Below are 91,201 nucleotides of genomic sequence, written 5' to 3' on the forward strand. Positions count from 1 at the left end.
CGTCAGCCATCCTCGTAGAGGCGCTGTCCGGCCAGCAGCGCGTCGTCCAGGCGGCCGTTCTCGGCAAAGATCGACAGGCCCTCCGGCGGCTCGACCCCCGCCACCAGCCGGGGGCAGGTTTGCACCGCGCCGATGACCATCGTCACGGGGATGACGCCCGCCCAGACCGGCAGGGCGAAATCCGCCTCGTCGTCGCCCACGCCCTTGGCGCGCACCTTGGCGGCGGCCTCCTCGATCTCCATGGCGATGATCACCGTGGCCTTGGCCTCCTGCTGCGTGATCGGGCGCAGAAGCGCGCTGCGTCCGGGATAGAAGCGGTCCACCACGTCGCGCATCGCCTCGATCTTCTCGTCGGCATCCTCGACGAGGCGGGCCGTGCCGAAGCACATGGCGGAGCGGTAGTTGGCCGAATGGTTGAAGCCGGAGCGGGCGAGCACGAGGCCATCGAGATGGGCGACCGTCAGGCAGGCCGGCGTGCCGGCCTTCAGGTGGCGCAGCATGCGGCTTGCCGACGAGCCGTGCCAGTAGAGCGTGTCCTGCCTGCGCCAGAACAGCGTGGGCGTGGCATAGGGCTGGCCGTCGATGACATAGGCGACGTGACAGAGCATCGCCGCATCGAGAACGGCATGCACGGCGGCGCGGTCATAGCTGGCGCGCTCATGCATGCGCTTGACGCGGTTGCGCGGGGTGACGGGATAGGCGGCGGTATCGGCGGTCATGCGGGCTTGCCTTTCGAAAACGATGCCGCCATGGTGCGCCATGGCATTGGATCGAAAAAGCACCAATTCAGAGCGAAAAAAGAAGACCAATTCGCCCGACTGGTCGGCGCTCGTTCCCGTGCTGCCGGCCGCCGGCAAGCGCACGCCCGCGCTCTACCGCGAACTGCGCCGGCTGATCGAGGCCGGCACCCTGCCCGCCGGCGGCAAGCTGCCGACCTCGCGCGATCTCGCCGCCCGTCTGGGCATTGCGCGCGGCAGCGTGGTCGCGGCCTTCGAGATGCTGATCGCCGAGGGCTACGCGGTCGCCCGTCCCGGCGCCGGCACCTTCGTCGCCGACCGGGTGCCGACGGTCCGGCAGGCCGCCGCGCCCGCGACGATGGAGGGTGCCGCGGTGCGGATGCCGCTGCCCGGCACGCTCGGCGTCGCCATGGCGGATGCCCGCACGCTCTCGCTCTTCCGCACCCTGCTCAACCGCCACCTCGCCCGCCCGGGACCGGAGCACTTCCACTACGGCGATCCGCGCGGCGGCGAAGCGTTGCGACAGGCGCTCGCGGCCTATCTGCGGCAGGCGCGCGGGGTTCGCTGCACGGCGCAGTCCATCCTCATCACCTCGGGCACGCAGCAGGGCCTCGACCTCGTGGCGCGCGCACTGTTTTCGCCGGGCGAGCGGGTGATGATCGAGGACCCGTGTTATCCCAGCGCCCGGGCCGTCTTTTCCGGCAACGGGCTTGCCGTATCGGGCCTGCCGGTCGATGGCGAGGGGGCGGATATCGCCCGGGCCGTGCCGGAGGCCCGCGCCGTCTATGTCACGCCGTCGCACCAGTTTCCGCTCGGCGTGACGATGACGATGCGCCGGAGGCTCGCGCTGATCGACTGGGCGCGGGACACCGGCGGCTGGATCATCGAGGACGATTACGACAGCGAGTTCCGCTATGCCGGCCCGCCGCTCGCCGCCATGCAGGGCATGGATGACAGCGGCCGCGTGATCTATCTCGGCACCTTCTCCAAGGTGCTGTTTCCCGGATTGCGCCTCGGCTATGCCGTCCTTCCCGAACCGCTTGTCGACCGGATCGTCGCGCTCAGGACACGCAGCGATCGCAGCCCGCCGACGCTGGCCGAGGCGGCGCTGACCGACCTCATCCGCGAGGGCCACTTCGCCGCCCATCTGCGCCGCGCCCGGCGGCAGGCGCAGGCGGCGCGCGATGGTTTGCTGGAAGGGCTTCGCACGGCACCCGGCCTTGCCGTCGCCGTGCCGGACCAGGGCCTGCACCTTGTCGCGGGCCTGCCGGACGATGTGCCCGATATGGTGGCGGTCGAAATGGCGCGTAAGGCGGGGCTCGGTGTGCGGGCGCTCTCGGCCATGGCGGTCACGCAGCCGCCGCGGCAGGGCCTGGTGATCGGCTTTTCCGGCTTCGCGCCGGAGGTGCTGCGCGACGCGGCCTTGCGGTTTGCGGCAGCGCTTGGCCCCCTTTAGGCGACGCGGCGGCGGTCGGCGGCGCGCACCGTCGCCACCCAGGCACGCGCCAGCGCCAGGCCCGTGGCATCGGCGCTCGGCCCGCTTTCGGCGGCCAGTTCCGTGCGCCTTGCATACCAGTCCGGCGCCATGCCGGCGATGAGATCCGGGAAGGTGGCGACCCATTCGTCGACCACCGCGCGGCTCGCCTCGAAATGGAACTGCGTGCCGTAGACCGCCCTGCCGAGCCGGAAGGCCTGGTTCGCCACGGCGTCGCTTCCGGCAAGGCGCGCGGCACCCTCGGGCAGCGTGAAGGTATCGCTGTGCCATTCGAAGATCGGGAAGGCGGACGCGGCGGCTGACAGCACCGGGTCGGCCGCGCCTTCCGCGGTCAGCGACACCGTGCACCAGCCGAATTCCGGCGCCGTGCCGATCAGGTTGTCGCCGCCATAGGCGCGGGCCAGAAGCTGGCTGCCGAGGCACACGCCCAGGACCGATTTGTCGGCATCGCCGAAGCGGCGCATCAGGGCGGCAAGCGCGGGCAGGTAGGCATGGCTCTCGTCGTCGAGCGCATTCTGCGGACCGCCCATCACGACGATGGCGTCATGGGCGGTGTCATCGGCGGGGATGGCGTCGCCTGCATGGGGGCGGCAGATGTCGATCTCGGCGCCCGCTTCTTCAAGCGCGACGCCGATCTGCCCGAGCAAAGTCACCTTGTCGTTTTCCACCACCAGAACCCGCATGCGATACTCCCGCCTTCGATAGGAGACGACACAACCATGCTCCGCGGGTTCGTTCAAGACCGGCCGGCAGAAAGAGATCGGAGCCGGCGGGCCGGCTCAGGGATAGATGACGCCCTTGCGCAGGATGACATTCGCATAGAGCCGCGGCTCGCCGGTCTGCACCAGCGTATGGGCGGCACGCACGCGATTGTAGAAATCGGCGCCGACGAGCGGCACGACGGTGCGCTGCGGCTCGTGGCGGGCGCAGCAGTCGATGATCTCGCTGTGCACCGGCTCCAGCCGGTCGCGTTCCTGCCGGTAGGTCGAGCGGAAGATCGCCTCCTCGACGAAATCGTCGATGGGCATGACGGACAGGATGGCGTTGAGCACCGGCACCAGCGGCAGGCCGTCGAGGCGGATGAGCCGGCGGGCATGCTCGACGCCGGGATAGTTGCCGTCGACGATGGCGATTTCGTCGCCGTGGCCCATGGCACGCAGCGTCGACAGCAGCTCCGGGCTCAGGATGGGATCGATATTCTTCAGCATTCAGCCAAGCTCCTTGAAGAGAACGTTCTGGTCGGGAAGGTAACGGGAAAACAGCGGCAGGCTCGCCCCGCCGATCGAGCGGGCATGGCTGCCGACGGCACCCTCCACGATCTCGGGCATGGTGACGCCCTGCAGGTCGAGCCGCGCGACGGCGGCCTTGGTGGCGTCGACGACGCGCGCGCGCACCCAGTCGGGAAAACCGCCGTCGATGATGACGGCGGCAAAGTCGATGACGGAGGCCGAGGCGATGACGGCCTGGGCGAGTGCCGCCGCCACATCGTCGATCCACAGCTGCAGGGGCGCGCCGAAATCCACCCAACCGTCGGGCGAATACCAGAGCGGCATGGGGTCGATGCCGGCTTCGCGCAGCAGGTTTTCCAGCCGGTAGATGGAGGCGATCTTGAGCAGCTGCACGGTCTCGCCATCGCGGCCCTGCACGGGCAGCGGGCCGACGGCGCCCGCCGTTCCGGTGCGGCCGGTAAACAGCGCGGAGTTCAGCACCACGCCGCCGCCGATGAAGGAGCCGATGAAGAGATAGAGGAAATCGGGATAGTGCGGGCCGCGGCCGAAGACCAGCTCGGCGGCGCAGGCGCTGGTGGCGTCGTTCTGCAAGGTGACGGGATAGGGCACGCGCCCGGCGATCTCGGCCTCGAGATCGACGCCGCGCCACTGGTCCATCTCGGCCTGCGGGGCGCCCACCTCGCTTGCCCAGCTCCACAGCTCGAAGGGCGCGGCGACGCCGAAGCCGGCGATGCGGGCGCGCTCCTGCGGGCTCATCAACGCCTGAAGCTCGGCCAGCCCCTCCTCCACGAAGGACAGCAGCGGCCCGGGCATGGGATAGGGAAAGGTGCAGCGCACCTGCCGGCGAATGCCGCCGACGAAATCCATCAGCACGATATCGGCGCTGCGCCGGCCGATCTTCATGCCAAGCGAATAGACCGCCTCCGGGTTGAGCCGCATCGGCACGGAGGGCTGGCCGACCTTGCCGCGCAGGGGTTCGCCGCGGATCAGCAGGCCTTCGGCCTCCAGCGCGCGCATGATGACCGTCACCGTCTGGGCGGACAGGCCGCTGCGCCGCGCGATCTCGGCCTTGGAGAGGCTGCCGTGCCGGCGCACCAGCGACATGACGAGGCGCTCGTTATAGGCGCGCACGCGCACTTGGTTCGCTCCCCCGCTGGGATCGAGGATATCGGCCGGCGCGGCCATCGCCGACGCGGCATCTTTGATCATCGTGTCCTCCCGTGCCGGCCCTGGCGCAAGACGCCCGTTCCGGTCCTCTTATCGGCTGGCGCTCCGCTCTTCCACCGGAAACGTTACAGCCGGGGCCGTCGCCCACCGTTGAGCGGAGCATGCCACATCGGATTAATAATTCAATTCGATTTATTTATTGACAGGCATTTCTTTTGGTGTTCTCTTGACCGTCGGAAGCCGGTCGGACAGCAGGAACCCTGTCCACCCGCGACCGGATGGCCCCGGGAGAGGGGCGCATCCCGTTTTGTCCTTGGGAGGATTACATGAAGACATCCATCATTTCCGCCGCTCTCGGCGCGCTGGCGCTTGGCGTGGCCTTTTCCACGCCGGCCGCTGCGGCAGACACCACCGCCTGCCTGATCACCAAGACCGACACCAATCCCTTCTTCGTCAAGATGAAGGAAGGCGCGACCGCCAAGGCCGCCGAGCTCGGCGTGACGCTGAAGTCCTATGCCGGCAAGATCGACGGCGATTCCGAAAGCCAGGTCGCCGCCATCGAGACCTGCATCGCCGATGGCGCCAAGGGCATCCTGATCGCCGCCTCCGACACCAAGGGCATCGTTCCCTCCGTGCAGAAGGCGCGCGACGCCGGCCTGCTCGTCATCGCGCTCGACACCCCGCTCGAGCCGCTCGACAGCGCCGACATGACGTTTGCCACCGACAACCTGCTGGCCGGCGAACTCATCGGCAAGTGGGCCGCCGCCACGCTCGGCGACGGCGCCAAGGATGCCAAGATCGCCTTCCTGAACCTCACGCCGTCGCAGCCGTCGGTCGACGTCCTGCGCAACCAGGGCTTCATGAAGGGCTTCGGCATCGACGTGAAGGACATCAACAAGATCGGCGACGAGGACGATCCGCGCATCGTCGGCAACGACGTGACGAACGGCAACGAGGAAGGCGGCCGGACCGCCATGGAAAACCTTCTCCAGAAGGATCCGACCATCAATGTCGTGCACACGATCAACGAGCCGGCCGCTGCCGGCGCCTATGAAGCGCTGAAGGCCGTCGGCCGCGAGAAGGACGTGCTCATCGTTTCCGTCGACGGCGGTTGCCCGGGCGTGCAGAACGTCGCCGACGGCGTGATCGGCGCCACCTCGCAGCAATATCCGCTGATGATGGCGGCGCTTGGCGTCGAGGCCATCAAGAAGTTCGCCGATACCGGCGAGAAGCCGAAGGCCACCGAAGGCAAGGACTTCTTCGACACGGGCGTGACGCTCGTCACCGACAAGCCGGCCGCCGGGATCGATTCGATCGATACCAAGGCCGGCAAGGAAAAGTGCTGGGGCTGATGCCTCATGCCGGCCCGGTCTGACCGGGCCGGCCATCCGCCATGGCGGACCGGGTGAACGCACCCTTGTTTTGACAATCGCTAAAAGACGTGGGCACCATCGTCCCCTGCAAGCGGCCGCGCTTTATGATGCGGCTGGCGCAGGAGACCGCCCGAAGAAGGCGGCCGGTGCACACGAGCATCTCGACCGATTGTTCACGCACCCAATGTATCCGGCACTGCCGCGACGGTCGGCATCGGAAGGGGAGGAAAAGGATCATGAGTGAGACAACGACGGCGACGCAACCCGTTCAGGGGTCGCAGCCTTCGCAGGAATTCGAGAAGGTGCTGTCCGGCAGCGCAACGCAGGTCGCGTCCTTCGATACGAACGACAAGACGGCCGTGCAGAAATTCCAGCACTTCCTGCACGGCAATCCCTCTGCCGTGCCGCTGATCGTGCTGGTGCTTTCGGTTGCCGTCTTCGGCATCGTTCTCGGCGGCAAGTTCTTCTCCGCCTTCACGCTGACGCTCATCCTCCAGCAGGTGGCGATCGTCGGCATCGTCGGCGCGGCGCAGACGCTGGTGATCCTGACCGCGGGCATCGACCTTTCGGTCGGCGCGATCATGGTGCTCTCCTCCGTCGTGATGGGGCAGTTCACCTTCCGCTACGGCCTGCCGCCCTCGGTGGCGGTGCTGTGCGGCCTCGCCTGTGGTGCGCTGTGCGGCTATATCAACGGCCTGCTCGTCGCACGCATGAAACTGCCGCCCTTCATCGTGACGCTCGGCATGTGGCAGATCATCCTCGCCTCCAACTTCCTCTATTCCGCCAACGAGACGATCCGCTCGCAGGACCTCGCCGCGCAGGCGCCGCTGCTGCAGTTCTTCGGCAACAATATCCGCCTCGGCGGCGCGGTCTTCACCTACGGCGTCATCGCCATGGTGCTGCTCGTGGCGCTGTTGTGGTACGTGCTGAACCAGACGGCCTGGGGCCGCCATGTCTATGCCGTGGGCGACGACCCGGATGCGGCGGAACTGGCCGGCGTCAACGTCAAGCGCATGCTCGTCTCCGTCTATACGCTGTCCGGCCTCATCTGTGCGCTTGCAGGCTGGGCCCTCATCGGCCGCATCGGCTCGGTCTCGCCGACCGCCGGCCAGTTCGCCAATATCGAATCGATCACCGCCGTGGTGATCGGCGGGCTCTCGCTCTTCGGCGGACGCGGCTCCATCCTCGGCATGATCTTCGGCGCGCTGATCGTCGGCGTGTTCTCGCTCGGCCTTCGCCTGATCGGCACGGACCCGCAATGGACCTATCTCCTGATCGGCGTCCTCATCATCTCGGCAGTGGCAATCGACCAGTGGATCAGAAAGGTAGCAGGCTGATGGCTCTCGAACCCATTCTCACCGCACGCGGTCTCGTCAAACGCTACGGCCGCGTCACCGCCCTCGACCATGCCGATTTCGACCTCTATCCCGGCGAGATCCTCGCCGTGATCGGCGACAACGGCGCGGGCAAGTCCTCGATGATCAAGGCGATCTCCGGCGCCATCTCCCCCGACGAGGGCGAGATCCGGCTGGAGGGAAAGCCCATCAGCTTCCGCTCGCCGATCGAGGCCCAGAAGGCCGGGATCGAGACCGTCTACCAGAACCTCGCGCTCTCGCCGGCGCTGTCGATTGCCGACAACATGTTCCTCGGCCGCGAGATCCGCAAACCCGGCGTCATGGGCAGCGTGTTCCGCAAGCTCGACCGCGGCGCGATGGAGAAATTCGCCCGCGACAAGCTCTCGGAACTCGGCCTGATGACGATCCAGAACATCAACCAGGCGGTGGAGACGCTGTCGGGCGGCCAGCGCCAGGGCGTGGCTGTGGCGCGTGCCGCAGCCTTCGGCTCGAAGGTCATCATCCTCGACGAACCGACGGCCGCACTCGGCGTCAAGGAAAGCCGGCGCGTGCTGGAACTCATCCTCGACGTGCGCCGGCGCGGCATTCCCATCGTGCTCATCTCGCACAACATGCCGCATGTCTTCGAGGTGGCGGACCGCATCCATATCCATCGGCTCGGCCGGCGATTGACCGTCATCAATCCGAAGGATTACACCATGTCCGACGCCGTCGCCTTCATGACGGGCGCCAAGGTGCCGACGGAGGCCATTGCGGCATGATATCGCCTGCCACGATCGTGGATGCCATCCAGCGGCGCGCGGGAGACGCGCGCCGCTTTCTCGTCGGGCTGGCGGGTCCGCCGGCGGCCGGCAAGTCGACGCTCGCCGAGGCGCTGAGGGCGGGGCTTCTCGCGCGCGGCGAAAGCGCCGAAATCCTGCCCATGGACGGCTTCCACCTGGATAACGGCATCCTGGCCGAACGGGGCCTGCTGCCGCGCAAGGGCATTGCCGAGACCTTCGACGGCCGCGGTTTCATCGATATCGTGCATGCGCTGAAGCGCGCCGAGGACGAGGTTCTTGTGCCGGTCTTCGACCGCTCGCGCGAGCTTGCCGTCAATGCCGCGCGCGCCATTCCGAAAGACACCCGTTTCATTCTGGCCGAGGGCAACTACCTGCTGTTCAAGGATGCGCCCTGGGACCGGCTCGACGGCGTCTTCGACTTCACGATCTTCGTCGGCCCGCCCTATGCCGTGCTGGAAGAACGCCTGCGCCGCCGCTGGATGAGCTATGACCTGCCCGAAGACCAGATCGGCTGGAAGCTCTACGGCAACGACCTGCCGAACGGAAAGCGCATCCTCGAACACTCCCGCCCCGCCGACCTGCATATCGACCTGTTCTGAGGAATTGTCGTCCGACCCGTCGAGTGCTATCGCAACGCCAAAGACGGGAGAGACGCCGATGACCACTGAACTCACCATCCGCCGGCCGGACGACTGGCACCTGCATCTGCGCGACGGCGCCATGCTGGAGGGCGTGATCGGCGACACCAGCCGCCACTTCGCCCGCGCGATCATCATGCCGAACCTCGTGCCGCCCGTCGTCACGACCGCCGATGCGGCCGCCTATCGCGACCGCATTCTGGCAGCCCTTCCCAAGGGCGACCGGTTCGAGCCGCTGATGACGCTCTACCTCACCGAGCACACCGACCCCGACGACGTGGAAGAAGGCTTCAGGAGCGGCCTGATCCGTGCGGTCAAACTCTACCCCGCCGGCGCCACCACCAATTCCCATGGCGGCGTGCGCGACATGGACAAGGCGATGCCCGTGCTGGAGCGCATGGCCAGGATCGGGCTGACGCTCTGCGTGCACGGCGAGGTCACGACGCCCGAGGTCGATATCTTCGACCGCGAGGCGGTCTTCATCGAAACGGTGCTCGATCCGCTGCGCAACCGCCTGCCGGACCTGCGCGTGACGATGGAACACGTCACCACGAAGAACGGCATCGACTACATCAAGGCCGCCAGGGCCAACCTCGCCGGCTCGATCACCACGCATCACCTGATCATCAACCGCAACGCCATCCTGGTCGGCGGGATCAAGCCGCATTATTACTGCCTGCCCGTCGCCAAGCGCGAGGAGCATCGCCTCGCATTGCGCGCTGCCGCGACCTCCGGCGACAGGCGCTTCTTCCTCGGCACCGATTCGGCGCCGCATGTCGATCCGCTGAAGGAATGCGCCTGCGGCTGCGCCGGCATCTACACCTCGATCAACACGATGAGCTGCCTCGCCCATGTCTTCGAAGAGGACGGCGCGCTCGACACGCTGGAGGCCTTCGCCTCGCTGAACGGCCCGGCCTGGTACGGCCTGCCGGCAAACGCGGAGACGATCCGCCTCGTCAGGCGCCCGGAGCCGGTCGCCTTCCCGGCGAAGATCGAGACGGGCGCGGGACCGGTGACGGTGTTCGACCCGATGTTCCCGCTCTACTGGGACGTGGCGTGATCTTTCGCCTTAAATGAAGGGCGCCTCAGATGAAAGGGCGCGGCCCGCGCTGCAACCCTTCCCAGCCGGCAAGCGCCTGAAGCCCGTCGGCATCGAGGATCTCGCAGCCCCGGTCATGCCAGCGCATCAGCTGGCGGTCTGACAGCTTGCGCAACGTCTTGTTGGTGTGGACGAGCGACAGGCCCAGCGTATCGGCGACATGCTGCTGCGTGATGGGAATGACCAGCCGCCCGCCGTTCAGCCCGGCGGTATGGGCGCGTCGCTGGATGAAGGAGAGCAGGTAAGCGGTGCGCTCCAGCGCCGTGCGCCGGCCGATCGACAGCAGATGCTCGTCGAGAATGCGCTCCTCCAGCGCGGCGATCCAGGTCAGGTCGTAGCCGAGCGAGGGATGACGCTCGAAGAGGCGTTCCAGCTTGGCGCGCTCGAAGACGCAGAGCGTGACCGGTGTCAGCGCCTCGACCGAATGGTCCATCTCGCCCATGAGGCTGCCCTGCAGGCCGACCAGATCGCCCGGCATGACATAGTTCATGATCTGGCGGCGGCCGTCCGGCAGGAGCTTGTAGCGAAAGGCCCAGCCCGACAGCACGGTAAAGAGATGGGCGCTGTGCATGCCCTCGACGAGGATGGTCGAGCTGCGGTCGACCGACAGTTCGCCGGTCTTGAACTGTGCGACGAAATCCAGTTCTCGGGGCGTGAAATCGCGGAAGGTCTCGAGCCCGCGGAGGGGACAGTGCTGGCATGGCGTTTGCCACCGGGTTTGCTGCCTGGCCGTGGTTCCGCTCGCCATATTGCCCCCTTTATCGACCGGACTGGCCTTCGAAACGGGGCAGGCGCGAACTTGTTCCATCGCACCGGCACTATGTCTTTTTTAAATGACACATCGGTGCCGCCGCCCCACATTCCGCCTCCCAAACCGCCCCTCCCGGCGGATTCGCATGGACGAGGAGTATCGCGCCATGGACCAGTCGTTCCCCCATATCGTGATCGCCGAGCACGAGTTTCTCATCGCCCTGGACGCCGAATATCTCATCCGCTCGGCCATCGATTGTCGCACCACGCTCGTTCGGCCCGAGCAGCTCGGCCAGTGGAACACATCAGCACTTGCGGATGTGGATCTGTGCCTGATCGACGTTCCGCTCGACATGTCCGGCATCGCGCCGGCGATCCAGCGGCTTGTCGACGCCGGTGTTCCGCTGCTTCTGACGACGGTGAGCGAGGCGCACCAGAGGGGGGTCGCCGGCTTCGAGACGCTGCCCGTCGCCACCAAGCCCTTCGAGGCCGACACGCTGCTGGCCATGGTCAAGGCGCAGCTGCACCGGGGGGCTCAGCCGGCCGAGGACGTCGATCAGAACTGACGGCCGAGCTTGGCGTCCACCGAGTGGCTGTTGGACCCGCGGACCGCGAAGAAGAGGAAGATCAGCGTCCAGAGGATGGACTTCTCCGCACCCATCAGGCCCTCGGCCTTTACCACGCCATGGAAGTAGACGGTCACGGCCAGCACGATCATGGAGGCGAACGCCGCCGGGCGCGTGAAGAGGCCGATGGCAACCAGGATGCCGCCGAAGAATTCGGTGGCGGCCAGCAGCGGCGACCAGAAGACGCCCGGATAGAAGCCCAGGCTTTCCACCATGCCGACGGCGCCGAAGGGGTTCATGATCTTGCCGTAGCCGTGCGTGACGAGCAGCAGGCCGGCGGCGACGCGCAGGATCGTCTCGGCGCTTTCATGCAGTGCGGCATAAAGGCCGCCAAGCTTGGGGATGATGAGACGCGGGCGGGCGGTTGAAACGTCGGTCATGCGGGGCTCCGTTGGACATGTTGCAGTGCACGTCCTCTCGACCATGAAGTCGGCTGCGACAAGATGTCCGTCGACAAAACATGATGAATTCGGTTGACATTTCCGTGAGGGCCGCAAGCGCCATCGCCTTGGCGCCGGCATGCCTGTTATAGCTTGCCGACATTGCAAAGGAGGCAGCCATGTCCGACGCGAAGCCGCGTGTTTCCATTCTCTACTGCACCCAGTGCAACTGGCTGCTGCGCGCCGGCTGGATGGCGCAGGAGCTGCTGTCGACCTTCTCCGATTCGCTCGGCGAAGTGGCGCTCATTCCCGGCACGGGCGGCCATTTCGAAATCCGCGTGAACGAGACCGTGGTCTGGGAGCGCAAGCGCGACGGCGGCTTTCCCGGGCCGAAGGAACTGAAGCAGCGGGTCCGCGACATCATCGAGCCCGAGCGCGATCTCGGCCATACCGACCGGGTATCGGCTCCCGACGCCTGAAACGAAAACGGCGGGCCTGAAGCCCGCCGCCAATCGTTCGCCCGGCCGCCTTAACGGTAGGGCGAATAGCAGACCCGGTAGATGCCGTTACCAGCATGGTAGCGGTTGGTATAGGGGTCATAGGTGCGGTAGCGGTTCATGCACCAGCGCACATGCGCATTACGTCCGCCGCCGTAATAACGCGGGCGCTCGTAGCGCGGGCGATAGTAGCGGCGCTCGTAGCCGTAATGCGGGCGATAATGATGACGGCGATGCCAGCGCCGCTCGCAACCGTAGCCGACGCAGTACTGCGCCTGCGTGACGTCGTTTGCGGTCTGGAGCTTGAGCGCGGGCACGGCAAGCGGAGCGGCCTGGGCCGTTCCAAGCGGAGCGATTGCCGAGGCGAGACCCATCGCGCAACCGAAAATGATATTTCGAATCTTCGACATGTTGATCCTCACTATCCTTGCGGGATATTTCCCTGTCACGTCCCTGCCTAGCATTACGGCCACGCATTTTGTTTTATTCGTGATCGCGCGGGCATGACGAGATGTATCGCAGCCATCGCGATCCGCAAGTGGAGGGGTAAGCAATGAGCCTGAAATTCGGCACCAGTGGACTGCGCGGACTTTCCGTCGATCTGGAGGGTCCCGCGACAGCGCTTTATGCCACCGCCTTTGCCCGCCACCTCCTGGGATCCGGAATCGCCGAACCGGGCGACGAAATCCTCGTCGGGCGGGATTTCCGGGCCTCCAGCCCCGCGATCTCGGCCATCGCCATCGCGGCACTGCGCAAGGCGGGGCTTGCGCCCTACGACTGCGGCACGCTGCCGACGCCGGCACTCGCCCTCCTCGGCCTCAAGCGCGGCGCGGCGAGCCTCATGGTGACGGGCTCGCACATTCCCGCCGACCGCAACGGCATCAAGTTCTACCGGCCGGACGGCGAGATCGACAAGGCGGACGAAGCCGCGATCAACGCCGCCGCCGAGGCGCTGCGGGCCGAAGGCGCGATCGTCGATGCAGCGCAGGAGGCAGCGCCGGACGCACATGACGCCGCCATGGCGCTCTACGGCGCGCGCAACCGCGCGCTCCTGCCCGAGGGCAGCCTTTCGGGCCTCAGGATCGGCGTCTACCAACATTCCACGGTGGCGCGCGACCTCTTCGTTTCGGTGCTGGCGCATCATGGCGCCGATGTCGTGGCGCTCGGGCGCTCCGAGACCTTCATTCCCGTGGATACCGAAGCGGTGTCGACCGACACCATCGCCCTTTTGCGGGGCTGGGCGGCGCAGCACGACCTCGACGCCATCGTCTCCGCCGATGGCGACGGCGACCGGCCGCTTATCACCGACGAGACGGGAACGCCGTTGCGCGGCGATCTCGTCGGCCTGATCGCCAGCCGCTTTCTCGGCGCGACGGTCGTGGCCACGCCGGTCACCTCCAACTCCGGCATCGAGGCCGCAACCGGCGGGCGCGTGCTGCGCACCCGCGTCGGCTCGCCCTTCGTCATTGCCGCGATGAACGAGGCAGTGGCGGCGGGCGAAACCGCCGTCGTCGGTTTCGAGGCCAACGGCGGCACGCTGACCGCGACGCCGTTTACCGTGAACGGCCGCACGCTGACGCCGCTGCCGACCCGCGACAGCCTGATGCCGGTGCTGGCCGTGCTGGCGCTGGCGAAGAGCCGCCGCCAGCCGCTCTCGGCCGTTGCGGCCGGCTTTTTGCTTCCCGCGGCGGCCAGCGACCGGCTGGAAAACTTCCCCGTGGAAACCAGTGCGGCCCTGATGACGACACTGCGCAGCGGTGGCGAGGCGCTTGCGGCCTTCCTCGCCCCGATCGGCGTGCCCGCCGGCGTCAGCGATATCGACGGGCTGCGGGTGACGCTCGCGGACGCAAGCATCATCCACCTGCGCCCGTCCGGCAATGCGCCGGAAATGCGCTGCTATGTGGAAGCCCGCGACGACGCGGCCGCCGCCCGGCTGCTTCAGGCGGGTCTGACGCGCATCCGCGACTGGGCCGCGGCCCGCTAGAGGCCGGCACGGCACATGAAAACAGGCTTTTCGCCAAGCTGTTGCGAAAACTTCAAAAAGCCTGTTGACACCGAAGGGCGGTCCTTCTACATCGCTCTCCGTCGCCCAGATGGCGGAATTGGTAGACGCGCCAGCTTCAGGTGCTGGTACTCGAAAGGGTGTGGAGGTTCGAGTCCTCTTCTGGGCACCAATCCCCTGTTTCAGTTGCCTTGACGGCAATCGGAAACATCGAAAAGGCCCCTGCTTCGCGGGGGCCTTTTGCTTTTGCGGCAAGCGCTGCCGGCGGGCTTGCGGACACTTTGGCGCACTCGTTTCCAGCCATGCAGAATCTTGCCATTGCCGGCTTGCATCGCCGCCTCGTTAGGCACATAAGCCTATAAAATAATCATATGCCTTTTAAAGATCAGGATCATCGTGGCCAAACCCCATGACGATGCCCATAAGTCGGGCATTCTGTCCAAAATCCGGCTTTTTTCTCCGATTCTGGCCGGCGCCACGCTGAAGGAAAGGCTGATCGGCTGCCTCGGCGCGCTTCTGGGCATCTGCGTGACCGGCCTCGTCTGCGGCATGGCGATGGGCAACGGCCCGCACCTGCCCTTGATCGTCGCGCCCATCGGCGCATCCGCCGTGCTGCTTTTTGCCGTGCCCGCCAGCCCGCTCGCCCAGCCCTGGCCGATTGTCGGCGGCAACACGATCTCCGCCTTCGCGGGCGTTGCCATCGCCTCGCTCGTTTCCGATCCCGCGCTCGCCATCGGGCTTGCGGTCGCCCTTGCCATCCTTGTCATGTCGCTGACGCGCTCGCTGCATCCACCGGGTGGTGCGGCCGCGCTGACGGCCGTCATCGGGGGCGCGGCGGTCACCCGCGCCGGCTTCTGGTTTCCGCTCGTTCCGATCGCGCTCAATTCGCTGATCCTCGTTCTCATCGGCATGGCGTTCCATCGGCTGGCGGGGCGGCAATATCCGCACCGGCCGGCCGCCACGCCGGTCAACACGCATGGAACGGCAGACCCGCCCGCGGCTTTGCGGGCCGGCTTCACGGCCGACGATATCGACGCGGCCATCGCGCGCCTCGACGAGACGCTCGATGTCAGCCGCGCGGATATCGACGCGCTGCTGCGCGAGGTGGAACGGCAGGCGCTGGCGCGGCGCCACGGCGAATTGACCGTCGATGACATCATGTCGCGCGACGTGGTGACGGTGCATGCCGACGCCACGCCGGATGAAGCGCGGCGCAAGCTTCTCGACCACGATATCCGCACCCTGCCTGTGCTCGACGGCGAAAGCCGCCTTGCCGGCACCGTCGGCCTTCGCGAACTGGCGACGGCTGTGCCCGGGGCGGCGCTTCCCGTGACCGCGGCCGCGACCGCGCGTTCCTCCGACCCGGCGGTTGGCCTCCTGCCGCGCCTGACGGACGGCACGATCCACGCGGTGGTCGTCATCGACGATGCGGAGCGTGTCATCGGCATCGTTTCCCAGACCGATCTTCTCGCCACCCTGGCCAGAAGCCTCTCCCACACCGCACGCACCGGCCTGATGGCCGGCCACGGACAGGGTATCTGACCATGCCCGAGCGATGTCACCGGGGCCTGTCCTGACGGACCGGCCCCGCCAAGAACTGCGAATATGAAACGAAGGAGCGTCGCGATGCCGACCGTCGATGAAAAGCTTGAACCGATCCTCGCCCAGGTTCTACAGCGCAACCCGGCCGAACCGGAATTCCACCAGGCGGCGCGCGAAGTGCTGGAGAGCCTGGGGCTCGTCGTGACGAAGCATCCGGACTACCTGAAGGACGCGCTGATCGAGCGCATCTGCGAGCCGGAGCGCCAGATCATCTTTCGCGTGCCGTGGGTGGACGACAAGGGACAGGTGCACATCAACCGCGGCTTCCGCGTGCAGTTCAACTCGGCGCTCGGTCCCTACAAGGGCGGCCTGCGCTTCCACCCCTCCGTCAATCTCGGCATCATCAAGTTCCTCGGCTTCGAGCAGATCTTCAAGAACGCGCTGACGGGCCTGCCGATCGGCGGCGGCAAGGGCGGCTCGGACTTCGACCCGAAGGGGCGCTCGGAAGGCGAGATCATGCGCTTCTGCCAGTCCTTCATGACGGAACTGCACCGCCATCTCGGCGAGCACACGGACGTGCCGGCCGGAGACATCGGCGTGAGCGGCCGCGAGATCGGCTGGATGTTCGGCCAGTACAAGCGCCTCACCAACCGCTTCGAGGCCGGCGTCTTCACCGGCAAGGGCCTGAGCTATGGCGGCTCGCTGGTGCGCAAGGAGGCGACCGGCTACGGCGCGGTCTATTTCACCCGCGCCATGCTCGAAAGCCGCGGCACGGATTTCGAGCGCAAGAAGGTCACGGTCTCCGGCTCCGGCAATGTCGCCGTCTACGCCATGGAACAGGCGATCAAGTATGGCGCGACCGTCGTCGCCTGCTCCGACAGCAGCGGCTATGTGCATGACGCCGAGGGCATAGATCTCGATCTCGTCAAGGACATCAAGGAAGTGCGCCGCGAGCGCATGTCGGACTATGTGCGGGTGAAGAAATCGGCGCATTTCATTCCGACCGGCAAGGGTTCGATCTGGGACGTGACCTGCGACGTGGCGCTGCCCTGCGCCACGCAGAACGAGCTGACCGGCAAGGACGCCAAGACGCTGATCGCCAACGGCGTCATCGCGGTTGCGGAAGGCGCCAACATGCCGTCCACGCCGGAAGCCGTGCGCGCCTTCCAGGAATCGGGCGTGCTGTTCGGCCCCGGCAAGGCGGCCAATGCCGGCGGCGTCGCCACGTCGGCGCTCGAAATGCAGCAGAATGCCAGCCGCGACAGCTGGAGCTTCGAGCAGGCCCGCGAGCGCCTTGGCCAGATCATGCAGGGTATTCACGACCGCTGCGCCGAGACGGCGGACGAATATGGCGCCAAGGGCAACTACGTGCTCGGCGCCAATATCGCGGGCTTCATCCGCGTGGCGGAAGCCATGCGCGCGCAGGGCGTGATCTGATCGCTTCGCCTTTCAGGCAGCCGACGGCCCGGGACCTTCTCCCGGGCCGTTTTCGTTGGCGGGAACGAAACTGCGGTCTTCCAGCCCGCCCGAGACGAGGCGGAAGGCCGGCCTTTGCTCCGGCGCGGCGTCATCCGCCGACGGCTGGAAATGCACGCGATCCAGCACGAGCCAGTCGCGCCGGCCCTCTGGCCGGGCAAAGGCGATGCTTTCACCTTCGCGAAGCCCCAGCAAAGCAAGGCCGTAAAAGGTGGTGATCGGCAGGAAGGCGCCACCGGGCACATAGGTGCCGGGAAGGCAGAGCGTGCGCGTATCGGTGAGCCCGCTTGCGCAGTGGAAGGTCACGCGCGCATCGATCATCGCAAGGCCGGGGGGCACGGTGCCACATTCCGGCAGGCGGGCGCCAGCAAGCTTGCGATCGAGCAGCGCCTGCCATTCCCGTGTCAGCGGCGGGCGGCCGCGCGCCATCTTTTCCAGCACATAGGCGTCGCGCGCCACTAGCATTCCCGGTTCGCGTTTCATCGTGTTCTCCATCCGCCCGGAAGGCGGGTTCCAGATATCCATGGTGGAGAGCCCCCTGGCCGCGCACGGCACAGGGGGTCACGATCCTGCGACGAGGCAGCCTCCGATGCGGCCGGATACGGGAAAAGTCAGGAATTTCATGGCGTTCTGCGCGATCCTAAGACGCGTGGGCGTCCGGCACGCCGTCATGCACGGCGATGACCGAGAGGCGGCGCGGTTTACCGTCCCGCGCGGCCCATTCGATGGCATGGCCGGCCGACATGCCGATGAGCGCGGCGCCGACCGATGTCAGCACGGAGATGCGCTTGCGGGCGATATCGGCATCCTTGGGAAAGACAAGCTCGGCCGTCTGCGGCGGCTCGTCGTCGATCCGGAATTCGACGACGGAGCCCATGCGCACGATGCCGGGCGCCATGCGCGCATCGTCGATGACCCTTGCGCGGTCGAGCTCGGTCGCCAGCTGCTCGGCCGAATGCGGATCGCGCTCGGCCAGCATGTCGGCGAGATTGGACAGGCGCGCATGTTCGGAACGCGCGATGGTGATGGCGGGCAGGCGGGTGCCCTTGGTCTTTGCGGTCATGGAAACCTCACGACACGGTGCTTCGCGGCCCAGCGGGCACACGGAAATCTGAAAAAGGGGATGATGTCGCGCTTTATCGGTGCGGTGTCTGCAAATTCACAGAACCGCAATGCCCCGCGGCCGGGGCGCGACGCGACCGAGCCGAGGGGCTAGTGTCCTGCGAGAGGAAACAACCGTTTCAGGAACCGGGCAATGGAAGGCGTCGTCATCATGTCCATATGATGGGGTGAGCAGGGGCGCAAAGTCAAGTCGAAGGCGGCAGAGGTGGTTGTCGCCAACCGGATCCGAAGCCGCCAGGGCCGAATTCGTTTGCTGAAGGGGCGAAAGCGCGCAATCCTCGCCCGATGGCGTTCTCGCAAAGGGATGAAGCATGGATAACGATGACAAGCCCGCTTCCCTCGCCTCGCCGGCCTGTTTCCTGCACGAGGTCGACCCGGCCTATGCCGGCCTGCCCGACCCCGCCGCGCCGCGTGACTGGCCGCAGGTCAACCGCTGGCGCAAGGCCGAGCGGGACCGGCTGCTCGCCGCGCGTCTTGCCGTGCCGGCCGAGACACGGGCGGCGTTCGGGGCCTCGATCGCCGAACAGGTGCTGGCGGAGATCGGTGCGGCCGCGGGGCTCGTGGTCAGCGGCTACTGGCCGTTTCGCGGCGAACCGGACCTGCGCCCGCTCCTGCAAAACCTCGCCGGCTCGGGCGCGCGAACCGCGCTGCCGGTGGTGATCGCCAAGGGCCAGCCGCTGGAATTTCATGTCTGGCGGCCGGGCGATCCGCTTGAGCGGGGCGTGTGGAACATCCCGATCCCCGCCGCGCATGCGCCCGTCATTCCCGATATCGTGCTCGCGCCCGTCGTCGGCTATGATCCGGCCTGCTACCGGCTGGGCTATGGCGGCGGCTTCTTCGACCGCACGCTCGCCGCCCTGCCGCGCAGGCCGCGCGTCATCGGCGTCGGCTACAGCGGCGCGCGGTGCGCGACGATCCATCCACAGCCGCACGACATTGCGATGGACGTGATCGTGACGGAAAACGGGATCGTGCGGCCCTATGCCTCCACCACCCGCGCCTTGACGTAGAGCGCGCGCCCGGCAAACCAGCCGTTGACGGCCGCGCCCAGGCCCAGCAGCACGAAGAGCGCGGCGCTCCAGGCAAAGCTGCCCGTCCAGCCGCGAATGAGGCCGACGACGAGCGGGCCGATGGCCGCAAGCAGATAGCCGACGCATTGCGCCATGCCGGAGAGATGCGCGGCGACGATGGGTTCGGGCGAGCGCAGAACGATGACGGTGAGCGCCACCGCGATCAGCCCGCCCTGCCCGACGCCCTGCAGCGCCGCCCAGAACCAGACGGACCACAGCGGCGCGAAAAGCAGGCCGATCAGCGCGATGACGGCGACGGCACACAGCGCGACATTGATCAGCCGCTGGTCGCGTCCGCGCACCGCAAGATGCGGCGCGACGAGGCAGGCGACGGCCTGCACCATGACGGAGACCGAGACGACGGCACCGGCCGTCACGCCATCGAGGCCGCGTTCGCGCAGGATCGGCACCAGCCAGCCGAAGACGCAATAGGCGAGTGCGGATTGCAGGCCCATGAACAGCGTGACGTGCCAGGCGAGACGATCACGCCACAGGCCTTCGACACGCACGGCCGCGCGGCGGGCCTGGCCGCGGCTCATCACCACCTGCGGCAGCCAGAGCAGGCTGACGACGAGGGCCGGCAGCGCCCAGACCGCCAGCGCGGCGGGAAGCGAGCCGCCGAGCACGTGTTCGATCGGCAGTGTCAGCCCGGCGGCGCCGGCCGCACCGGCGCACATGGTCATGGTGTAGAGGCCCGTCATCAGCGCGGCCTTGTCGGGAAAATCGCGCTTGACCAGGCCGGGCAGCAGCACATTGCCGACCGCGATGCAGGCGCCGGCAAGTGCGGTGCCGAGGAAGAGCAGCGGAATGGAGGAGAGGCCGCGCATGGCCGTGCCGAGCGCCAGCAGCACGACCACGCCCAGCAGCGTGCGCTCCGTGCCGATGCGTTGCGCAAGACGCGGCGCCAGCGGCGAGAAGAGGCCGAGGCAGACGACGGGCAGCGTCGTCAGCAGGCTGGCCCCGGTGGCCGACAGGCCGAGCACCTCGCGGATTTCCGGCAGGAGCGCCGACGCGCTGGAAAACAGCGGCCGCAGGTTGAAGGCGATGAGCATGAGGCTCAGGCCGAGCAGGAAGCGCGCCAGCCCGCTTTTCGGCCGGTGCGCCACCGGCGACGGCACGCCGCCTTCTTCGGCTTCCATGCGCTCGATGGAACCGGGATCGGGGCGCGCGGTCATGACAGCAGCAGCCGGTCGAGGGCGGAAAGGACGGGCGCCGTGAGCGCGCGCACGGCGGCATCCGCCGCATCAGGGCTGCCGGTCGCAATGGCATCGATGATGGCCGCGTGGGCCGCCGCATCAGGCTCCGGCAGGTCGGCGCCGAGCGTCGCCGCGATGGTCTCGGCAATCAGCGTGGCGAAGAAATCGTACATGCCGATCAGCACGCTATTGCGCGAGGCCGCGACGACGGCGCGATGGAAGGCGAGGTCGCGTGCGATGAAGTCGGCGCCACCAGAGGGGCCGCGGGCGGCCAGCAGCACCCGCAGCTTTGCGATATCGGCGGCATCGTGCCTGATCGCGGCGAGGCGAGCCGCCTCCGTATCGAGCGCAAGCCGCGTCTCGAACTGGTCACGCAGGCCGGCGCGCCGCGCCATGACCAGCGGGCCCGCGGCATCGGCGACGGACAGGACATAGGTGCCCGAGCCCTGCCGCGTTTCGAGATAGCCTTGCGAGACCAGAACACGCACCGCCTCGCGCACCGTGCCGCGGCTGACGGACAGCATGGCGCACAACGTCGCCTCGTTGGGAAGCTTTTCGCCCACCGCCCAGCGACGGGAGAGGATTTCGGCGCGGATCGCCTGCACGGCGGTCTCCGCGAGGGACGTCTTGCTGATCGTCTGCATCGTCAACTCATAAAATCATCAGATGACTTGTAGTAGAGGGTTTCGGCGATCATGCCAAGTGGCTTTGGTGTCGGGCACGTTTATGCACGCGGCACTCTTCAGCGGCATATTGGGAACCATCGCGATACGGACCGCGCCGCCCAGCAACTGAGTAGGATAACCGGCAGGGAAATCTCTCTCTTCCCTGCGTGGCAAGCGACGAACGATCGCTCTTATTGCATGCGACCAGCGGTGACGCCTCCGTGTCGGTCGACGGCGCGCGGCTTCGTGCACCCCGGCGATTGATGGCACCCTCCAGGCGCTGTATTTGTCTTGTCGACAACAGGATATCCCCGATGAGCGACACCCTCTCCGAACGCAAGCGCGGCTCCGGCGCCAGGATGGTCTATGACCTCCTGCGCGACGAGATTCTCGACCTGAAGCTCGCGCCGGGCAGCCCGATCGACGAGGTGCAGCTTGCCGAGCGCTTCGGCATGTCGCGCACGCCGATCCGCGAGGCGCTGGTGCGGCTTTCCGGCGAGGGGCTGATCGAGACGCTGCCGAACCGCTCGACCATGGTATCGGCCATCGACTTCCTGAATCTCAGCCCGCTCTTCGACGCGCTGGTGCTGATGTACCGCGTGACGACGCGGCTGGCCGCGCAGAACCACCGCGCCGAGGACCTTCCGGCCCTTCACCGCCTGCATGCCGAATACGCGGCCACTGTGGCCGCGCGCGACACGTCAGCGATGATCGCCACCAACGCCGCTTTCCACGCCGCCATCGCGGAGGCGGGCCGCAACCCCTATTTCACCGGCCTGTTCAGCCGCCTGCTCGATGAGTCCCGGCGCATGCTGCACCTCTATTACCGTTCCTACGAGGAGAAGTTCCCGCAACGCTTCGTCGACGAGCACGCCGACATCATCGCCGCCATCGAAGCGCGCGACCTCGACGCGGCCGACCGGCTGGGCAAGACCCATGCGGAGGCGATCGTCGCGCAGGTGCAGGCGCTGTTCAGCCGCAACGACAGGCTCGATATCCCGCTTTAAACACGCCCGAATCTTTTCTGTCGACAAATAGAATACAAACTGATATATCACGCTGCAGAACGATGATCGGCGGCGCGGACGCTGCCGACATTCCCAAAGCCCCAGAGGAGACCGACATGAAGGCGCAGATTTTTTCCGGCGTGATCCCCGCCCTGATGACGCCCTGCAAGGACGACCGCACGCCGGATTTCGACGCGCTGGTGCGCAAGGGCAAGGAGCTGATCGGCAAGGGCATGTCGGCCGTGGTCTATTGCGGCTCGATGGGTGACTGGCCGCTGCTCACCGACGCGCAGCGCATGGAAGGCGTGGAGCGGCTGGTGAAGGCCGGCATTCCCGTCATCGTCGGCACGGGCGCCGTCAACACCGCCTCGGCCGTGGCGCATGCCGCCCATGCGCAGAAGGTCGGCGCACAGGGCCTGATGGTCATTCCCCGCGTGCTGTCGCGCGGTTCCGTCATCGCCGCGCAGAAGAACCACTTCAAGGCCATCCTGAGTGCCGCGCCGGATCTGCCGGCTGTCATCTACAACAGCCCGTATTACGGCTTCGCCACCCGCGCCGACCTGTTCTTCGCCCTGCGCGAGGAGCACAAGAACCTCGTCGGCTTCAAGGAATTCGGCGGCGCGGCCGACATGCGCTATGCGGCCGAGACGATCACCAGCCGCGACGACGACGTGTCGCTGATGATCGGCGTCGATACCTGCGTGTTCCACGGCTTCGTCAATTGCGGCGCCGTCGGCGCGATCACCGGTATCGGCTGCGTGCTGCCCAAGGAAGTGCTGCATCTGTGCAGCCTCGCCCAGGGTGCGGCCAAGGGCGACCCGGACGCGCGCCAGCGTGCGCTGGAGCTGGAATCGGCGCTTGCCGTGCTCTCCTCCTTCGACGAAGGCCCCGACCTCGTGCTCTATTTCAAGCACATGATGGTGTTGAAGGGCGACGCCGAATACACGCTGCACTTCAACGAGACCGACGCGCTCTCGGAAAGCCAGCGCGGCTATGTCGAAAGCCAGCTGAAACTGTTCGACACCTGGTATGCCGCCTGGAGCCAGCTGCCGGGCGCCGTGCAGAGCTACAAGGTCTGAGACGCAAACCGCATGACCGAAAAGCCCTCCGCGTGGAGGGCTTTTTTGTTGGCAATCTCACCCTGGGGCGTTCCGTTATCCTTCGCCGGCTAACGAAATTGCGGTTTCATCACGCGACGGCGTCCAGTCCCTTGTCCAGCAGACGGTCGAGCTGTTCGATTTCGGCGGCGGTGAGCTTGATGCCATCGGTTTCGGAGACCTTCCGGGCGGCGAAACGGCGTTGCGACGGCAGGCGGGCGCCGCCGCCGACAATGGCTTCGAAGAGCTGTTCGGCGCGGGCGAAGGGATCGCCGGGCCGGCCCTTGGCGAAGGCTTCCGGCGACATGGCGATGATGAGCTCGCCGTGGAAGGGCGCGAGCGTCGTCGTGCCGAGATAATCGAGCACTTCCGGGCTGGTGAGATCGCCGATCATGATGGCGCCGAGAAGCTCGATCATCGTGCCGATGGCCGAACCCTTGTGGCCGCCGAAGGGCAGCATGGCGCCGGCGAGCGCGGCTTCGGGATCGGTCGTCGGATTGCCGTCGGCATCGATCGCCCAGCCTTCGGGCAGCTTTTTGCCGGCACGCCGGTGCAGCTCGATCTCACCGCGGGCAGCCACCGATGTCGCGAAGTCGAAGACATAGGGCGCGGCTTCCTTGCGCGGCCAGCCGAAGGCGAAGGGATTGGTGCCGAGCAGCGGCCTGGTGCCGCCCGTCGGCGCGACGGTGGCATAGCTCGGGCACATGACGAGCGCGGCAAGCCCCGCCTTCGTCACGGCCTCGACCTCGGGCCAGAGTGCCGAGAAATGCGTGCAGTCGTTGATGACAAGTGCTGCGATGCCGAGCGCGCGGGTGCGCTCGGCAAGCACCGGCAGGCCCAGTTCGAAGGCGGTGTTGGCGAAGCCGCCGTCGGCATTGACCTTCACGATGGCCGACCCCTCGTTGGCATCGAGGACCGGCACGGCATCCGGCTTGACCTTGCCGGCCTTGACGGTGCGCAGCGCGCCTTCGATGCGGTAGATGCCGTGCGACTTGCAGGCATCCCGTTCGCCGGCCACGATGACACGGGAAAGCGCCCCCGCCTGCCGCTCGTTGAGGCCCGCGCGGCGGAAGATGGCTTCCACGCGGGCATGCAGGGCGGCGATCGTCAGGTGGGTGTCTTGTGTCATCATCATCTCTTCAAGGCTGGCTATTACGACGGGTAAGCGATTGAACATTTGTGCCCACAGCGTATAGAACCCCCCGACAAGTTCAATTCGCCCCGCGCGGTTTTGCGACGGCTATCCCCTTCCCGTGAGAAAGGTACCCAAAATGGCTTTCACTCCCAACGGCAAACACCTCGTGGCCGGACAATGGCTCGACGGCAACGGCACCTTCGCCTCCACACCGGCGCATGGCCCCTCCTACGATTTCGCCGTGGGCACGGTCGAGCTGGTGAACCGCGCCGCCGAGGCCGCCGAAGAGGCGTTCCTCAGCTACGGCTATTCCTCGCGCGCCACGCGCGCCGCCTTCCTGCGCGCCATCGCCGACGAGATCGAGGCGCGCGCGGATGCCATCACCGAGATCGGCACGCAGGAAACCGGCCTGCCGGTGGCGCGCCTGCAGGGTGAACGCGGCCGCACGACCGGCCAGCTGCGGCTCTTTGCCGATCATATCGAGAAGGGCGATTATCTCGACCGCCGCTTCGACGCCGCCCTGCCCGATCGCCAGCCGGCGCCGCGTCCCGAAATCCGCCTGATCCAGCGGCCGATCGGCCCGGTGGCGGTGTTCGGCGCCTCGAACTTCCCGCTCGCCTTCTCCACCGCCGGCGGCGACACCGCGGCCGCGCTGGCCGCCGGTTGCCCCGTCGTGGTCAAGGGTCATTCGGCCCATCCCGGCACCGGCGAGATCGTCGCGGAGGCCGTGCTGGCCGCCATCCGGAAGACCGGCGTTCATCCGGGCGTCTTCTCGCTGATCCAGGGCGGCAACCGCCAGGTCGGCGAGGCCGTGGTACAGCACCCGCTCATCAAGGCCGTCGGCTTCACCGGCTCGCTTGCCGGCGGCCGCGCGCTGTTCAACCTGTGCGCCGCCCGCCCCGAGCCGATCCCCTTCTTCGGCGAGCTCGGCTCCGTCAACCCGATGTTCCTGCTGCCCGAAGCGCTCAAGGCGCGGGCGGAAGGGCTCGGCCAGGGCTGGGCGGGCTCGCTCACCATGGGTGCGGGCCAGTTCTGCACCAATCCGGGCATCGCCGTCGTCACCGACGGCCCCGATGCCGACCGCTTCACCGCCGCCGCCGTTGAGGCCCTTTCGAAAGTCGGCGCGCAGACCATGCTGACGGACGGCATCGCCAAGGCCTATCACGACGGCCAGGCGCGTTTCGAAAGCCGCAACACGGTGAAGCCGCTGCTGACCACCGAATCCACCGGCCGTGAGGCGCTGCCGAACCTGTTCGAAATCTCCGGCGACCATTTCCTGGCCGACCACGCGCTCTCCGAAGAGGTGTTCGGCCCGCTCGGTCTCGTCGTGCGCGTCGGCTCGGTCGACGAGATGGAGACGCTGGCGCGCAAGTTCGAGGGCCAGCTGACGGCGACCATCCATATGGATGCCGGCGATCTCGACGATGCCAGGCGCCTGCGCCCGATCTTGGAGCGCAAGGCCGGCCGCGTGCTGGTCAACGGCTTCCCGACCGGCGTCGAGGTGGTGGATTCCATGGTGCATGGCGGGCCTTATCCGGCGTCGACCAATTTCGGCGCGACCAGCGTCGGCACGATGTCGATCCGCCGCTTCCTGCGGCCGGTCTCCTACCAGAACATGCCCGAAGGCCTGCTGCCGGAAGATTTCGCCGACTAACGGAATGACGACAGGACGCACGGGCCGCTCGCGGCCCGTGCGTCCCGGCCGGTCAGTCGCGGCCGAAGACGTCGCGGGTGTAGACCTTGCCGGCGACATCACCGAGATCGTCGGCGTGGCGGTTGGCAATGATGATATCGGCGCGCTGCTTGAAGGCCTCCAGGTCACGCACGATCTCGTGGCGGAAGACCGTTTCGCCTGGAAAATCCGGCTCATAGACGATCACGGGAATGCCGCGCGCCGTGAGGCGCTGCATGATGCCCTGGACCGAGGATTCGCGGAAATTGTCCGATCCCGTCTTCATCGCCAGCCGGTAGACGCCGACCACACCAGGGTCGCGGGCGGCGATGTCGTCGGCAAGGAAATCCTTGCGTGTCGCATTGGCATCCACGATGGCGCGGATCAGGTTCTGCGGCACATTGCTGAAGTTGGAGAGCAGCTGGCGCGTATCCTTGGGCAGGCAGTAACCGCCATAGCCGAAGGAGGGATTGTTGTAGTGCTGGCCGATGCGCGGATCGAGCCCGACGCCCTCGATGATCGCGCGCGTATCGATGCCATGCGTCATGGCATAGGAATCGAGTTCGTTGAAATAGGCGACGCGCATGGCGAGATAGGTGTTGGCGAAAAGCTTGATCGCCTCGGCCTCGCCCGGGCCGGTAAACAGCACCGGGACATCGTCCCGCACGGCGCCCTGCCGTAGCAGCCCGGCAAACTGGTGCGCCTCCGGCGTATCCGCGCCCACGACGATGCGCGAGGGATGCAGGTTGTCGTAGAGCGCCCTGCCCTCGCGCAGGAATTCCGGTGAAAACAGGATTTTCTCATCGCCACGGGCCGCGCGCAGCCACTGTGTATAGCCGACGGGAATGGTCGACTTGATGACGATGGTGGCCTGCGTGTTCACCTGCCTGACATCCTCGATGACGGCCTCGACGCTCGTCGTATCGAAGTAATTATAGTCGGGGTCGTAATTGGTGGGCGTTGCGACGACGACGAAATCCGCCTCCGCAAACGCCTCCGTCTTGTCCGTGGTGGCGCGCAGGTGGAGCGGCTTCGTCCGCAGGTAATCCTCGATCTCGGCGTCCGCCACCGGCGAGATGCCGGCATTCACGCTGTCGACCCGCTCGCCGGTGATGTCATAGGCGACCACGCCGTTGTGCTGCGCCAGCAGCACGGCGTTGGAAAGACCGACATAACCGATGCCGGCGACCGCAATATTGACCATGGGCTATCCCGTCGGCGCGACCGTTGAGCAAGCGGGCCACCGGAAAGGCGGCGCGGCTGCCATGGGCGGGATATAGACGGCGATGATTACAGCCAGATGGCAGATCGCATCGGCACGATGGATCAAAATCGCGTCCTGCGCATTTCCTTCCCATCACGATCCTAAAAGGGAGAGAAAAATGGACTGGAATCGCGTCGAAGGTAACTGGAAGCAGGTCAAGGGCAAGATCAAGGAACAGTGGGGCAAGCTCACGGACGACGATCTCGACGTCATCGACGGCAAGCGCGACCAGCTGGAAGGCAAGATCCAGGAGCGTTACGGCTACGCCAAGGATCAGACCAAGAAGGACATTGACGACTGGTACGGCCGCCAGACCTGGTAATCCCGTTCCGATCATGTTCAGCACATTTGACCGCTCACCCAAGGGGTGAGCGGTTTTTTGCCGTCGGCGGAGCGGACATCGTTTTGTCCGACACCACCCGCCCTAGGGGGCGAGTGGCTGATGCGTACGCGTCTCAGTCGAGCAGTTCGGCGGGCACCTTGCCGCCGTTGTCGGCGAGCGCCTTCAAGAGCGCCTTGTGGAGCCACATGTTCATCGCAGCCGAGTCGCCCTTGTCGCCGGTGTAGCCGAGTTCGTCGGCGAGCTCCTTGCGCTCGGCGAGGCTCGCGTCCATGCCGAGCGCCTTCATCAGATCGACGATCGAGCGGCGCCAATCCAGCTTCTGGCCATTCTTGGCGACCGCATCATCGAGAATGGCGGCCACGTCGACATTGCCCGCCTGGACCGATTGCGGCGTGGCCGCGGGCGTACCCCCGAGCGTGCCGGTGGCGTCGTCCTTCAAAGAAGGCGTGGCCGAAACATCCGCGGTCGCCGGCGCCACGCCGGCGCCCCCGATCGTCGTCGTCGATGCGGTTTCGACTGCGGCCGGCTGTGCTGCCTTGCCGAAAAGCTTTTCCTTGATGGAGCTGAAAATTCCCATGGCGGTTCCTTCCGTCTTCGACCTCCTCATGAGGCGTTTGAAAGAAGTATAGCGGTCACCCATCCGCGACAAGGCGTCAGGTCGCAGGCGATGGATTTCATGGTTGGTTTGCGATCAATCCGCTTTTGAGCGATCATCGGCAGAAAGCAGGCGATGCGTCTGTGCGGAGAACAAATGAACGTTTCATCGCCTTATGCCGTGATCCATCGTGCGCTCGGGACGCCCGCTCCTTGAAGCATCTTCAACTGCCATCAGAACGCCGGGTCGAGCAAACCCTGTATCGCTTCGATCGCAATCCTCCCGATGCCGGTCGCTGCCTCTCGCACCTCTACGAGATTTTCTCCCGATACCGTCCCAACTGGGGCTGGTGCCGCCAATGTTTTACGCCCGAGGAGGAGGCGCGAACGCGAGATGCGGGCGATCCGCGTCGCGCCACCCTCGAAAGCTTCGCGCAGATCTACTTCGAACATCCGAACTGCTCCGGTGGCCGCGACACGTTCCTGCATTGGCTGCCCCGCGGGCTGGAATTGACATTCCTGAACTTTGAGAATGATTATTTTCCGATGGAAGGCGCCATGCGGCTGGGGCTCTGGCGCTGGCCGAAGGAGGAACAGGATGGCCTGCGCGCCCTGTTCTGCAGCGTCGCGTCGAACTGGTTTGATGGCGGCGATCCCGCGCCGTTCGAACGTGTGATGCGCAAATCGAACCGGGACATGGACAGCTATATTTCCGCACGCATCGTCGAAGCGCTCCTGATGCTCAGGGTCGACCCCTTCGATCTGTTTTCCTGGTTGGCACGAGCGAACTCGACCCGGGCGCGGGCCGTCCTGGTCGATCTCACGATCCATGAGCATCTCGTTGATGAGGCCGCCTACTACGTTCTGGACGATGCCACCGACGAACCCTTGCTGCGCAACGGTATCGGCGCCTTGGACCGGCTCGCACTGGACGCTCTTCGGCGGATCGTGACCGACGGCCGGCTGATGCGCCTGTGGGCTTGGGCCGACCGGGAAGATCGGGCCTTGGCCCGCAGGATCGAGGATACGGAACCGTTGCGGATGCAACGTGCCTTTCGCTTGACGGCGACGGAACGCCAGAGGGATCGCGCCATCGTCCGGGCCGCCCTCGCCTGAACGACCGCGCCCATCCCGCCGGACTTGGAGAGGCGCACACGACGCGGCTTGCTTTCGCACCCGGTCAGCGGGGGCGGCTACGATCGCAGTAAAGAGGGCTATGGACGGAAAATGGCGGACAGAGAGGGATTCGAACCCTCGATAGAGTTTCCCCTATACACGCGTTCCAGGCGTGCGCCTTCAACCACTCGGCCACCTGTCCGTCCGCTCGTCGCCGACGGTCAGTCCGGCGCGGGTCGCTTCGGCCTTTTCAAGCTCTGCGAGACGGCGCGATATATACCGAGGTTTGACGAGGGATCAACCGCTTTCTGACAGATTTTTGAAGGTTCTTCGCCAAAGCCCGAGGGATTGCGCAGGGCCCGTCGCCTTCTTATCTATGGAAGCCGGAGAAGCGGTGCGCAAACCGCGCGCGGAGAAGGTCGATGATACGGTTCATCCTGAAGGCGATCAGCCTGTTTGCCCTCGTGGTTGCCGTCATGGCGGGCACGATCGATGCGATCCAGTCCGTGTCGGCCTCCGAACCCGTGCTGACGCCGCTCGCCGTTGCCTGGAGCACCGCGAGCCCCGATACGATCGCCCTTGTCGCCGATGGCATCATGCGCCATCTCCATCCCTATGTCTGGGATCCGGCGGCGATGTGGGTGCTGTCGCAGCCGGCCTTTGCCGTGCTGCTCGCCGTGTCGCTGTTCTTCTGGATCATCGCCTACAGGCGGCCGCCGATTGCCGGCCGCTTCACCGCCTGACACCAACCGCCGCGACGAAAGCGGCCCGGCCAGGAGGCCACCATGTTCAATATCGACATGTTCAGCAAGAAGACCGTCATGCCCGCGCCGGAGGCAGCCCTGCCCGGCCGCGAGAACGCCATTCCCACAGCCGCCACCCATTTCGTCAACGGACGGCCGCTCAAGGGGCCCTATCCCGCGGGGTACAAGACCGTGCTGCTCGGCATGGGCTGCTTCTGGGGCGCGGAGCGCCTGCTCTGGCAGATCCCCGGCGTGTGGGTGACCGCCGTCGGCTATGCCGGCGGTTTCACGCCCAACCCGACCTATCGCGAAACCACGACGGGCCTGACCGGGCATACGGAAGTGGTGCTCGTCGTCTACGACCCCGCCGAAGTCTCGCTCCAGACCCTCCTGAAGGCGTTCTTCGAGGCGCATGACCCCACCCAGGGCATGCGCCAGGGCAACGATGTCGGCACGACCTACCGCTCGGCGATCTATCTCGACGACGAGGCGGACCTCGCCATCGCGCGCCAGGCCCGCGACGCCTACCAGACGGCGCTCGACGCCGCCGGGCGGCGCGACCGCATCACGACCGAGATCGCCAAGGCGGGCCCGCTCTACTTCGCAGAGGAGGAGCACCAGCAGTATCTCGCCAAGAATCCGGGCGGTTACTGCGGCCTGCGCGGCACCGGGGTGGCCTGCGCCATCGGTTGAGAGCCGCCAGACCTGACCTCTCCACACGCCGCCGCCAACGGGTCGAAACGACTGTTGGCGGCGGACGATATTTTACCAGTTGAAAAATTTCTGGTGAATTTTTCCAAACGCCGTGCAAGGATGCCGCCAGCCTGACCCAAGGGAAAGGGTCGGTGACTTCGGTGCGCGCTGCGTGAGGCGCAGCCCGGAAGATCCCTATAAGATCAATAGCGAACAGGGCTGCACAATGAAAAAAACCCTTCTCACCCTTCTTGCCACCGCTGCCATGTCGGCGAGCGCGCTTGCCGCAGACATCAAGCCCGCGATCATCTACGATCTCGGCGGCAAGTTCGACAAATCCTTCAACGAAGCGGCCTATAACGGCGCGGAAAAGTTCAAGACCGAGACCGGCATCGAATACCGCGAATTCGAAATCGCCAACGACGCCCAGCGCGAGCAGGCGCTTCGCCGCTTCGCCGGCGACGGCAACAATCCGATCGTGATGGCCGGTTTCTCCTGGGCCGCGCAGCTTGAGAAGGTCGCAGCCGAGTATCCCGACACGAAGTTCGCCATCATCGACATGGTCGTCGACAAGCCGAACGTGCGCTCGGTCGTCTTCAAGGAAGAGGAAGGCTCGTGGCTCGCCGGCATCATGGCGGGCATGGCCTCCAAGTCGAAGACCGTCTCCTTCGTCGGCGGCATGGACATTCCGCTGATCCACAAGTTCGCCTGCGGCTATATCGGCGGCGCCAAGTCGCTGGGCGCCGACTACAACGTGCTCGAAGCCTATACCGGCACGACGCCGGACGCCTGGAACGATCCGGTCAAGGGCGGTGAAATCGCCAAGTCGCAGTTCGACCAGGGCTCCGACGTGGTCTACCACGCCGCCGGCGGCACGGGCGTGGGCGTCCTGCAGGCTGCGGCCGACGCGGGCAAGCTCGGCATCGGCGTGGATTCCAACCAGAACGGCCTGCATCCGGGCAAGGTGCTGACCTCGATGGTCAAGCGCGTGGACGTCGCCGTCTACGACGCCTTCATGTCGGCCAAGGACGACAAGTTCCAGCCCGGCATCAACGTGCTCGGCCTGAAGGAGAACGGCGTCGACGTGGCCCTGGACGACAACAACGCCTCGCTCGTCACCCCGGAAATGAAGGCCGCCATCGACAAGGCGCGCGCCGACATCATCGCCGGCACGGTGAAGGTCCACGACTACATGTCGGACGAGACCTGCCCCTACTAAGGTATCGGACGGCCCGTTTGCGCCAAGCAGACGGGCCGATTCCGTTTCCGGGCATGACCCTTTTTCCGCAAACCGCGTCGGCGCTGCCCGCTCAGTAATGCGGCGGGCGGGTGATGGCCGGGGCCTCGCGCGACCCTTCCTCCAGCATGAGAAAGCGCTCCGTCAGGCGGTCGAGCTTCGTCCGGATCTGCTCGACCACACGCCATTGCTCGGCGAGCTGGTCGGAGAGTTCCTCGATCGTATGGGCCTGGTGGGCGACATGCTCTTCCAGGCGGGCGATGCGTGCATCGGCGGTGTCGTCGGAAAGATCGGTCATGGCTGTCCTCTCGGCTTCATGCGGCCGGCACGAGCTATAGCGGGCAGGCCACCGCGCCGCAATCGCACTGGACAAGCGCTGCGGAAGCAACAAGACTGCGACACGGCAGGCCGAACAACGGCCCGCCGGCCTGAAATCCCCGTCAGAGTGGATCGTCAATGAGCGAACTGGCAATCGAACTGAAGGGCATCGACAAGAGCTTCGGCCTCGTCCATGCCAACCGGAACATCAACCTGAAGGTCCGCAAAGGCACCATTCACGGGATCATCGGTGAAAACGGCGCCGGCAAATCCACCCTCATGTCGATCCTCTACGGCTTCTACCAGGCCGACCGCGGCGACATCGTCATCGACGGCAAGACGATCAAGATCCGTGACCCCAATGCGGCGATCGCCGCCGGCATCGGCATGGTGCACCAGCATTTCATGCTGGTGGAGAACTTCACGGTGCTGGAAAACATCATGCTCGGCGCCGAGGAAAGCCAGATCCTCAATGCCGGCATCACCAAGGCGCGCGCCGAGCTGAAGCGGCTGGAAAAGGAATATGCGCTGGAGGTCGATCCCGACGCGGTGATCGAGGAACTGCCGGTCGGCATCCAGCAGCGCGTGGAGATCCTGAAGGCGCTCTACCGCAAGGCCGATATCCTCATCCTGGACGAACCGACCGGCGTGCTGACGCCGGCCGAGGCCGATCATCTGTTCCGTATCCTCGGCCAGCTGAAGGACGAGGGAAAGACCGTCCTGCTCATCACCCACAAGCTGCGCGAGATCATGGCGATCACCGACGAGGTGTCCGTCATGCGCCGCGGCGAGATGGTGGCGACGCGCACGACGAAGGAGACCTCCGTCGAGGAACTGGCCGAGCTGATGGTTGGCCGCCGGGTTCTGCTGCGCGTCGAGAAGGGCGAGGCCAAGCCCGCCGACGTTAAGCTTTCGGTGAAGAACCTGACGGTGCGCGACAGCCGCGGCGTGACGATGGTGGACGACGTGTCCTTCGACATCCGCGCGGGCGAGATCGTCGGCATCGCGGGTGTGGCCGGCAACGGCCAGTCCGAACTGCTGGAGGCGATTTCCGGCATCCGCCGCGCGACGTCGGGCACGGTCCTGCTGAACGGCAGGGAAATCGACGTGACGGGCAATGCCGACCCGGCGGACCTGCGCCGGCGCGGCCTGGCCCATGTGCCGGAGGACCGGCACCATGTCGGGCTCGTGCTGAAATTCGAGGAAAGCGAGAACGCCATTCTCGGCTATCACGACGATGCGAAATACCGCAGGGGCATGCTGCTCGATGTCGACGCCATCCGCGCCGATGCCGAGGCGAAGATCGCCGCCTACGACATCCGCCCGCCGAACCCGCGGCTGAAGACCGCCAACTTCTCGGGGGGCAACCAGCAGAAGATCGTGCTGGCGCGCGAGATGGAGCGCAATCCCGATGTGCTGATCATCGGCCAGCCGACGCGCGGCGTGGATGTCGGCGCCATCGAATTCATTCACAAGCGCATCATCGAGATGCGCGACCAGGGCAAGGCCGTGCTGCTCGTCTCCGTCGAACTGGACGAGATCCGCGCGCTGTCGGACCGTATCCTCGTGATGTTTGCCGGCCGGGTGGTGGGCGAGCGCGCGCCCGATGCGACCGAGGGTGAACTCGGCCTGCTGATGGCCGGTGTGGAAGGCCGCAAGGAGGCCGCGGAATGAGTGTTCCCTATGCGAAGCTGCCCGGTTGGGCCGAATATGGCCTGATCCCGCTGGTAAACCTCGCCGTCGCCTTCCTGATTTCCGGCCTCGTCGTGCTCATCGTCGGCGAAAGCCCGCTGGAGGCTGCCTATCACATGGTGAACGGCGCCTTCGGCCGCGGCGAATATATCGGTTTCACGCTCTACTATACGACGACCTTCATCTTCACCGGCCTTGCCGTCGCGGTCGCCTTCCACTGCGGGCTGTTCAATATTGGCGGGGAAGGCCAGGCCTATATCGGCGGCATCGGCGTGGTGCTGGCGTGCCTTGCCTTCGACCGCACGCTGCCCTGGTATCTCGTCTTCCCGATCGCCATCGTCGGCGCGGCCTTCTTCGGGGCGCTCTGGGCGATGATCCCGGGCTGGCTGCAGGCCAAGCGCGGCAGCCATATCGTCATCACCACGATCATGTTCAACTTCATCGCCGCGAGCCTGATGAACTACCTGCTCAACCGGGTGTTCAAGCCGATGGGCTCGATGTCGCTGGAGACCCGCACCTTCGATGCCGGCGGGCAGCTGCCGAAGCTCGACTGGCTGATGTCGATCTTCGGGCTTTCGGTCGGCTCCGCGCCGTTCAACATCTCCTTCCTGCTTGCCCTTCTCGCCGCCTTCGGCGTGTGGGTGCTGATCTGGCGCACGCGGCTCGGCTACGAGATGCGCACGATGGGCCACAGCCCCGCCGCGGCCCGCTATGCCGGCATCAAGGAGGCGAAGATCATCGTCATCGCCATGATGATCTCGGGCGGCCTTGCCGGCATGATGGCGCTGAACCCGATCATGGGCGAGCAGTTCCGCATGCAGCTGGATTTCGTGCAGGGCGCGGGCTTCGTCGGCATCGCGGTGGCACTGATGGGCCGCTCGCATCCGGCCGGCATCATTCCCGCAGCCCTGCTGTTCGGCATGCTCTATCAGGGCGGGGCGGAAATCTCCTTCGAGATGCCCTCGATCTCGCGCGACATGATCGTCATCATCCAGGGCCTGGTGATCCTGTTTGCCGGCGCGCTGGAGCACATGTTCCGCCCGGCCATCACCCGCGTCATCCTCGGCCTGTCGCCGAAGACGCGCGACGCCGCCGTGACGAAGGGAGCCTGATATGGATGTCTTTCAGGTCTTCATCGAACTGGCGCAATCGACCGTGCGCCTCTCCACGCCGCTGATCCTGGCGGCGCTCGCCGGCCTCTTCACCGAGCGTGCCGGCATCTTCGACATCGGGCTCGAGGGCAAGATGCTGGGTGCGGCCTTTGCCGCCGGCTGCGTCGCCTATATCAGCCAGTCGGTCTATATGGGCCTGCTCGCCGCCGTGCTCGTCTCGGTTCTGCTCTCGCTGGTGCACGGCTATGCCTCCATCACCCAGCGCGGCAGCCAGATCGTCTCGGGCGTCGCCATCAACTTCGTCGTGGCCGGATCCACCGTCATCCTGGGCGAGGCATGGTTCCGGCAGGGCGGGCGCACGCCTGCGCTTTCGGCGGACGGCCGCTTCGGCACGGTCACCCTGCCGTTTGCGGATGCCGTGCGCGACGTGCCGATTCTCGGGCCACTTTATTCCGGCCTGCTCTCCGGCCATTCGCCGCTCACCTATCTCGCCTTCCTGATGGTGCCGACCAGCTGGTGGATCCTCTATCGCACGCGCTTCGGCCTTCGGCTGCGCGCCGTCGGCGAGAACCCCGGCGCGGTCGATACCGCCGGTATCTCGGTGATCTGGCTGCGCTACCGCGGCGTCATCTGCTGCGGCATCCTGTGCGGCATCGCAGGCGCCTATCTGTCGCTTGCCGCGGGCGCCGGCTTCACCAAGGGCATGACGGCCGGCAAGGGCTATATCGCGCTGGCCGCGCTGATCTTCGCCAAGTGGCGGCCGAAGAACATCCTCTTCGCCTGCCTGCTCTTCGGCTTCCTCGATGCCTTCGCCATCCGCTACCAGGGCTATGCCTTCCCGCTGATCGGCAAGGTGCCGGTACAGCTGATGCAGGCGCTGCCCTATATCCTCACCGTGATCCTGCTTGCAGGCTTCATCGGCAAGGCCATTCCGCCGAAGGCCGGCGGCGTGCCCTATGTGAAGGAGCGCTAGAATGTCCCATGAGCTGTTCGAGGCGGCACGCGCGGCGATGGCCTTCGCGCATGCCCCCTATTCCAAGTTCCCCGTCGGCGCGGCGATCCGCGCCGAGGACGGACGGATCTATGCCGGCGCCAATATCGAGAACCTGTCCTTCCCGCAGGGCTGGTGCGCCGAACCGACCGCCATCAGCCAGATGATCATGGGCGGCGCAAAGAAGATCGTGGAGATGGCGGTGATCGCCGAAAAGCTGCCGCTCTGCCCGCCCTGCGGCGGCTGCCGTCAGAAGATCGCGGAATTCGCCAGCGCGACGACGCCGATCTATCTGTGCGACGAGACGGGCGTGAAGAAGACCATGACCATGGAAGAACTCCTGCCGCACGGCTTCAGCACGGATGTCATCGGATGAGCGGCGCGACGACAGACCTTCTGCTTGCCCGCCTCGGCGGCGTCGCACCGCGCACCGGCATCGTTCTCGGCTCGGGCCTCGGCTCGCTGGTGGATGCCGTGGAAAACGCCATCCGCATTCCCTATGCGGACCTGCCGAGCTTCCCGGTCAGTTCCGTATCCGGCCATGCCGGCGAGATGGTCATCGGTTCTCTCGGCGCCGTGCCCGTCATCATGCTGTCCGGCCGCGTGCACTATTACGAGCGCGGCGATGCCAATGCCATGCGTGCGCCGATCGAGGTGCTGAAAGGGCTCGGCGTCACCGAGCTCATCCTCACCAACTCGGCCGGATCGCTGCGCGAGGACATGCCGCCGGGCTCCGTGATGCGGATTTCCGACCACATCAACTTCTCCGGCACCAACCCGCTTGTCGGCCTCGACGGCGACGACCGCTTCGTCGGCATGACCAATGCCTATGACGCCGGCCTCGCCGCCCGCATGGAGGCGGCCGCACGGACGCTCGATATCCCGCTCTCGAGCGGCGTCTATATGTGGTTCTCCGGCCCGAGCTTCGAGACGCCGGCCGAAATCCGCATGGCGCGGGTGCTGGGCGCGGATGCGGTGGGCATGTCGACCGTGCCGGAGGTGCTGATCGCGCGCCATCTCGGCCTGAAGGTCGCCGCCGCCTCCGTCATCACCAATTTCGGGGCCGGCATGACGGGCAACGAGCTCAGCCACCACGAGACCAAGGACATGGCCCCCGTCGGCGGCAAGCGGCTTGCCGCCATCCTCGCCGAAATGATCGCCGGCGGCGGCTGAGATGCTGCCGCAGGAGACGATCCGCCGCAAGCGCAACGGCGATGCGCTCTCCCGGGAGGAGATCGCCGCCTTCATCGCCGGCGTGACGGATGGCAGCGTCTCCGAGGGGCAGGTCGCCGCGCTCGCCATGGCGGTCTGGTTCAACGGCATGACGCGCGACGAGACGGTCGCGCTGACGCTTGCCATGCGCGATTCGGGCGATGTGCTCGACTGGCCCGGCATCGGCCGGCCGATCGCCGACAAGCATTCGACGGGCGGCGTCGGCGACAATGTCTCGCTGATGCTGGCGCCGATTGCCGCCGCCTGCGGGCTTGCCGTGCCGATGATCTCGGGGCGCGGGCTCGGCCATACCGGCGGCACGCTCGACAAGCTGGAATCGATCCCCGGCTATACGATCATGCCCTCGGCGGAACATTTTCGCCGCACGGTGAGGGATATCGGCTGCGCGATCATCGGCCAGACCGGCGACCTCGCGCCTGCCGACAAGCGCGTCTATGCCATCCGCGACGTGACGGCGACGGTGGATTCCATACCGCTCATCACCGCCTCCATCCTGTCCAAGAAACTGGCGGCAGGGCTCCAGTCCCTCGTGCTCGACGTGAAGGTCGGCAACGGCGCCTTCATGACGGATACCGCCGAGGCGGAAACCCTGGCGCGCGCGCTGGTCGAGGTCGCGAACGGCGCGGGCGTGCGCACCACCGCACTCATCACCGACATGAACCAGCCGCTGGCGGACGCCGCCGGCAACGCGCTTGAAATCGCCAACTGCATCGCCTTCCTGAAGGGGGAGAAGGCCGGCACGCGGCTCGAGCGCATCGTGCTGGCCTTCGCGGCGGAGATGCTGGTTTCAGCGGGTCTGGAAACGGATGTCGAAGCCGCAACCGCGAAGGCGGCCGGTGCGCTGGCGAGCGGTGCGGCGGCCGAGACCTTCGCCCGCATGGTGCACGCGCTCGGCGGACCCGCCGATCTCCTGGACAGGGCGGACCGGTATCTCGCAACGGCGCCCGTCATCCGGCCGGTGACGGCGCCGCAGGCCGGGTATCTCGCCGCCTGCGACACGCGCGGCATCGGCCTTGCCGTCATCGAGCTTGGCGGCGGGCGCAGCCGGCCGGATGACGCCATCGATCACCGCGTGGGCTTCGACGGCCTGCTGCCGCTTGGCACGAAAGTGGAAAAGGGCGACACGATCGCTCGCGTTCACGCGGCAACCGACGCAGATGCCGACCGTGCCGCCGAACGGCTGACGGCGCTCTGCCGGATCAACCCGGAGGCGCCGGCCCCGGCAGCCGAGATCCTGTCCCGCATCAGCGGGTAAGGTGCAGCTTGCCGCCTTCGACCTTGTAGGACGAAAGGCCCTTGAGGAAGCTCATGCCGATCAGCGTGCCGGATAGTGCCTTGTCGTCGAGCACCATGGCGCCGACATTGTCCATGCGCACCGGGCCGATCTCGATCTTGTCGAGACGGATATAGGCGGCGCGCGCCTTGCCGTTAGCGGTATCCACGGCATAGCGGAAATCGAGATCCGCCCTGTCGATGCCGATGCGCTGGGCAGTCGAGACATTGATGGCCACCATGCTGGCGCCCGTATCGATCATGCCCTGTTCCTTGCGGCCATTGATGGCGAAGAGACCGGTGAAATGACCGCCGGCGTCCGCATCGATCGTGGCGCTGCGGTTGCCGGTGTAACGCGCGGCATCCTGCCCCGGCTGCACGGACGCTGTCTCCACCCTGGCTTCGGCGGTCGGGCTCTGTTTTTCGCCGACATAACGGCTGGCAAGGTCTGGCACGAAGGCCGCGGCGGCAAGAACGCCGCCGACGAGAAGGACGAGGCTTCGAACGAACATGGCCGGTCTCCGGAACAATCTGTCCCGAACTAGCACAGCACCGGCTAACGGACGGCAAAAAGGGGCGCCGGATGGCGCCCCTCTCCACGATCTTCGCTCGACTTGGTAAAGCGGCGGTTAACGGCTACTTCGTGCCATACATGCGGTCGCCGGCATCGCCGAGGCCGGGCACGATGTAGCCCTTCTCGTTGAGCTGACGGTCGATGGACGCCGTATAGACCGGCACGTCGGGGTGATGCGCCCGGAAGCTCCTGATGCCCTCGGGCGCCGCCAGCAGGCAGAGGAAGCGGATATTCGTCGCGCCGCGGCTCTTCAGCGTATCGATGGCGGCAATCGCCGAATTGCCGGTCGCCAGCATCGGATCGACGACGATGACGAGGCGTTCGTCGATGCTGTCGGGCGCCTTGAAGAAATATTCGACCGCCTCCAGCGTCTCGTGATCGCGGTAAACGCCAATATGGGAGACGCGGGCCGAGGGCACCAGCTCCAGCATGCCTTCCAGCAGGCCGTTGCCGGCGCGCAGGATGGAAGCGAAGACGAGCTTCTTGCCTTCCAGCACCGGCGCATCGATTTCCTCGAGCGGCGTCTTGATGCGGGCGGTCGTCAGCTCCAGGTCGCGCGTGACTTCATAGCAGAGCAGCGTGGAGATTTCGCGCAGCAGGCGGCGGAAACTGCCCGTCGACGTCTCCTCCTTGCGCATGATGGTCAGCTTGTGCTGCACGAGCGGGTGATCGATGACTGTGACGCCGTCCATGGCCAACCTTCCGAAAATATCTGAACGCTTCTTTTTCCACGGAACGGCGCGGGGCCGCAAGTGAAGAGAGCGGGAGGCCGGCACCATCCCCAGCCGGCTTGCCTCAAAGCGCCGCCAGAAGCCTCTGCCGCGTCGGCTCGTCGACAAAGGCCGCCTCGATGGCCGTCCGCGTCATGCCGCGGATGTCGGCGTCGCTGAAGCCCATGGCGGTGGCGGCAAGTGCGTATTCGCGCGCCAGCGACGTATGGAAGAAGGGCGGATCATCCGCGTTGAGCGTGACCCGCACGCCGGCCGCGTGCAGGGCACGCAGCGGATGGCTCTCCAAATCCGGGAAAACGCCGAGCGCCACATTGGAGCCCGGGCAGACTTCCAGCACCACGCCCTCGTCGGCCAGCCGGCGCACGAGATCGGCATCCTCGATGGCGCGCACGCCGTGGCTGATGCGCGACGGGCACACATGATCGAGCGCATCGCGCACACTGAAGGCACCGGAGAGTTCGCCGGCATGGATCGTGATGCCGAGGCCCGCATCACGGGCGATATCGAAGGCGCGCACAAAATTCGCCACGCGGTGCATGCGCTCCTCGCCGGCGAGGTTGAAGCCCGTTATCAGCGGATGGGGCCGGCGCGCGGCATATTCCGCGGCCTTCACCACGCGCTCCGGCCCGAAATGCCGGATGCCGACGATGATGAACCGCGTCTCGATGCCGGTTTTCGCTTTCGCCCGCTCGGCGCCCTCGGCAAGCCCGGCGATATAGGCGTCCGCGCCGATTCCCACCGCATCGCCCTGGTCGGGCGAGACGATCAGTTCACTATAGACGGCGCCGGCCTGCGCGATCTCGGTCAGGTAGGTTTCGGCGAGCAGCGCATAATCCTGCTCCGTGCGGAAGAGGTTGGCGGTCGCGTCGTAGCTTTGCACGAAGCTCGTGAAATCCTGCCAGGCATAGGCGCCGTCGCGGATGAAGGCGGACGTATCGATGCCGTAGCGCGCGGCCTGCGACAGCGCGAGCGCCGGCGGCGTGGCGCCTTCGATATGACAGTGCAGTTCCGCCTTGGGCATGGATGTCGTCACAGGAAACTCCGTCCATGCTTGCCGGGCGCGATGCCGAGATGGCGGGCAACGCTTTCGCCGATATCGGCGAAGGTGGACCGGGTCTCGATCAGCCGGGAACGGATGCCGGGCCCGAAGCTCAGGATCGGCACGCGCTCGCGCGTATGGTCGGTGCCGCGCCAGGTGGGGTCGCAGCCGTGATCGGCCGTCAGGATGACGAGATCGCCCGGCTTCAGCTTGCGATCCACCTCCGGCAGGCGGCGATCGAAGGCCTCCAGCGCCGCCGCATAGCCGGCGACGTCACGGCGATGGCCGTAGAGCATGTCGAAATCGACGAAATTGGTGAAGACGAGATCGCCGTCCTTCGCTTCGTCCATCACGCGCAGCGTCGCGTCGAGCAGCGCCATGTTGCCATCGGCCTTGGTCAGCGTGCCGATGCCCTTGTGGGCGAAGATATCGCCGATCTTGCCGACGGCGTGCACCGTGCGGCCGGCCTCCGTCAGCCGGTCGAGCAGGGTCAGTTCCGGCGGCGGGACGGAATAATCGCGACGGTTTCCGGTGCGCCGGAACGTCTCCGGGCTTTCGCCGACGAAGGGGCGTGCAATGACCCGCCCGATGCGCCCGCCCGGCCGCTCGTCGAGGATCGCCCGCACGGTTTCGCAGAAGGCGAGCAGGCGCTCCAGCCCGAAGGTCCGCTCGTGCGCGGCAACCTGGAAGACGGAATCCGTCGAGGTGTAGCAGATGGGCTTGCCGGTGCGCATGTGCTCGAGCCCGTCGCGGGCGATGATATCTGTGCCCGACGCGTGGCAATTGCCGAGGATGCCGGGCACCTTGCCCGCCACGCGGATGGCCGCGACCAGGTCCGGTTCGAACGCCTCGCCTTCGGCGGGAAAATAGCCCCAGTCGAAGGTGACGGGCGTGCCGGCGATTTCCCAATGGCCCGACGGCGTGTCCTTGCCGTTCGAGACCTCGCTGGCGGCGCCGTGATAACCGAAGACGCGTTGCGGCACCTCCATGCCGATCGGAAAACGACCCGTCGCCGCGCGCGCGGCATGCAGCAGACCAAGCGCCGACATGTTGGGAAGTTTCAGCGGACCCTGCCGCAGCCCCTGCCGGTCGGCGGCGCCGGCGGCGCAGAATTCCGCGATATGGCCGAGTGTATCGGCACCGAGATCACCGAACGCGGCCGCATCCGGGCCACCGCCGATGCCGAAGGAATCGAGAACAAAGAGAAAGGCTCTTGCCATGGTCACCCGCTATCCGTCCGCATTCGGGTGACATGACACGGCGATGACAGCAGGTTCAAGCGAAATCGCGCCTTAAACGGATGTCGTCAGCAATCGGAGCAGGTGATGACCGTCTCGCCCGTACGCTTGCGGAAGTAGCTCGTCTTGCCGAGCGTGATGTTGTTGATATGCGAGCTCAATCCGGGCGCCATCAGCAGGATCTTGTGTGGCACGGTATATTCCGTGCGCACGATGAAGGCATCCTTTACCGCCACATCCGGCGGCAAGGTGACCGTGCTGCCCTTGGTATAGGGCGTTCCGCCATTCTGATCGCGCGACCACGCCACCTTGGCGCTGCCGGCGGCATCGATGGCGACACCCGTGATCTTCAGGGTATAACCATCCTGCTTGAACGGCGTGATGACGTTGCTCGTGACATCCTTCATGCTGTCGAGCACCGCCTTCGTCGTGCTCTCGTTGCGGGTCAAGAGATCCGACACGGTGCTGGAGGCACGGCTGATCTTGCGCGACATGGAGACGGCGACGGAAATCTCGAAGGCACCGATATAGGTGATGATCAGCATCGGCGTGACGATCGCGAATTCGATGGCACCGACGCCCCGGCGATCGTCGATGAAGCGGCGCAAACGCAAAAGGAAGCCTTTCGCTGGCCGGACATCGTCCTTGCGGGCTCGTGACACATACCCGGCCATTACGGATAATCCTCGTTCTGGACGACAGCCGTCGCGATCATGAGATAGTTCTGCGAGCCGTTCGCCGACTTGACGTTCGAGAGCAGCGGACGCACGAGATCGGTGATGACGTCCCACCGGTAATAGGCGCGGACGATGTTGATCGACTTCTTGCCGCCCGGTGCGAACTTGAAAGATTTCGTATCGAGGTCGGAATCGACAAGAGGAACGGCCTGCGGGATATCCGTGAATTTATCGAAGCTGCGGACATCGATCAGCAGCTTGTCGGGCGTATCGATTTCCTTGGCCGAGCAGGGCATGAGGATGCTGATTTCTTCGCAGAACTCCTTCCGGAAGTCCCTTACGGAATAGTCGGATTTGATCTGGCCGGTGCGGATCTTGCGCGCCATGTTTTCGGTCGCATTGGCAAGAAGCTGTTCGCCGGTGAATGCCACGAAGGTTTCGAGCGACGCGAAGATCATAACGAAGAACGGAATGGCGAGAATGGCGAACTCGATTGCCGTCGCGCCGTCACGGCGACGATAGAAGCGCTTCAACAGCCCCTTCATAGGCTGTCGGCGGCTGGACACATCCTGATCGAGCGACATCGCGATCCGTTCCCAAATCCCAGATCATGTCAGGATAGAAGGCCGACCGTTTATTTTTCGTGTGTGCGGCGGCGAAGACTTGAACGGTTTCCCGCTTTCGCACGCCGGCGCGACGACGATCATCAATTGCCGGAGGCCTTGTCGCGGGAGGCATGCTCCTCGCAGTTCGGCGTGCAGGAGAGGACCGAGCGCTCCGTCTGGCGGAAGACCCGCACCGTGTTGCCCTCATCGATGGACACGAGGATGCGTTCGTCGACAATGGCGTTGCCGTCGGCATCCAGCAGAACGAGATTGGTGGTGCCGAAGCTGCGGCCCGTGATGACGATCGTCTTGGCGTCGGCCACGGTGGCATCGGCCACTTGGGCATTGCCGATGATGACCTTGCTAACGGGCCGGTCGAGCCTCAGCACGCGGGCGTGATCCATATAGACGCGCATCAACTGCTCCTGGGCCATGGCGGAGGCGCCGGCCGAAAGCAGGAGAGAAGAGGCCGTCACGAGCTTTGCAGCGTGAACGGCGAAGGTGCGGTGGCGTCCCATAAACAGTCATCCCGAAGACAAGTCAGGGATAGCATCGCCGGGAATGGTAAATGAAGGTTTAAGTATCGTGCGTGTTGAACCTACTCAACTTCCGCGCTTTTTCGCTTTTACGTACTTTACCAGGCCATTAGGCGCCAAAAACTCTGTCAGAATCTGCATAAACCATTTTTTGACCATAATTCCGACAGGGCAGAAGCAAGGAAATATTAACGCACTTCCTTAAGCCGATGGAAATGGCAGGCCTGTAGGTTGCAGTCATCCGAACAACGGAAACAGTTGGCGGACGTGCTGAACCAACATCGTGGAGCTAGGAGAATACCATGACCAAGATTTTCGCTCGCCTTATGAAGGACGAATCGGGTGCAACCGCCATCGAATACGGCCTGATCGCCGCCCTGATTTCCGTTGCGCTGATCACCGGCGCCACCGCACTCGGCGGCTCGCTGAACAACCAGTTCCAGAACCTGTCTAGCTATCTGGACGTAGAGGCAAAGTAATCAATCAAGCGGCACCGGTTTGATAATAATACGGAGACCGCCTCGTTCATGGGGCGGTTTCTTTTTTAACGATAGATCGTTAATTTATCGATCTGTGGAGGAAGCGCCGTGGCCCAAGCGATCATCTTCGTGGTTTTCCCGCTTTGCCTTGCGGTTGCGGCCTGTTCCGATTTCCTGACGATGCTCATTCCCAACCGGGTGTCGGCCATTCTTCTCGCGTCGTTTTTCATCGTGGCCCCGCTTGCCGGGCTGGGCCTGACCGAGATCGCGACGCATCTGGCGGCCGGCGCGATCGTCTTTTCCGTATGCTTTGCGCTCTTCGCCTTCAACGTGATGGGCGGCGGTGACGCGAAGCTTCTGACCGCGAGCGCGGTGTGGTTCGGCCTGACCTTCTCGCTGTTCGAGTTCCTGGTCTATGTCTCGTTCCTCGGCGGCGTGCTGACGCTGGTGATCCTGTCCCTGCGGGCGCACACCAATTCCATCCTCGCCAGCGGCCTGCCCGTGCCCGATTCGCTCGTCACGGCCAAGAAGGTGCCCTACGGCATCGCCATCGGCATTGCGGCCTTCATGGCCTATCCGTCCTCGCCGCTCATGCTCGCCGCGCTCGGCAACTAAAGGTCGCAACGCCGTCAACCGGTCGTTAACCATAAGCGTAAGGCGACTATTAACCATAATTATACCTTTCCCGGGCAATGTCGGCGGATAGAAGAGTCCGCAGCTCAGGGAAACCACATGAAACCGGCGCGAATCATCATTCTGGCAGTGGCCGTCGTGTCGGCCGGCGTCGCAGGTTTTCTTGCGCTGCAGGTCGCGCGCAAGGGTGGTGTGTCGGTTGTCGAGACCCAGACGGTCCTGGAGCGCGAGCCGACCGTCAAGGTTCTGGTCGCGACCGAAAGCCTGCCCGTCGGCACGCGCCTCAATGCGAACTCCGTCGCCTGGGCCGACTGGCCGAAAGGCTCCGTCGTCGACGGCTTCATCACCGAGCAGGGCCGGCCGGACGCGATCCAGGCGCTCGAGGGCGCCATCGCCCGCATGCCGATCTTCAACGGCGAGCCTGTTCGCCAGGAAAAGATCGTCGATTCCTCCAGTCGCATCATGTCGTCGCTGCTGCCCGCGGGCAAACGCGCGGTCGCAACCGAGATCACGGTGGCAACCGGCGCCGGCGGCTTCATCCTGCCGAACGACCGCGTCGACGTCATCATGGTGCGCAAGAGCAGCACCGGCGCCTTCCTGACGGAGAACGTGCTGTCCAACGTGCGCGTGCTGGCCATCGACCAGCAGATCCAGGAAAACCCGGACGGCTCCAAGACCGTGCTGGGCACCACCGCCACACTCGAACTCACGCCGGACCAGGCGAAGGTGATGAGCGTCGCCCAGCAGATGGCCGAACGGCTGTCGCTTGCGCTGCGCAGCGTCGCCGATGCCCAGGAGCCCGATACGGGCGCGGCCGACTATCTGCTCAGCGGCGCCGATGGCGTGCCGCAGGTGCAGGTGATCAAGACCGGCAAGATCGTCGACGGCAATGCGTCCGAAGCGCAGTAAATGATCAGGAGCTGACCCGTGTTCGCACTCTCAAAGACTTTTCGGGCTTCTGTTGCCGGCGGACTGACGTTCTGCCTGGCCTTTTCGGGCCTGCCTGCCGCCATCGTCACGGGCAAGGTCATCGCCACGGCCGAGGCGGCCAGCGCGTCGATCATCCGCATCCAGAATGCCGGCCCGGGCGCGCGCAAGACGATCAGCCTCGGCCTCAACAAGGCGGTCGTCATCGACCTGCCCTCCGACGCGCATGACATTCTCGTGGCCGACCCGGTGAAGGCGGATGCGGTGACGCGCACGTCGCGCCGCATCTATCTCTTCGGCAAGGAAGTCGGCCAGACCAACATCTTCGTCTTCGGCCCCGGCGGCGAGGAAATCGTCAGTATCGACCTCAATGTCGAGCGCGACGTCTCCAGCCTCCAGGCGAACCTGCGGCGCTTCATCCCGGATTCCGACATCCAGGTCGAGATCATCTCCGACAACATCGTTCTGAGCGGCAGCGTGCGCACGCCGCAGGATGCCACGCAGGCCGTCAACCTTGCGCAGATCTTCCTCAAGGGCGGCGAGGCGACGACCCGCACGATCGTTTCCCAGGGCAACAACGGCGACGCGGCGATCTTCGGCGAAGGCCGCCAGGCGTCGCAGGTCGTCAACATGCTCCAGGTCCAGGGCGAGGACCAGGTGACGCTGAAAGTCACCGTGGCGGAAATCCGCCGCGAGGTTCTCAAGCAGCTCGGCTTCGACAACACGTTCAGCCGGATCGCCGGCGCGTCCGGCTCCAATCTCGACGTTCTCTCCTTCAATACGGCGGCGAGCGGCTTGAGCGGAACGGTCGCCGGCAATGTCGGAAAGCTCGGCATCGAGTCCGTCGTGAACGCGCTGGAGCAGGCCAAGGCGATCCGCACGCTGGCCGAGCCGACGCTGACGGCCATTTCCGGACAGGCCGCAACGTTCAATTCGGGTGGCGAGCGCCTTTATGCAGTCTCCGACGGCAATGGCGGATATACGACGACGACCTATCAGTATGGTATTTCGCTCGGTTTCACGCCGACGGTCCTGTCTTCGGGACGCATCAGCCTGCGCATCCAGACCAAGGTTTCCGAACCGGTTGCCGGCGCGAGCGGCGCCGAATACCGCCGCCGCGATGCCGAAACCGTCGTCGAATTGCCCTCGGGCGGTTCCATCGCGCTCGCCGGCCTGATCCGCGACGACGTGCAGCAGAGCATGAACGGCACGCCCGTCGCCTCCAAGGTTCCGATCTTCGGCGCGCTGTTCCGTCAGAAATCCATCGAGCGCAACGAGACCGAGCTGGTGATCATCGCCACGCCCTATCTCGTCAAGCCGGTGAACCGCAACGCGCTGGCGCGGCCGGATGACAATTTCAACCCGGCCAATGACGCGGCGAGCGTCTTCCTCGGCCAGGTCAACCAGATCTACGGCAGGAAGAGCAACCTGCCCGCCCAGCGCTACGAAGGCAGCGTTGGCTTCATCTACAAGTGAACGGGTGCGACGTGAAAAAGGGACGGGCCCAGCCGATGGCAAACGAAATGCACTCCACGAACCGCACCGGGCGATTTAACGCCGGACGCGCCGTCACCCTGTTTGCGATGGCGGCGCTGGTCGCTGTCGCCTCCGGCTGCGCCAACCGGGATGCAACGACGACCGGCTCGCTGCCGGACGACTACCGCACGCGCCACCCGATCGTCGTCGGCGAGCAGGAAAAGGTCATCGATATCCCGATCGCGACCGGCGCCAGCCAGTTGACGCGCGGCCAGGCCGAGGTGATCGCCGGCTTCGCCGATGGCTACAAGTCCAGCACGTCGGGCACGTTCCGCATCATCGTGCCGCACGGCGCGCGCAATGACGCGGCCACCGCCGTGACAAGCCGGCACATCCGCAAGGTCGTCGCGCGGCAGGGCATTCCGGCAAGCAAGGTGATCATCGAGAGCTATGCCGCCGCCGACCCCGCCGAGGCCGCGCCGATCCGGCTGAGCTACTTCGCCATCACGGCTTCCACGCCGGCCTGCGGCCAGTGGCCGGAGGATTTGTTGATCAACACCTACGGAAACAAGAACTATCACAACTTCGGTTGCGCCCAGCAGAACAACCTCGCGGCCCAGATCGCCGATCCGAACGACCTGCTCGGCCCGCGCCGCATGACGCCTGCGGATGCGACCCAGCGCGGCAACGCGATGCAGCGCTATCGTGATTCCTACACCGAACTCAGAGATATGAACTGACGCCGCTTGCGTCTCCAAGCCAGGTAACGCCATGAGCACGGTCGATTACACTTTCAAGAACGATGCCGCGGACGAGGCGGACGACGCGATCCGTCCGGCGGAGCTGGAAACCATGCGCCCGCTGCCGCGCATCTCGGTCCACGCCTTCTGCGAGAGCGAGGCGATGCTGCGCACCATGGAACGCTGCGCCCAGGACCGGCGCCTGGCCAAGGTGAGCCTGAAGATATCGAGCGCCAGCATCGCGGCGGCGGCCAACATGTTCGCCTCCGCGCCGACGCCGAACCTGCTGATCCTGGAAACGTCCGCGCAGCCCGGCGATATCATGGAGGAGCTGGCGCCGCTCGCCGAGGTCTGCGATCCCAGCACCAAGGTCGTCATCGTCGGCCGCTACAACGATATCCCGCTTTACCGCGAGCTGATCCGCAACGGCATCTCCGAATACATGGTGGGGCCTGTCGGCATGACCGACGTGCTGGCCGCCATGTCGGCGATCTTCGTCGATCCCGATGCCGAGCCGCTCGGCCGCAGCCTCGCCTTCATCGGCGCCAAGGGCGGATGCGGCTCCTCGACGATCGCGCACAATTGCGCCTTCGACATTTCGAACCTCTTCCAGACCGAAGTCATCCTGGCGGATCTCGACCTGCCCTACGGCACCGCCAATATCGACTTCGACCAGGATCCGCCGCAGGGCATCTCCGAGGCGATCTATGCGCCCGACCGCCTCGACGAGGTCTTCCTGGATCGCCTGCTTGCCAAGTGCTCGCAGCACCTCTCCCTGCTGGCCGCGCCCTCCATGCTCGACCGCGGCTACGATCTGGAGCGCGGTTCGTTCCAGCCGATCCTCGAAGTGCTCCAGCGCAGCGCGCCGATCACCGTGCTCGACGTGCCGCATGCCTGGTCGGAATGGACGCGTACGCTGCTTTCGGAAGTGGACGAGCTGGTGATTACCGCCGTTCCCGATCTCGCCAACCTTCGCAACGCCAAGAACATGCTCGACGCGCTGAAGAAGCTGAGGCCCAACGACAAGCCCCCGCACCTGATCCTCAACCAGGTCGGTCTGCCGAAACGGCCGGAGATCTCGCCATCCGACTTCTGCGAGCCGCTCGGCGTGGAGCCCGTGGCCATCATCCCCTTCGATGCCCAGCTCTTCGGCGCGGCCTCCAACAGCGGACGCATGATTGCGGAAATGGATCGAAAGTCGCCGACGGCGGAAACCTTTTCGCAGATCGCCCACCTCGTGACCGGGCGCGCGACGATGAAGAAGCCCAAGAAGGCCGGGATCGGCAAGATGCTGGGTCTCCTCGGCCGCAAGTAAGCCCCGACGGGCGATGCAACAGACTGGATGAGTGGAAATGTTCGGCAAACGCGGAAATGAAGGCTTCGGCAAGAGCGGCACGGCGGGCCAGGCGGCCCATGCCGGCGTCGCCTCCGGCGCGACCGTGACGGCGGAACGGCCGGCCGCCGCCGCTGTCGTGCAACCCGTCGCGGAGCCGGTGCCGCACGCCGCACCCAGTCCCGCGCCCGCCGCGGCGGTGCGCCGCCGCACGCCGCGCACCGAGGACTATTACGATACGAAAAGCCAGGTCTTCTCCGCGCTGATCGACACGATCGACCTGTCGCAGCTCGCCAAGCTCGACACCGAGAGCGCGCGCGAGGAAATCCGCGACATCGTCAACGACATCATCACGATCAAGAACTTCGCGATGTCGATCTCGGAGCAGGAGGAACTGCTCGACGACATCTGCAACGACGTTCTCGGCTACGGCCCGCTGGAGCCGCTTCTGGCGCGCGACGACATCGCCGACATCATGGTCAACGGCGCCGGCAAGACCTATATCGAAGTGGCCGGCAAGGTGCAGGAATCGGAGATCCGCTTCCGCGACAATGCCCAGCTCCTCTCCATCTGCCAGCGCATCGTCAGCCAGGTCGGCCGCCGCGTCGACGAATCGAGCCCGATCTGCGACGCGCGCCTGCCCGACGGCTCGCGCGTCAACGTGATTGCCCCGCCGCTCGCCATCGACGGCACCGCGCTCACCATCCGTAAATTCAAGAAGGACAAGCTGACGCTCGACCAGCTGGTCCGCTTCGGCTCGATCACGCCCGAGGGTGCGGCGCTTCTCCAGATCATCGGCCGCGTGCGCTGCAACCTCGTCATTTCCGGCGGTACGGGCTCGGGCAAGACGACGCTGCTCAACTGCCTGACGAACTACATCGACCGCGACGAGCGCGTCATCACCTGCGAGGACTCGGCCGAACTCCAGCTGCAGCAGCCGCATGTCGTGCGCCTCGAAACCCGCCCGCCGAATATCGAGGGCGAGGGCGAGATCACCATGCGCGACCTCATCAAGAACTGCCTGCGCATGCGTCCCGAACGCATCATCGTCGGCGAAGTGCGCGGACCGGAGGTTTTCGACCTTCTCCAGGCGATGAACACCGGCCACGACGGCTCGATGGGCACGATCCACGCCAACACGCCGCGCGAATGCCTTTCGCGTATGGAATCGATGATCGCCATGGGCGGCTATACCCTGCCCGCCAAGACCGTGCGCGAGATCATCGCCGGTTCCATCGACGTCATCATCCAGGCCTCGCGCCTGCGCGACGGCTCGCGCCGCATCACCCACATCACCGAAGTGGTGGGCATGGAAGGCGACGTCATCGTGACCCAGGACCTGATGCGCTTCGAGATCCAGGGCGAGGACGCCAACGGGCGGCTCATCGGCAAGCACACCGGCACCGGCATCGGCAAGCCGCATTTCTGGGATCGGGCCCGCTACTTCAACGAGGACAAGCGCCTGGCGGCAACGCTCGACGCGATGGAGAAGCCGTAAGGGGCGGGTAGACGCGATGTTCGGAATGGATATCACCATCGTGGCGATCTTCGCGCTGGCGGCGCTCTCCACCGCCGGCCTCGCCTATGGCCTGCTTTTCTCGCGCATCGAGACGGAGAAGAAGACCGAAAGCCGCATGCGCCGCGTCCAGTCGGCAGAGACGGACCAGTCGCGGGCCAAGGCGGCGCGCGACCGCGTGCAGGAGCTATCCAAACGCCGCCGCTCGGTGCAGGATTCGCTGAAGGACCTCGAAAAGAAGCAGCAGGAGCAGTCCAAGCGCGTCGCCGCGACGCTGAAGGCCAAGCTCTCCCAGGCGGGCCTTTCGATCACCGAGACCAGGTTCTACGTGTTCAGCGCGATCTTCGGCGTCTTCGCCTTCGTCGTCGCGCTCATCGGCGGCATGGGGCCGCTGGTCGCGCTCGGCATCGCCTTCATCGCCGGGGCCGGCCTTCCGCGCTGGTTCGTCGGCTTTCTCGTCAAGCGCCGGCAGAACAAGTTCCTCGAGGAGTTTCCCAACGCGCTCGACGTGATGGTGCGCTCCATCAAGTCCGGCCTGCCGCTGACGGACGCGCTGCGCCTGATCGCCGCCGAGGGACAGGAGCCGGTCCGGACCGAGTTCCGCAAGATCGTCGAAAGCCAGCAGGTCGGCCTCAGCGTCCCGGATGCCTGCGCGCGCATGTTCACGAGCATTCCGCTTCAGGAAGTCAATTTCTTCGCCATCGTCATCGCCATCCAGAGCCAGGCCGGCGGCAACCTCTCCGAAGCGCTGGGCAACCTGTCGCGCGTGCTGCGCGAGCGGCGCAAGATGCGCGCCAAGGTCGGCGCGCTGTCGATGGAGGCCAAGGCGTCGGCGGCGATCATCGGGGCGCTGCCCTTCATCGTCACGCTGCTCGTCTACCTGACGTCGCCGGAATACATCATGGTGCTGTTCCAGGATTCGCGCGGCCATCTCATTCTCGGCATATCGGGCGTCTGGATGTCCATCGGCATTCTCGTGATGCGCAACATGATCAACTTCGACATCTAGGACCTGAGATCATGATCGCCATGCTCACCGATCCCGCGGTTCTCCTGCCCGCCTTCGTGGTGATCGCCGTGCTCGCCACGTTCTACACGCTGGCGATGCCCTATTTCGAACGGGGCGATCTCGACAAGCGCATGAAGAGCGTCGCGCTGGAACGCGAGCAGATGCGGGCGCGCGAGCGGGCGCGGCTCTCGGCCGAAACGGTCCAGAACAAGGCATCGCTCAGGGCGCAGCACAACACGTCCGTGCGCAACGTGGTGGAGCGGCTGAACCTGCGCGAGGCCCTCGTCGACGCCAACACGATGAACCGCCTGCGGCAGGCCGGCTATCGTTCGCAGAACGCGCTCAACATCTTCCTCTTCGCCCGCTTCACGCTGCCCTTCCTGTTTCTTGCCGTCGCGGCCTTCTACATCTTCTATATCGGCTTCCTCGGCGACAAGCCGTTCTCGGTTCGCATCCTGGCGACGCTGGGCATCGCCTATCTCGGCTTCTACGCGCCCAACATCTTCATTTCCAACAAGGTCTCGAAGCGCCAGCAGTCGATCCGCCGCGCCTGGCCGGATGCGCTCGACCTGATGCTGATCTGCGTGGAATCGGGCATCTCGATCGAGGTCGCCTTCAAACGCGTGGCCGACGAGATCGCCATGGCCTCGCCGGAACTGGCCGAGGAACTCGTGCTGACCACCGCGGAGCTTTCCTTCCTCCAGGAACGCCGCCAGGCCTATGAGAACCTTGGCACGCGCATCGGCCTCGACACGGTGAAATCCGTGACGCAGGCGCTCATTCAGGCCGAGCGCTACGGCACGCCGCTCGCCCAGGCGCTGCGCGTTCTCGCGCAGGAATGCCGCGACCAGCGCATGAACGAGGCGGAAAAGAAGGCCGCCGCCCTGCCGCCGAAACTGACCGTGCCGATGATCCTGTTTTTCCTGCCGGTGCTGGTAGCCGTCATTCTCGGCCCGGCCGGCATCCAGGTCTCCGACCGCTTCTGACCGCTCGAAGACAAAAGAAAGAAGCCCCGGCGAAAGTATCGACCGGGGCTTCTTCGTTTGGTCCTGGGAGGACGATCGGTTTAATTGGTGTTGCCGGTGTCGTTGGCGGCAAGCGTCTTCCAGGCGTTCTGCTGGGCCAGCATGGAGCGCAGATAGGCGACGTTGGCTTCCGCCTGCCCCGAGGTCAGCTCCTGCCTTGCGATGGTTTCCGCTTCCTGGAAGCGGCCCTGCAGGCCGACGGTGAGCGCGAGGTTCTGCCGCACGCTGCTGTCGGCGCCCGGCTGCCTGGCGGCAGCGCGCATATAGGTTTCCGCGGTCTTGAGGTCCTTCGCCAGAAGATAGGACATGCCGAGATTGGAGAGCACCGACGGCTCGTCGGGCTGGATATCGAGGGCTTCGCGATAGCGCTGGCGTGCCTCGTTCGAGCGGCCGAGCTGATCGAGGATTGCGCCTTCGGCCGATTTCAGCCGCCAGTCCGGTCTGTCAGGCGTCTGGGCGCGCAGAATGGTGTTCAGCGCCTGCTCGAGCTGTCCGGCGGCGGCCTGCGCCTTGCCGTAGGCGGCGAGGACCTCGCGGTTGTTCGGATTGCTGATGGCGACCTGCTGCATGACGGCGAGCGCCTGCGCATTGCGGCCGTTCATGCGCAGCGCGCTGGCATAGTTGATGCCGGTCGCCGCATCCCTGGGGTTCTTTTCGTAGGCCCGGCCGATGCTGTCGACGGCGCCGCGCAGGTCCGTCGTGTTCATCGTGCCGCTGGCGGCTGACGACGGGCGGACGGAGCCGGTGGTCAGGTTGCTCTTGCCGGCGCAGCCTGCCAGCCCGACGCCGATGACCAGGAGTGCCGCGCCCGTCAAAAGCGCCGGTCGAAGTGACGAAGGCAGGCGGCATACAGCCATGATCAGTCCCCGAAGCGGTTTCCCCAGTGTCGCGGCGGTTAAGGAATCACGCCGCAATCTCCGCTCCAGCAATAATCTGTTAACCCTAACAGAGTGTTAATTGCAGCGATTCTCAAGGCTCTTCCAAAGGTTCCGCCATGGCCCCCTTCCAGTTCATCGACCGGCCCTCTCCCTTCAACACGAAGAACGGAAAGACGCTGCCGATCTTCGCGATCACGCCCGCGCATATCGAGACGGGGACCATCGATCCGGTTGCGCTGGACTGGGCGAAGAAGGCCGGTTTCAAGGCGGAATCCGGCGGCCTGCTGATGGTGCCGACGGCGGACGGCCATCTCGGCGGCGCGCTGTTCGGCCTGGGCAAGAACCCCTCCGACGCGCCCTATCTCACCGGCAAGCTCGCCCGCACGCTGCCCGCGGGAGATTGGCATATCGAAACCGCGCCGCTGACCGCCAACCGGCTTGCGCTCGGCTACGGCCTCGGCAGCTATCGCTTCGAGCGCTACAAGGCGTCCGCTTCCGACGCGCCGACCCTGCTCATTCCCGCCGATGCCGACGCTGCCGATATCAAGCGCCAGCTCGCCGGCGTCTTCCTGGCGCGCGACCTCATCAACACGCCGACCAACGACATGGGGCCGGATGCGCTGGAAGACGTGTTCCGGGCGCTCGGCGCGCATTACAAGGCCAAGGTCTCCGTCATCGCCGGCGACGACCTCCTGAAGGAAAACTTCCCGCTCGTCCACACGGTCGGCCGCGCTTCCGAACAGGCGCCGCGCCTGCTGGAACTGCGCTGGGGCAAGAAGGGCCACAAGCGCGTGACGCTGGTGGGCAAGGGCGTGTGCTTCGATACCGGCGGCCTCGACATCAAGCCGGCCTCCTCGATGCTGCTGATGAAGAAGGACATGGGCGGCGCGGCCAATGTGATGGGCCTTGCCCTGATGATCATGGACGCCAAGCTGAAGGTGGACCTGCGCGTTCTGGTGCCTGTCGTGGAAAACTCCATTTCCGGCAATGCTTTCCGTCCCGGCGATATCTACAGGAGCCGCAAGGGCCTGACCGTGCAGATCGACAATACCGACGCCGAAGGCCGGCTGATCCTCGCCGATGCGCTGGCCTATGCGGACGAGGAAGAGGCCGATCTCATCATCGACATGGCGACGCTGACGGGTGCGGCCCGCGTCGCGCTCGGGCCGGACCTGCCGCCGTTCTTCACCGACGACGACGATCTCGCCCAGGACCTTGCCGAGGCGAGCCTTTCGGCCGACGATCCGATGTGGCGCATGCCGCTCTACATGGGCTACGACAAGGACGTCTCCGCACGTATCGCCGACCTCACCAATGCGCCGGCCGGCGGCATGGCGGGCGCCATCACGGCCGCCCTGTTCCTCAAGCGTTTCGTGACGCGCAACCGCCACTGGGCGCATTTCGACATCTTCGCCTGGGCGCAGAGCGAGCGCCCGCATTCGCCCATCGGCGGCGAGGCGCAGGCGATCCGTGCGCTCTACCACCATATGCGCCGCCTCGCGGCCTGAGGCGGGCGACCGGCAAGCGATTGTCACGGCGCGAACGATACGGTAGCGTAACGAAATCGCATTCGCCCCGGAGGCCCCTTGCCGGTAGATCTCACCCCATCGCAGGCGCTCGGCCTCTGGCATGCCGTGACGCTGCAACAGGTGCAGGGGGACGGGCGCGACCTGACGCTGCGCCAGCTTGCCATCCTGCTCGAAATCTATCTCGTGCCACCGCCGCATACGGTGCGGGGGCTGGCGGCCAAGCTCGGCGTCACCAAGCCGGTCATCACCCGCGCGCTCGACACGATGGGCGAGCTTGGCCTCGTCACGCGGGTCCGCGACGAGCGGGATCGCCGCAACGTCATCATCAAGCGCACCGTCGACGGTGCGCTCTATCTCGAACGCCTGGGCGACCTCATCATCGCCAAGGGACGCGCACAGCCGCTGTGAGACTGCCATGACCACCCTGCCCGACCGCCGCCTGAACGCCTATCGCCCCGACCTCGCCGAGGAGGCGTTGCGCGGCACCGTTGCCGCCGAACGCTATGTCGCCGGCACGCCGGCGCGTATCGCCGCGCCCGTCGCGGCACTGCGACCGCGCCCGGACCTTGCCGCGGGTATCGATACCGAAGTGCTGTTCGGCGAAACGGTGCGCGTGCTCGACCGGGCGGACGGCTGGGCCTGGGTGAAATCGGATTTCGACGGCTATGTCGGTTATGTCGCGGAGACGGCGCTGGATGCGGGCAGCGGTGCGGCGACCCATCGTGTCGCCGTCCCGCGCACCTTCGCCTATACGGGCGCGGACCTGCGCACGCCCGCCGCATTCGCGCTCTCCATCGGAAGCCGGCTAACGGTTATCGGCGAGAGCGAGACGCGCGGCACGCGCTACCTCACGCTGGAGGGCGGGCAATCCGTCGTGGCGGGCCATTGCCTCGACATCGGCGCCACCGCCGGCAACGACTATGTCGGCGTGGCCGCGCGCTTTCTCGAAACGCCCTATCTGTGGGGCGGGCGCTCCGGCTTCGGGCTCGACTGCTCGGCCCTGGTGCAGCTCTCCATGATGATGGTGGGCCGCACGGCGCCGCGCGATTCCGACATGCAGGCCGCCGGCCTCGGCAGACCTATCGACCGCGCAGACCTGCAACGCGGCGATCTCGTGTTCTGGAAGGGCCATGTCGCCATCATGGAGGATGACAAGACCATCCTGCATGCCAACGGCCACACGATGAGCGTGGCGCGCGAGGGGCTGGATGCGGCGATCGAGCGGATCGGCTGGCTCTACCAGCAGCCGACGGGCTACCGCCGGCCCTGACGGCGTCAGCCGTTCAATAGCCGGCGCTGCGGTCGACCAGATGCTCCAGCGGCTTGCCGCTCTCGTAGCGTGCGATCTGGATGGCGACGTGATCGAACAGCGCGCCGACATCCGAGGCCGCCGCCGCATGCGGCGTCAGGAACACCTTGTCCATCGCCCAAAACGGGCTTTCGAGCGGCAGCGGCTCCTGCTCGAACACGTCGAGCGAGGCGCCACGCAGCGTGCCGTCATTGATGGAGGCGACGATATCGGCCTCGACCTGGCTGCCGCCGCGCCCGGCATTGATGAAGACGGGCGCGCCGAACGGACCCTTGCGGGAAAGCCGGGTAAACAGGCCGGTGTTGAAGATGCCCTTCGTATCCGGCGTCAGCGGCAGGAGGCCGACGAGAATGTCGGTTTTCGCCAGGAAGGTGTTGAGCCCGGCCTCGTCGAAGACCTCGAACCCCTTGACCGCGCGGCCGCTCTTCGACCAGCCGATGACGTTGAAGCCGAGCGTCTTCAGCTTGCGCGCCGCGTCCTGCCCCAGAACGCCGAAGCCCATGATGCCGACGGTCATGTCGCTCGCCTCCGGCTGGTCGAGCTCGCGCCAGACGCGCTCGCGCCGCAGCGCCTCGTAGGCGGCATGCTGGCGCAGGTGCAGGAGGCATTGCATGACGACCCATTCGCTCATGCGCGTCGTCAGCGTCTCGTCGACGAAGCGCACCAGCGGCACATCCGGCAGGCCGGGCAGCGTCAGCACATGATCGACGCCGGCACCGCCGGAAAACACGACCTTCAGATCCTTCGCCCGCTCGAAAAGATCGGCGCCCGGCCGCCAGACCACGGCGTACTCGACACCAGAAAGATCGCGCTTGCGGCTCGCCGGATGCAGGAGGTTGATGACCTCGCGGTCGGGAAAGGCCCCTTTCAGCGCGGCTGCGACCTGCTCCTGATCGAATTTCAGATCGATGATGACAGGGCTTTTCGTGTGCATGCTGTGTCCTGCTTTATGCCTGCTACTGGCTGATTGCCTCGCTGCGGATGGCTTCGAGGTTGAAGGCGGCGGCCATCAGGGCCTTGGTATAGGCTTCCGTCGGCCGCTCGATGATGTCCTTCGCCGGACCCTTCTCCACCACGCGGCCGCTGCGCATGACGATAATGTCGTTGGCGAGCGCCCGCACGACCTTGAGATCGTGGCTGATGAAGAGATAGGCGAGATTGTGCTTCGCCTGCAGGTCGCGCAGCAGTTCCACCACCTGCGCCTGCACGCTCATGTCGAGCGCGGAGGTCGGCTCGTCGAGCATGACAAATTCCGGCTTCAGCACCATGGCGCGGGCAATCGCGATGCGCTGCCGCTGGCCGCCGGAAAATTCGTGCGGATAACGCCAGCGGGTGGCCGGATCGAGGCCGGTTTCCTCAAGGGCGGCCGCGACGCGCCGGTCCCGCTCGCCCTCCGACAGCGAGGGCTCGTGGATCTTCAGGCCCTCGGCGACGATATCGGCGACCGACATGCGCGGCGACAGCGAGCCGAAGGGATCCTGGAAGACGATCTGCATGCGCCGGCGCAGCGGCCGCATCTCGGCGAAGGTGTGCCCGGCAATGTCCTGCCCGACAAAGGCGATGCGGCCCTTCGAGGCGATGAGCCGCGTCAGCGCGAGACCGAGCGTCGTCTTGCCGGAGCCGGATTCGCCGACGACGCCGAGCGTATGGCCGGCCCGCAGGGTCAGGTCGATCCCATCGACCGCCTTCACATTGTCGACCACGCGGCGCAGGAAGCCCGCCTTGATCGGGAACCACACCTTCACGTCCTCGGCCTGCATGATGACGGGCTGGCTGTCATCGGCCGGGCGCGGCGCGCCCTTCGGCTCGGAAGCGAGCAGGTGGCGCGTATAGGAATGCTGCGGATTGGTGAAGATCTCCTCCACCGGGCCCGTCTCGACGATCCTGCCCTTGGTCATCACGCAGACCCGGTCGGCGAATTTGCGCACGATGCCGAGGTCGTGGGTGATGAAGAGCATGGACATGCCGTGCTCTTCCTTGAGGTTCTTCAGAAGCTCGAGGATCTGCGCCTGCACGGTCACGTCGAGCGCCGTCGTGGGTTCGTCGGCAATCAGCAGTTCCGGCCGGTTGGCGAGCGCCATGGCGATCATCACGCGCTGGCGCTGGCCGCCCGAAAGCTCGTGCGGATAGGCGGCAAGCCGCTTTTCCGGCTCGCGGATGCCGACCTGGTTCAGCAGTTCGAGGATTTTCGCGCGCGCGGCCGTGCCCTCGATATCCTGGTGCAGCTTGAGGATCTCGCCGATCTGCCGCTCGATGGAGTGCAGCGGGTTGAGCGAGGTCATCGGCTCCTGGAAGATCATGGTGATGTCGTTGCCGCGCACGTCGCGCAGCGCGGCGTCCGATGCCTTCAGCAGGTCCTGGCCCTTGAACAGGATCTCGCCCGAGGGGTGGCTGGCGGCGGGATAGGGAAGCAGGCGCAGCACGGAATTGGCCGTGACCGACTTGCCGGAGCCGGATTCGCCGACCAGCGCCACGACCTCGCCGCGCCGGATGTCGAAGGAGACGCGATCGACGGCGAGCGTCGTGTTGCCGCCCTGATGGAAGGCGACCGACAGATCGCGGACGGACAGAATGGTTTCGGGAGCGCTCACCGGAAGGTCTTCCTCGGATCGAAGGCATCACGCGTCGCTTCGCCGACGAAGATCAGCAGCGACAGCATGAGGGACATGACGACGAAGGCGGTGAGGCCGAGCCACGGCGCCTGGAGGTTCTCCTTGCCCTGCGCGATCAGCTCGCCCAGCGACGGCGATCCCGGCGGCATGCCGAAGCCGAGGAAATCGAGCGAGGTCAGCGTGGTGATCGAGCCGGACAGGATGAAGGGCAGGAAGGTGAGCGTGGCGACCATGGCATTGGGCAGGAGGTGCCGGTACATGATCGTGGCGTTGCCGACACCGAGCGCGCGGGCCGCCCGCACATATTCGAAATTGCGCGCGCGCAGGAATTCCGCGCGCACCACGCCGACGAAGCCGACCCAGGAGAACAGCAGCATGATGCCGAGCAGGATCCAGAAGCCGGGCGGCAGGATGGACGCGATGATGAGCAGGATGTAGAGCACCGGCATCGAGGACCATATCTCGATGAAGCGCTGCATCAGAAGATCCGTCCAGCCGCCGAAATAGCCCTGCACGGCACCGGCGGTAACGCCGACCACGGCCGAGCAGATCGTCAGGGCGAGACCGAACAGCACGGAAATGCGGAACCCGTAGATGACACGGGCGAGCACGTCGCGCGCCTGGTCGTCGGTGCCGAGCCAGTTGAGATTGCTGAGATTGCAGTTCGGGTCCGCCGCGCCGCCGGGATAACCGGCGCAGCGGTCCTCCTTCGACATCAGCCAGAACGGCGCGGTCGGCGCGGAATGCGGAATGTTCGAATTCGTGGTGCCGTAGGAATAGCGGATCGGCGGCCAGATCATCCAGCCATTGGCCTCGATCTCCTCGGCGATGAAATCGGAACGGTAGTCCGTCGTCGCGAGAAAGCCGCCGAACTTTTCCTCGGGATAGTCGACCACGACCGGAAACAGGATCTCGCCCTTGTAGGAGGCGATGATCGGCCGGTCGTTGGCGATCAGCTCGGCGCACAGGCTCAAAACGAAGATGACGAGGAAGATCCAGAGCGACCAGTAGCCGCGGCGGTTCGCCTTGAAGTTCTCCCAGCGGCGCAGGTTCGTCGGGCTCAGAAGACCCTTGCGCGGCGGCGCGACGGGTGGCGTATCGGCAACGGCGCTCATCACACATCCCTCCGGTCGAAATCGATGCGCGGATCGACCCAGGTGTAGATGAGATCGGAGATGAGGCTGACGACGAGGCCCATGAGGGAGAAGATGAAGAGCGTGGCGAAGACGATGGGATAGTCGCGCCGCACGATGGAATCATAGCCCAGGCGGCCGAGGCCATCGAGCGAGAAGATGTATTCGATGAGCAGCGAGCCGGTGAAGAAGGCCGATATGAAGGCGCCCGGGAAGCCGGCGATGATGATCAGCATGGCGTTGCGGAAGACATGGCCGTACAGCACCTGCCGTTCGGTCAGGCCCTTGGCGCGCGCCGTGGTGACGTACTGCTTCTTGATCTCGTCGATGAACGAATTCTTGGTGAGCAGCGTCGTCGTGGCGAAGGCCGAGAGCAGCAGCGTGATCAGCGGCAGCGTCATGTGCCACATGTAGTCGAGCGGCTTCTGCCACCAGGTCAGGCTGTCGAAATTGTCGGAAACGATGCCGCGCAGCGGGAACCAGTTGAAGAACGAATTGCCGGCGAACACCACGATCAGCAGGATGCCGAACAGGAAGCTCGGCACCGCATAGCCGACGACGACGACGCCGGATGTCCAGACATCGAAGGTCGACCCGTCCTTGACCGCCTTCTTGATGCCGAGCGGAATGGAGATGGCATAGGAGAAGATGAGGATCCACACGCCGAGCGAGATGGAGACCGGCATCTTCTGCGCGATGAGGTCGATCACGGAGGTGTTGCGGAAGAAACTCTCGCCGAAATCGAAGCGGATGTAATCCCACATCATCGTGAAGAAGCGCTCGAGCGGCGGCTTGTCGAAGCCGAACTGCTTTTCGAGCTTGGCGATGAATTCGGGATCGAGCCCGCGGGCGCCGCGATAGGCGCTGTCCTGGCCGACCTCCTGCACCATGCTGCCACCGCCCGAAAGCCGGTCGCCGCCGCCCTGGCTGGTCAGGTCGGAAATGACCTGCTCGACCGGTCCGCCGGGGGCGAACTGCACGATCGCGAAGGAAATGGCCATGATGCCGAAGATCGTCGGAATCATCAGCAGGATGCGGCGCAGGATATAGGCGCCCATCAGCGATCACCCTCCGGAATGCACCGCGTCGATGTCAAGCCGCTCAAGCCCGATCCTTCCGTTCTTCCGCCGCCGTCAAGGCGGTGATTCGTCATCGCTATATGGAGCCCAGCCGGCGGGCCGGCGCAACCCCCGCCTCAGTTCGCCGCGTCTTTCGACCACCAGACGCCCGGGAAGCCGAGGCTGTAATAGGGCAGCTCCTGCGGGCGGGCGAGGCTGTTCCAGTAGGCGATGCGCTGTGCCTTCGAATAGAACAGCGGGATCACATAATTGTGCGCCAGCAGCACCCGGTCGAGCGCGTGCGTCGTCGCGATGAGTTCCTCGCGGTTCGGCGCGAAGACGATCTTGCGGATGAGCTCGTCGATGGCGGGATCGGCGATGCCGGCATAGTTCTTCGAGCCTTCCTTGTCGACGGAGGCCGAGCCCCAGTAGTCGCTCTGCTCGTTGCCGGGAACAAGCGACTGCGCCCAGATGCCGTAGATCATGTCATAGTCGAAGCTGCGCACGCGGTTGGTGTATTGCGAGGCATCGACGGTGCGCATGGTGGCGGCGATGCCGATCTTCTTCAGGCTGTTGACGAAGGGCGAGACCGTGCGCTCGAAGGAGGCGCTGGGCAGCAGGATCTCGAAGGCGAAGGGTTTGCCGGTCTTCGTATCGACGAGGCTGTTGCCCTTGAGCTCGTATCCCGCCTCCTTCAGGAGCGCGAGCGCCTTGAGCAGGTTTTCGCGCACCTTCTTCGGATCGCCGTTGACGGGATTGGTATAGGGCGTGGTGAAGACGGACGCCGGCACCTTGTCCTTCAGCTCTTCCAGGATTTCCTTCTCGCGTCCCTCGGGCAGGCCGGAGGCGGCAAGCTCGGTGCCCCAGAAATAGCTGTCGACGCGCTGATAGGCGTTGTAGGCGAGGCTGCGGTTGAGATCCTCGAAGTCGAAGGCGTAGTTCAGCGCCTCGCGCACCCGCTGGTCCTTGAACTTGTCGCGCCGCATGTTCGGCACGAAGGCCTGCATGATGCCGGCCGCCCGCAACGGGTTTTCGATCTCCTCGCGCACGACGCGGCCGTCCTTCGCGGCCGGGAAGTCATAGGCGGTCGCCCAGTGGCTGGCGCTGTTGTCCTGATAGAACGAGACATTGCCGGCGCGGAAGGCCTCGAATTCCACGTTCTTGTCGCCGAAGAACGTGTAGCTGATGACGCGGAAATTGTTCTGGCCGACATTCACGTTGAGGTCCTTGCCCCAATAGTCGTCGCGCAGTTCGAAGCGGATCGAACCGCCGGCCTGGAAAGACGCGATCTTGTAGGGACCCGAGCCCATGACCGGCTCCAGCGTGGTGCGGCCGATGTCGCGCTTGTTGTCCTTGGCGTCCGTGCCTTCCCACCAGTGCTTCGGCACGACGGGGAACTGGCCGAGAATATTGGGCAGCTCGCGGTTGTTCTTCTCGTCGAAGCGGAAGGTCACGTCGCGCTCGCCGGTCTTTTCCGCCGAAACGACGTGGCGATAGTAGTTGGCGAGCAGCGGATTGTGCTCCTTCGACTTGTCGAAGGAGAAGATCACGTCCTCCGGCGTCACCGGCTGGCCGTCCGCCCACTTCGCCTCCGCGCGCAGCCGGAAGGTCGCGCTGGAGAAGTCGTCGGGATAGGAGACGCCCTCGGCGAGCAGGCCGTAGGAGGCCGTGATCTCGTCCTCGGCGGATTTCAGGAGCGTGTCGAAGACGAGCGACGTCACGCCGGCCGCCGCCTCGCCCTTTGCGAGGATCGGGTTGAACGTGTCGAAGGTTCCGGTTTCGGAGAGCTTCAGCTCGCCGCCCTTCGGCGCGTCCGGGTTGACATAGTCGAAGCGCTCGAACCCGTCGGGGTGTTTCAGGTCGCCGATCGTGGAGATGCCGGTGCGCCAGACGGGACTTGCCGCATCCTGCGCCGTGCCGGCCGAGGCCGTGAGCGCCAGAGCCAGCGCCGCCGTGACCAATGTTCTCCCGAAGGCTACCTTCATGCGTCTACCCTTTCATGATGTTTGCCGAAGCTTGCCGCAGAGAATAGGCAAAATCCGGGCAAATGACAGGCCTGCCATGAAAGCGGCGATTTTTGCCATCCCTATCCGGCGCGACGATTCACTTCTGCGAAAGGATGATCCTTTAGCCTTTCGCAACGATGACGCATCGAGACGGACCCGTGCCCATGCTTGCCCGACTGACCACCTGCCTGATCGCCGCCGGCATGGCGCTGACCGCGCTCGCCTCGCCGCTTTCCGCGGAGGAACGCCCCGCCAAGGAGCTGTTCGGCGCCAAGCGCCTGCCGGCCAAGATGGTGACGGCGCCCTACGGCTCCTACGCCAAGGGCTGCATTGCCGGCGCGGTGGCCATTCCCACGGACGGGCCGGGCTGGCAGGCGATGCGGCTTTCGCGCAACCGGCGCTGGGGCCATCCCAACATGATCGCGCTTCTGGAGCAGTTCTCGCAGGACGCCCAGCAGCTCGGCTGGCCGGGCCTGTTGCTCGGCGATATCTCGCAGCCGCGCGGCGGACCGATGCTGTCGGGCCATGCCTCGCACCAGGTCGGCCTCGATGCCGACATCTGGTTCACGCCGATGCCCGACCACCGGCTTTCGGCCGAGGAGCGCGAGAAGCTGCCCTTCACCTCCATGCTCGACAAGAGCAAGTTCCTGACGGTCGATTCGAAGCGCTGGACCTCGACGCATGCCCGCCTCGTCATGAAGGCGGCGAGCTATCCGCAGGTCGACCGCGTCTTCGTCAATCCGGCGATCAAGAAGAAGCTTTGCGAGACCTGGCAGGGCGATCGCGCGCTGCTCGGCAAGGTGCGGCCGATCTACGGTCACGACGAGCATTTCCATATCCGCATCAAGTGCCCGGAGGGCGCGCCGGGCTGCAAGCCGCAGGCCAAGGTGCCGCCCGGCGACGGCTGCGACGCGTCGCTCGCCTGGTGGTTCACCAAGGAGCCGTGGGCCAAGGCGAAGCCGAACCCCGGCGCAAAGCCGGTCAAGCCGCGCTATGTCATGTTGTCGGACCTGCCGAAGGCGTGCAGCACCGTGCTCGCCGGCGCGTCGCCCGCCTCGGAGCAGGAAGTGACCTATCGCGGCGGCGGCGCGGCAACGGCGCTCGCCTTCTCGGGCGGCGACCAGAGCGCGGGCGGGGCGGTCGAGGCCATCATCAACGCCGACACGACCCTGCCGGCCATCGTGCCGATCCCGATCCCACGGCCGTTCTACTAAACGACATCGAAGCAAGGGCCCCGCACGGGGCTTTTCAAGCTCCCGCCGCTTTTGTATAAGGCGATCAAATCGATTTAAATTTCCCCGCCGATCCCGGAGAAACGTCCATGTCTCGCCAGAAATGCATCGCGCTCATCGCGCATGACGAGAAAAAGGACGACATGGCGGCCTTTGCGGCGCGGCACGAAAAGATGCTGTCGCAGGCGCGGATCGTCGCCACCGGCACGACGGGCGGACGGGTGTTGGAGGCCTGCCCGGGCCTCGACGTGACGCGGCTCAAAAGCGGCCCGCTCGGCGGCGACCAGCAGATCGGCGCCCTCATCGCCACCGGCGAGGTCGACCTGCTCATCTTCTTCGTCGATCCGCTGACGCCCATGCCGCATGACGTGGACGTGAAGGCGCTGATGCGGCTCGCGATCGTCTACGACATCCCGATGGCGCTGAACCGCGCGACGGCCGAAGAGCTGCTTGCCGCCGCGACGACCGGTTGACGGCATCCCTCTGCGACGATAGCGAAAAAGCGGACCCCACCAGCAGAACGGAACAGCTCGATGGCACGGCCGGCCGATTACGACGCGAATTTCCCCTTCCCCATCCTCGTTGGCGATATCGGCGGCACCAATGCGCGCTTCTCGCTTCTGCTCGACGCCTTCGCCGAGCCGAAACAGTTCCCGATCGTCCAGACCGCCGATTTCGCCAATATCGACCAGGCGCTGCAGCAGTGCATCCTCGACAAGAGTTCGGTTCAGCCGCGCTCGGCCATTCTGGCGCTGGCGGGTCCCATCGAAGGCGACGAGGTGCCGCTGACCAATTGCCCCTGGGTGGTTAGGCCGCGCGACATGATCGCCAATCTCGGCTTCGAGGATGTGTTGCTGGTCAACGATTTCGAGGCGCAGGCGCTGGCCGTGGCCTCGCTCGACGAGGCCAACCGCGAGAAGATCGGCCCCGGCACGGAGCGCCAGACGGCCTCGCGCGCCGTGCTGGGTCCCGGCACCGGGCTCGGCGTCGCAGGCCTGGTCTATGCGCGCCACAGCTGGATCCCGGTGCCGGGCGAAGGCGGCCATATCGATGTCGGCCCGCGCAGCGAGCGCGACTATCACATCTGGCCCTTCCTGGAGCCCATCGAGGGGCGCATCTCCGCCGAGCAGCTGCTGTGCGGCCGCGGCATCATGAATATCTACCGCGCCGTCTGCGCTGCCGACGGCGTGGATGCGCCGTTGCAGAAACCGTCCGACGTCTCGGCCCGGGCGCTCGCGCAGGACGACCGCGCCGCCATCGAGACCATCGCGCTGTTTTCCACCTATCTCGGCCGCGTGGCCGGCGACATGGCGATGATCTTCATGGCCAAGGGCGGCGTCTTCCTCGCCGGCGGCATCTCGCAGAAGATCCTGCCGGCCCTGCGCGGACCGGAGTTCCGCGCCGGTTTCGAGGACAAGGCGCCGCACGGTGCGCTGCTCAAGACCATCCCGACCTATGTGGTCACCCATCCCGTCGCAGCACTCGCGGGGCTTGCCGCCTTCGCGCGCATGCCGGACCGTTTTGGTGTTGCAACCGAGGGACGCCGCTGGAAAAGGTGACGTCCCACGCCGCGCCGGACAGCCCGGCAGAGTAGCCAAAGGGGGATCGAGCCCCTATAGAGCGGCCAGCAGGGCGGTTTTTGTGTCGCCCGCCGTCGAGACCGTTCAGGAAGCAAGTCATTGGCCGATCAGAGTCGAACCGAGCGCAAATCCATCAGTTCCGACACCGTCGCCACCGTGCTCAAGCGTGTGATTGCCGAAAACGGCCGTGACCACGTGCGCGGCTATGCCATGGCGATCGGCTGCCTCGTGGTCGTCGCCCTCACCACGGCCTTCACCGCCTGGATCATGGAATCGGTCGTCAACGAGGCCTTCGCCAACAAGCGCGCCGACCTCGTCATGATCATCTGCGGCGCGATCTTCGTCGCCTTCATCCTGCGCGGCTTCGCCACCTATTTCGAAGCCGTCATCCTTTCGAAGATCGGCAACAACATCGTCGCGCGCTACCAGCGCCGCCTCTATTCGCATCTGATGGCGCTCAGCGTCGGCTACTACAACGAATCGCGCTCGGCCTATCTGGCGGCGCAGATCAGCCAGAACGTCACCGGCATCCGCGATGTGCTGAACATGACGGTGACGTCGCTTGCCCGCGATGTGCTCACACTCGTGGCGCTGATCGGCGTGATGATTTCCAAGGACTGGCTGCTGACGCTGCTCGTCTTCGTCGTCGCGCCGCCGCTGCTGCTTGGCCTGCGCTACGTGTCGAAGCGCCTGCGCAGCGCGACGCGCGACGCCGTGGAACTCAACAGCCACGTGCTGGGCGCCATGCAGGAGACGGTGCAGGGCATCACCATCGTCAAGGCCTTCACCATGGAGGCCCAGCTCAAGGACAAGGTGGAGGCCATCATCGGCCAGGCCGAAAGCCGCTCCAACCGCATCGCGCGGCTGACCGAGCGCACCGCGCCGATGACCGAGACCTTTGCGGGCTTCGCGATCTCCGGCGTTCTCGCCTATGCCGCCTATCGCTCCATCTATGACGGCGTGATGCCGGGCGCGTTCTTCTCCTTCGTCACGGCCCTGCTGATGGCCTACGATCCGGCGCGGCGTCTCGCCCGCCTCCAGGTCTCGCTCGAACGCGCCGCGGTCAACGCGCGCATGATCTACGAGATCCTCGACATCCAGCCGCGCCAGGCCGACCGCGCCGACGCCAAGCCGCTGGCGATCAGCGACGCGACGATCACCTTCCGCAATGTGCGCTTCGGCTATACGGACAGCGACACCATCCTGAAAGACGTGTCCTTCACGGCGGAGGGGGGCAGGACGACGGCGCTTGTCGGCCCTTCGGGTGCCGGCAAGTCCACCGTGATCAGCCTCATTCCCCGCTTCTACGATCCGGCGGCCGGCGAGATCCTGATCGACGGGCAGGACATCGCGCATGTCACGAAGCAATCGCTGCGCAACGCGATCGCCTATGTGTCGCAGCAGCCCTACCTGTTCGAGGGCACGATCCGCGACAACATCCGCTACGGCCGGCCGGACGCCACCGATGCCGAGATCGAGGAAGCCGCGCGCCATGCCTATGCGCACGATTTCATCCTCGCCCAGCCGCTCGGCTACGACACGCCTGTCGGTGAAAACGGCGTGACGCTCTCCGGCGGCCAGCGCCAGCGGCTGTCGATTGCCCGCGCGCTGGTGCGCAACGCGCCGATCCTGCTGCTCGACGAGGCCACGTCCGCGCTCGACACGGAATCCGAACAGGCGGTGCAGAAGGCGCTGGACGAGGCGATGAGCGGGCGCACGGTCGTCGTCATCGCGCATCGGCTGTCGACCGTCGTGCGCGCCGACAAGATCATCGTCATGCAGGCCGGCCAGGTCGTCGAGGAAGGCACGCATGCGGCGCTTGCGGCGCGTGAAAACGGGCTCTACGCTCGCCTCAACAACCTTCAGGCGCCCTCGGCGAGCGCCGTACAGACATCACAGGATACGGGAGCCGGGATATGAGCGGCAACGCAATGAAGCTGGTCGTCGTGGGCGCAGCCGGCCGCATGGGCCAGACGCTGATCCGCGCCATCAATGCCATCGAGGGCGCGGAACTCTTCGCCGCCGTCGAGCGCGAGGGCTCGCCCTTCGTCGGGCGTGACGCGGGCGAGCTTGCCGGCCTCGGCCCGATCGGCGTCGCCGTCACCGACAAGCCGCTCGAAGCCTTCGTCGCGGCCGAAGGCGTGCTCGACTTCACCGCGCCGGCCGCCACCGTCGAATTCGCCGGCCTCGCCGCACAGGCCCGCATCGTGCATGTCGTCGGCACCACGGGTTGCTCGGCTGTAGACGACGAGAAGATCAAGGCCGCGGCGCGCCATGCCCGCATCGTCAAGTCGGGCAATATGAGCCTCGGCGTCAACCTGCTCGGCGTGCTGACCGAGACCGCCGCGCGCGCGCTCGGGCCCGAGAACTGGGATATCGAGGTGCTGGAGATGCACCACAGGCACAAGGTGGACGCGCCCTCGGGCACCGCGCTGCTACTCGGCCAGGCCGCCGCCAGGGGCCGCGACATTTCGCTTGCCGAGCATTCGGTGCGCGTGCGCGACGGCCACACCGGCCCGCGCGCCGCCGGCACGATCGGCTTTGCCACGCTGCGCGGCGGCTCCGTCATCGGCGAACATTCCGTCATGCTTGCCGGCGAAGGCGAGATGGTCACGCTGTCGCACAGCGCCACGGACCGCTCGATCTTCGCACGCGGCGCGGTCCAGGCGGCGCTGTGGGCGCGCGACAGGAAGCCCGGCCTCTATTCGATGCTCGACGTGCTCGGGCTCGGCTGATCCATCGACAACACGCATTTCGCACCGTTTTCGGGACGGTGCCGCAACCTCGGGAGACAACCTTATGAGCGGAACCCTTGTCCTCGTTCGCCACGGCCAGAGCGAGTGGAACCTGAAGAACCTCTTCACCGGCTGGCGCGATCCTGACCTCACGGCGCTCGGCGTCGAGGAAGCCAAGACGGGCGGCAAGGCGCTGGCCGAGACCGGCATCAAATTCGACATCGCCTACACGTCGGACCTGTCGCGCGCCCAGAAGACGCTGAAGATCATCCTCGACGAGATCGGCCAGCCGGGCCTCGAGACGATCCGCGACCAGGCGCTCAACGAGCGCGACTACGGCGATCTCTCAGGCCTCAACAAGGACGATGCCCGCGCCAAGTGGGGCGAGGAGCAGGTGCATATCTGGCGCCGCTCCTACGACGTTCCGCCGCCGGGCGGCGAAAGCCTGCGTGATACCGGCGCCCGCGTCTGGCCCTATTATCTCACGGAAATCCTGCCGCGCGTGCTGCGCGGCGAGAAGGTGCTGGTCGCCGCGCACGGCAATTCGCTGCGCTCGCTGGTGATGGTGCTGGACAAGCTGAGCAAGGAGGAAATCCTCAAGCTCAACCTCGCGACCGGCGTGCCGATGGTCTACGTGCTGAACGCCGATTCCACGGTGAAGTCGAAGGATGTGCTCGGCGACATGTCCGGCGCGCACTGAGCCGCGCTCACGACGGATCTCAAGACTGAACCCCGCCGCTTCCGGCGGGGTTTTGTTTTGCCTACTGGATAAGGATGGCGCGGAAGTCGTTGACATTCGTGCCGGTCGGGCCGGGCACGAAGAGATCGCCGAGCGCGTCGAAGGCCGTCCAGCTGTCGTTGCGCGACAGGAATTCGGCGGCGTCCTTGCCCTTGTCGGCAAGGCGCGCGACGGTGGTGCCGTCGGCGAAGGCGCCGGCATTGTCTTCCGAACCGTCGATGCCATCCGTATCGGCGGCAAGCGCGGAAAGGCCCTTCAGACCATCCGTGGCGCAGGCGAAAGAGAGCAGGAATTCGCCGTTGCGGCCACCCTTGCCCTTGCCCCGGATCGTGACGGTCGTCTCGCCGCCGGACAGGATGACGACGGGTTTGCGGAACGGCCGGTCGCGGCGCACGACCTCGGCGGCGATGGCGGCATGAACGCGGCCCACCTCGGCCGCCTCGCCCTCGATGGCATCGGACAGGATGACGGCCTCGACGCCGGCCTTGCGGGCCGCATCCGCCGCAGCGTCCAGCGAGACGGCGGCCGATGCGACCAGCTTCACCGCGTTGCGGGCAAAGCAGGCATCGCCCGGCAGCGGCGGCTCGTCCAGGCCGGCCTCGATATGGCGCATCACGATGTCTGGCAGATCGAGACGGTAGCGTTCGATGAGGCGCAGCGCGTCGGCGCGGGTGGTCTCGTCGGCAATGGTCGGGCCCGAGGCCACGAGGGCGGGATTGTCGCCGGGAATATCCGACACGACGAGCGAGACGACGCGGGCGGGATAAGCCAGTTCGGCCAGCCGGCCGCCCTTGATGCGCGAGACCTGCTTGCGCACGGCGTTCATGGCGCTGATCGGCGCGCCCGACGCGAGCAGCGCCTTGTTGACGGCGATCTCGTCGGCCAGCGTCAGGTCGCCGGCCGGCGCCGGCAGCAGCGCCGAGCCACCGCCGCAGATCAGCGCGACGACGAGATCGTCGGCGGTCAGATCGCGCACGGCGGCCATCAGCCGGCCGGAGGCGGTCAGCCCGCTCTCGTCCGGCACCGGATGGGCGGCTTCAAGGACCTCGATGCGCTCGCAGGCGACGGCATAGCCGTAGCGCGTGACGACGACGCCGGAAAGCGGCGCATCCCACAGACGCTCGAAGGCGCGCGCCATCTGTGCGGCGCCCTTGCCGGCGCCGATCACCACCGTGCGGCCCTTCGGCTTTTCCGGCAGATTGGCAGCCAGCACCTTCTCGGGATCGGCGGCGGCGACCGCGACGGAGAACAGATTTTCGAGAAAGGCACGCGGGTCTGCGATTACGGGCATCTGGCTCCTCCGGGTCTGCGCTGCACTTATAAAACATAAGCCCTCATCCGCAAGCCGGCGTCGCCTCCCGGATGGCAACGAAGCGGCGGGACGAAGGCTATGGTTCGCTGGCGAAGGGCCATCGCATGCAGATGGGACGGTCGCGTTTGAAAATGAAGCAAGCCACCTCCCCTTCTCCCCCGCGGGGAGAAGGTCGCGGCAGCGGGATGAGGGAGTGGCGCTGACGAGCGAGAGCGAGCCAGCCCCCTCATCCGCCCTTCGGGCACCTTCTCCCCGTGGGGGAGAAGGGAGAATGGCAAACCTCGTCTTCATGCCTATGCGATACCCCAAAGGGTGCCGGGCGGGGCTCCCCTCCCCGCCCGGCCAGGCCGTCGTCAGGCGACGGCGTGGTTCGCCATGCGCTCAAGCGCCGTGACGAGACCTGAGTGATCGAGACCGGCATCGCCATGGGCGGCGCACTGGTTGAACAGCTCCTGCGTGGCCGCCGTGTTGGGCAGCGAGACGCCGAGCGCCCTGGCGCCCTGCAGCGCGAGATTGAGATCCTTCTGGTGCAGCGCGATGCGGAAGCCGGGATCGAAGGTGCGCTTGACCATGCGCTCGCCATGCACTTCCAGAATGCGCGAGGAGGCGAAACCGCCCATCAACGCCGCGCGCACGCGGGCCGGATCGGCACCGGCCTTGGAGGCGAAGACCAGCGCCTCGGCGACGGCCTCGATGGTCAGCGCCACGATGATCTGGTTGGCGACCTTCGTCACCTGTCCGTCGCCGCAATCGCCGACCAGCGTGATGTTCTTGCCCATCAGCTGCAACAGCGGCAGCGCGCGGTCGAAGCTTTCCTGCGATCCGCCCGCCATGATGGAGAGCGAGGCGTTGCGCGCGCCGACCTCACCGCCGGAGACCGGCGCATCAACATATTCGGCCCCCGTCTCGCGGACCTTTTTTGCGAATTCCTTCGTCTCGATCGGCGAGATCGAGCTCATGTCGATCACCAGCTTGCCGGCGGACAGGCCGAATGCCACGCCGTTCTCGCCGAACAGCACGTCCTTCACCTCCGGCGTGTCGGGCAGCATCAGGATGATTGTGTCGACGCTTTCGGCCAGCGCCTTCGGGCTGTCGACCACCTCAAGGCCGTTGTCGACCAGCTCCTGGCGCGGCGGCACGATATGCCGCGACGTGACGACCGTGTGTCCGGCATCCTGAAGATGGCGCGCCATGGGCGTGCCCATGATGCCGAGGCCGATGAAACCGATATGTGCCATGATGAACTCCCGATCCTGAAACTCTTTGCCGGCTCAGCGGCCGATATCCGTCAGCCAGCCGAGGCCTTCGGCGGTGGTGGTGCGCGGCTTGTATTCGCAGCCGATCCAGCCGTCGTAACCCAGCGCATCCAGCGTGCGGAACACGAAGGGCCAGGCGATCTCGCCGGTGCCCGGCTCGTTGCGGCCGGGATTGTCGGCCAGCTGGACATGGGCGATCTTCGCCTGATGCTTCCGGAACGTGCCGATCAGCTCGCCCCCGGTGCGCTGCTGGTGGTAGAGGTCGTACTGGATGAACAGGTTGTCCGAGCCGACTTCGGCGATGATGGAGGCCGCCTGATCCGGCGTGTTGAGGTAGAAGCCCGGAATATCGAACCGGTTGATCGGCTCGATCAGAAGCCGGATTCCGTGTTTTTCGAATTCCTCCGCCGCGAGCTTCAGGTTCGAAACGAACGTGTTGCGCAGCACATCGTCGGACACGCCGACCGGCGCGATGCCGGACAGGCAGTTGACCTGCTTGCAGCCCAGCGCGGTGGCGTATTCGATGGCCGTCGCGACGCCGCGGCGGAACTCGTCGATCCGGTCGGGCAGCACGGCGATGCCGCGCTCGCCGCCGGCCCAATTGCCGGCCGGCAGGTTGTGCAGCACCTGCGTCAAGCCGTGCAGATCGAGCGCCGCGCGCAGCGCCTCGCGGTCGAAATCGTAGGGGAAGAGATATTCCACCCCCTCGAAGCCGGCCTTGGCGGCAAGCGCGAAGCGCTCCATGAAGGGCACTTCGTTGAACAACATGGTCAGGTTGGCCGCAAATTTCGGCATGTCATCGTCTCCCGGAATTCAGTCCGACCCACACTTAATCCAGCAGGGCCGCAAGTGTCGCCGTCGGCGCATCCTCGCCGCGCTCGGCCAGCTCCTCGAACTCGACCACGGCATTGATGTCGGCGCCCATGGCGATGTTGGTGACGCGCTCGAGGATGAACTCGATGACGACGGGCACCTGATGCTCCTTCATCAGCCGCTGCGCGGTGGCGAAGGCTTCCTGGAATTCGTTCGGGCTGCGCACCCGAAGCGCCTTGCAGCCGAGGCCTTCGGCGACCGCGACATGGTCGACCCCATAGCCGGCTTCCGAATCGGCCGTGGCGTTGATGTTGTCGAAGGCGAGCGACACTTCGAAATCCATGTTGAAGCCGCGCTGGGCCTGGCGGATCAGCCCGAGATAGGAATTGTTCACGACCACATGCAGGTAGGGCAGCTTGTGCTGGGCGCCGACGGCCAGTTCCTCGATCAGGAACTGGAAGTCATAGTCTCCCGACAATGCGACGATCGGCCTGTCGGGATCGGCGGCACGCACACCGAGCGCTGCCGGCAGCGTCCAGCCGAGCGGGCCGGCCTGGCCGCAGTTGATCCAGTTGCGCGGCTTGTAGACATGCAGGAACTGCGCACCGGCGATCTGGCTGAGGCCGATGGTCGAGACGTAGCAGGTGTCGCGGTCAAAGGCCTTGTTCATCTCCTCGTAGACGCGCTGCGGCTTGAGCGGGGTCTGGTTGAAATGGGTCTTGCGCAGCATGGTGCGCTTGCGCGCGCGGCACTCGTCTCCCCAGGCGGACCAGTCGCTTAGCTTGCCGGCGACCTTCCATTCGGTGGCGACGTCGAGGAACACCTTCAGGGCCGCCCCGGCATCCGAGACGATACCGAGATCCGGCGTGAAGACGCGGCCGATCTGCGTCGGCTCGATGTCGACATGCACGAATGTCCGGCCTTCCGTATAGGTGGCGATATTGCCGGTGTGGCGATTGGCCCAGCGGTTGCCGATGCCCAGAACGAAGTCCGAGGCAAGCAGGGTGGCATTGCCATAGCGGTGGGAGGTCTGCAGACCACACATGCCGGCCATCAGGCGATGATCGTCCGGGATGACGCCCCAGCCCATCAGGGTCGGGATGACGGGCACGCCGACGATCTCGGCGAATTCCACCAGCAGGTCCGAGGCATCCGCATTGATAATGCCACCGCCGGCCACGATCAGCGGCCGCTCGGCCGCGTTCAGCATGGCGAGCGCCTTTTCCGCCTGGGCGCGGGTCGCCGCCGGCTTGTAGGGCTCGAGCGGCGCATAGGCGTCGATGTCGAATTCGATTTCGGCGAGCTGCACGTCGATCGGCAGGTCGATCAGGACCGGGCCGGGACGGCCGGACCGCATGGTGTGGAACGCCTTCTGGAAGACATAGGGCACAAGGCCCGGCTCCATGACCGTGACGGCCCATTTGGTGACGGGGGCCGCGATCTTGGCGATATCCACCGCCTGGAAATCCTCCTTGTCGAGGCGGGCGCGCGGCGCCTGGCCGGTGATGCAGAGGATCGGGATCGAATCGGCGGACGCCGAATAGAGGCCGGTGATCATGTCGGTGCCGGCCGGGCCGGACGTGCCGATGCACAGGCCGATATTGCCGGCGCGCGCCCTGGTATAGCCCTCGGCCATGTGGCTTGCGCCCTCGACGTGCCGGGCCAGGATATGCCGCACGGAGCCCCGCGCCTTCAGCGCCGCGTAGAAGGGATTGATCGCGGCACCCGGAACGCCGAAGGCGCAATCGACGCCTTCCTTTTCCAGAACCAGCACCGCTGCATCGACAGCACGCATTTTCGCCATGGGATTTCCTCCGTCTCTGATGACAAAGGTACCGCATCCGCCGGTTCACGCAATCATAAAATGGAAATCAATCCCACCATATGGAAATAAACATTTTCAACGAATCTGGAACAATCGATCCGGGGCAGCTATGTCATGACGGCGGTGACAGGAGAAATGCGCATGGCAGAGCATCAGGAAAAAACGCGGGGACGCCCCGGCCGCAAGCCGGCGGCGGATTCGGCGCCCTCCTCCGTGCAGGTGCTGGACCGGAGCCTGAAACTGCTCGACCTCGTGGCGCAGGCGGACGGCGCCGGCCTCAGCGACCTTGCCGACCAGTCCGGCATGGCGCCATCGACCGTGCACCGGCTTTTGACCTCGCTTGCCCAGCACGGCATGGTCGCCCATGATGCGGAGACGGGCGCCTGGACGATCGGCGTGAAGGCCTTCGAGATCGGCACCGCCTATCTGCGCTTCCGCAAGCTCGGCACGATCAGCCGGCCCTTCCTGAAACAGCTGATGGAAGGTTGCGGCGAGACGGCCAACATCGCCATCGAGGACGACGGCGACGTGGTGTTCATCTCGCAGGTGGAAAGCCACGCGCCGATGCGCGCCTTCTTCCGGCCCGGCCGGCGCGGGCCGATCCATGCCTCGGGTATCGGCAAGGCGATCCTGTCGACCTGGCCGGATGCCCGCATCGAGGCGCTGCTGTCCGGCCGCGCGCTGCAGCACTTCACGGAAAAGACCCGCGACACGATCCCGACGCTCTTGGAGGACATCGCGGCGATCCGCGCGCGCGGCTGGTCCATCGACGACGAGGAGCACACGCTCGGCATGCGTTGCGTGGCCGCGCCGATCTTCGACGAATATGGCGAGGCCGTCGCCGGCATCTCCGTCTCCGGCCCGGCCGTGCGCCTGCCCGACAGCAAGATCGACGCCTTCGGCCCGGTCGTGCGGGCGGCGGCGGAGGGATTGACGAAGGCGATGGGCGGGCGGGTGACGAAACCGGAATAGCAACCGCGTCGTCACATCATGAATCGGAAGGTTACTCCAGCCCCCTTCTCCCCAACGGGGAGAAGGCCGCGGCAGCGGGATGAGGGGGTGGCGCTAACGTCAGCGGTCGTGCCGGCCCCCTCATCCGACCCTTCGGGCCACCTTCTCCCCGCGGGGGAGAAGGGCAAGCAGTGCCGTCGTGGAGATCCCTTACCCTTTTTGAGAAAGGTTTCAGGTACTTTTCACCTCAAGCCGTTTCCAGCACGCGTTGCTTCACAGCTCCCGCCGTGCCCTTCATCGGCCGGCCCGCGACATAGACCTGCGCCACGCAGCGGTCGTCGCCCATGGTCTGGAGAATGAACAGTTCCTCGGCGAGCGATTTCGCCGTGCGCATGCGGTATTCCATCGCCGACTTGGCGCGGGAATCGAGCACGACGATATCGGCCTCGGTGCCGGCGTCGAGGGTGCCGATCTCCTTTTCCAGCCCGAGCGCCCGGGCATTGCCCAGCGTCATGCGGTAGAAGGAATTGAACGGCGTCAGCTTCTGGCCGTTAAGATGCAGCACCTTGTAGGCCTCGTCCATCGTTTCCAGCATGGAGAAGCTGGTGCCGGCGCCGACATCGGTCGCCACCGACCAGCGGGCGCCCGCCTTGTCGAAGCGGTCGCGGTCGAACAGTCCCGAACCGAGGAAGAGGTTCGACGTGGGGCAGAACACCGCGACGCTGCGGGTTTCCGCGAGAACGCCGATCTCCCGGTCGCTCAGATGGATGCAATGGCCAAGCAGCATGCGCTCGTTGAGCAGGCCGTAGCGCGCATAGATGTCCGTGTAGTCCTTCGCATCCGGATAAAGCGAGGTGGCGAACGCGATCTCGTCGTAGTTTTCCGACAGATGGGTCTGGACGTAGCAGGTCGGATTTTCCGCGACGAGCGCCTGGCTCATCTCCATCTGCTCCGGCGTCGAGGTGATGGCGAAGCGCGGGCTGATCGCGTACCGCGCGCGGCCGCGGTCATGCCATTTTCCAATCAGCGCCGCCGTCTCGTCATAACCCTGCTGCGGCGTGTCGCGCAGCGCATCCGGCGCGTTGCGGTCCATCATCACCTTGCCGCCGATCATGCGCATGCCGCGCGCCTCGGCGGCCGTGAAATAGGCGTCGACGCTTTCGGGATGCACCGAGCAATAGGCGACGGCCGTCGTCGTGCCGTTCGACAGAAGCTCGTCCATGAAGTGATCCGCCACCGCCCCTGCATGGGCCGCTTCGGCAAACTTCTGCTCCTCGACGAAGATATAGGTGTTCAGCCATTCGAGAAGCTGCGCGCCATAAGACGCGATGGCCTGCGTCTGCGGAAAATGCAGGTGCGTGTCGATCAGCCCCGGCAGGACGAGGTTCGGCCGGTGATCGCAAATCTCGACATCCGCGCCGGCGCGCCGGCGCACATCCGCATGATCGCCCGTCTCGACGATCCGTCCATCGCGCACCAGAACGGCACCGTCCTCGAAGTAGCGATAGGAAGCGGTGTCGTCGATGCCCTGCGGTTCGGCCACGAAGCTCAGCACGCGGCCACGAATGAGACGTTCGGTCATTGGGTCTTCTCCCCGTTCACGGCGCTTTCATACCAGGCGACGAAGAGGCGGCGCTCCTCGTCGGATACCTGGGTCACATTGGCGGGCGGCATGGCATGCGAGCGGCCGGCCTGCAGGTAGATTTCGCGGGCATGGGCGGCGATCTCGCCGTCGGTTTCCAGCACCACGCCCTTGGGCGGCGCGACCATGCCCTCCCAGCCCGGCTCCTTCGCGTGGCACATGGCGCAGCGCCCCAGCACCGTGTCGCGCACCCTGGGGAAGGCTTCCGCCGTCACGAAGGGCTGCTGGGCGGCGGATACCCTGGCGTCCTCGGCCTCACCCGTCAGCACCTTCGGCACCGTGGAGAGCCACATGATGGCGACGAAGAGAAGCGCGGTGACCAGCCAGGTCCAGGTCGGGTTGCCGGCATCCGCATGGCGGGTGTTGAAATAGTGGCGGATGGTGACGCCCATCAGGAAGACCAGCGAGGCGATGATCCAGTTGAACTCCGTGCCGAAGGCCAGCGGATAGTGGTTCGACAGCATCAGGAAGAGCACGGGCAGCGTCAGGTAGTTGTTGTGGGTGGAACGCTGCTTGGCGATCTTGCCGTATTTCGGATCGGGCGTGCGGCCGGCAATGAGGTCGGCGACCACGATCTTCTGGTTGGGGATGATGATGAAGAACACGTTGGCCGACATGATGGTGGCCGTGAAGGCACCGAGATGCAGCAGCGCGGCACGCCCGGTGAACAGCTGCGTGTAGCCCCAGGCCACGAAGACGAGGATGAAATAGAGCGCCACCATCAGCCGCGTGTTGTCGTTGCCGAAGGGCGACTTGCAGATGAGGTCGTAGAGGATCCAGCCGAGCGCCAGCGAACCGAGAGAGATGGCGATGGCCACGGGCTTGGAGACGTCGAGCACGTTCGGATCGATCAGATAGAGGTCCGCGCCGGCATAGTAGACCAGACAGAGCATGCCGAAGCCGGACAGCCAGGTGACGTAGCTCTCCCATTTGAACCAGACGAGGTGCTCGGGCATGTTGGCCGGCGCCACCAGGTATTTCTGGATGTGGTAGAAGCCGCCGCCATGCACCTGCCACTCCTCGCCATGCGCGCCCGGCGGCAGTGCCGGATGCTTCTTCAGGCCGAGATCGAGCGCGACGAAGTAGAACGACGAGCCGATCCAGGCGATGGCGGTGATGACATGCAGCCAGCGGACGGCGAACATCAGCCAGTCCCAGGCGATGGCGTATTCGTACATGGGGGCCTCCTCCCGATCTTCACCGGCTTGTGTGCCATCAAGTGATTTTCGCGGAAATCCCGGGAAGTCCCGAACACTTTCAAAAAAATCTATAAGATGGACAGCTCTTTGCACTGCACGCCGATGTGGTAGAAAGACGCATGTCCTATCTCGATAATGTGCGCGTCTTCGTTCGCGTGGTCGAACTCGGTACGCTCTCGGCGGCAGGGCGCGACCAGCGCGTGACCCCGGCCGTCGCCAGCAATCGCATCAAGGAACTGGAGCGCCATCTCGGCGTGCGGCTGTTCAACCGCACGACGCGCAAGCTCTCGCCGACCGAGCACGGCCGCGTCTTCTACGACGGTGCGGTCAAGATCATCGAGGCGGTGAACGAGGCCGAAGGCGCCATCGCCGACCTGTCGCGCAACCCCAAGGGCTCGCTGAGGATCACCGCGCCGCTCGGCATCGGCCGCCGCCTCATCGCGCCGGGCATTCCCGAATTCCACGACAAGTATCCCGATATCGAGGTGCGCCTGCGCCTGTCCGACCACAATGTCGATATCCTCGCGGAAGGCGTCGATATCGCCTTCAAGCTCGGCGTGCTCGAGGATTCCAACCTGCGCATGCGCGGCATCCTCAAATGCGAGCGCGTGCTGTGCGCCGCGCCCGAATACCTCGCGCGGCGCGGCACGCCGGCGAACGCCGATGCGCTGATTTCCGACAAGCACGACTGTCTTCTGCTGCGCTATCCCGGCTCGAAGGAATATTACTGGACGCTGGTGACGGCGGAGGGTCCGCGCAAGTTCGAGGTGGCCGGGCCCTATGACAGCGACGACGGCGACGTGCTGACCCAATGGGCGCTGGAGGGCCGCGGCATCATCAACAAGCCGCTCTTCGAGGTGAAGGCGCATCTTGCGGAAGGCCGGCTGGTGGAGATCCTCAAGGACGCCCCGCCCGCCTCCGCCCAGCTCGCCGCCATCTACCCGCACAAGCGCTTCCAGGACCCCAAGGTCCGCCTGATGATCGACTTCATGGCCGAACGCTGTCAGCGCCTGATCGGCAAGCTGCTCGGCGAGGAGCCGGCCAGCGTATCTGCAACGGATTGAGGGCTTCGCGCCCGCCACGCCAGCGCCGCCGTCAGGATTTCCGCGGCGGCGAGGGTGGCGATGACGGCGGGGCGCTTGTCCTTGATCGTGGTGCCGCCGATGGGGCAGACGAGGTTTTCGCTGAGCGCGGGGTTTCCGCTTTCGCGCGACAGCCAGTTGCGGAAGGTGGCGCGCTTGGTTTTCGATCCGATCATGCCGACATAGGCGGCGTCCGGCCGTTTCAACGCCTCGGCGGCGATCAGGAAATCCAGCGCGTGATCGTGGGTGAGGATGACGAAGCTGCTGCCAGCGGGCGCATCGCGCACCACGGCTTCGGGCATGGGCGTCAGGCAGGTTTCGACGCGCGGAACGGTCGATGCCTCCAGCGCATCCTCGCGGGTATCCACCAGCACGACGCGCAGCGGCGCGAGCGACAACGCCAGCGCCAGCGCATCGCCGACATGGCCGGCACCGAAGACATAGACATGCGGGCGCGACGCCATCTCTTGGTCGCAGCGCGCGATCAGCCGCGCGGCAAGATCGGGCGTGACGGCAGCAAAGGACAGGCCGACGCGCCCGCCGCAGCACTGGCCGATCTCGGGGCCGAGCGGCACGGTCATCGGCGCGGCGGCCAGCCCCGAGCGCAGGGCCCGGCGGGCCTGATCGATCGCCATATATTCGAGCTGGCCGCCGCCGATCGTGGCGAAGATCGCCCGTTCCGACACCAGCATCCAGGCATCGGTGTCGCGCGGGGTCGAGCCCGCCGCTCCCGTCACCTCGACGAGCACGGCGGCGGGCACGCGGCGCAGGAAATCGCGGATGTCTTCGCGCGCGCCGGTCATCGCCCTATCCCCTCACACGTTTCCTGACGTCGCGCGCGCCGCCTTCAGCCGCTCGATGGCCATCAGCACGCGCTCGGGCGTGGCGGGCGCATCGAGGCGCGGGCAGATCGCGTGGCCGGCGACGCTCGCCACGGCATCCGACAGCGCATGCAGCACGGACAGGCCGAGCGGCAGCGGCGGCTCGCCCACCGCCTTGGAGCGGTGGATCGTCGGCTCATAGGCCTCCGACCAGTCGGTCAGCGCGACGTTGAATATCTTCGGGCGGTCGGAGGCGAGCGGGATCTTGTAGGTGGAGGGTGCATGCGTGCGCAGCCGGCCCTTGCCGTCCCACCACAGTTCCTCCGTCGTCAGCCAGCCCATGCCCTGGATGAAGCCGCCTTCGACTTGGCCGATATCGATGATCCGGTTCAGCGACCGGCCCGTATCGTGCAGGATATCGGTGCGCTCGACGACATATTCGCCGGTCAGCGTATCGACGGAGACCTCCGAGCAGGCCGCGCCATAGGCATAATAATAGAAGGCGTGGCCGCGCCCCTTGGAGCGGTCCCAGTGGATCTTCGGCGTCTTGTAGAAGCCGGCGGCCGAGAGCTGCACGCGGGCCACATAGGCCTTCCGCACGAGATCGTTGAAGGCCATTTCCGCATTTCCGATGCGCACCCGGTTGGGCAGGAACACCACCTGGTCGCGCGGGACCTGATGGCTTTCGGCGGCGAAATCGATCAACCGGTTCTTGATCTGGCGCGCCGCGTCCTGCGCGGCCATGCCGTTCAGGTCCGCGCCCGAGGAGGCCGCGGTCGGCGATGTGTTCGGCACCTTGGCCGTGGTCGTCGCCGTGATCTTCACCCGGTCGAGATCGATCTGGAACTCCTCGGCCACCACCTGCGCCACCTTCAGGTGCAGGCCCTGGCCCATTTCCGTGCCGCCATGGTTCATGTGCACGGAGCCATCCGTATAGACATGCACCAGCGCGCCGGCCTGGTTGGATTCCGTCTTGGTGAAGGATATGCCGAACTTGACCGGCGTCAGCGCGATGCCGCGCTTGACGATGCGGCTCTCGGCATTGAAGTCGGCAATCGCCTTGCGGCGGCCGGCATAATCGGCGCTTTCCTCCAGCTCGGCGACGATGCGCTGGATGATGCAATCCTCGACCTTCTGATGGTAGGGCGTGAGGTTGCGTTCCCCCTCCACGCCCATCGCGTCATAGAAATTCAGCTTGCGGATGTCCAGCGGGTCCTTGCCCGTTGCAAAGGCGATCTCGTCGATGACGCGCTCCGCACCCACCATGCCCTGCGGGCCGCCGAAGCCGCGAAATGCGGTATTGGAGACCGTGTTGGTGCGCAAGAGCGCGGTCTTGGCATGCACATGGGGGAAGAAATAGGCGTTGTCGCAGTGGAACAGCGCGCGGTCGCCGACCGGGCCCGAGAGATCGGCCGAAAAGCCGGCCCTGAGCGCGAACGTGTAGTCGACCGCGTGGATGCGGCCCTCCTCGTCGAAACCGATATCGTAGTCGATGGCGAAGTCGTGCCGCTTGCCGGTCGCCACCATGTCCTCGTCGCGGTCGAGCCGGAGTTTTACCGCGCGGTTCAGGCGCTTGGCGGCGATGGCGGCGAGCGCCGCGCACTGGTTGGCCTGGGTTTCCTTGCCGCCGAAGCCGCCACCCATGCGGCGCACCTCGATGGTCACGGCATGGCTCGGCACGCCCAGCGCATGGGCGACCATGTGCTGCGTCTCGCTCGGGCCCTGGGTCGAGCAATAGACGAGCACCTCGTCATCCTCGCCGGGCACCGCCAGCGACACCTGTCCTTCAAGGTAGAAATGATCCTGCCCGCCGAGCCGCATGCGGCCCTTGATGCGGCGCGGTGCGCTTTCGAGCGCGCTGGCCGCCTCGCCGCGCTTCAGCGTCAGCGGCGGGAAGACCTGCGGATGGGTCGTGGCATCGAGATCCCAGATGTCGATATCGGCAGGCATTTCCTCATAGTCGATTTTCGCGAGGCGCGCGGCGCGGCGGGCCTGTTCGCGCGTCTCGGCGATCACGCAGAACACCGGCTGGCCATGGAACTGCACCTTGCCGGCGGCGAGCACGGGATCGTCATGCATGCCCGACGGCGAGATGTCGTTTTCGCCGGGAATGTCCGCATGGGTCAGCACGTCGACGACGCCGGGCGCGGCGCGCACGGCCGAAAGATCGATCAACCGGATTATGCCATGCGCGACGGTGGAAAGGCCAAGCCCGGCATGCAGCGTACCGGCGGGCTCGGTGATGTCGTCGATATAGACGGCACTGCCGGCGACGTGCTTGTGTGCGGAATCGTGGCGTACGCTCGCATGAACGCCGCCATCGATCTTCTCGGCCTTGAGGTCGGGGGTGTGCTTGTTCATGGCCTCACGCAGCCTCGTATCTGGACACCTGGGCGGGCGCCGCGGCGGATGTCGTTTCCAGGAAGAACCGCATCAGCAGGTTCCTTGCGACCAGCGCGCGGTATTCGGCGGTGGCGCGCATGTCGGTCAGCGGCTGGTAGTCCTCGGCATATTTCGCCATGGCCGCCTCGACGGTGGCCTCGTTCCACGGCTGGCCGTTCAGCGCCGCCTCCACGGCGAAGGCGCGCTTCGGCGTGGCTGCCATGCCCCCATAGGCGATACAGATATCCTCGACCGTGCCATCGGCGGCGAGCGAAAGCCTGAACGCCCCGAGCGTGGCCGTGATGTCCTCGTCGCGCCGCTTGGTCACCTTGTAGACGGCAAACCGCTCCGCTGCCTTCGGCACAGGCACATGCACGGCCTCGACGAATTCACCCGGCCGGCGGTCCTGTTTGCCATAGGCGATGAAGTAATCTTCAAGGCGGATGGTGCGCCGATCGGCACCCTTGCGCAAGGTCAGCGTGGCGCCGAGCGCGATCAGCGCGGGCGGGGTGTCGCCGATGGGAGAGCCGTTGGCGATGTTGCCGCCGATCGTGCCCATATTGCGCACCTGCTGACCGCCGATGCGCGCGATCAGCGGCCCAAGCGCCGGGATCTGCGCGGACAATGTCTCTAAGGCCTCGCTGTAGGTGACGCCGGCGCCGATCGACACCGTGCCGTCCTGCACCGCGATCGACTTGAGTTCGTCGAGCCCGGCAATGAACACGACGGGCGTGATGTCGCGCATCTGCTTCGTCACCCACAGGCCGACATCGGTGGAGCCGGCGACCACGGTCGCGGTGGGTTCGGCGGCCAGCAGGGCGGCGAAGTCGGCAAGGTTTGCCGGCACCACGAAGCGGTTCCGGCCGGCGCCCATTTCGACACGCGCGCCGTCCTTCAACGCCTTGAGCCGCTCGATCATCGCGGCGCGCTCGGCAAGCAGCGGATCCCTGTCCGTGCCGCCATAGCTGGAAATGGCGCGGGCGGCGCGCAGGATCGGCTCGTAGCCGGTGCAGCGACAGAGATTGCCTTGCAGCGCCGTCTCGATCTGCTGGTCGCTCGGATTGGGCGCTTCCATCCAAAGCGCATAGAGCGACATGACGAAGCCCGGCGTGCAGAAGCCGCATTGCGAGCCGTGGTAATCCACCATGGCCTGCTGCACGGGATGCAACGTGCCGTCGCGCGCGGCGACATGCTCCACCGTCACGACATGACAGCCATCGAGCGAGCCCATGAAGCGGATGCAGGCATTGACGCCCTCGTAGACGAGGCCGCCCGAGGGGGTGAGCCGGCCCACCAGCACCGTGCAGGCGCCGCAATCGCCTTCCGCACAGCCTTCCTTGGTGCCCTTGAGCAGGCGCGAGACGCGCAGCCAGTCGAGCAGCGTCTGGTCGGGCGCGATATCGCGCAGCGTCACATCCTGCCCGTTGAGGACGAAGCGCAGTTCGGAGCGGATCGTTGCGGCTGTCATGGCTCTAGCTCCCGCGATAGGTGGAATAGCTGAAAGGCGAAACGAGAAGAGGGACATGGTAATGTGCGTCCTCGTCGGCAAGCCCGAAGCGGATCGGGATGATGTCGAGGAACAGCGGCCCGTCTGCGCTGCGGCCGAGATAATCGCCGGCATGGAAGCGCAGTTCGTAGGTGCCGGCCTTCATCGTCTCACCCGAAAGCAGCGGCGCATCGCAGCGCCCGTCATCGTTGGTTTTCGTCGTGCCGATGAGCTGCAACGCGTCGCCGTCCACCCGATAGAGATCGATGCGCAGGCCCTCTGCCGGCCTGCCGCGCGCCGTGTCCAGAACATGGGTCGTGAGCCGGCCGGCTCCTTGGCGATGAGACTGCATGTTACCCTCCCGAACACAATGCGCCTGCATTCACTATCTGTCAGCCCCAATCCGCTGAAAAGCAGCGAGATCGTTCGAGACTTTCAAAATTTCCGGGGAAATTACGCGCGCGGTTTTCGGCTAGACATGCGCCATACCAACCTTGGAGGAGCGTTCATGCGATATTGCCGCGACATGCATGGCCATGGCGAGACCCCGCCGGCAGCGCAATGGCCCGATGATGCGCGCATCGCCGTGCAATTCGTGCTGAACTACGAGGAAGGCGGCGAAAACTGCGTGCTGCATGGCGATGCGGCCTCGGAAGCCTTCCTGTCGGAGATCGTCGGCGCGGCGCAATGGCCCGGCCAGCGCCACTGGAACATGGAATCGATCTACGAATACGGCGCGCGCGCCGGCTTCTGGCGCCTGCACCGGCTTTTGACGGAAAAGGACGTGCCCGTCACGGTCTACGGCGTGGCAACCGCCCTGCAGCGGTCTCCGGCCCAGGTCGCGGCCATGCTGGAGGCCGGCTGGGAGATCGCCTCGCACGGCCTGAAATGGGTCGAGCACAAGGACATGCCGGCCGACGAGGAGCGCCAGGCGATCGCCGAGGCGATCCGCCTTCACACGCTGGTCACGGGCGAGCGGCCGCGCGGCTGGTATACCGGCCGCTGTTCGGTCAACACCGTCGATCTCGTCGCGGAGGCCGGCGGCTTCGACTATATCTCCGACACCTATGCCGACGACCTGCCCTACTGGTACGAGCACGCCGGCCGCCAGCAGCTCATCATTCCCTATACGCTCGATGCCAACGACATGCGGTTTGCCACGCCGCAGGGCTTCAACAGCGGCGACCAGTTCTTCAGTTATCTCAAGGACAGTTTCGACGCGCTCTATGCCGAAGGCGCGGCCGGCAGCCCGAAGATGATGTCGATCGGCCTGCACTGCCGGCTGATCGGCCGCCCCGGCCGCGTCATGGCGCTCGCCCGCTTCATCGACTATGTGCAGAGCCACGAAAAGGTCTGGATTGCCCGGCGCGTGGATATCGCCGAGCACTGGGCGAAGACCCATCCGCCGCAGCCCGCGGCCGAGCGTCCGTCGCGCATGGACGAGGCGACCTTCGTGGCGCGTTTCGGCGATATTTTCGAGCATTCGCCGTGGATCGCGCGCCGCGCCTTTGCCGGTGAGCTTTCGCCGGCCAACGACACGGCCATCGGCCTTGCCGCAGCCCTCACCTTCCAGTTCCGCGCCGCGAGCGACGAGGAACGGCTGGGCGTGCTCGTCGCGCATCCCGATCTCGCCGGCAAGCTGGCGCAGGCGAAGCGGCTGACGGCAAGCTCGACCGAGGAACAGGCCTCCGCCGGGCTCGATGCGCTCACCGATGCGGAGCGCGACCGCTTCACCGCGCTCAACGATGCCTATGTGGCGAAGTTCGGCTTCCCCTTCATCATCGCCGTGCGCGACAACACCAAGGCGAGCATTCTCGCCGCCTTCGAAAAGCGCATCGCCAACGACCGCGACACCGAATTCGCCACCGCCTGCAAGCAGGTCGAGCGGATCGCGCTGCTGCGGCTGCAAGCCCTGCTGCCAGGCTGACGAAGGTCTGGTATCCATAGGGCGACGGGGCACCTCCCCACCCCGTCGCCATCACATCCGGACGGCAATCGTGCCCGTCCGCATCTGGCCATTGCGCCGTGGGAGGAAAAACATGAAGACCATCGATATCCAGCCGCTGACCCGGGAGGCCTTCGCGCCCTTCGGGCAGGTCATCGAGCAACAGGGCGCGCACCGGTTCCCCATCAATGCGGGCAAGTGCACGCGCTACCATGACCTCGCCCATATCGAGACGACGGGCGAGAAGGCCCGCCCGATGATCAGCCTGCTGCGTGGCGAACCCTATCCGCTGCCGCTGGAGCTGGCCATGGTCGAGCGCCATCCGCTCGGCAGCCAGGCCTTCATCCCGCTCGGTGACGCGTCCTTCCTCGTGGTGGTGGCGCACGAAACCGTTCATGGCCCGGCCGATCCCATCGCCTTCCGCACGGCGCCCGGACAAGGCGTCAATATCGGCCGCAATGTCTGGCACGGCATCCTGACGCCGCTCGACGCCGTCTCCGACTTTGCCGTCATCGACCGCGGCGGTGAGGGCGTGAACCTGGAGGAGCATTTCTACGTCGAACCCTTCCTGATCCGCTGAGATCAGGGACGACCGGAAACGAAAAAGGGCCGCGTCGATGACGCGGCCCTTTTCATTTTGGCTGTTCGCCTACTCCGCGAAGAAGGCGAAGCGGATGATGAAGAGCACGGCGACGATGGCCGTTGCCGGGTGGATCTGCCGCCACTTGCCGGTGAAGAGCTTCAGCACCGCATAGCTGATGAAGCCGAAGGCAAGGCCGTTGGCGATGGAATAGGTGAAGGGCATGACGAGCGCGGTGATCGCGGCCGGTGCCGCTTCCGTCAGGTCTTCCCATTCCACCTCGGTCAGTTCGCGCATCATCAGGCCGGCCACGTAAAGCAGCGCCGGCGCCGTCGCGTAGGTCGGCACGGAGCCGGCCAGCGGCGAGATGAAGAGGGCGGCGATGAACAGGATGGCGACGACGAAGGCGGTGAGGCCCGTGCGGCCGCCGGCCTGTACGCCCGAGGCGCTTTCGACATAGGCGGTGGTGCTGCTCGTGCCGATCATCGAGCCGGCGACGATCGCCGTGCTGTCGGCGAGAAGCGCGCGACCAAGCCGGTTCGGCTTGCCCTCCTGGATGAGATTGGCGCGCTTGGCGACGCCGATCAGCGTGCCCGTCGCGTCGAACACCTCGACGAGCACGAAGACGAGGATGACATGCAGCAGGCCGCCATGCAGCGCACCCATGATATCGAGCTGCAGGAAGGTCGGCATGATCGACGGCGGGGCGGAGACGACGCCGCGGAATTCGCTGACGCCGAAGATCCAGGACAGCACGGTCACCGCGAGGATGCCGATCAGGATTGCGCCCTTGACGCGCAGCGCGTCCAGGACGGCGATGACGAAGAAACCGAAGATCGCCAGCAGCGGGCCGGTCTGCTTGAGATCGCCGAGGCCGACCAGCGTCGCGGGATTGTCGACCACGATGCCGGAGCTCTTCAGCGCGATGATGCCGAGGAAGAGGCCGATACCGGCGGCGATGGCGCTGCGCAGCGAATGCGGTATGCCGGCGATCAGCCAGCTGCGCACGCCCGTTACCGTCAGGATGACGAAGATGATGCCGGAAATGAAGACCGCGCCGAGCGCCTGCTGCCAGGTGAAGCCCAGGGCTGCGACCACGGTGAAGGCGAAGAAGGCGTTGAGGCCCATGCCGGGCGCCATGCCGATCGGCCAGTTGGCGACGAGCGCCATGACCATGGAGCCGAGTGCCGCCGCCAGACAGGTCGCGACGAAGACGGCATCCCGGTCCATGCCCGTGGTCGACAGGATGTCCGGGTTGACGAAGATGATATAGGACATGGTGAGGAAGGTCGTCAGACCCGCGATCACCTCTGTGCGCACGGTCGTCCCGTGCTCATTGAGTTTGAAGAACTTCTCAAACATGCTGTTTCCCCCTGACGCCTCCGGCGTCACCGTAAGAACATTTCCGGGTCCAAGCTCCTCCAGCACCCCGGCTCCAGCCCATGCCGCGCGACAGCGCAGCCCGGGCGCGCGACCATTCCGCGCCCGTGAACGGCGTCCGGCCGAAGGCGGGCACCAGGATCACGATTGCGTCATATTGCGATGTCCCGCGCCCCGATGCTAGCCGGCGATTTCCCCGGATTTGAGCGAAACTCTTTCACGGCCGGCCGGCAAGGCCGCGCCGTTTCACTCGCAAACGTCGACCCATTCGGCGTTGACGAGTGCGGCCATGCGCTCGGGCGCGATGCGCACCGCCGCATTGGTGGCGCCGGCGGCCGGCACGACCTCCGCGAAGGCGCTGAGCGACCTGTCGCAGTAAACGGGCAGGTCCGTCGGCAGGCCAAAGGGGCACACGCCGCCCACCGGATGGGAGGTCGCCGCCACCACCTGCTCGGCATCCAGCATGCGCGGCTTGGCGGCGAAGCGGTCCTTGAACTTCCGGTTCGAGAGCCGCGCCGTTCCCGCCGCGACGATCAGCACGATGTCTTCGCCGACCCGCGCACAGATCGTCTTGGCGATCTGCGCCGGCTCGACGCCATGCGCCTCTGCGGCGAGCGCCACGGTCGCCGAACTCTGCCCGGTGACGATGACGGCGATATCGGGGGCTTTTTCGGCGAAGAAGGCGCGGACGGATTCGAGTGACATGGCCAATTCATAGCCAGCCCGGCGGCCTCAAGGCAAGAGGCCGCCGGGTTGCAGTGCAGGCTATGTTTCGGGATCAGGCATAAATGCCGCCCGCGGGGTTCGTGCCGGCGGTCGAGCCCGGCAGGAAGGTCGTCGCCTTGCCGAAGGTGTTGATCACCCCGTTGGTGTCGGCGATGTAGCGGCTTCCCGTGGCGCTGCCGACGACGATGGCGCTCGACAGCGCGATCGTGCCGCAATGGCTCGTGGCGGCGAACTGGGTGAAGGCGGGCGTGCCCGTCAGCGTGAAGGTGCGCCCCGTACCCGAGAGAGAACCGCCGCCGCCGATATTCATGTGACGCCGCGCGCCGCCGGTGATCGTGTAATTGTCCTCCAGAAGGATCTTGCAGGGATTGTCGCAGAAGATGTGGTCGGCATTGGCGCCGACGGCGCCGAACTCCATCCTGCCGATGCGCAGCGTCACGCCATTGCCCACGGAAAGCGCATGGATGAGATCCGTGGTGATGGTGATCCTGAGGCCCGAGACCTTGGCATGGACACCATTGGCGAAGGACAGGCCGCCTGTCAGCACGACGGAAGCGGGCGTCGTCTCGTTCCCCCGGATCGTCAGCCGGCCGTTGCCGAGAAGCGGGCGGGAAACGCTCGCGCCCGCATGGGTGCCGTCCGCCAGCTGGATCGCCACGTCATGGCGGGCGCAATCGAGCGCCAGCGCGGTGTCGATCGCCTTCTGCAGCGTGGCGAAGGGCGCGCTGGTCGACAGGCCGTCATTGCCGTCGCTGCCGGCCGGTGCGACGTGGTAGGTGCGGTCGGCCGTCAGCTGCTCGCGCAGGCCCTGCGCGCCGGACGGGAAGGCAGGCCGTCCCGTCGCGGGATCGATGACGATCGCCTGGCGGAACGTGGCGCCGTCGGCGCTGACCTTGATGCTGAAGGCATCGTTGCCGGCCAGGCCCATCTCGGCGCGGCCGGACCAGGCGGTCTGGTAGAGAAGCGAGGCCGTGTCGCCGACCGTCGCCTTGTTGATCTTGAGCTGGTGTCCTGCGCCGGTATTGGTGAAGAGGGAGGCGGGCGCGGCGACGGCCAGCCGGTTGGTCGCGTCCGCAGACGTGTTGATGCCGACCTGGTCGGGAATGGCGACGGCAAAGGCGGCCGCCGTCCAGCCGCCCGCCTTGAAGACGAGCATGCGATTCTCGTCAAGGACATGGGCGAGCCAGCCCTCGCGCGGCGCATAGAAGGCCCAGGCGCCGTCCTGCCACGCCGCCACGCTTGTTTCCCTTCCGCTCCAGGCGCCCGTCGCGCCCGAAGGCACGATGTAGCGGTCCCCGCCGGTAGGGTTTTCCGGCGGTGTGGTAACGGCACGGCTCAGCACCGCCAGATGCAGCATGGCGTCGAGCGCGCGGATCGCCTCGTTATGCGTGACGTGTTTCTGTGCCTGGGAGGGCAGGATATAGGGGATGTTGAGGTTGTCGGTTTTGTCCATGTCGTCGGTTCCTGTTTCGGGGAGGACGATTATGGGGCCGGTGCAGGAGGCGGGGACGACGGGCGGCCGTTTTACGTTGCGGGAAAGAAACGGCTGCCTTGCCTGGTGGCGACATGCGTGGGCGCTTTCCGGCCCAAAACGCCAAAACCCCGCTGGATTTCTCCGTGCGGGGTTTTTTGATTTGGTTGCGGGGGCAGGATTTGAACCTGCGGCCTTCAGGTTATGAGCCTGACGAGCTACCGGGCTGCTCCACCCCGCGTTACCAGGTTTTTGCCGTAA

The 91,201-nt window shown here is 65.8% G+C and carries 89 protein-coding genes and 3 tRNA genes; 49 read left to right on the forward strand and 43 right to left on the reverse strand.

What is annotated here, in order from left to right; genetic code table 11:
• Nucleotides 1-2: 2 nt before the first annotated feature.
• Nucleotides 3-719, reverse strand: a complete 717-nt coding sequence (locus tag GR158_RS22625) for a pyridoxamine 5'-phosphate oxidase family protein (RefSeq protein ID WP_160872690.1) — start codon at nucleotides 717-719, stop codon at nucleotides 3-5.
• Nucleotides 720-759: 40 nt separating this feature from the next.
• Here GR158_RS22625 and GR158_RS22630 point away from each other — a divergent pair, with 40 nt between their 5' ends.
• Complete coding sequence (locus tag GR158_RS22630; protein WP_160872691.1) at nucleotides 760-2,193, forward strand: PLP-dependent aminotransferase family protein; 1,434 nt, start codon at nucleotides 760-762, stop codon at nucleotides 2,191-2,193.
• On the opposite strand, the gene GR158_RS22635 is transcribed toward GR158_RS22630, so the two are convergent.
• The 3 genes from GR158_RS22635 to GR158_RS22645 all read right to left on the reverse strand — a co-directional run bounded on the left by GR158_RS22635 (nucleotide 2,190) and on the right by GR158_RS22645 (nucleotide 4,670).
• Complete coding sequence (locus GR158_RS22635) at nucleotides 2,190-2,915, reverse strand: type 1 glutamine amidotransferase (RefSeq protein ID WP_160872692.1); 726 nt, start codon at nucleotides 2,913-2,915, stop codon at nucleotides 2,190-2,192. The genes GR158_RS22630 and GR158_RS22635 overlap by 4 nt on opposite strands.
• A gap of 96 nt (nucleotides 2,916-3,011) precedes the next feature.
• Nucleotides 3,012-3,440 carry an RbsD/FucU family protein gene (locus GR158_RS22640; protein ID WP_134650420.1) on the reverse strand — a complete coding sequence of 143 codons (429 nt, stop codon included), beginning with the start codon at nucleotides 3,438-3,440 and terminating at the stop codon, nucleotides 3,012-3,014.
• Nucleotides 3,441-4,670: an ROK family transcriptional regulator gene (locus GR158_RS22645; RefSeq protein WP_160872693.1), complete on the reverse strand. Its 1,230-nt coding sequence runs from the start codon at nucleotides 4,668-4,670 to the stop codon at nucleotides 3,441-3,443. It lies immediately after the preceding gene.
• Between the two features lie 284 nt (nucleotides 4,671-4,954).
• Between GR158_RS22645 and GR158_RS22650 the strand changes: the two genes are divergently transcribed.
• From GR158_RS22650 to pyrC, 5 genes are all read left to right on the forward strand, one after another.
• Complete coding sequence (locus GR158_RS22650; RefSeq protein WP_134650422.1) at nucleotides 4,955-5,980, forward strand: sugar ABC transporter substrate-binding protein; 1,026 nt, start codon at nucleotides 4,955-4,957, stop codon at nucleotides 5,978-5,980.
• A gap of 257 nt (nucleotides 5,981-6,237) precedes the next feature.
• Nucleotides 6,238-7,338 carry an ABC transporter permease gene (locus GR158_RS22655; protein ID WP_160872694.1) on the forward strand — a complete coding sequence of 367 codons (1,101 nt, stop codon included), beginning with the start codon at nucleotides 6,238-6,240 and terminating at the stop codon, nucleotides 7,336-7,338.
• Nucleotides 7,338-8,117: an ATP-binding cassette domain-containing protein gene (locus tag GR158_RS22660; RefSeq protein WP_160872695.1), complete on the forward strand. Its 780-nt coding sequence runs from the start codon at nucleotides 7,338-7,340 to the stop codon at nucleotides 8,115-8,117. The genes GR158_RS22655 and GR158_RS22660 overlap by 1 nt, the downstream gene beginning before the upstream one ends.
• A complete protein-coding gene (locus tag GR158_RS22665; protein WP_160872696.1) occupies nucleotides 8,114-8,737 on the forward strand; it encodes a nucleoside triphosphate hydrolase in 624 nt (207 codons plus the stop codon). The genes GR158_RS22660 and GR158_RS22665 overlap by 4 nt, the downstream gene beginning before the upstream one ends.
• 58 nt (nucleotides 8,738-8,795) lie before the next feature.
• On the forward strand, nucleotides 8,796-9,836 hold the full coding sequence (gene pyrC / locus GR158_RS22670) for a dihydroorotase (RefSeq protein ID WP_160872697.1): 1,041 nt from the start codon (nucleotides 8,796-8,798) through the stop codon (nucleotides 9,834-9,836).
• Nucleotides 9,837-9,861: 25 nt separating this feature from the next.
• Here the strand turns inward: pyrC and GR158_RS22675 are convergent, their stop codons facing one another.
• Nucleotides 9,862-10,623, reverse strand: a complete 762-nt coding sequence (locus GR158_RS22675) for a Crp/Fnr family transcriptional regulator (protein ID WP_160872698.1) — start codon at nucleotides 10,621-10,623, stop codon at nucleotides 9,862-9,864.
• Nucleotides 10,624-10,792: 169 nt separating this feature from the next.
• On the opposite strand from GR158_RS22675, the gene GR158_RS22680 reads away from it, so the two are divergent.
• A complete protein-coding gene (locus GR158_RS22680) occupies nucleotides 10,793-11,191 on the forward strand; it encodes a response regulator transcription factor (RefSeq protein WP_160872699.1) in 399 nt (132 codons plus the stop codon).
• Here GR158_RS22680 and GR158_RS22685 read toward each other — a convergent pair.
• A complete protein-coding gene (locus GR158_RS22685) occupies nucleotides 11,182-11,631 on the reverse strand; it encodes a DoxX family protein (protein WP_134650429.1) in 450 nt (149 codons plus the stop codon). The two genes, GR158_RS22680 and GR158_RS22685, sit on opposite strands and share 10 nt — an antisense overlap.
• 179 nt (nucleotides 11,632-11,810) lie before the next feature.
• Between GR158_RS22685 and GR158_RS22690 the strand changes: the two genes are divergently transcribed.
• Nucleotides 11,811-12,110 carry a SelT/SelW/SelH family protein gene (locus GR158_RS22690; RefSeq protein ID WP_160872700.1) on the forward strand — a complete coding sequence of 100 codons (300 nt, stop codon included), beginning with the start codon at nucleotides 11,811-11,813 and terminating at the stop codon, nucleotides 12,108-12,110.
• A gap of 50 nt (nucleotides 12,111-12,160) precedes the next feature.
• On the opposite strand, the gene GR158_RS22695 is transcribed toward GR158_RS22690, so the two are convergent.
• Complete coding sequence (locus GR158_RS22695) at nucleotides 12,161-12,538, reverse strand: BA14K family protein (protein ID WP_134650431.1); 378 nt, start codon at nucleotides 12,536-12,538, stop codon at nucleotides 12,161-12,163.
• 143 nt (nucleotides 12,539-12,681) lie between these two features.
• Here GR158_RS22695 and GR158_RS22700 point away from each other — a divergent pair, with 143 nt between their 5' ends.
• From GR158_RS22700 to gdhA, 4 genes are all read left to right on the forward strand, one after another.
• Entirely contained in the window at nucleotides 12,682-14,112 is a 1,431-nt protein-coding gene (locus GR158_RS22700; protein WP_160872701.1) for a phosphomannomutase, read from the forward strand.
• 103 nt (nucleotides 14,113-14,215) lie between these two features.
• Nucleotides 14,216-14,302: transfer RNA gene (locus GR158_RS22705), tRNA-Leu, on the forward strand.
• A 218-nt stretch (nucleotides 14,303-14,520) separates the two neighbouring features.
• On the forward strand, nucleotides 14,521-15,672 hold the full coding sequence (locus GR158_RS22710) for an HPP family protein (RefSeq protein WP_371731775.1): 1,152 nt from the start codon (nucleotides 14,521-14,523) through the stop codon (nucleotides 15,670-15,672).
• An 84-nt stretch (nucleotides 15,673-15,756) separates the two neighbouring features.
• The gene (gene gdhA, locus GR158_RS22715; protein ID WP_160872702.1) at nucleotides 15,757-17,109 is read left to right on the forward strand and encodes an NADP-specific glutamate dehydrogenase; all 1,353 of its coding nucleotides are present in this window, start codon (nucleotides 15,757-15,759) and stop codon (nucleotides 17,107-17,109) included.
• A 12-nt stretch (nucleotides 17,110-17,121) separates the two neighbouring features.
• Here gdhA and GR158_RS22720 read toward each other — a convergent pair whose 3' ends face one another.
• Together GR158_RS22720 and rnk are read right to left on the reverse strand one after the other, a co-directional pair.
• Nucleotides 17,122-17,631 carry a hypothetical protein gene (locus tag GR158_RS22720; RefSeq protein WP_160872703.1) on the reverse strand — a complete coding sequence of 170 codons (510 nt, stop codon included), beginning with the start codon at nucleotides 17,629-17,631 and terminating at the stop codon, nucleotides 17,122-17,124.
• A 157-nt stretch (nucleotides 17,632-17,788) separates the two neighbouring features.
• The gene (rnk, locus tag GR158_RS22725; protein WP_160872704.1) at nucleotides 17,789-18,211 is read right to left on the reverse strand and encodes a nucleoside diphosphate kinase regulator; all 423 of its coding nucleotides are present in this window, start codon (nucleotides 18,209-18,211) and stop codon (nucleotides 17,789-17,791) included.
• 370 nt (nucleotides 18,212-18,581) lie between these two features.
• On the opposite strand from rnk, the gene GR158_RS22730 reads away from it, so the two are divergent.
• Nucleotides 18,582-19,280 carry a 5-formyltetrahydrofolate cyclo-ligase gene (locus GR158_RS22730; RefSeq protein ID WP_160872705.1) on the forward strand — a complete coding sequence of 233 codons (699 nt, stop codon included), beginning with the start codon at nucleotides 18,582-18,584 and terminating at the stop codon, nucleotides 19,278-19,280.
• On the opposite strand, the gene GR158_RS22735 is transcribed toward GR158_RS22730, so the two are convergent.
• Together GR158_RS22735 and GR158_RS22740 are read right to left on the reverse strand one after the other, a co-directional pair.
• Entirely contained in the window at nucleotides 19,250-20,515 is a 1,266-nt protein-coding gene (locus tag GR158_RS22735; RefSeq protein WP_160872706.1) for an MFS transporter, read from the reverse strand. The genes GR158_RS22730 and GR158_RS22735 overlap by 31 nt on opposite strands.
• Nucleotides 20,512-21,180, reverse strand: coding sequence for a FadR/GntR family transcriptional regulator (locus tag GR158_RS22740; RefSeq protein ID WP_160872707.1), 669 nt, complete (start codon nucleotides 21,178-21,180; stop codon nucleotides 20,512-20,514). Before GR158_RS22740 ends, GR158_RS22735 begins: the two co-directional genes overlap by 4 nt.
• 335 nt (nucleotides 21,181-21,515) lie before the next feature.
• Here GR158_RS22740 and GR158_RS22745 point away from each other — a divergent pair, with 335 nt between their 5' ends.
• Both GR158_RS22745 and GR158_RS22750 read left to right on the forward strand, forming a co-directional pair.
• The gene (locus GR158_RS22745; RefSeq protein WP_160872708.1) at nucleotides 21,516-22,208 is read left to right on the forward strand and encodes a GntR family transcriptional regulator; all 693 of its coding nucleotides are present in this window, start codon (nucleotides 21,516-21,518) and stop codon (nucleotides 22,206-22,208) included.
• 116 nt (nucleotides 22,209-22,324) lie between these two features.
• Complete coding sequence (locus GR158_RS22750; RefSeq protein WP_134650440.1) at nucleotides 22,325-23,287, forward strand: dihydrodipicolinate synthase family protein; 963 nt, start codon at nucleotides 22,325-22,327, stop codon at nucleotides 23,285-23,287.
• A 109-nt stretch (nucleotides 23,288-23,396) separates the two neighbouring features.
• On the opposite strand, the gene GR158_RS22755 is transcribed toward GR158_RS22750, so the two are convergent.
• Nucleotides 23,397-24,434, reverse strand: coding sequence for an Ldh family oxidoreductase (locus GR158_RS22755; RefSeq protein ID WP_160872709.1), 1,038 nt, complete (start codon nucleotides 24,432-24,434; stop codon nucleotides 23,397-23,399).
• 142 nt (nucleotides 24,435-24,576) lie between these two features.
• Between GR158_RS22755 and GR158_RS22760 the strand changes: the two genes are divergently transcribed.
• Nucleotides 24,577-26,094, forward strand: coding sequence for an aldehyde dehydrogenase (NADP(+)) (locus GR158_RS22760; protein WP_160872710.1), 1,518 nt, complete (start codon nucleotides 24,577-24,579; stop codon nucleotides 26,092-26,094).
• 52 nt (nucleotides 26,095-26,146) lie between these two features.
• Here the strand turns inward: GR158_RS22760 and GR158_RS22765 are convergent, their stop codons facing one another.
• Entirely contained in the window at nucleotides 26,147-27,316 is a 1,170-nt protein-coding gene (locus GR158_RS22765; RefSeq protein ID WP_160872711.1) for a nucleotide sugar dehydrogenase, read from the reverse strand.
• A gap of 178 nt (nucleotides 27,317-27,494) precedes the next feature.
• Between GR158_RS22765 and GR158_RS22770 the strand changes: the two genes are divergently transcribed.
• Nucleotides 27,495-27,698, forward strand: coding sequence for a CsbD family protein (locus GR158_RS22770; RefSeq protein ID WP_134650444.1), 204 nt, complete (start codon nucleotides 27,495-27,497; stop codon nucleotides 27,696-27,698).
• A gap of 133 nt (nucleotides 27,699-27,831) precedes the next feature.
• Here the strand turns inward: GR158_RS22770 and GR158_RS22775 are convergent, their stop codons facing one another.
• Complete coding sequence (locus tag GR158_RS22775; protein ID WP_134650445.1) at nucleotides 27,832-28,296, reverse strand: DUF3597 domain-containing protein; 465 nt, start codon at nucleotides 28,294-28,296, stop codon at nucleotides 27,832-27,834.
• A gap of 230 nt (nucleotides 28,297-28,526) precedes the next feature.
• On the opposite strand from GR158_RS22775, the gene GR158_RS22780 reads away from it, so the two are divergent.
• Nucleotides 28,527-29,429, forward strand: a complete 903-nt coding sequence (locus GR158_RS22780; RefSeq protein ID WP_160872712.1) for a hypothetical protein — start codon at nucleotides 28,527-28,529, stop codon at nucleotides 29,427-29,429.
• Nucleotides 29,430-29,541: 112 nt separating this feature from the next.
• Here GR158_RS22780 and GR158_RS22785 read toward each other — a convergent pair.
• Nucleotides 29,542-29,631 (reverse strand) — tRNA-Ser (locus tag GR158_RS22785).
• A gap of 220 nt (nucleotides 29,632-29,851) precedes the next feature.
• On the opposite strand from GR158_RS22785, the gene GR158_RS22790 reads away from it, so the two are divergent.
• The 3 genes from GR158_RS22790 to GR158_RS22800 all read left to right on the forward strand — a co-directional run bounded on the left by GR158_RS22790 (nucleotide 29,852) and on the right by GR158_RS22800 (nucleotide 32,084).
• Entirely contained in the window at nucleotides 29,852-30,172 is a 321-nt protein-coding gene (locus GR158_RS22790; RefSeq protein WP_202402406.1) for a hypothetical protein, read from the forward strand.
• 42 nt (nucleotides 30,173-30,214) lie between these two features.
• Nucleotides 30,215-30,865 (forward strand): peptide-methionine (S)-S-oxide reductase MsrA, encoded by a 651-nt coding sequence (gene msrA, locus GR158_RS22795; protein ID WP_160872713.1) that lies wholly within the window; start codon nucleotides 30,215-30,217, stop codon nucleotides 30,863-30,865.
• Nucleotides 30,866-31,091: 226 nt separating this feature from the next.
• Nucleotides 31,092-32,084, forward strand: coding sequence for a BMP family protein (locus GR158_RS22800; RefSeq protein WP_134650448.1), 993 nt, complete (start codon nucleotides 31,092-31,094; stop codon nucleotides 32,082-32,084).
• 91 nt (nucleotides 32,085-32,175) lie between these two features.
• Here GR158_RS22800 and GR158_RS22805 read toward each other — a convergent pair whose 3' ends face one another.
• Complete coding sequence (locus GR158_RS22805; RefSeq protein WP_134650449.1) at nucleotides 32,176-32,400, reverse strand: SlyX family protein; 225 nt, start codon at nucleotides 32,398-32,400, stop codon at nucleotides 32,176-32,178.
• Between the two features lie 158 nt (nucleotides 32,401-32,558).
• Here GR158_RS22805 and GR158_RS22810 point away from each other — a divergent pair, with 158 nt between their 5' ends.
• Genes GR158_RS22810 through deoA form a run of 6 tightly spaced genes read left to right on the forward strand, consistent with a single transcriptional unit; the run spans nucleotide 32,559 to nucleotide 38,703 of the window.
• Nucleotides 32,559-34,094 carry an ABC transporter ATP-binding protein gene (locus GR158_RS22810; protein ID WP_160872714.1) on the forward strand — a complete coding sequence of 512 codons (1,536 nt, stop codon included), beginning with the start codon at nucleotides 32,559-32,561 and terminating at the stop codon, nucleotides 34,092-34,094.
• On the forward strand, nucleotides 34,091-35,224 hold the full coding sequence (locus tag GR158_RS22815; protein ID WP_134650451.1) for an ABC transporter permease: 1,134 nt from the start codon (nucleotides 34,091-34,093) through the stop codon (nucleotides 35,222-35,224). The genes GR158_RS22810 and GR158_RS22815 overlap by 4 nt, the downstream gene beginning before the upstream one ends.
• Nucleotide 35,225: 1 nt before the next feature.
• Nucleotides 35,226-36,197, forward strand: a complete 972-nt coding sequence (locus tag GR158_RS22820; protein WP_160872715.1) for an ABC transporter permease — start codon at nucleotides 35,226-35,228, stop codon at nucleotides 36,195-36,197.
• Between the two features lies 1 nt (nucleotide 36,198).
• Entirely contained in the window at nucleotides 36,199-36,591 is a 393-nt protein-coding gene (locus GR158_RS22825) for a cytidine deaminase (RefSeq protein WP_160872716.1), read from the forward strand.
• A complete protein-coding gene (locus GR158_RS22830; RefSeq protein WP_160872717.1) occupies nucleotides 36,588-37,388 on the forward strand; it encodes a purine-nucleoside phosphorylase in 801 nt (266 codons plus the stop codon). The genes GR158_RS22825 and GR158_RS22830 overlap by 4 nt, the downstream gene beginning before the upstream one ends.
• Nucleotide 37,389: 1 nt before the next feature.
• Complete coding sequence (gene deoA / locus GR158_RS22835) at nucleotides 37,390-38,703, forward strand: thymidine phosphorylase (protein WP_160872718.1); 1,314 nt, start codon at nucleotides 37,390-37,392, stop codon at nucleotides 38,701-38,703.
• Here deoA and GR158_RS22840 read toward each other — a convergent pair.
• The 7 genes from GR158_RS22840 to GR158_RS22870 form a co-directional block, all read right to left on the reverse strand.
• On the reverse strand, nucleotides 38,693-39,232 hold the full coding sequence (locus GR158_RS22840) for a TIGR02281 family clan AA aspartic protease (protein ID WP_160872719.1): 540 nt from the start codon (nucleotides 39,230-39,232) through the stop codon (nucleotides 38,693-38,695). The two genes, deoA and GR158_RS22840, sit on opposite strands and share 11 nt — an antisense overlap.
• 124 nt (nucleotides 39,233-39,356) lie before the next feature.
• On the reverse strand, nucleotides 39,357-39,986 hold the full coding sequence (gene upp, locus GR158_RS22845; protein WP_134650457.1) for a uracil phosphoribosyltransferase: 630 nt from the start codon (nucleotides 39,984-39,986) through the stop codon (nucleotides 39,357-39,359).
• Nucleotides 39,987-40,089: 103 nt separating this feature from the next.
• Nucleotides 40,090-41,046, reverse strand: coding sequence for an adenosine deaminase (locus tag GR158_RS22850; protein ID WP_202402407.1), 957 nt, complete (start codon nucleotides 41,044-41,046; stop codon nucleotides 40,090-40,092).
• An 8-nt stretch (nucleotides 41,047-41,054) separates the two neighbouring features.
• Nucleotides 41,055-42,284 (reverse strand): phosphopentomutase, encoded by a 1,230-nt coding sequence (locus GR158_RS22855; protein ID WP_134650459.1) that lies wholly within the window; start codon nucleotides 42,282-42,284, stop codon nucleotides 41,055-41,057.
• 86 nt (nucleotides 42,285-42,370) lie between these two features.
• Nucleotides 42,371-42,976, reverse strand: coding sequence for a TadE/TadG family type IV pilus assembly protein (locus GR158_RS22860; protein ID WP_160872721.1), 606 nt, complete (start codon nucleotides 42,974-42,976; stop codon nucleotides 42,371-42,373).
• Nucleotides 42,976-43,563, reverse strand: coding sequence for a TadE/TadG family type IV pilus assembly protein (locus GR158_RS22865; protein ID WP_134650461.1), 588 nt, complete (start codon nucleotides 43,561-43,563; stop codon nucleotides 42,976-42,978). Before GR158_RS22865 ends, GR158_RS22860 begins: the two co-directional genes overlap by 1 nt.
• A 122-nt stretch (nucleotides 43,564-43,685) precedes the next feature.
• Complete coding sequence (locus GR158_RS22870) at nucleotides 43,686-44,102, reverse strand: pilus assembly protein N-terminal domain-containing protein (RefSeq protein ID WP_246665761.1); 417 nt, start codon at nucleotides 44,100-44,102, stop codon at nucleotides 43,686-43,688.
• Nucleotides 44,103-44,422: 320 nt separating this feature from the next.
• Here GR158_RS22870 and GR158_RS22875 point away from each other — a divergent pair, with 320 nt between their 5' ends.
• The 9 genes from GR158_RS22875 to GR158_RS22915 all read left to right on the forward strand — a co-directional run bounded on the left by GR158_RS22875 (nucleotide 44,423) and on the right by GR158_RS22915 (nucleotide 53,219).
• The gene (locus GR158_RS22875; RefSeq protein ID WP_160872722.1) at nucleotides 44,423-44,599 is read left to right on the forward strand and encodes a Flp family type IVb pilin; all 177 of its coding nucleotides are present in this window, start codon (nucleotides 44,423-44,425) and stop codon (nucleotides 44,597-44,599) included.
• A gap of 108 nt (nucleotides 44,600-44,707) precedes the next feature.
• On the forward strand, nucleotides 44,708-45,214 hold the full coding sequence (locus tag GR158_RS22880; RefSeq protein ID WP_160872723.1) for a prepilin peptidase: 507 nt from the start codon (nucleotides 44,708-44,710) through the stop codon (nucleotides 45,212-45,214).
• Nucleotides 45,215-45,331: 117 nt separating this feature from the next.
• Complete coding sequence (cpaB, locus tag GR158_RS22885; protein WP_134650464.1) at nucleotides 45,332-46,141, forward strand: Flp pilus assembly protein CpaB; 810 nt, start codon at nucleotides 45,332-45,334, stop codon at nucleotides 46,139-46,141.
• An 18-nt stretch (nucleotides 46,142-46,159) separates the two neighbouring features.
• Nucleotides 46,160-47,635 (forward strand): type II and III secretion system protein family protein, encoded by a 1,476-nt coding sequence (locus tag GR158_RS22890; protein ID WP_134650465.1) that lies wholly within the window; start codon nucleotides 46,160-46,162, stop codon nucleotides 47,633-47,635.
• Between the two features lie 35 nt (nucleotides 47,636-47,670).
• Nucleotides 47,671-48,375 carry a CpaD family pilus assembly lipoprotein gene (locus GR158_RS22895; RefSeq protein WP_246665762.1) on the forward strand — a complete coding sequence of 235 codons (705 nt, stop codon included), beginning with the start codon at nucleotides 47,671-47,673 and terminating at the stop codon, nucleotides 48,373-48,375.
• Between the two features lie 31 nt (nucleotides 48,376-48,406).
• A complete protein-coding gene (locus GR158_RS22900; protein WP_160872724.1) occupies nucleotides 48,407-49,690 on the forward strand; it encodes a CpaE family protein in 1,284 nt (427 codons plus the stop codon).
• 37 nt (nucleotides 49,691-49,727) lie between these two features.
• On the forward strand, nucleotides 49,728-51,206 hold the full coding sequence (locus tag GR158_RS22905; protein WP_160872725.1) for a CpaF family protein: 1,479 nt from the start codon (nucleotides 49,728-49,730) through the stop codon (nucleotides 51,204-51,206).
• 16 nt (nucleotides 51,207-51,222) lie between these two features.
• On the forward strand, nucleotides 51,223-52,233 hold the full coding sequence (locus GR158_RS22910) for a type II secretion system F family protein (RefSeq protein WP_160872726.1): 1,011 nt from the start codon (nucleotides 51,223-51,225) through the stop codon (nucleotides 52,231-52,233).
• A gap of 11 nt (nucleotides 52,234-52,244) precedes the next feature.
• Nucleotides 52,245-53,219, forward strand: a complete 975-nt coding sequence (locus GR158_RS22915) for a type II secretion system F family protein (RefSeq protein ID WP_160872727.1) — start codon at nucleotides 52,245-52,247, stop codon at nucleotides 53,217-53,219.
• Between the two features lie 80 nt (nucleotides 53,220-53,299).
• Here GR158_RS22915 and GR158_RS22920 read toward each other — a convergent pair whose 3' ends face one another.
• Nucleotides 53,300-54,115, reverse strand: coding sequence for a tetratricopeptide repeat protein (locus GR158_RS22920; RefSeq protein ID WP_134650470.1), 816 nt, complete (start codon nucleotides 54,113-54,115; stop codon nucleotides 53,300-53,302).
• A 137-nt stretch (nucleotides 54,116-54,252) separates the two neighbouring features.
• On the opposite strand from GR158_RS22920, the gene GR158_RS22925 reads away from it, so the two are divergent.
• The 3 genes from GR158_RS22925 to GR158_RS22935 all read left to right on the forward strand — a co-directional run bounded on the left by GR158_RS22925 (nucleotide 54,253) and on the right by GR158_RS22935 (nucleotide 56,935).
• Nucleotides 54,253-55,644 (forward strand): M17 family metallopeptidase, encoded by a 1,392-nt coding sequence (locus GR158_RS22925; RefSeq protein ID WP_160872728.1) that lies wholly within the window; start codon nucleotides 54,253-54,255, stop codon nucleotides 55,642-55,644.
• Nucleotides 55,645-55,722: 78 nt separating this feature from the next.
• The gene (locus GR158_RS22930; RefSeq protein WP_134650472.1) at nucleotides 55,723-56,073 is read left to right on the forward strand and encodes a MarR family transcriptional regulator; all 351 of its coding nucleotides are present in this window, start codon (nucleotides 55,723-55,725) and stop codon (nucleotides 56,071-56,073) included.
• 7 nt (nucleotides 56,074-56,080) lie between these two features.
• On the forward strand, nucleotides 56,081-56,935 hold the full coding sequence (locus GR158_RS22935) for an NlpC/P60 family protein (protein WP_160872729.1): 855 nt from the start codon (nucleotides 56,081-56,083) through the stop codon (nucleotides 56,933-56,935).
• Nucleotides 56,936-56,948: 13 nt separating this feature from the next.
• Here GR158_RS22935 and GR158_RS22940 read toward each other — a convergent pair whose 3' ends face one another.
• The 5 genes from GR158_RS22940 to GR158_RS22960 all read right to left on the reverse strand — a co-directional run bounded on the left by GR158_RS22940 (nucleotide 56,949) and on the right by GR158_RS22960 (nucleotide 63,762).
• Complete coding sequence (locus tag GR158_RS22940) at nucleotides 56,949-57,908, reverse strand: glyoxylate/hydroxypyruvate reductase A (RefSeq protein ID WP_160872730.1); 960 nt, start codon at nucleotides 57,906-57,908, stop codon at nucleotides 56,949-56,951.
• 22 nt (nucleotides 57,909-57,930) lie between these two features.
• Complete coding sequence (locus GR158_RS22945; protein ID WP_134650475.1) at nucleotides 57,931-59,565, reverse strand: ABC transporter ATP-binding protein; 1,635 nt, start codon at nucleotides 59,563-59,565, stop codon at nucleotides 57,931-57,933.
• Nucleotides 59,562-60,701 (reverse strand): ABC transporter permease, encoded by a 1,140-nt coding sequence (locus GR158_RS22950; RefSeq protein ID WP_160872731.1) that lies wholly within the window; start codon nucleotides 60,699-60,701, stop codon nucleotides 59,562-59,564. The genes GR158_RS22945 and GR158_RS22950 overlap by 4 nt, the downstream gene beginning before the upstream one ends.
• Nucleotides 60,701-61,777 carry a microcin C ABC transporter permease YejB gene (locus tag GR158_RS22955; RefSeq protein ID WP_160872732.1) on the reverse strand — a complete coding sequence of 359 codons (1,077 nt, stop codon included), beginning with the start codon at nucleotides 61,775-61,777 and terminating at the stop codon, nucleotides 60,701-60,703. The genes GR158_RS22950 and GR158_RS22955 overlap by 1 nt, the downstream gene beginning before the upstream one ends.
• Nucleotides 61,778-61,914: 137 nt before the next feature.
• Nucleotides 61,915-63,762: an extracellular solute-binding protein gene (locus GR158_RS22960; protein ID WP_160872733.1), complete on the reverse strand. Its 1,848-nt coding sequence runs from the start codon at nucleotides 63,760-63,762 to the stop codon at nucleotides 61,915-61,917.
• 224 nt (nucleotides 63,763-63,986) lie between these two features.
• Here GR158_RS22960 and mepA point away from each other — a divergent pair, with 224 nt between their 5' ends.
• The 6 genes from mepA (at nucleotide 63,987) to GR158_RS22990 (ending at nucleotide 70,030) form a co-directional block, all read left to right on the forward strand.
• Nucleotides 63,987-64,997 carry a penicillin-insensitive murein endopeptidase gene (gene mepA / locus GR158_RS22965; RefSeq protein ID WP_246665763.1) on the forward strand — a complete coding sequence of 337 codons (1,011 nt, stop codon included), beginning with the start codon at nucleotides 63,987-63,989 and terminating at the stop codon, nucleotides 64,995-64,997.
• Nucleotides 64,998-65,104: 107 nt separating this feature from the next.
• On the forward strand, nucleotides 65,105-65,488 hold the full coding sequence (locus GR158_RS22970) for a methylglyoxal synthase (RefSeq protein ID WP_134650480.1): 384 nt from the start codon (nucleotides 65,105-65,107) through the stop codon (nucleotides 65,486-65,488).
• Between the two features lie 60 nt (nucleotides 65,489-65,548).
• Entirely contained in the window at nucleotides 65,549-66,574 is a 1,026-nt protein-coding gene (locus GR158_RS22975) for a glucokinase (protein WP_160872735.1), read from the forward strand.
• 120 nt (nucleotides 66,575-66,694) lie between these two features.
• The gene (locus tag GR158_RS22980; protein ID WP_160872736.1) at nucleotides 66,695-68,515 is read left to right on the forward strand and encodes an ABC transporter ATP-binding protein; all 1,821 of its coding nucleotides are present in this window, start codon (nucleotides 66,695-66,697) and stop codon (nucleotides 68,513-68,515) included.
• On the forward strand, nucleotides 68,512-69,330 hold the full coding sequence (gene dapB, locus GR158_RS22985) for a 4-hydroxy-tetrahydrodipicolinate reductase (protein ID WP_160872737.1): 819 nt from the start codon (nucleotides 68,512-68,514) through the stop codon (nucleotides 69,328-69,330). The genes GR158_RS22980 and dapB overlap by 4 nt, the downstream gene beginning before the upstream one ends.
• 64 nt (nucleotides 69,331-69,394) lie before the next feature.
• Nucleotides 69,395-70,030 (forward strand): 2,3-bisphosphoglycerate-dependent phosphoglycerate mutase, encoded by a 636-nt coding sequence (locus tag GR158_RS22990; RefSeq protein ID WP_134650484.1) that lies wholly within the window; start codon nucleotides 69,395-69,397, stop codon nucleotides 70,028-70,030.
• Between the two features lie 61 nt (nucleotides 70,031-70,091).
• Here the strand turns inward: GR158_RS22990 and GR158_RS22995 are convergent, their stop codons facing one another.
• From GR158_RS22995 to gcl, 4 genes are all read right to left on the reverse strand, one after another.
• Nucleotides 70,092-71,360: a glycerate kinase gene (locus tag GR158_RS22995; protein ID WP_160872738.1), complete on the reverse strand. Its 1,269-nt coding sequence runs from the start codon at nucleotides 71,358-71,360 to the stop codon at nucleotides 70,092-70,094.
• A gap of 374 nt (nucleotides 71,361-71,734) precedes the next feature.
• Nucleotides 71,735-72,619, reverse strand: a complete 885-nt coding sequence (locus GR158_RS23000; protein WP_160872739.1) for a 2-hydroxy-3-oxopropionate reductase — start codon at nucleotides 72,617-72,619, stop codon at nucleotides 71,735-71,737.
• Between the two features lie 33 nt (nucleotides 72,620-72,652).
• Complete coding sequence (gene hyi, locus GR158_RS23005; RefSeq protein ID WP_160872740.1) at nucleotides 72,653-73,432, reverse strand: hydroxypyruvate isomerase; 780 nt, start codon at nucleotides 73,430-73,432, stop codon at nucleotides 72,653-72,655.
• Between the two features lie 34 nt (nucleotides 73,433-73,466).
• Entirely contained in the window at nucleotides 73,467-75,254 is a 1,788-nt protein-coding gene (gcl, locus tag GR158_RS23010) for a glyoxylate carboligase (protein ID WP_160872741.1), read from the reverse strand.
• 162 nt (nucleotides 75,255-75,416) lie between these two features.
• Here gcl and bhcR point away from each other — a divergent pair, with 162 nt between their 5' ends.
• Entirely contained in the window at nucleotides 75,417-76,247 is an 831-nt protein-coding gene (bhcR, locus tag GR158_RS23015; protein ID WP_160872742.1) for an HTH-type transcriptional regulator BhcR, read from the forward strand.
• 226 nt (nucleotides 76,248-76,473) lie between these two features.
• On the opposite strand, the gene guaD is transcribed toward bhcR, so the two are convergent.
• Both guaD and GR158_RS23025 read right to left on the reverse strand, forming a co-directional pair.
• Complete coding sequence (guaD, locus tag GR158_RS23020) at nucleotides 76,474-77,808, reverse strand: guanine deaminase (RefSeq protein ID WP_160872743.1); 1,335 nt, start codon at nucleotides 77,806-77,808, stop codon at nucleotides 76,474-76,476.
• A complete protein-coding gene (locus GR158_RS23025; protein ID WP_160872744.1) occupies nucleotides 77,805-79,046 on the reverse strand; it encodes a urate hydroxylase PuuD in 1,242 nt (413 codons plus the stop codon). Before GR158_RS23025 ends, guaD begins: the two co-directional genes overlap by 4 nt.
• Before the next feature lie 140 nt (nucleotides 79,047-79,186).
• Between GR158_RS23025 and GR158_RS23030 the strand changes: the two genes are divergently transcribed.
• Complete coding sequence (locus tag GR158_RS23030) at nucleotides 79,187-80,131, forward strand: LysR family transcriptional regulator (RefSeq protein WP_134650492.1); 945 nt, start codon at nucleotides 79,187-79,189, stop codon at nucleotides 80,129-80,131.
• On the opposite strand, the gene xdhC is transcribed toward GR158_RS23030, so the two are convergent.
• The 4 genes from xdhC to uraH are packed head-to-tail and all read right to left on the reverse strand — an operon-like array spanning nucleotide 80,071 to nucleotide 85,190.
• Nucleotides 80,071-80,952 carry a xanthine dehydrogenase accessory protein XdhC gene (xdhC, locus tag GR158_RS23035; RefSeq protein ID WP_160872745.1) on the reverse strand — a complete coding sequence of 294 codons (882 nt, stop codon included), beginning with the start codon at nucleotides 80,950-80,952 and terminating at the stop codon, nucleotides 80,071-80,073. The two genes, GR158_RS23030 and xdhC, sit on opposite strands and share 61 nt — an antisense overlap.
• 12 nt (nucleotides 80,953-80,964) lie before the next feature.
• Nucleotides 80,965-83,331, reverse strand: a complete 2,367-nt coding sequence (xdhB, locus tag GR158_RS23040; protein ID WP_160872746.1) for a xanthine dehydrogenase molybdopterin binding subunit — start codon at nucleotides 83,329-83,331, stop codon at nucleotides 80,965-80,967.
• A gap of 4 nt (nucleotides 83,332-83,335) precedes the next feature.
• Nucleotides 83,336-84,820, reverse strand: a complete 1,485-nt coding sequence (gene xdhA, locus GR158_RS23045) for a xanthine dehydrogenase small subunit (protein ID WP_160872747.1) — start codon at nucleotides 84,818-84,820, stop codon at nucleotides 83,336-83,338.
• A 4-nt stretch (nucleotides 84,821-84,824) separates the two neighbouring features.
• Complete coding sequence (gene uraH, locus GR158_RS23050) at nucleotides 84,825-85,190, reverse strand: hydroxyisourate hydrolase (protein ID WP_134650496.1); 366 nt, start codon at nucleotides 85,188-85,190, stop codon at nucleotides 84,825-84,827.
• 156 nt (nucleotides 85,191-85,346) lie between these two features.
• Between uraH and puuE the strand changes: the two genes are divergently transcribed.
• Together puuE and GR158_RS23060 are read left to right on the forward strand one after the other, a co-directional pair.
• Nucleotides 85,347-86,765, forward strand: a complete 1,419-nt coding sequence (gene puuE, locus GR158_RS23055; RefSeq protein ID WP_160872748.1) for an allantoinase PuuE — start codon at nucleotides 85,347-85,349, stop codon at nucleotides 86,763-86,765.
• A gap of 112 nt (nucleotides 86,766-86,877) precedes the next feature.
• On the forward strand, nucleotides 86,878-87,363 hold the full coding sequence (locus GR158_RS23060) for an ureidoglycolate lyase (protein ID WP_160872749.1): 486 nt from the start codon (nucleotides 86,878-86,880) through the stop codon (nucleotides 87,361-87,363).
• 69 nt (nucleotides 87,364-87,432) lie between these two features.
• On the opposite strand, the gene GR158_RS23065 is transcribed toward GR158_RS23060, so the two are convergent.
• From GR158_RS23065 to GR158_RS23080, 4 genes are all read right to left on the reverse strand, one after another.
• Nucleotides 87,433-88,725 (reverse strand): NCS2 family permease, encoded by a 1,293-nt coding sequence (locus tag GR158_RS23065; protein WP_160872750.1) that lies wholly within the window; start codon nucleotides 88,723-88,725, stop codon nucleotides 87,433-87,435.
• A 264-nt stretch (nucleotides 88,726-88,989) separates the two neighbouring features.
• Entirely contained in the window at nucleotides 88,990-89,448 is a 459-nt protein-coding gene (locus GR158_RS23070) for a YbaK/EbsC family protein (protein ID WP_160872751.1), read from the reverse strand.
• 73 nt (nucleotides 89,449-89,521) lie between these two features.
• Nucleotides 89,522-90,922: a DUF2793 domain-containing protein gene (locus tag GR158_RS23075; protein ID WP_160872752.1), complete on the reverse strand. Its 1,401-nt coding sequence runs from the start codon at nucleotides 90,920-90,922 to the stop codon at nucleotides 89,522-89,524.
• A gap of 182 nt (nucleotides 90,923-91,104) precedes the next feature.
• Nucleotides 91,105-91,181: transfer RNA gene (locus tag GR158_RS23080), tRNA-Met, on the reverse strand.
• Nucleotides 91,182-91,201: the final 20 nt, after the last annotated feature.

It is taken from the genome of Shinella sp. AETb1-6 (assembly GCF_009826875.1).
Lineage (GTDB): Bacteria > Pseudomonadota > Alphaproteobacteria > Rhizobiales > Rhizobiaceae > Shinella > Shinella sumterensis.

Excerpts from the sequence above, each read along its gene's own strand:
- guaD (WP_160872743.1), bottom strand. The coding sequence starts at position 77,808 with ATGACCGAACGTCTCATTCGTGGCCGCGTGCTGAGCTTCGTGGCCGAA.
- GR158_RS22685 (WP_134650429.1), bottom strand. The coding sequence starts at position 11,631 with ATGACCGACGTTTCAACCGCCCGCCCGCGTCTCATCATCCCCAAGCTT.
- GR158_RS22645 (WP_160872693.1), bottom strand. The coding sequence starts at position 4,670 with ATGATCAAAGATGCCGCGTCGGCGATGGCCGCGCCGGCCGATATCCTC.
- xdhB (WP_160872746.1), bottom strand. The coding sequence starts at position 83,331 with ATGAACAAGCACACCCCCGACCTCAAGGCCGAGAAGATCGATGGCGGC.
- GR158_RS22870 (WP_246665761.1), bottom strand. The coding sequence starts at position 44,102 with ATGGGACGCCACCGCACCTTCGCCGTTCACGCTGCAAAGCTCGTGACG.
- GR158_RS22755 (WP_160872709.1), bottom strand. The coding sequence starts at position 24,434 with ATGACACAAGACACCCACCTGACGATCGCCGCCCTGCATGCCCGCGTG.
- GR158_RS23075 (WP_160872752.1), bottom strand. The coding sequence starts at position 90,922 with ATGGACAAAACCGACAACCTCAACATCCCCTATATCCTGCCCTCCCAG.
- hyi (WP_160872740.1), bottom strand. The coding sequence starts at position 73,432 with ATGCCGAAATTTGCGGCCAACCTGACCATGTTGTTCAACGAAGTGCCC.
- GR158_RS22970 (WP_134650480.1), top strand. The coding sequence starts at position 65,105 with ATGTCTCGCCAGAAATGCATCGCGCTCATCGCGCATGACGAGAAAAAG.
- GR158_RS22990 (WP_134650484.1), top strand. The coding sequence starts at position 69,395 with ATGAGCGGAACCCTTGTCCTCGTTCGCCACGGCCAGAGCGAGTGGAAC.
- GR158_RS22940 (WP_160872730.1), bottom strand. The coding sequence starts at position 57,908 with ATGCACACGAAAAGCCCTGTCATCATCGATCTGAAATTCGATCAGGAG.
- mepA (WP_246665763.1), top strand. The coding sequence starts at position 63,987 with ATGGCGCTGACCGCGCTCGCCTCGCCGCTTTCCGCGGAGGAACGCCCC.
- GR158_RS23070 (WP_160872751.1), bottom strand. The coding sequence starts at position 89,448 with ATGTCACTCGAATCCGTCCGCGCCTTCTTCGCCGAAAAAGCCCCCGAT.
- GR158_RS22635 (WP_160872692.1), bottom strand. The coding sequence starts at position 2,915 with ATGCGGGTTCTGGTGGTGGAAAACGACAAGGTGACTTTGCTCGGGCAG.
- uraH (WP_134650496.1), bottom strand. The coding sequence starts at position 85,190 with ATGCAGTCTCATCGCCAAGGAGCCGGCCGGCTCACGACCCATGTTCTG.
- GR158_RS22700 (WP_160872701.1), top strand. The coding sequence starts at position 12,682 with ATGAGCCTGAAATTCGGCACCAGTGGACTGCGCGGACTTTCCGTCGAT.
- GR158_RS22655 (WP_160872694.1), top strand. The coding sequence starts at position 6,238 with ATGAGTGAGACAACGACGGCGACGCAACCCGTTCAGGGGTCGCAGCCT.
- GR158_RS22925 (WP_160872728.1), top strand. The coding sequence starts at position 54,253 with ATGGCCCCCTTCCAGTTCATCGACCGGCCCTCTCCCTTCAACACGAAG.
- gcl (WP_160872741.1), bottom strand. The coding sequence starts at position 75,254 with ATGGCGAAAATGCGTGCTGTCGATGCAGCGGTGCTGGTTCTGGAAAAG.
- GR158_RS23025 (WP_160872744.1), bottom strand. The coding sequence starts at position 79,046 with ATGTACGAATACGCCATCGCCTGGGACTGGCTGATGTTCGCCGTCCGC.
- rnk (WP_160872704.1), bottom strand. The coding sequence starts at position 18,211 with ATGACCGCAAAGACCAAGGGCACCCGCCTGCCCGCCATCACCATCGCG.
- dapB (WP_160872737.1), top strand. The coding sequence starts at position 68,512 with ATGAGCGGCAACGCAATGAAGCTGGTCGTCGTGGGCGCAGCCGGCCGC.
- pyrC (WP_160872697.1), top strand. The coding sequence starts at position 8,796 with ATGACCACTGAACTCACCATCCGCCGGCCGGACGACTGGCACCTGCAT.
- GR158_RS22790 (WP_202402406.1), top strand. The coding sequence starts at position 29,852 with ATGATACGGTTCATCCTGAAGGCGATCAGCCTGTTTGCCCTCGTGGTT.
- GR158_RS22830 (WP_160872717.1), top strand. The coding sequence starts at position 36,588 with ATGAGCGGCGCGACGACAGACCTTCTGCTTGCCCGCCTCGGCGGCGTC.
- GR158_RS22995 (WP_160872738.1), bottom strand. The coding sequence starts at position 71,360 with ATGCCCGTAATCGCAGACCCGCGTGCCTTTCTCGAAAATCTGTTCTCC.
- bhcR (WP_160872742.1), top strand. The coding sequence starts at position 75,417 with ATGGCAGAGCATCAGGAAAAAACGCGGGGACGCCCCGGCCGCAAGCCG.
- cpaB (WP_134650464.1), top strand. The coding sequence starts at position 45,332 with ATGAAACCGGCGCGAATCATCATTCTGGCAGTGGCCGTCGTGTCGGCC.
- msrA (WP_160872713.1), top strand. The coding sequence starts at position 30,215 with ATGTTCAATATCGACATGTTCAGCAAGAAGACCGTCATGCCCGCGCCG.
- xdhA (WP_160872747.1), bottom strand. The coding sequence starts at position 84,820 with ATGACAGCCGCAACGATCCGCTCCGAACTGCGCTTCGTCCTCAACGGG.
- GR158_RS22660 (WP_160872695.1), top strand. The coding sequence starts at position 7,338 with ATGGCTCTCGAACCCATTCTCACCGCACGCGGTCTCGTCAAACGCTAC.
- GR158_RS22915 (WP_160872727.1), top strand. The coding sequence starts at position 52,245 with ATGATCGCCATGCTCACCGATCCCGCGGTTCTCCTGCCCGCCTTCGTG.
- GR158_RS22730 (WP_160872705.1), top strand. The coding sequence starts at position 18,582 with ATGGATAACGATGACAAGCCCGCTTCCCTCGCCTCGCCGGCCTGTTTC.
- GR158_RS22860 (WP_160872721.1), bottom strand. The coding sequence starts at position 42,976 with ATGGCCGGGTATGTGTCACGAGCCCGCAAGGACGATGTCCGGCCAGCG.
- GR158_RS22760 (WP_160872710.1), top strand. The coding sequence starts at position 24,577 with ATGGCTTTCACTCCCAACGGCAAACACCTCGTGGCCGGACAATGGCTC.
- upp (WP_134650457.1), bottom strand. The coding sequence starts at position 39,986 with ATGGACGGCGTCACAGTCATCGATCACCCGCTCGTGCAGCACAAGCTG.
- GR158_RS22865 (WP_134650461.1), bottom strand. The coding sequence starts at position 43,563 with ATGTCGCTCGATCAGGATGTGTCCAGCCGCCGACAGCCTATGAAGGGG.
- GR158_RS22815 (WP_134650451.1), top strand. The coding sequence starts at position 34,091 with ATGAGTGTTCCCTATGCGAAGCTGCCCGGTTGGGCCGAATATGGCCTG.
- GR158_RS23000 (WP_160872739.1), bottom strand. The coding sequence starts at position 72,619 with ATGGCACATATCGGTTTCATCGGCCTCGGCATCATGGGCACGCCCATG.
- GR158_RS22800 (WP_134650448.1), top strand. The coding sequence starts at position 31,092 with ATGAAAAAAACCCTTCTCACCCTTCTTGCCACCGCTGCCATGTCGGCG.
- GR158_RS22740 (WP_160872707.1), bottom strand. The coding sequence starts at position 21,180 with ATGCAGACGATCAGCAAGACGTCCCTCGCGGAGACCGCCGTGCAGGCG.
- GR158_RS22850 (WP_202402407.1), bottom strand. The coding sequence starts at position 41,046 with ATGCCCAAGGCGGAACTGCACTGTCATATCGAAGGCGCCACGCCGCCG.
- GR158_RS22975 (WP_160872735.1), top strand. The coding sequence starts at position 65,549 with ATGGCACGGCCGGCCGATTACGACGCGAATTTCCCCTTCCCCATCCTC.
- GR158_RS22810 (WP_160872714.1), top strand. The coding sequence starts at position 32,559 with ATGAGCGAACTGGCAATCGAACTGAAGGGCATCGACAAGAGCTTCGGC.
- GR158_RS22690 (WP_160872700.1), top strand. The coding sequence starts at position 11,811 with ATGTCCGACGCGAAGCCGCGTGTTTCCATTCTCTACTGCACCCAGTGC.
- GR158_RS22680 (WP_160872699.1), top strand. The coding sequence starts at position 10,793 with ATGGACCAGTCGTTCCCCCATATCGTGATCGCCGAGCACGAGTTTCTC.
- GR158_RS22960 (WP_160872733.1), bottom strand. The coding sequence starts at position 63,762 with ATGAAGGTAGCCTTCGGGAGAACATTGGTCACGGCGGCGCTGGCTCTG.
- GR158_RS22770 (WP_134650444.1), top strand. The coding sequence starts at position 27,495 with ATGGACTGGAATCGCGTCGAAGGTAACTGGAAGCAGGTCAAGGGCAAG.
- GR158_RS22630 (WP_160872691.1), top strand. The coding sequence starts at position 760 with ATGGCATTGGATCGAAAAAGCACCAATTCAGAGCGAAAAAAGAAGACC.
- GR158_RS22825 (WP_160872716.1), top strand. The coding sequence starts at position 36,199 with ATGTCCCATGAGCTGTTCGAGGCGGCACGCGCGGCGATGGCCTTCGCG.
- GR158_RS23030 (WP_134650492.1), top strand. The coding sequence starts at position 79,187 with ATGTCCTATCTCGATAATGTGCGCGTCTTCGTTCGCGTGGTCGAACTC.
- GR158_RS22820 (WP_160872715.1), top strand. The coding sequence starts at position 35,226 with ATGGATGTCTTTCAGGTCTTCATCGAACTGGCGCAATCGACCGTGCGC.
- GR158_RS22875 (WP_160872722.1), top strand. The coding sequence starts at position 44,423 with ATGACCAAGATTTTCGCTCGCCTTATGAAGGACGAATCGGGTGCAACC.
- GR158_RS23065 (WP_160872750.1), bottom strand. The coding sequence starts at position 88,725 with ATGTTTGAGAAGTTCTTCAAACTCAATGAGCACGGGACGACCGTGCGC.
- GR158_RS22920 (WP_134650470.1), bottom strand. The coding sequence starts at position 54,115 with ATGGCTGTATGCCGCCTGCCTTCGTCACTTCGACCGGCGCTTTTGACG.
- GR158_RS22765 (WP_160872711.1), bottom strand. The coding sequence starts at position 27,316 with ATGGTCAATATTGCGGTCGCCGGCATCGGTTATGTCGGTCTTTCCAAC.
- GR158_RS22895 (WP_246665762.1), top strand. The coding sequence starts at position 47,671 with ATGGCAAACGAAATGCACTCCACGAACCGCACCGGGCGATTTAACGCC.
- GR158_RS22775 (WP_134650445.1), bottom strand. The coding sequence starts at position 28,296 with ATGGGAATTTTCAGCTCCATCAAGGAAAAGCTTTTCGGCAAGGCAGCA.
- GR158_RS22935 (WP_160872729.1), top strand. The coding sequence starts at position 56,081 with ATGACCACCCTGCCCGACCGCCGCCTGAACGCCTATCGCCCCGACCTC.
- GR158_RS22840 (WP_160872719.1), bottom strand. The coding sequence starts at position 39,232 with ATGTTCGTTCGAAGCCTCGTCCTTCTCGTCGGCGGCGTTCTTGCCGCC.
- gdhA (WP_160872702.1), top strand. The coding sequence starts at position 15,757 with ATGCCGACCGTCGATGAAAAGCTTGAACCGATCCTCGCCCAGGTTCTA.
- GR158_RS22950 (WP_160872731.1), bottom strand. The coding sequence starts at position 60,701 with ATGAGCGCCGTTGCCGATACGCCACCCGTCGCGCCGCCGCGCAAGGGT.
- GR158_RS22625 (WP_160872690.1), bottom strand. The coding sequence starts at position 719 with ATGACCGCCGATACCGCCGCCTATCCCGTCACCCCGCGCAACCGCGTC.
- GR158_RS22735 (WP_160872706.1), bottom strand. The coding sequence starts at position 20,515 with ATGACCGCGCGCCCCGATCCCGGTTCCATCGAGCGCATGGAAGCCGAA.
- GR158_RS22805 (WP_134650449.1), bottom strand. The coding sequence starts at position 32,400 with ATGACCGATCTTTCCGACGACACCGCCGATGCACGCATCGCCCGCCTG.
- GR158_RS22955 (WP_160872732.1), bottom strand. The coding sequence starts at position 61,777 with ATGGGCGCCTATATCCTGCGCCGCATCCTGCTGATGATTCCGACGATC.
- puuE (WP_160872748.1), top strand. The coding sequence starts at position 85,347 with ATGCGATATTGCCGCGACATGCATGGCCATGGCGAGACCCCGCCGGCA.
- GR158_RS22910 (WP_160872726.1), top strand. The coding sequence starts at position 51,223 with ATGTTCGGAATGGATATCACCATCGTGGCGATCTTCGCGCTGGCGGCG.
- GR158_RS22720 (WP_160872703.1), bottom strand. The coding sequence starts at position 17,631 with ATGAAACGCGAACCGGGAATGCTAGTGGCGCGCGACGCCTATGTGCTG.
- GR158_RS22650 (WP_134650422.1), top strand. The coding sequence starts at position 4,955 with ATGAAGACATCCATCATTTCCGCCGCTCTCGGCGCGCTGGCGCTTGGC.
- GR158_RS22695 (WP_134650431.1), bottom strand. The coding sequence starts at position 12,538 with ATGTCGAAGATTCGAAATATCATTTTCGGTTGCGCGATGGGTCTCGCC.
- GR158_RS22745 (WP_160872708.1), top strand. The coding sequence starts at position 21,516 with ATGAGCGACACCCTCTCCGAACGCAAGCGCGGCTCCGGCGCCAGGATG.
- GR158_RS22900 (WP_160872724.1), top strand. The coding sequence starts at position 48,407 with ATGAGCACGGTCGATTACACTTTCAAGAACGATGCCGCGGACGAGGCG.
- GR158_RS22675 (WP_160872698.1), bottom strand. The coding sequence starts at position 10,623 with ATGGCGAGCGGAACCACGGCCAGGCAGCAAACCCGGTGGCAAACGCCA.
- GR158_RS22750 (WP_134650440.1), top strand. The coding sequence starts at position 22,325 with ATGAAGGCGCAGATTTTTTCCGGCGTGATCCCCGCCCTGATGACGCCC.
- GR158_RS22665 (WP_160872696.1), top strand. The coding sequence starts at position 8,114 with ATGATATCGCCTGCCACGATCGTGGATGCCATCCAGCGGCGCGCGGGA.
- GR158_RS22905 (WP_160872725.1), top strand. The coding sequence starts at position 49,728 with ATGTTCGGCAAACGCGGAAATGAAGGCTTCGGCAAGAGCGGCACGGCG.
- deoA (WP_160872718.1), top strand. The coding sequence starts at position 37,390 with ATGCTGCCGCAGGAGACGATCCGCCGCAAGCGCAACGGCGATGCGCTC.
- GR158_RS23060 (WP_160872749.1), top strand. The coding sequence starts at position 86,878 with ATGAAGACCATCGATATCCAGCCGCTGACCCGGGAGGCCTTCGCGCCC.
- GR158_RS22855 (WP_134650459.1), bottom strand. The coding sequence starts at position 42,284 with ATGGCAAGAGCCTTTCTCTTTGTTCTCGATTCCTTCGGCATCGGCGGT.
- xdhC (WP_160872745.1), bottom strand. The coding sequence starts at position 80,952 with ATGACCGGCGCGCGCGAAGACATCCGCGATTTCCTGCGCCGCGTGCCC.
- GR158_RS22640 (WP_134650420.1), bottom strand. The coding sequence starts at position 3,440 with ATGCTGAAGAATATCGATCCCATCCTGAGCCCGGAGCTGCTGTCGACG.